The organism is Agromyces sp. Y182, from assembly GCF_059445385.1.
Map to the genome: position 1 here is coordinate 454,500 of NZ_JCAIUF010000002.1, position 112,738 is coordinate 567,237.

The window sequence follows — 112,738 nt, forward strand, 5'->3', positions numbered from 1 at the left end:
CGAGGTGCTCTCCCAAGGCACGGAAGACTTCGCCTACGCGAACCTCGCGGTGCGCGGCAAGCTGATCCAGCAGATCATCGACGAGCAGCTCGAACCGGCCCTCGCGCTGCGCCCCGACCTCATCACCATCTCGGCGGGCGGCAATGACGTGCTCCGGCCGCGCACCGACCCCGATGAGATCGCGTCGCGCTTCGAGTACGCGATCGAGCGACTCTCCCGTGATCATGCGACGATCGTGATCTTCACGGGCGTCGATGTCGGCTTCTCACCCGTGTTCCGCGGCATCCGCGGCAAGGTCGCGATCTACAACGAGAACCTCCGCGCCATCGCGCAGAAGTACGACTGCATCGTCGCCGACCAGTGGGCGTTGACTGCGATCCAGGACCAGCGCATGTGGGCGCCCGACCGCCTGCACCTGAACTCGCTCGGGCATCACACCGTCGCACGCATGGTGCTCGACGCCCTGAACGTCGAGAACTCCCTCGAGCCGCTGAAGCCCGAGCCGCTGCCGTCGAGCAGGTGGCGACAGGCTCGCGTCGAAGACCTCTCGTGGGCGCGCGAGTACCTCGTGCCATGGGTGCTGCGCCGGGTGCGCCACCAGTCGTCGGGCGATCTCATCAGCGCCAAGCGGCCGGATGCCGGGCCGTATTCGCTGCCCGACTGACCCGCGGCCACCGACGGCTCACGCGAGCTTCAGTCGAGCCCGCCCGGATTGGCGAGCCGCCACCACGTGCCTGGATCGACGATCGCGGCGTCGAGCACGAGCGGCACGGTGATCTCTTGAGACCCGGCGCGCACGACGGCGGTGCCGACCTGGTCGCCGCGAGACGCGAGCCCGACGGGGTCGGCCCGCACCTCGACATCGACCGGCGTATCGCTCCAGACGACGACGGATGCCCCGTCGGCGGCGCGTGCCCGCGCCGAGTCGCCCCACGGCGTCGTGTACTCGGCGAGCACCGTGTTCGCCTCGAGCGCCGCGACCTCGTGGAAGCCCGGCGCGATGGAGTCGAGCAGCGTCGCGATGGCCTCGTCGAGCACGGCATGCGACTCCCCGCCGAGCAGCACGCCGACCACGGTCACACTCGACGAACCCACGGCGTAGTCGGCCGTGAAGAGCAGGTTCGCCGCGTCATCCGTCGAGCCGGTCTTCATGCCGTCGATGCCGTGCGTGCCGAGCAACTTGTTCGAGTTCGTTAGAACACCGATCTCGGGGATCTCGACGCTCTTCGACGCGACGATGGCCGCGATCGTCGGGTCTTGGAGTGCGATCTCGCCGAGCGCGACCATGTCCGCCGCGGTGCCGACGTTGTCGTCAGAGATGCCGCTGGAGTCGACGACGTGCGTGTTCGCCAGCCCGTGGGCGGTCAGCCAGGCATTGGCCTTCTCGACGAGCGCCTGCTCGGAGCCGAAGGCCCAGTTCGAGAGCGAGATGCCGTAGTTGTTGCCCGACGGGATCAGGAGCGCCTCGAGGCTCTCCTTGAGGCTCAAGGTCGCGCCTGCCTCGACGGGAGCGACCGACCCGTTCTGGGCGACCATGTCCCAGTAGATGTCGACGTCGGCTTCGGTGTACTCGATGTCGGGGCCGCTCTCGCCGGCCGGGATCGGATGCGCCTCGAGCAAAACGAGGGCCGTGATGACCTTCGTGATGCTCGCCATCGCCATCGGCGTCGCCTCGTTTCCAGAGGCGACGAGACCGTCGAACCCGACGGCCCCGACGGCGTAGCCGCCGAAGCCCGGCAGTGCGAGCGGTTGCGCGGCCGCTGCGACGGGCTCGGGGTCGGTGATCTGCGGCGCGGCGGCCGGCACCGCCGCGCCGAGCGTGTTGGTCGTGTAGACCCCGCCTGTCGTGACGAGCGCGATCACGATCGCGAGCGCGCTGACGACGACGACGCGTCGTCGCCGGTACACGTGGGCGTTCGCCTGGCGGGCTTCGATCTCAGTCATCGGCAGACTCCTCGTTGAGCGCGACAGCGTAGAGCACGACTGCAGCAGCGGCAGCCACGTTCAGGGAATCGACGCCGTGCCGCATCGGAATCGTCACGACTCGGTCGGCGGCCTCGAGCGCCGTCCGGCTGAGTCCGTCGCCCTCGGCGCCGAACACGAGGGCCAGCCGCTCGGGCGGATCTGCCGCGAGCTCGCGGAGCGAGACCGCACCGTCGGCGAGGGCGAGGGCAGCGATCGTGAAGTCGTGAGCGCGCAGCATCCGTGACGCCTCAGGCCACTCGGGCAGCCGGGTCCACGGCACCTGGAACACCGTGCCCATGCTCACCCGCACGCTGCGACGGTAGAGCGGGTCGGCACATCGAGGGCTCACGAGTACCGCGTCGGCACCGAGCGCCGCGACGCTGCGGAAGATGGCGCCGACGTTCGTGTGATCGACGATGTCTTCCAGCACCACGACACGGCGGGCGCTCGCGAGGAGCTCTGCCGGGTCGGCGAGCACCGGGCGCTCGAACGCCGCCAAAGCGCCGCGGTGCACGCGATAGCCCGTGATCGCCTCCAGCTGGTCGGGGTCGGCGAGGTGCACGGGGATGTCGAACGGCGCGAGCACCGGCTCGAGCCCGGCGAGCCATTTCTCTTCCATGAGCACCGAGCGCGGCCGATGACCGGCACTGATCGCACGGCGGATGACCTTGGCCGACTCGGCGATGTAGAGACCCTGCTCGGGCTCGCTGGCGCTGCGCAGCACGACGTCGGTGAGCCGCGCGTAATCGGCCACCGCATCGGATGCCGCGTCGCGGACTCGTTCGATGTGCATGGGTCTCCTCCCCTCCAGCCTGCCAGTGCCGGAAACAATCCGGAAAACGGACACGTCTAGAATCAGAGCACCGTCGAAGGGAGACGTGCAGTGAGCACTGGCATCGAGACTCCGGTCGCAGCCGAAGCGCGACTCGTCGAAGCGATCGAGCTCATGCGCGGTGCGCGTGTCGCGGTGCTCACCGGCGCCGGCGTCAGCACCGATTCGGGCATCCCCGACTATCGCGGCGAGGGCGCGCCCGTGCGCACACCGATGACCGTGCAGACGTTCCTCGCCTCCGAGACCGCCCGCAAACGTTACTGGGCCGGCAGCCACCTCGGCTGGCGCAGCTTCGGCAACGCGCGACCGAACCGCGGCCACCTCGCGCTCGCCGAACTCGAGGCGAGCGGCGTCGTCAGCGGCGTGATCACGCAGAACGTCGACGGCCTGCACCGGCGCGCGGGCAACCGGCACGTCATCGAACTGCACGGCAGCATGGATCGCGTGCTCTGCCTCACCTGTGGCCAGCACTACGCCCGCCAGGCGATCGCCGATCGGCTCGAAGCCCTCAACCCCGACATCGACCTCGAAACCGCGATTCGACCCGCGCCCGACGGCGATGTCGAGGTCGACGACGTCGACGCGATGGTGATCCCGTCGTGCACGGTGTGCGGCGGCATCCTGAAGCCCGACGTCGTGTTCTTCGGCGAGTTCGTTCCGGCCGCCACCTTCCAGGCGGCCGCAGCGCTCGTGCAGGGCGCCGACGTGCTGCTCGTCGCCGGCTCCTCACTCGTCGTGAACTCGGGCATGCGACTCATCGAGCAGGCACGCCGTAAACGCCTGCCGATCATCGTCGTGAACCGCGGCATCACCAAGGGCGACAGCCGCGCCGTGGTGAAAATCGACGCGGGCGCGAGCGAGACCCTCGAAGCGTTCGCCGCAGCGCTCGATTCGTGACGTCGGCGGCCGTTCTGCAAGAGTTGTCGGCATGACGGATGCCGCGACCGACGCCACCAGTACCGCGCCGGTACTCACCGCCCCGGTGCTCATCGCTCTCGTACGCCACGGCGAGACCGATTGGAACCGGGACCGGCGCATCCAGGGCACGACCGACATCCCGTTGAACGACACCGGACGGAGTCAGGCGGCACAGACCGCGGCGCTGCTCGCCGATACCGGCTGGGACGCCGTGTACGGCACCCCGCTCTCGCGTGCATCGGAGACGGCCCAGATCATCGCTCGAACTCTCGAGCTGCCGGAGCCGCGTCTCGTCGCGGCGCTGGCCGAACGCGGCCACGGCGTGCTCGAGGGTCTCGACCACGCCGGCCGCGCCGCCGTCGAGGCGCAAGCAGCGACCATCGAAGGGCTCGAGCCGCGCTCGGCGGTGATCGAGCGTGCGACCGCTGCGCTGGCCGCCATCGCAGCCGCGCACCCCGGTGGCTCCGTCATCGTCGTCTCGCACGGCGGGGTCATCCACTCGCTCATGCTGCACCTGAGCGGCTGGAGCCTGCCGGGCGCGGGGTACACGATCGTGAACGGGTCGGTGCACCTCGTGCGATTCGAGGCGGGCGAGCTCGAGATCGTGCAGCCCGAGGCCCTCACCGGTACCGACGCGTAGCTGCAGGTAGACATTCGTGGTGCCGATGCCAGCTCACCCATTCGAGCCTCTCGGTGCTGATGGCGGGCCACGACCGGCGAGCTCAGCGGCGGGCGCGCCGACGACGTCGCCGCCCATTGCCGGTGACCGTGGCCCGCATCAGGGCGAGTAGGCGATCGGCCGAAGCCGCCCAGTTGTATCGTGCCGCGACGCCGACGGACAGCTCCGAGCGCCGTTCCCACTCCCCCGTACGCTCGAGCGACCACAGCGCCGCGACGAGCGACTCGGGGTTCTCGGGGTCGAAGTACACGGCCGCGTCGCCGCCGATCTCGCGGAAGATCGGGATGTCGCTGACGACCACGGGAGTGCCGAGCCTCATGGCCTCGACGAGCGGGATGCCGAAGCCCTCGGCCTTCGAGGCGTGCACGAGGGCGGTGGCGCCGGCGAGCAGTTCGGCGTACGCGGCATCCGTCGCACCGTCGTGGAAGACGAGCCGGGCCTGCGGTGCGAGGCGGGTGAGTCGGGTGCGCTCGGCTCGGCTGATGCGACTCACGAGGTGCAACTCGTGATCGGGCAGCGCCGCGACGGCGCGCACGAGGGTGTCGACGTTCTTATAGGGCATGTACGAGCCCATGTAGACGAGCCGGTGACCTTCTGGGCGCACACGCGGCAGCGAGGGCGCACCGAAGTCGTCGGCGGCGTTCGGCACGACGGTGACCGGTCGATCAGTGAGGTGGTGCTCGTGGATGAGCCCGGCGGTCGTCTCGGACACCGTGACGATGTGGTCGGCGCGGTTCAGCAAGAGGCGCTGCGGCCACCACGCGAGGTGGTAGAGCCGCCAGAGCAGGCGCACCGGGGCGGGGAGATCGCGCGGCGGCGTGCGGTTCTCGTAGTAGATGAGGTCGTGCAGGGTGAGCAGCAGCTTGTAGTCGCGCCCCCACGAGCCCATGGTCTGCATCGGCGTGAACACCACGTCGGGTCGCAGCTTCTTGACCTGCAACGCCACGAGCGGCTCACGGATGCTCGTGGGTGAACTCACGAGCTGCCACGGCAGCTCGGGCAGCATGTCGAGCTGGCGGTGATCGCTGACGAGCATGGTGAGTGGATGCCGCTTGCCCAGCTCGGTCACGATGCCCGCGGTGAATCGGCTGATGCCGTCGTGCTGACCGATGCGGGTGTAGCGGCAGTCGACGACGATTCTCACGCGCGCGCCTCCGCGCGGAGAAACCGCAGGATGCGGGACGCGGCATCGCCGGGCGTCTCGTAGTGGATGAGGTGGCCCACCTCGGGGATCACCTCGAGGCTCGCATCGGGAAAGAGCGTCACGAGCCGCTGCTGGGCCGAGAGCGGCGTGACATCGTCTCGCGCGGCGGCGACGAGCAGGGTCGGCGCGGCGATGTCGGCCGCGAACTGGCTGACGTCGTTGCCGACCGACGCACGGAAGGCTTCGAGCACGGCGTCGCGATCGCCGAACGCCGAGAAGTATCGGTCGTGCTGGTCGTGGATCCATCGCCGGAGCGACTTCGATCGCGTCTTGGCCATCGTGACGCTCATGATGCGCACGATGGCGCCGTTGCGCAGCAGCGCGAACCCCGCCCGCTCGGGCAGTGCCGCGGCCGTGCGGTAGTAGAGCACCGCCAGTCGGGTCATGACGCCGCGCGGCCCTTCGAGCGCCGGTGCGCCGATCGGGTTCACGAGCACGAGTCGCTCGGGTGCGAGCCCGCCTGCGACGGCCGCCGCAGACACGATCGAGCCGAACGAATGGCCGAGCAGTACGTAGGGCCCGGTGATGCCGATGGCGTCGATGAACGCGCCGAGCCAGTCGGTGTACGACGCGATGTCGTGCGGTCGAGCCGAGAACGTCGCCGACTCGCCGAATCCCGGAAGGTCGGGCGAGATGATGCGGAAGCCTGGAAGCTGGGCCACCACCGGTTCGAGGCCGTGATGGTCGCCGCGGAACCCGTGCACGAGCACGAGTACCGGGGCATGCGCTTCGCCGTACTCCCACCAGGCGGTCTCGGTGCCCTCGACGTCGACGCGGTGCGCCCGCACGGGGATGCGAGCGAGCTGCTCGGCGTACGGGGAGGTGATCATCGCTGCCATTCTATGGCGCGTCGCCTGCACGAGACTGAGTGCTGTGGAGAGCCGCGCCCGAACGGATGCCGCCGACACGCGTGCTCCCGGCGCGGCGATGACGGTGGCCGACCATAACCTGACGCCATGGATCTCACGGGAGCCCGCTGGGCTGACACACTCGCCGTTTTCGACCTCGAGACGACCGGCATCGACGTCGACACGTGCCGCATCGTCACGGCGCACGTCGGAGTACTCGGCGCCGATGGAGAAGTGCTCGAGCGACGTGAGTGGCTCGTCGATCCGGGCATCGAGATTCCCACTGCCGCATCGCTGATTCACGGAGTCAGCACCGAGCGTGCGCGACTCGAGGGGCAGTCTGCGCCGAGCGCGATCGCCGAGATCATCGAAGCGCTGACGGATGCCGCGGGGCGCGGGCTGCCGATCGTCGCCTACAACGCCGCGTACGATCTGACGACCCTCGAACGCGAGGCCGCCCGGTACGGCATCGCTCAACTGGCCGGCCCGGGAGCGGTCATCGACCCGCTCGTGATCGACAAGGCCGTCGACCGCTACCGGCGCGGCAAGCGCACGCTCTCGGCCGCTGCCGAGCACTACGGCGTGGTGCTCGAAGACGCCCACGACGCCGGTGCCGACGCCGTGGCTGCGGGCCGGGTGGCTCAGGCCATCGCTCGCGCATACCCCGAACTCGCCGCCGTGGCCGTCGCCGAACTGCACGCGCGCCAGGTCGACTGGAGTCGCGAGCAGGCCGAGAGCTACCAGCAGTGGCGCCGCAAGAACGGCGAGCCCGAGTTCACCACTTCAGGCGCGTGGCCGGTGCGCTGAGCCGTCGACCGACTGCGCCGCTTCGCGGAGCTGCGAATAGACGAACAGGTCGCGTCGCACCGAGCGGATCACGCGCCACGATCGCAATAGTCCCTCGCGCTCGAACCCGGCCGCCTCGGCTGTCTTCCACGAGCCGGTGTTCCAGGGCTCTACGAACAGTTCGAGGCGCTCGAGCGACGGCAGGCTCCACGCCCACGTGCTGAGCGCTTGCAGCGCCTCGGTCGCGTAGCCTCGACCGCGCGCTGACGGGGCGATCCAGTACCCGATGCTCGCCCGCCCCGGGTCTTCGCGAACGGGCCAGAGCCCGATCTGTCCGATGGCGCGCTCGACAGGGTCCGCGATCGCGAACGAGTACCCCGTGCCCGAGCCGAGACGTCGATGCTGGCGCGCGATGTACGCACGCGCACCGCGACGGTCGGCGTCTCGCGGAACGGAGGTCACGTCGGGGATCAGCGAGTCCCGCGAAGCCTCGCGCACCGTGTCGACGTCATCGTCGAGGAACGCGCGGAGCGCGACGCGTTCGCCGGCGATCGAGGGCAACTCGAGCGCTCGGGTCACGCCCGTGCGGATGCGTGAGGATGCCGGCATGCGGCGACGCTAACACGATGCCACGCGCTGCCGCCCGTGAGCAGACGAAGAGGCCCCGCCAGTGGGCGGAGCCTCTTTCGTCGGCAGGTGTTACTTGCCGAAGTTCTTGAAGCGCTGGTTGAACTTCTCGACGCGGCCGGCCGAGTCCATGATGCGCTGCTTGCCCGTGTAGAACGGGTGCGACTCCGACGAGATCTCGACGTCGATCACCGGGTAGGTGACACCGTCGAGCTCGATCGTCTTGTCGCTCGTCGTCGTCGAACGGGTGAGGAAGGTGGCGCCCGAAGCGAGGTCGCGGAAGACGATTGCGTTGTACTCGGGGTGGATGTCGGTCTTCATGGAGACTTCCTTGCTCTGCGTATGGTGGATTCGAAGCCTGCGCGCACGCAGGAAAGTGTTGCAGCCCATGGGCCAGCTACCGATTCTAGCAGAATCGATCGCGAAGGTCGGTCATACCGCGCGAGCTGCGTACCGGCCATCGGTCTCGACGAGCTCGATCTTCATGCCGAACGCCTCGGTGAGGTTGTCGGCCGTGAGTGCCTCGGCGAGCGGGCCAGCGGTCACGATGCCGCCCTTCTTGAGGAGGAGCGCGTGAGTGAAGCCGACGGGGATCTCTTCGACGTGGTGGGTCACCATGACGATCGCGGGTGACGCAGACGAAGCGGCGTAGCCACCGAGCAGCCCGACGAGCTCTTCGCGCGCCCCGAGGTCGAGGCTCGCGGCGGGCTCGTCGAGGAGCAGTAGTTCGGGGTCGGTCATGACGGAGCGTGCGATCTGCACTCGCTTCTGCTCGCCGTCGGAGAGGCTGCCGAATCGGCGTTCGGCGAAGCCGTCGAGGCCCCACTCGTTGAGCACTCGCTGGGCACGGCGGAGGTCGATCGACTCGTACTCCTCGTTCCAGCGGCCGGTGACCGAGTATGCGGCCGTCAGCACGACGTCGAGCACGGTCTCGTTGCGCGGGATCTTGCGGGCCATCGCGGTCGAGGCGAAGCCGATCATGGGTCGCAGTTCGAAGACGTCGACCTTGCCGAGCGACTCCTGCAGCACATCTGCTTTGCCCGACGTGGGGTGCATCGCCGCCGCGGCGATCTGCAGCAGCGTCGTCTTGCCTGCCCCATTGGGACCGAGGATGACCCACCGTTCGTCGGAGGCGACGCTCCAGTCGACCGAGTCGAGGATCGTGTTGCCATTGCGGACCACCGACACATCGTGGAACTGCAGAACCGTGCTCGCCATGCGTCCCATGCTATCGGCAGCGAGGAGGTCGCTCGGTGCAGGAGACGCGCCGTGCGAGCCGTGCGCGCCGCCCACGGCTCAGCGGGCGAGCACCCGCTCGTAGAGCTCGAGGGTACGCTCGGCTATCGCCGTCCAGCCGAAGTGCGTCTCGGCGCGCCGTCGGCCGGCCGCGCCCATTGCCGCGGCACGCGTGGGGTCGGCGACGACCGCGGTGAGCGCCGCCGCGAGGTCGGCGACGAATCGATCGGGATCGACGGGCGTTCCTGTCCCGTCGTCGAGCTGCTCGATCGGCACCAGCACGCCGGTGACGCCGTCGTCGACGACCTCGGGAATGCCGCCGGTCGCGGTGCCGACCACCGGCGCCCCGCAGGCCATCGCCTCGAGGTTCACGATGCCGAGCGGCTCGTAGATCGATGGGCAGACGAACGCCGTCGCAGCAGTGAGAAGGGCGGTGAGTTCGGTGCGCGGCAGGTGCCGGTCGATCCACACGACGCCGCCCCGTTCCGCGCGAAGGGCCTCGACCGACGATGTGACCTCGGCCATGATCTCTTCGGTGTCGGGAGCGCCGGCGCACAACACGAGTTGCACGTCGGCGGGCAGCAGGCGCGCGGCGCGAAGGAGGTACGGAAGCCCCTTCTGCCTGGTGATGCGCCCGACGAAGACGATCGACGGCCGGTCGGGGTCGACGCCGAGCGCGCGAACCGTGTCGGGATCGTCCCGCGGCGCCCAGTCGACGAGGTCGATGCCGTTGTAGACCACGTCGACTCGCTCGGGATCGACGGAGGGATAGGCACGAAGGATGTCGCGGCGCATGCCCTCGCTGACAGCGACGACCGCGTCGGCGTCTTCGAAGGCGGCGCGCTCGACCCACGATGAGAGCCGGTACCCGCCGCCGAGTTGTTCGGCCTTCCACGGCCGCAGCGGCTCGAGGCTGTGCGCGGTCACGACGTGTGGCACGCCGTGCAGTCGTTTCGCCGTGAACCCGGCGAAGTTCGCGTACCAGGTATGCGAATGCACGAGATCGGCACCGGCCGCATCGCCCGCCATGAGCAGGTCGACGCTCATCGTGCCGAGCGCCGGATTCGCAGCGGAGAACTCCGCCGGTGTCGGGTAGCCGGTCGTGCCCGGTTCAGTGCGCGGCGATCCGAAGCAGCGCACCTGCACGTCGATCGAACGGCGCAGGGCGCGCACGAGTTCGGCGACGTGCACACCGGCGCCCCCGTAGACCTCGGGCGGGTATTCGCGGGTGAGCAGGTCGACGCGCATGCAGCAAACGTAGCGCAGCGGCATCCGTCACGCCCCGACTTCGCTGCCCGTTCGCGCCCGCCGCTGGCTACAGTTGTGGCATGGCGACGCGCAAGGTATTCGGCATCGTCCTCGCCGGCGGCGAGGGCAAGCGACTCATGCCCCTCACGGAGGATCGCGCGAAGCCGGCGGTGCCGTTCGCCGGGCAGTACCGGCTGATCGACTTCGCCCTGTCGAATCTGCTGAACTCGGGCTTGCGGCAGATCGTCGTGCTCACCCAGTACAAGTCGCACAGTCTCGATCGCCACGTCTCGCAGACCTGGCGTCTGAGCGGGCTCCTGAACTCCTACGTCGCCTCGGTGCCGGCCCAGCAACGCCTCGGGAAGCGCTGGTTCTCGGGTTCGGCCGATGCCATCCTCCAGAGTCTCAACCTCATCTACGATGAGCGCCCCGACATCATCGTCGTCGTCGGTGCCGATCACGTCTACCGCATGGACTTCGACCAGATGATCGACGCGCACATCGAGTCCGGCGCGGCGGCAACGGTCGCCGCGATCCGTCAACCGATCTCACTCGCCGACCAGTTCGGCGTCATCGAGGTCGACCCATCGCACCCGACACGCATCCACCGGTTCCTCGAGAAGCCGAGTGACCCGGTCGGCCTCCCCGACTCGCCGCAAGAGGTGCTCGCCTCGATGGGCAACTACGTGTTCGACGCCGACGCTCTCATCGACGCGGTGCTCCGCGACGGGGAACGCACCGACTCCAGCCACGACATGGGCGGCGACATCATCCCGGCGTTCGTCTCGCAGGGTGCCGCCGGCGTCTACGATCTTCAGCGCAACGACGTGCCGGGCTCGACCGACCGCGATCGGTACTACTGGCGTGACGTCGGAACCATCGACTCCTTCTTCGAAGCCCACCAAGACCTCATTTCGGTGCTGCCCGTCTTCAACCTCTACAACCGCGAGTGGCCGATCTTCAGCCAGCAGCTCAATTCGCCGCCCGCCAAGTTCACGCGCGACGCCCGCGGCACGCTCGGCACCGTGATCGACTCGATCGTCTCGCTCGGTTCGGTGATCTCGGGCGCGCACGTCGAACGCAGCGTCATCGGGCCGTGGGCGATCGTCGGCTCGGGCGCGCACGTGGCCGACTCGATCCTCTTCGACCGGGCGCGCATCGACGCCGGCGCCACCGTGCAGCGTGCGATCCTCGATAAAGAGGTCGTCGTCGATGCGGGCGCCCGCATCGGCGTCGACCGCGCTGAAGACCTCGCCCGCGGCTTCATCGTGACCGACAGCGGCATCACCGTGGTCGGCAAGGGTTCCAGGGTTCGGGCCAGCGCGTGAGCGCCGGCACCACCGGCCGCGCGAGCGGCCCCCTCGTCGTGCTCGATGCGGATTCCACACTCATCCGCGAAGAGGCGATCGAGCTGCTCGCCGAAGCGGCCGGCAGCCTCGAGCACGTGGCCGCCGTGACCGAACGCGCCATGCGCGGTGAGCTCGACTTCGCCGAGAGTCTGCGCGAACGGGTCGCGACCCTCGCCGGGCTCGATGTCTCGGCGCTCGCCGCCGCACGCGAACGCATGACAGCCACGCCGGGCGCGTTGGAGCTCATCGAGGGCGTGCACGCTGCCGGCGGTCGCGTCGGTGTGGTCTCGGGCGGATTCCACGAGCTCCTCGACCCGCTGGCCGAGGAGCTCGGCTTGGACTTCTGCCGAGCGAATCGGCTCGAGATGGCTGACGGCCGCCTCACGGGCCGCGTCGACGGGCCGATCATCGACGCCGCAGCCAAGGCCTCGGCGCTCGAGGAGTGGGCTGCAGTGAGCGGCATCCCGTTGCGCCGAACCGTCGCGGTGGGCGACGGCGCGAACGACCTGCAGATGCTCGACCGCGCGGCTCTCGGTGTCGCGTTCTGCGCGAAGCAGATCGTTCGAGCCCAGGCGGATGTCGCGATCGACCGCCCCGACCTCTCGAACGTGCTCGCTCTGCTCGGCTTGCGGACGCGGTCCGGATCGACGCCCCGCTGAGTCGTTCATCGTCGTGACGGGCAGGTCACGGGTGCGGGCACCGGTCCATTGACCCCGCCGTTGCACCCGCGTAGCATCACGAACATGACGTTTCGGGGGGAAAGTCATCACTCGCATCCGGTCGTAGTCGGTGTGGCACCCGGCCAGCCTCCGGTCGTCGTTCTCCGCGCGGCGGCCTTCGCGAAGCGATTCGGCACCGAACTCGTGTGCGCCCACGTCAACCCGGCACGATTCGCCACTTCGGAAGCCGTCGACGGTTCAATCGCGAGTTCCTCGCTCGACCCCGACTACGCCGACGAACGCGAGACCGAGTTCGACGCGAAACTCGCAGCAGCGCTGAGTGAGATCCTCACTGATTCGGATGTCGCCTGGCGCCCGCTCGTGCTGGCCGGCGACGTCGCGCGTGCGCTCGGGCATCTGGGAGACACTCTCGACGCGTCGATGATCGTGGTCGGGAGTCATGAGCACTCGATCGGGGGAAGCATCCAGGAGTTCTTCAACCGTTCGATCGGCGTGCAGCTGGCGCATCAGCAGCTGCGCCCGGTCGTCATCATCCCCGCGCGAGCCCCCGACATCCCGTCACCGCTCCCGGGCAGCGACTGATGGCCCCCGCCCGGCCGCCGCACCTCAGGTGGGCGCCGATCGGTCTCGTCGTGCTGGGCGGAGCCTTCGGAGCCGCATCGCGCGAACTGCTCTCGCTCGCGATCCCGAATCTCGGCGACGTTCCGATCGCGATTCCCATCATCAACGTCGTTGGTGCCTTCCTCCTCGGGTATCTCTACTCCGGAGTGACCTTCCTCGGCTCCGCCAGTTCGACGGCGAAGAACCTCAAGCTCCTGCTCGGAACCGGATTCTGCGGCGGGTTCACCACCTACAGCTCGCTGGCGACCGACACTGTGGTCCTCATACATCACGGCTCAGTGGGGACATCGGTGCTCTACGCACTCGGCACCGTCGTCGTGGGCGGTTTCGCAACCTGGCTCGGCATCATCGCCGGTTCCGCGTACAGCTCGCGGAAGGCGCGTACGACGAAGGCGGAGGCCACCTCATGACCTTCTGGCTCCTCCTCCTGCTCGCCGTCGCCGGCGGAATCGGCGCTGGCGTGCGTTTCCTCGTCGACGGGGCGATCCGTTCGCACTTGCACACGGCGTTCCCATGGGCGACGACCATCATCAACGTGTCGGGATCCCTCGTGCTCGGCTTCATCACCGGACTCACGATGACGCACCTCCTGCCGACCGACCTCAGCGTCATCATCGGCACGGGCTTCCTCGGCGGCTACACGACGTTCAGCACGGCGAGCTACGAGACGGTTCAACTGATCAAGCAGCGACGGTATGCACAGTCGTTCATGAGCGGCGTTCTCATGCTCGTGTTCAGCGTCGCAGCCTCAGGCCTCGGGTTCTGGATCGGCCTCTCGATCTGAGTTCCCGACGGTCGCCGCTGAGCTCCTGACGTCGCCCGATCAGGTGCGTTTGGCCTGCGGAATGAACGCCGCGATGATCAAGAACACCCAGGTCGTGAGGATGTACGGCCACGTGTACGTCGGCCCCGACAGGTGATGCATGCCGAGGGTCACGAACGCGGTCACGATGGTGCCGATCACCGCGAGAATCCATGAGATGGTGCTCGACTGCAGGAACACCACCGCGAGTGCGATCGCGGTCAGCACGCCCGAGTAACCGGCGAGACCGTTCGCCGTCTCGGTGAGGGTCTCCCCCACCGCGAGCGCGCACAGGCTGCCGACGACGCTTCCCACGACTGCGGCGACTCCGACCTTCCAGCTTGCGATGAACAGGCCGATGAGGATCAGCGCGCCCGACCAGATGTTGTCGATCAGCACGACCTGCGACACGTTCGTCAAGAGCGAACGGAAGAACGCCTCGACGGCCGAGTCGGCTACGGTCAGCGGCGCTGAACTCACGTGCAGCGGAACCGTCGTGAGCAGGATGCCCGTCGCCACGATGCAGAACGGCGCGGTGGTCGACGGCAGCGCGAACCGCTGCATCGGCTTCAGTGCGAAGACCCAGACCACGAACCACGTCACGGGGGCGCAGATCAGCCCGCCCACGATCGCGATCGGATAGCTGGCCCACTGATCGCCCCCGAGCGCCGAGAAGGTCGCGGCTCCGACGAGTGCCCCGCAGAAGCCCTGCATGCCGGCGACGACATTATCGGGCTTCGCCCCGAGCCATCGACCGGCGAGCATGCTCGCCGCGCAGCCGAGTACCACGAGTATCGCCATGCGCCAGTCGGCGACCACGAACGCGGCGAGGATGAGCAACCCCGTCCAGATGTTCGCTTGGAAGTAGATCTGCGAGGGGCCATGGACGAATGCCAGCAGCCAGTTCTGGAACGACCCGACGTGCGTCGGTGCCGACGCCGATGCCGTGGTCATGGTCGTGGCCCTTCGCTGCGGAACCGCCGTACAGGAGATGAACGCTGAATCTTCATGATGTCTGCTCCTTCTCTCAGGTCTTTCTCGACTTCGGTGCGCGGCGGCCGGTCAGCAGTTCGTGTACTGCAGCGGATGTCGTGCTCCATGCCCGCGCGACGGCGACCGGGTCGTTTCCGACCAGTCGCATCCAGGCGCCCGTATCACCCGGCAGCGCGCTCACGCCGAAGACGAGGTCGTCGTCGGCCATGCCGTCGAGCACCCCTCGCAGGCAATCCGCGATCTCGGCCGGCGGAACGAGCGGTGTGAAGACGTACAACGAGATGAGGATGTCGTGATCGGCGAGCACCGCGGTGCCGCCGACGCCCCTGCTCTCGGGGCAGAGGCGCACCCGGTCGACGGCGACGATACGGCCCCCCGGCCGTCGCACCTCGAAGTCCGACGCGAACACTTCGTAGTCGTGACGTTCGTTGTACGCGAGCCTGCCCGCGTATACCTGCTCCCCGACCACGAGTGTGGCGGTCTCGTCGAGCACGACCGACGTCTGCTGGGTGAACCGCGAACCGGCGAACGGCACGACCGGGTCGGGAAGGTACTCGACGAATGCCGACGCCTCCACCGTGAGGTTCATGATCGCGGAGGCATAGTCGGTTTCCGACTTGTACACGCGCGTCTGTGCTTGCGTGGTGATATGAGCCGACGTCTCCGGCCCGAACTCGAGATCGGTCCGCAGCCGGTCTCCCTGCACGATGCCGCCACCCGTCGACATCAGGTAGGTGTGCGGCATGTCGGGTCGCTCGGGGTCGAAGTAGAGCGGGCGCATGATCTGCAGCGGCGACTTCTGATAATGCGAGACGAGCTCGGTACGCGGCCCCGTGCGCTCGAAGCGCAGTTGCAGCACCCCGACCTTTCCCGGGCTCCCGACCGGGAGCATCTCCGGCGTGCCGGCGTGCCGGAGCACCTCCGCCGGAACCCGGCGGGGCTCGTAGTGCTCGGGCCGGAGCCGGTACCCTCCCGGGAACTCCGGGGCAGGCGTCACGGGGACGGTCACGCTCATCCGACGAGCTCGGATCTGCTGCCGTTCCACTGCGCCATGATCTCGGCGTGGAGCTCCTCCAGCCCTTCGCCGGTCAGTGAGTTCGTCAAGGCGACGGGCCGGCCTTCGCGTACGCGATGGGCATCGCTCTCCATCACCGCGAGGTCGGTGCGCACGTATTGCGCGATGTCGATCTTGTTGATGACGAGGATGTCGGAGTCGGTGATGCCAGGGCCGCGCTTGCGCGGCATCTTCTCTCCCTCCGCGGTGTCGAGCACGAAGATGAAGATATCGGCGAGGGCGGGCGAGAATGTCAGCGTGAGGTTGTCCCCGCCCGACTCGTAGATGAGCGTGTCGATGTCAGGGAAGCGCTCGAGCATCTCGGCCCCGACTGCGAGGTTCATCGTCGGATCGTCCCGCACGGCCGTGTGCGGGCATGCGCCGGTCTCGACTCCGACCACACGCTCGGGGTCGAGGATTCCCGCGAGCTCACGACGCACGTGGTGGGCGTCCTCCTGGGTGTAGATGTCATTCGTGATGACACCCGGCGTGCGCCCGGCTGCGATCAAGATCGGCACCAGCGCTTCCGTCAGCGCGGTCTTGCCCGATCCGACCGGTCCCCCGATGCCGATTCTCAAGACGTTGTCGCTCATGAGCTCCTCATTCCCTCTTCGTTGCTTCGACGTTTGATCACGTGCTCGTTCCGTTCGGTCAACTGGCGAAGAGCCGCGCCTCGGCCCGTTCGTGCTGGGCCGACATGATGTCGGCTACCGGTGCGCACCCGCCGAGCTCGTCGGGGTCTCGTGCAAGCGCGTCGCCGGCGACCTCCTCGATGACGGGTGCGATCGCGCGCAGGATCACCTGGGCCTTCCGGTGGTCGGTGAGCCGGAGCCTGAGTCCGGCGCCGACGAAACTCACCGAGAAGGCGAACAGGTCGGAGACGACCGCTCGCTCGGTCGCAACGCCGCTTTCCGCATACGCGACCGCCGCCGCGACCGGTTGGCATCCCGGGGTCGTTCTGGCCGTCACTCGGCGGCCGTACTCTACGAGCCCGGCCCCACCGATCACCTCGCTCGCGAGATCGGTGAACTGATGCCCGCTCCGCACGGAGGCCGTGCGCATTTCCGCGTTCAGTTTCGAGGCGAACAACAACTGGTCGATCTCCTCGACGCGGTTCCAGTCCGACACGGATGCCGCGCGGTGGGCCCCGGCGAGTGCAGTCGCATCGCCGGGGCCCACGGAGTGCACGAGCAGTTCGGTCAACAGTTCCTGCACATCGCCCGGGCCGACCAGATGCGCCTGACGGTACCCTTCGAGCCCGTGCGACATCGTGTAGAAGCCGCTGGGGAACGCGGAGTCGGAGAACTGCAGACTCGTCAGCAGCTGCTGCACTTCCGAGACCCCCATTCCGACCTCACGCAAGGAAGAACAGCTGCGTGAGTGGAAGGGACTTCGCCGGCTCGATCGTCGCCGGCTTGCCGTCGTACGTAACCTTGTAGGTCTCGGGGTTGACCTCGACGACCGGCGTGACACCGTTTCGCACCATGTGTTCCTTTCCGAGCTCACGGGTGCGTTTGACCGGCAGGATCATGCTTTCCAGGCCGAGCTTCTCCGGCACCCCGTTGGCGATGGCCGCCTTCGACATGAAAGTGATGCGCGTGCTCGTCTGCGCCTTGCCGTACGATCCGAACATCGGCCGGTAGAAGACCGGCTGCGGCGTCGGCAGCGAGGCGTTCGGCTCGCCCATCAGCGCCCAGTTGATGAGACCGCCCTTCACGATCAGCTTGGGCTTGACGGCGAACGAGTCGACCGGCCACAACACGATGTCGGCGATCTTGCCGTCTTCGAGCGAACCGATGTAGTCGGAGATTCCCTGCGTGATTGCCGGATTGATGGTGATCTTGGCGAGGTAGCGCAGGACGCGGAAGTTGTCGTTGTCCTTCGAGTCCTCAGGGAGCTTTCCGCGCTGGTCCTTGTTGTGGTGCGCGACCTGGAAGGTTCGCATGAACGACTCTCCCACCCGGCCCATCGCTTGCGAGTCGGAGGAGACGATCGAGATCACACCTTCGTCGTGGAGCACGGTCTCAGCAGCGATCGTCTCGGCCCTGACTCGAGAGTCGGCGAACGAGACATCCTCGGGGATATCGTGCGAGAGGTGGTGGCACACCATGACCATGTCGAGCAGTTCGTCGACCGAGTTGACCGTGTACGGCAGCGTCGGGTTCGTCGACGACGGCAGTACGTTCGGGTATCCCGTGATCTTCAGGATGTCGGGGGCGTGCCCACCACCCGCACCCTCCGAGTGGAAGGTGTGGATCGTTCGACCGTTGATGGCATCGAGCGTGTTCTCGACGAAGCCCGATTCGTTCAGGCTGTCGGTGTGCACCGAGACCTGCACGTCGTAGCGGTCGGCGACGTCGAGCGCGTTGCTGAGTGCCGCTGGGGTTGCTCCATAGTCCTCGTGGACCTTGAGCCCGGCGGCGCCGCCCTCGATCTGCTCGATCAGCGCGTCGGGAAGGGAGCCGTTGCCTTTGCCGAGGAATCCGGTGTTGACGCCCAGGCCATCCGCCGCCTCGAGCATCCGATGGAGGTTCCAGACACCCGGGGTCGTGGTGACACCGTTGGTGCCATCGGTCGGACCGGTGCCGCCACCGAACAGTGTGGTGATCCCGTTCGACAGAGCTGCCTCCGCCTGCTGCGGTGACACGTAGTGCACGTGGGCGTCGATGCCTCCCGCAGTGGCGATCAGGTGCTCGCCGGCGAGGAGTTCGGTGCCGGGCCCGACGATCAGCCGTGGGTCGACGCCTCCCTGCAGGTGCGGGTTGCCCGACTTGCCGATACCGACGATCTTGCCGTCGCGGATTCCGATGTCGCCTTTGACCACCCCGAGGATGGGGTCGAGGATGACCGCGTTGGTGATCACGAGATCGAGCACCCCTTGAGCTCCGGTGGCCTGAGGATCCGCGCCCATTCCGTCGCGGGCGGTCTTTCCTCCGCCGTAGACGATCTCGTCCCCATAGTGGCCCTCGTTGTAGTCCTTTTCGATCTCGATGACGAGATTGGTGTCGGCCAGCTGCACCCGGTCGCCAACGGTGGGTCCGTAGAGATCCGTGTACTGCTTGCGAGAGATGATCGCCATTACTTCTTCCCCTTTGCGGCTGCACTGCGGTTCGCAGTACTGGTGCGAGCTTTCGGCTTTCCGTTCTGGTAATGCAGCTCGTTCATCAGTGCGACTGCCTTGATCCTCGTTGCCGCGGAGTCGAGACCGCCGTTGACGAGTCCGTTGAACCCCACGATGTGACGTGAACCGGCGAACGCGGTGAGTGTCACTTCCTTGGTATCGCCCGGCTCGATCCGAACGCCGGTGCCCGCTGGAATGTCCAGGTGCATTCCGTACGCCCGCTCGCGTTCGAAGAGCAGTGCCTTGTTCACCTCGAAGAAGTGGAAGTGGGATCCGACCTGCACTGCGCGATCGCCCGTGTTGCTGACGTTCAGCGTGACGCTGTCTCGGCCTGCGTTGATTTCGATCACTTCTTCGCGGTGTTGGTACTTCGGGCTTCCTAGCATGATGCGTCCTTCTTCCCGGTCAGTGTTCGTGGACGAGAGTGCCGTGTGAATGTTCGTGCCCGCCGTTCACGGGGTGATCGTCATTCCCGGCATCGTGATGTGAATGGCCACCGTGCGAGTGCGGTGCGCCACCGTGAGAATGGAGGGCACCGCCGTGGGTGTGCGGGCGCCCTTGGGCTTCCTCGAATGCGTGCGAGTGCGCGTATCCGTGCCCGTGATCGGCTTGCAGGCCGACGTCGATGCCGTTCTGCCCCTGATCGAGTCGACGGAGCGCGTGATCGCGTCGGTCGCGAACCACCTGAAGCACGGCCTGTTCGGTCATCAGCGGTCCATGGAAACGAACTCCACTGAGTTCGCCCTCGCCGTACGCAGCGTCGCTCTCGCGTTGGAAGTCGGCAGGCACGACGACGATGTCATCGAACCCGAGACGGCGAAGCCGGCGCACCGATTCCACCAGGTCGCCCTCGTCGCGCACGATGCCGACCTCCACCTCGTTGCCTGCTCCGTGGGTTCGCACGAGGTGGGCGATTCGAAAGAGTTCGGCGTCGTCGAACGGATTGGATGCCGCGGCGACGATGAGGATCGCCGCGCCCGGCGCTGCTCCGCGAACGCGGGCCGTCGCCGTCCTGAGCCACGCGGTCAGGTGGTCGGGCGTGCCGAAATCGTCGGCGAGCGCTATCCTGCCGCTCGATCCGCTCGACAGCCAGTTCAACGTCTTCGCGGTGTCCGCCACGAGCACGGGATTTCGGCCGAACGTCATGGGGAGCACGACGAGCTCGTCGTCCGACTCCGCGATGGCTCGCGAAATCACGCGATGCAATGGTCGCCCGGCGGCCGTGATCACAGCACGCGGAACAGCCTCCGCGATGAAGGCGATGTCCGCACCGTCTGCACTCTCGTGTCCGCCGACCAGAACCAACGTCGCAGGCGAGTCGGTCGGTCGGAGCATGTCAGGCGCCGACCGGGTCGTGACAGGAGACCAGTTTGCTTCCGTCGACGAATGTCGCCTCGACTTGCAGCAGTGCAAGACGTTCACGGACACCGGACATGCAGTCGTTCTCGGTGACGATGGTCTTGCCGAGTTCCATGCATTCGGCCACCGACCTGCCATCGCGAGCGCCCTCGAGGATCGCTTCGGTGATGAGCGCCTGCGCTTCGCTCAGATTGAGCTTGGTGCCCCGATCACGCCGCTTCTTCGCCAGGTCCGCGACCTGGTACACGTACAGTTTGTCGATTTCGCGCGGAGTGAGATTCATGGTGCCCCCCAGTGTTCTCTGCCGGTTTCGGCGTTCTCTGCCGGTTTCGGCCTGGCCCCCCAGGCCGGTTCACACAAGCGTGACCATACGCCGTCGCGCATGACGCCGCCACCCCCTTGCGTGGACCTCATCGCGATGGGTATGCGTCAGCGCGTCCCTCGGTGCATGAACCCGGTCCGTCGTGGTGGCTCGGTCTGGTTGTCGCCGACGAGCAGCGAGATGGTTTCGTTGATGCGCTCGAGCGAATGAATCGCCTGCTCGGTCGACTCGTCCAGTTCCCCATCGTCGAAGTCGGCGAATCCGAGGTTCAACTCGACACCCCGGGGAGCACGCTCCTCGAGCAAGGTCACCAGTGCGGCGAAGTTGTCGTCGGTCGTGGCCTCGCATTGCTCCCACTGCTCGGCGGGCACCGGCGCTTTTCCGCTCCCCTTGCGCAGCGTGGCCGTCACGAGATGGCGCGTGTAGTAGAGCAACGCCCAGTAGCCGGTCAGTCGCGCCTCGATGCCCCGAGGATCGAGAGACCCTGAACTGTGTCGGAGCGGTGCGGCGGTCTTTTGGACACCACTGAGCTGTTCGTTCATCGCTATCACCGCTCGTTGCAGCTTCTCGGCGGTGATGCCTCGAGCTTCAGCTCCCCCACGCAGGCGATGCATGGAGAGGTCCGTGACCTCCTGCACGGACTGCACGAGACGGATCGAGTCCTGGTCGAGCCGGGTCCTCGTATGCGTCGGAAGCACGAGCGCCGCGACGAGGAGCGCGATCACGGCGCCGATCACGGTCTCGACCACTCTGATCTCGATCGTCTCCGTGTCGAGCCTGCCGAGGAATTCGTAGAGTTGCGCGAACATCATCGTCTGCCAGAAGCTCGTCAGCGGCGACGAGGCGGCCCTGAAGTAGACCATGGCGAACACGCACAGCGCGAGCGCCGGCAGCACGACGAACGGGTTGCCATCGGTGCTGATCGCGATCCCGAATCCGACGGCTGCACCGAGGATGGTCCCGAGAATCCGGCGAGCTCCCTTCGCGTACGTCTCGCCGTCGGTGCCGCCGAGTGTCTGATATGCCGGCATCGCAGCCCAGTACTGGTAGCTCGTCGAGATGGTCGATCCGACGAGCAGGGCGAGACCGGTCGAGAGCCCGGCCTGGATCGCACGGCGGAACTCGCCGCCACTTCCGCCCCCGCCGCTCGTGGCCGTGGCGGTGAGCGCCGCCTCACCGGCCGAGTCCGATACTCCGGTATCGTCGCCCGACCCCGAGTCTTCCGCGTTCCGCGACTCCGGGTCGGCTTCCGCCGTGGGGAGCTCGGGTTCCGGCCCGGTGAGCACGAGATCCGCGCTCTGCGGGGTGTGCACGGCGTCGGCTGCGCGTTGCAATTCGGCGATCGCGCCGACGAGCCGTCGTGCCTCCTCCGGCCATCGTGTCGGTGCATCCTGCAGCACGGTGGTCCCATTCGCGGTCGAACCGTCGTCCGACGTCTTCACGGAGTCGGTCGCGGTGTCGGTCGCCCAGCCCGGTGTCGCCGGATACGCGCGAACGTGAGCTTGAAATGCCTCCAGGTCCTCGGCCAGTCGCGCACGGACCTCGATTGGGATGCGCGAGCCGGTCGCGGATTTCGCCGCCTCCGACACGTTGACGACCGCGAGCTCCGCGTCGAACACCCGCATCCTCAGCGCATCGGCTTGCTCTTGCGACAGACCGACGGTCCCGTCCACGCCGCTGAGCCTGCCGGTGAGGAATGCCGCCGTCCGGTGCGTCTGCGTCAACTCCGAGCGGACGCGCCGGATCAGATCCGGCTCCCAGCGAGCGGAGGACACCGTGTCGATGAGCGGTTCGACCATCCCCACCAACCGAAGCTCGAATGCTCTGACCCCGGCGAGCAGCGCCTTCCGCTGGCCCGTGCGGCTCGCGAGCAGGCTGATGATCGTCGCGACGACGACGCCCATGACCCCGGCGGCGGCGAAGAGCACGGACTCCGCCGGTTGCAGGCGCATGAGCAGTGTGAAGTAGTACACGATGAACAGCAGCTGCCCGAGGCCACTCACTGCTGGACCGAAGCGCGAGGCACCGACGCCGATGAGCGCCAGGACCACCATCACCGCCACTGCTCCCACTGAACCGTGTGGAACGACAGCGCTGAGCACGACCGCGATCAGCACGGGCACGATGGCCAAGAGCGCGCGCAACCGTGCGACGCCATGAGACGATCCGCCGGAGTTGCCGGCGTACATCCCAATGAAGCCGCCGAAGATCGCCGCCGGCATCACGGTCAGCCCCAGAGCAGTGAATACGGCCACGATCACGCCGATGGTCACGATCGCGGCGGCCAACGCACGGATGGCTTGGAAGAGCCGGATGTTGCCGGGATCGATGAGTGTCAGTCGACGTGAGAAGAACGCGCGGAACGCGCTCTGCCCCGGTCGCGCGCGCGCGACCGGGGCCGGCACGAGCACCGATGCGGGCTCAGCATCGTCCGTCTCCGAATAGATGGGCTGATAGTCGAGGTCGTGGGTGACCGCCGCGCTGAACTGCTGCGAACGATACGCGAACGGAAGCCACTCGACGTAGCGGTCGTAGGCCTCACCGAGGTCGGTCAGCGCGGGTTCGTGCACGAGATCGGCCATGTCGAGATTCATCTGGATGAATCGCTCCACCCAGGGTTCGATCTCCGCTTGGTGCTGTCGGCGGTTACCGCCGTTGCGTCGCTTCGCATCCGTCTCGACCATGCGCCGGAACTCGTCGCGCTCGACGGTCTCCGGCACGTCGGGGCTTTCCCACTTCAACAGGGGTTGCAGGTATCGACGAAAGCTGTCGAACTGCTGCGACAGCGGCAGCAGCGTCGGTTCCTGTGTGACGGGGTGGCCACTCGGCAACCCCCATCGCAGTGCTCCGATGACGCCCGCGAGCATGCGGATCGAGTACGGCAGCGAGAAGGTGTCGCGGCCGCTCTGGAAGTAGTAGGCGGCATGGTGCAACCGCACACCATCGGTGTAGGAACCGAACGAGTCCGCGACGCTCTGCAGGTGCGAATCGAGACCGCGTGACTGGCCCTCCGGAAAATAGGGGACGAGGCTCGCGATCGGTTCTCCGACCCCCCTCCCGCCGCTGAAGAACTGCGACGAGAGCGCGCGGAGGTCGCTGATCACCGAGTAGATGCCCAGCAGGAAGGTGAGGATCATCGACACCAGCACGACGCCTGTGAGCGTCTCGAGGACCGAGAGCGCTCTGAGCACATCGGTGTTCGGCGACAATTGGGATGTGCCGACGGTCGCGAGTTGCGCGGCGCTGAAGTAGAGCGCACCGAACAGGTCGCCGTTGACTCCGTCGTACTGGAACTGCTGGCCGCTCATCTGACCCAGGTAGATCAGACCGTAGCCGATGATCACACCGGCGAGCCACGTGAGCACGGTGGTCGTGATCTGCAGCCCGGTGACCTGTCGGAGCACGACCGGCCGCCATCGGCGCGACAACCGCCGAGTACCGCGCCGGATCAGCGCCCACTGCCAGCCCGCGAGCCGCCCCGCGAGGAAGCCGGCCTCATCGTAGTTGAGCGCGGTGAGGAAGACGTCGAGGAGCGTCAAGCCCAAGACGAGGATGCCCGCAACGACCCAGATGGCATCCACGGTGGTCAGCTCTGCGGCGCTTCTTGGAGCGTCACGGTCGTGGTCGACGTCGTCCCGTCGCGAAGGTAGCCGATCTCGACTTCGTCGCCCACTTGAGCTTCGAGGGTGATCGCGGTCAATGTGTCGGGACTGGTCGCCGGTTCGCCGTCGACGGTGAGGATGATGTCACCGGTCTGGATTCCCGCCTCGGCGGCGGGGCCACCTTCGATGACCGAGGCGACGTAGAGGCCGGCATCCACACCGAAGTCCGCGGCGGCGTTCGCCGGAATCGCGACGACCGAGACTCCGAAGTACGGATAGCTAGCTCTCCCGGTCTCGATGAGTTGCTCGACGATCGACATGGCTCGGTCGACGGGCACCGCGAAGCCGATACCCACACTGCCCCCGCCGGATTCTCCCGAAGAGGTCGGCACCGTGGCGATCGCGGTGTTGATGCCGATGAGCCGGCCATCGCAATCGACGAGCGGTCCTCCGGAGTTGCCCGGGTTGATCGCGGCATCCGTCTGGATCGCTCCGGTGAGGATCGTCGTCTGGTCGCCGTCGCTCGGCACCGTCACCTCACGTCCCAGGGCGCTGACGATACCGGCGGTCACCGACCCCGAAAGCCCGAGCGGAGCTCCGAGTGCCACGACCGGCTGCCCGACCACGACGTCGGCCGAACTCCCGACTTCGATCGTCGGCAACGCGGAAGGGTGGTCGACCTTGAGCACGGCGATGTCGGCGCGGGGGTCGCGACCGACGAGTGTCGCCGGAGCGGATTCGCCGCTGCTGTACAACACGGCGATCTCGCCGCCGTTCGCGGCGACCGCGATCACGTGGTTGTTGGTGACGATGTACCCGTCGTCGCTGATGATCTCGCCGGATCCCACACCGCCCTCGGAACCGTTGCTCGCCGAGATGGTCACTACGGCGGGGAGCACGTCGTCGGAGACCTGCGACGCATCGCAGACGCCGCCATCGGCGACGGCTGCGGATGCCGAGGATTCAGGCGCTCCGGAAGGTGCGGGCGCTGCGGCAAGATTCTGCCCGAGCATGCCGCCCAGGAACCCCGCGATCAGGCCGAGGACGACCGAGAGCCCGACGACGATCCAGATCCATCCGCGGCCCGGCTGCGGCCGACCGACTTGTGCCTCTGATTCCGACATGGCTCCCCCTCGTCCATGCTCGCGCTACAGACCCAGAAGGGGACTCATTGCATGATTCATCGTTCCCCCGAACTGAACCTGCATCGAAGTCGAACTTCGACCCGAGTGGCCCCAGTCTGACCCGCGACACGGCGATAGGTCAATGACACTCGCCGCGTCTGCCGAGTGGGGCGGCCGCAGAATGCACGGCCCGGGCGGCATTCGCCGACGTGCGACACCGGTGTCGGGTGGGAACCTAATGCCCCATGCCGAGACCACCGTCGACGGGGATGACGGCGCCCGAGATGTACCCGGCGTCGTCGCTTGCGACCCAGGCGACGACCTTCGCAATCTCGTCGGGCAAGGCGAAACGGGCGAGCGGGATGCGCTTCTTGTACTCCGCCTGCTGCGTCTCGGGCAGCTCGTCGGTCATGTCGGTCTCGATGAAGCCGGGCGCGACGACGTTCGCCGTGATGCCCCGTGCCCCGAGTTCACGGGTGAGCGAGCGGGCCATGCCCACGAGCCCCGCCTTCGACGCCGAGTAGTTGACCTGGCCGGCGGAGCCGGAGAGCCCGACAACGCTCGAGATGAGCACGATGCGGCCGAAGCGCGCCTTCAGCATGCCCTTCGAAGCACGCTTGACGACGCGGAACGCTCCAGTGAGGTTGGTGTCGACGACGCTCGTGAAGTCTTCTTCGCTCATGCGCAGCACCAGCGTGTCGCGCGTGATTCCCGCGTTCGCGACGACGACCTGGACGGGGCCGAGCTCGGCCTCAACTTCGGTGAAGGCACGGTCGACGGATGCCGCGTCGGTGACGTCGGCCCGCACGGTGAGCGAGCCCTCGGGGCCCTCGCCCGAGCGCGCCGTGACGGCCACGCGGTGCCCCTGCGCGATGAACTCGCGGGCGATGGCGAAGCCGATCCCGCGGTTGCCCCCGGTCACGAGAACAGTGCGGCTCGTCGTCATGCGTGAATCTCCTTCTGGGTATCGGGCCGATCGACCCGTTCCAGCTTAGGGGCTCGTGGAATCGGGGCATCCGCCGCCCTCAGACGGACGTAGGCTTGAATACAGAGGAGCGCCGCAGACCCCGGCCACCACCATGAAGCAGCCGTCGATCACCTCGCTGCCGCTGTCGCCCGAGGCGGAGCGCCGGTCGCGCATGATCAAGTATTCGATCGCGATGTCGATTCGCATGCTGTGCATCGTCGCCATGCTCTTCGTCGATGGCTGGTGGCTCGCCGTGTGCGCCGCGGGGGCGATCTTCCTGCCGTACTTCGCCGTGGTCCTCGCCAACGTCGGCACGTCGCCCGCGCAATCCGAGGTGCTCCGCCCCGGCACCATTGTGCCGCTCACTCCCCCGCCGCCCGCCCCGACCGATTCGCCGGCCGAGGCCGCGAACGACGCCCACGACGACGAGCGTGGTGCCGCATGATCGGTGGCCTGGGCGCGTCGCCCGACCAAGGGGTCTGCTCGCGCGCGGAATGCCCGGAGCCCGCGACCTGGCGCGTCGACTGGCGCAATCCGCGCATCCACACCGGCGACCGCGGCAAGACCTGGCTCGCCTGCGACGAACACGTCGAGTACCTCCGCGGCTTCCTCGAGGCGCGGTCGTTCCCCGTCTCGGTCGCCGCCTTCGACGCGTCGAGCGACGAGCGACCGGATACCGCGAAAGAGGACCGTCGATGAACGAGTGGCGTTTCCTCCTCCACCGCCGTTGGGCGGGCTACCTCCTGCTCACGATCATCTTCGCGATCGTCTGCTCGGCGCTCGGCACATGGCAACTGAATCGGCGCGCCGAGGCGCTCGCCGAGGTCGCCCGCATCGACGCGAACTACGACGCCGAACCGTTGCCGGTGGCCGAGGCGCTCCCCGATCCGGGGGCGTTCGAGATCGACCAGCGCTGGCAGGTCGTCTCGCTGTCGGGTGAGTATCTCCCCGATGAAGAAGTCGTGGTGCGCAACCGCCCGTTCCAGGGCAGCTCGGGGTTCCAGGTGATCACACCCTTCCGGCTCGACGACGGCACCGTGTTCATGGTCGATCGGGGCTGGATCGCCCAGAACTCCGAGGGGCGGCCGAGCGAGGTGCCGGCGCCACCGGCCGGAGAGGTCGACGTCGAGGCTCGGCTCAAGGCCAGTGAGGGTCGCATCTCCGGGCGTACTTCGACCGGCAACGAGTTCGCGACCATCGACCTCGCCGAGCTCGCCGAACGCGTCGGCGAGCCGGCCTTCACGGCGGCCTACGGCGTGCTCGTGCAGTCGGGGGCCGACGCCGACGAGCCCCCGCTCGCTGCGGCCCGGCCCGAGCGCGACGAGGGGCCGCACCTCTCGTATGCCCTGCAGTGGTTCGTCTTCGCGCTGCTGGCGTTCATCGGGCTCGGCTGGGCGGCGAACCAGGAGCGAAAGGGCATCGCCGAGGCATCCGGTTCATTGGATGCCACGCGACCGCGCCGCGAGCCGAAGCAACCGAAACGAGACGCCGATGCCGACCTGGAAGACGGCGTGCTCGATCGTCGGTAGCTCAGGCCAGCTCGATGAGCTCTTGGTACTCGCGGCTCCAGTGGTCTTCGGTGCCGTCGGGCATGATGAGCACCCGCTCGGGGTTCAGCGCCTCGACCGCGCCCGGGTCGTGCGAGACGAGCACGACAGAGCCCTCGTAGTGCGCGAGTGCGTCGAGGATCTCGGCGCGGCTCGCCGGGTCGAGGTTGTTCGTCGGCTCGTCGAGCAGCAGCACGTTCGCACCGGAGACGACGATCATCGCGAGCGCGAGCCGGGTCTTCTCACCGCCCGAGAGCACTCCGGCGGGTTTGTGCACGTCGTCGCCTGTGAAGAGGAACGAGCCGAGCACCTTTCGCGCCTCGGTCTCGGTGAGGTTCGGTGAGGCGCTGACCATGTTCTGCAGCACCGAACGCTTCACGTCGATGGTCTCGTGCTCTTGCGCGTAATAGCCGACGCGCAGCCCGTGGCCGGCTTCGACGACACCGGTGTCGGGCTCGTCGACGCCCGCGAGGATGCGGAGCAGGGTCGTCTTGCCTGCGCCGTTCAGGCCGATGATGACGACCTTCGACCCGCGGTCGATCGCGAGGTCGACGGCGGTGAAGATCTCGAGCGAGCCGTAGCTCTTCGAGAGGTCTGATGCGGTGATGGGCGTGCGACCGCAGGGCGCCGGAGTCGGGAAACGCAGCTTGGCCACGCGGTCGACGGCGCGCACCTCGTCGAGGCCGGCGAGGAGCTTCTCGGCACGGGCGACCATCTGGTGCGCCGCCGCCGCCTTCGACGCCTTCGCACCGAACTTGGCGGCCTGCAGTTGCAGAACGCCGGCCTTCTTCTCGGCGTTCATCCGCTCCTTCTTGCGACGTTCCTCGTCGGCGGCGCGCTGACGCTGGTAGTGCTTCCAGCCCATGTTGTAGATGTCGATCGCCGAGCGGTTGGCGTCGAGGTAGAAGACGCGGTTGACGATCTCGCCGATGAGCACGACGTCGTGCGAGATGACGATGACGCCGCCGCGGTAGCCCCTCAGGAACTCGCGAAGCCAGACCACGGAGTCGGCGTCGAGGTGGTTCGTCGGTTCGTCGAGGATCATCGTCTCGGCGTCGGAGAAGAGGATGCGGGCGAGCTCGATGCGGCGTCGTTGGCCACCCGAGAGCGTCTTCAGCGGCTGGTCGAGGATGCGGTCGGGCAGGTTCAGGTTCGATGCGATCGACGCGGCTTCGGCTTCAGCGGCGTACCCTCCGAGCGCATTGAAACGGTCGGTGAGGTTGCCGTACTTCTTCATGGCACGTTCGGCGACCGCCGGGTCGGAGTCGCCCATGCTCAGGGAGGCCTCGTGCATGCCGAGCGCGATCTGCCCGAGCCCACGCGCATCGAGGATGCGGGTGCGGGCGAGCATCTCGGGGTCTCCGGAGCGCGGATCCTGCGGCAGGTAGCCGATCTCCCCGCCGCGGTCGATGCGGCCCGCGGTAGGCACCGTCTCGCCGGCGAGGGTCTTCGTGAGGGTGGTCTTGCCGGCGCCGTTCCGGCCGACGAGGCCGATCTTGTCACCGTCGGAGACGCGGAAGTCGACGTGCTCCATCAGCACGCGCGCACCGATGCGGATCTCGAGATCATGGACGGCGAGCACGGGATTCCTCCGAAGGAACAGGGGTGGGTTGGCGTGCCGAGCGGCACAGCCTCCCAGTCTATCCCGCTCGGGTGTCCGGACAGCAGCCATACAGGGTCTGCGACCGGATGTCTCAGGCATCCGCCAGACTCGGAACCATGCCGAATCTCGCCAGCGACGCCCGCGTTCGCGCTGCCCGACTCGAATCCCACGGCCTCGCCCGGGGGCTGCCCTCGGTCGCTGAGGCGGTGCGGCGACTCGGCGCCGTGCAGGCGCAGGATTTCGCCGCCTCGAAGTGGGTTCTCGGTGCGCGCGTGAAGGGCGCGGTCGCCGCCGACATCGACGCGGCGATCGAGTCGCGCGAGGTGCTCCGCTCCTGGCCGATGCGCGGCACCCTCCACCTCGTGCCGGCCGAATCGCTGCGCGACATCCTCGCAATCACCGGGCCGCGAATTCTCCAGCGCGCCACCGCGAGGCACCGCGAGCTCGGCCTCGACGCCGAGGCGTATGCAACCGCGCGGCGAGTGGCCGAGCGGTTGCTCGAGGGCGGTCGGTCGCTCTCACGCGACGAACTGCAGGCCGCGTGGCAGGCCGCCGGCATCGAGACGACGCGCCAGCGCGGCTACCACCTGATCTGGTGGCTCGCTCAAGATGCAGTGCTGTGCTGCGGCCCCATCGAGGGGCGTGGGCAGCGGTTCGTGCTCCTCGACGAATGGTCGCCCCGTGCGGCGCCGGCGTTGGGTCGCGACGAGACCCTCGAACGGCTCTTCGTCTCGTACATCGCCGGCCATGGCCCGGCCACGGTGCGCGATTTCGCGTGGTGGGCCGGGCTCACCCTCACCGATGCCCGTGCAGCTCGCGCCGACGCGGGCGAAGCGGTCGTCGCCTTCGACGACGAGCGATTCGTCGTTGCCGAATCCGGCTCGCACGAGGCAGCGGTACCGGTACCGGCGGCGACCGGCGATGCCGCTCGAGCCGTCGCACCGCTCGCAACGTCTCGCGCGGGCGGTCGATTCGTGCTCGCCGCGTTCGACGAGTACTTCATCGGTTACACCGACCGCGATCCGGTGTGCGACCCGGCACACGCGGGTCGCGTCGTGCCCGGTTCGAACGGAGTGTTCCAGCCGACGCTCGTGCAGAACGGCCGGGTGGTCGGCCTCTGGCGCCCGGTCAAACGGGCGCGCACGACATCCGTCACGCTCGATGGCTTCGATGGCGAACTCGACACTGCGCGGTTCACGCCGCGACTTCGCGAGTGGGCCCGCTTCTGGGGGCAGAACCTCGGCGAGGTCACCGCGCTCACGAGCTGAAACAGGAAAGGGCGGTCGTACATGTGCACGACCGCCCTTCACCGAACACGACGACTACTGGTCGAGCGAGGCCTGCAGCTCGAGCGTGATCGTGACCTGGTCGCCGAGCAGCACGCCGCCGGTCTCGAGCGCCGCGTTGTACATGAGGCCGAAGCCTTCACGGTTGATCACGGTCTTCGCCGTCGCGCCGCCCTTGTAGTTGCCGTAAGGGTCGCCGCCGAAGCCGCCGAACTCGAAGTCGAAGGTGACGGGCTTCGTGATGCCGCGGATGGTGAGATCGCCGTCGACCTTGAAGTCGCCCTTCTCGACGCGCACGCCGGTCGAGACGAAGTCGATGGTCGGGTGGGTCTCGGCCTCGAAGAAGTCGCCGGTGCGCAGGTGCGCGTCGCGGGTCGGCTCGTTCGTGGTGACCGAGGCGACCTCTGCAGAGGCGGTGACGCTCGAGTCGAGCGGGTTCTCAGCGGTGACGAAGGTGGCGTCGAAGCGGTCGAACTTCCCCCTGACCTTGCTGATCATGATGTGGCGGATGCTGAAGCCGACCTCGCTGTGCGTGGTGTCGATCTTCCAGGTGCCGGCGCGGTATCCGGGGATCTCGATCGTCGAGGCAGTGGTCGTCATATTGGGAGTCTCCCGTGTTCGATGTCGTGGCGACCGTTCGGTCACCCCTATGCAAACGCATATAACGCCGAGAAATTCCCCCGCCGGAGAGAACAGCGCGGGTTCAGCTCGCGAACGAGCGGCGAAGCGTCAGGACTCGCTCGACCGCGTCGTTCAGCTGGGCCTCGCTGATCCGGCCGGCCTGCACGGCACCCACGATCGAGCCGACGAGTCCGTCGACCGAGATGCCGAATGTCGATGGGTCGGCGGGCAGCACGTAGAGCAGCAGGTCGGCGCCGGCGGCGACCGCGCGAACGGCGTTCTCCCCGGGGTCGGCGTACTCGGGGAGGCCGTTGTGCGCCAGCATCAGCATGTCGTCGGTGACCACGACGCCGTCGAACCCGAGTTCGTCGCGCAGGATGCGATGCCAGGCCGGCGAGAGCGATGCCGGCGCCGCGTCGACGGCCGGGTAGGCGAGATGACCCGTCATCACGAGTTCGGCCCCGGCGCCGACACCGCTCGCGAAGGGCAGCGCCGGCCCCGCGCGCCACTCCTCGAGACTGAGCGCCGCCGTCGGGATGCTCGAGTGCGAATCGCCGGGAGCTGCGCCGTGGCCCGGGAAGTGCTTGAGCGTGCTCGCAACCGCTCCGCGCTCGCCCGTCACAGCGGCCGCGACCCGTTCAGCCGAGCCGGCCGGGTCGGTGCCGAGCACGCGCTGGAAGATGAACGACGCGGGATCGGCGGTCACATCGGCGACGATGCCGAAGTTCACGTTCACCCCGCTCGCGGCGAGCGTCGCGGCTCGCGCTGCGAACGCGTCTCGCGCCGCAACGGGGGGTTCGGCTCGCAACGTGTCCGCGGCTGCCGCTGCATCCCACGGCAACCGCTGCACCTCTCCGCCCTCCTCGTCGATGCCGATGAGGAGCGGGGCCTCGGGGTCGATCTGCACGGCCGCGGTGAGCGCCGCAAGCTCGGCCGGCCCGGCCGGCACGTTGTCGCCCATGAGGATGAGCCCGGAGACTCCCGCGTCAGCGTAGGCGCGAAGCGGTGCGGGATCGGTGCCGGGCGCGTGCACCATGAGCAACGCCGCCGCTTTCTGCTCGATCGTGAGCTGCGACATCCGCTCATCGACCCACTCGGCAACGGGGTCAACAGGCACTGGAGTCGGCGTGTTCGTCGGTGTTGGCTCTGCAGTGCGGGTGGCCGCCTCGTCGGCAGCAGAACCGGCACAGGCCGTTGCCGACAACAGCACCGCCGCGAGCACGAACGGAAGACCCGCCGCTCGCTTGACTCGCATTCGGAAGAGTCTACGCTGCGTGTCCGAACGTCCGCCGAGCGGCGCCGTGGGTAGACTCACGGGCTCGGAGGGGGTGCTGTGCGGGGCAGATCGAGGTTCGCAGCGGGCGCGGCGGCGCTGATCGTCGCCGCCCTCGTGCTGCCGGCGGCCCCGGCGTTCGGCGAGGACTATCCGAGCTGGGAGGAAGTCGAGGCCGCGAAGCAGAATGTCGCCTCGCGTGAGACCGAGGCGACGCGCATCGCCGCCCTCGTCGATTCCCTCGAGGCCGAATCGGCTCGGCTCGGTGATGCCGCCGTCGAGGCTGCCGGGGCCGCCGCCACCGCCGCGGCCGCGCACGAGGAGGCCGAGGTTCGGGCGACCACCATCGCTGCGGCCTCCGGCGCCGCAGCCGCAGAGGCCGCAGTGTCGGGTGAGCGGCTCGGCCGGGTCGGCGCCGTGCTCGCCAGGTCGGGCGGTGCGGATGTCACGCTGCGCCTGCTCCTCGCCGACGACGGTTCGACCGAGCTGCTGCAGGGCCTCTCCCGCGCAGCGCAGCTCACCAACATCTACGGTGCCGTCGCCGATCGTGCGACCGAGACCAAGGCGCAATCGCAGGCACTGAGCGCTCAAGCAGACGTCGCTGAACAGGAGCGAGAGCGCCGTGCCATTGAGGCGGCTGAAGCAGCCGACGCCGCCGAGGCCGCACACGAGGCGGCCGAGACGGAACTCGCCGAGCAGCAGGTCATCGTCGGCACGCTCTACGCCCAGCTCGCAAGCCTTCGTGACCGCACCGTCGAACTCGAACGGCAATACCAGGCCGGTGAACAGATACGCAAGGACGCCGAAGAACGGCAGCAAGCCGCCGCTGCGGCTGCGGAGGCGGCCGCGAACGCGAACGCGAATGGCGGCGGCGTCGGCAGCGCCCCGCCGCCCGGCGTCGTCGTCGACACCGCCGGTGCGAAGGCCTACGCGGCCGGCGCCGTTGCGCGATACGGCTGGGGCAGCGACCAGTACCAATGCCTGGTGCTGCTCTGGACGCGCGAATCGAGTTGGCGGGCCGACGCCTACAACGCCTCGAGCGACGCCTACGGCATTCCCCAGTCGCTGCCCGGTAGCAAGATGGCCAGTGCCGGCGCAGATTGGCGCACGAACGCCGCGACGCAGATCGAATGGGGCCTCTCCTACATCGCCGGCCGCTACGGCGCCCCCTGCGGAGCCTGGGCGCACTCGGAGGCGAACAACTGGTACTAGCGGTACAACTGGTACTCATGCGCGAAGATGACGATCGATCGGTGTTCCGTCGCCACGGAGCCGAAGGCGTGCTGCTGCTCGGTGGCGGCGCGGCGATCCTGCTGCAACTGGCCGACCCGCGGGTCGCCCGCGGGGTCGCACGGCACAGTGCGTTCCGCGAACGCCCGCTGGATCGGCTGATCGGCACGCTCGACTACGTCTACGCCGTCGGCTTCGGCGACGATGCGGTCGCAGCTGCGGCAGTGCGCACGGTCAACCGACGTCACGCACCCGTGCGGGGCCGTGCAGACGGGGATGGCCCCGCCTACAGCGCGTTCGATGCCGACGCGCAGCGCTTCGTCGCCTCGACACTGCTCGTGGTGGCGCTCGACCTGCACGAACGACTGTGGGGAGCGCTGCCGCCCGAGACCGGCGACGCGATCGTGCAGGGTTACGCACCGCTCGGTGCCAGCCTCCAGTCGGTCGGTGAAGGTTGGCCGGCGAGCCGCGCCGAGTTCGACGAGTGGTGGGCCGATCGGGTCGCCGCGCTCACCGTCGGCACTGAGGCCCGCACGGTTGCGCGGAGCCTGCTCACCGAGACATCCGCTCTGCCCTTCGGAGCCGGCATCCTGCTGCCGGTCGTGCGTCTCATGACCGCGGCGCTCCTGCCGCCTTCGGTGCGCGCGGCATACGGGTTCCGCTGGACGCCTCGCGTCGAACGCGTCGCGAACGGATGGCTCGACACGATCGGCACGCTCTGGCCGCTGCTCCCCCGCGCGATCAGGCATGCACCGATGCGCACCTCGCTCCGACGCGCGGAGCGCCGCAGCCGGTACGCTGGCCATGAGCCACGAGGACGATGATGACCCAGCAGACACCGCACCGGAACGACGGGCTCGACAGCATCGACCGTCGCATCGTCGCCGAGCTGAGCCGCGACGGACGACTCTCGGTGCGCACGCTCGCCGAACGGGTGCACATCTCGCGCACCGCAGCCCACAATCGGGTGCAGCAATTGCAGCAGCGCGGCGTCATCACCGGCTTCGGCGCGCAGATCGATCGCAAGGCCATCGGCCTGAACATCTCAGCTCTCGTCGTCGTGCGCATCGGCGAAGTCTCGTGGGAGTCGATCGCCGCGAAGCTCGCGACCCTGCCCTTCGTCGAGAAGGTGCAGGCCGTCTCGGGTGACATCGACATCATCCTCACGGTGAGCGCCCCCGACCACGAGCAGTTGAGTCAGGCCATCCTCCGCGACATCCATGACATGCCGGGTGTGGTATCGACGAGATCGCACCTGATCCTCGCCGAGCTTGAGGGGCATCCGCCCGCTCAAACGCTGGACATCTGGCGCGCCTGAGCCTCCGCTGAACGGACGATCGGTCACGCTTTCGAGCGCGCGGAGCCGTTCGTTCACGGTTGCACGAGAGCCCCTCCGCGGGGCGCGAGAGTGTCGCACGATGAGGACATGACCCTCAATGTCGAGCACGCTTCCGTTCGCACCCTGCCTTCTGAAAAGCCACTGCGACTGCTCGACAACGCCGGCCATGCAGTGTCGGGCGCTGCGACCGGTGGCTTCGGTCTCCCCGACGCCGAGACGCTGCTGGGGCTCTACCGCAAGATGGTCATCGCCCGCCGCTTCGACGTGCAGGTCACCGCGCTCACCAAGCAGGGTCGCCTCGCGACGTATCCCTCGGCTTACGGTCAAGAAGCGTGTGAAATCGGCGCCGTCTCGGCGATCGCGGCAGACGATTGGCTCTTCCCGACCTACCGCGACAGCATCGCGCTGCTCACGCGTGGCATCGAGCCGGGCGACATCCTCGCCTCGTTCCGCGGCGACTGGCACAACGGCTACGACCAGCACGCGCACCGCACCGCCGCGCAGGCGACTCCCCTCGCGACGCAGACGCTGCACGCGGTGGGCCTCTCGCACGCGGCGAGGCTCCGCCACGATCCGATCGTCGCCCTCACCTTCCTCGGCGACGGCGCCACGAGCGAGGGTGACGCGCACGAGGCCTTCAACTTCGCCGCGGTCTGGCAGACACCGACCGTCTTCGTCGTGCAGAACAACCAGTTCGCGATCAGCGTGCCCCTCGAGCGTCAGACCCGCGCCGCCACACTCGCCGACAAGGCCGTCGGGTACGGCATGCCGGGGTATCACGTCGACGGCAACGACATCGCCGCCATGTACGCGGTGACCCGCGCGGCGGTCGAACGCGCGCGGAGCGGCGGCGGTCCGACCCTCATCGAAGGCGTCACCTACCGCATCGAAGCGCACACGAACTCCGACGACCCCACTCGCTACCGCACCGCCCGCGACGTCGAGCACTGGAAGCGCCGCGACCCCATCGAACGCCTCGAGAAGTACCTCGTCTCAGAGGGAGCGCTGACCGAGGCGACGCGCACCGAGATCGCGGATGCCGCGGAGGAGCTCGCCGCTCGCACCCGAGATGTCATGACGACCGAGGCCGAGCTCGACCCTCTCGAGCTCTTCGATCACGTGTACGGGCGGCAGCGCGCCGCGCTCCTCGAGCAGCGCGCCGCCCTCGAGGCCGAGATCTCCGCCGGTGCGTTCGCCCCGCACGCGGGAGCCGCGCGATGACCGCTACCGTGACGAACACCATGCCCGCCGAGGCATCCGCCCCGACGCAGCTCACGATGGCCGGTGCGCTGAACGCCGCCTTGCGCGACGCGATGGCGGCCGACGACCGGGTCGTCGTCTACGGCGAAGACGTCGGCCCGCTCGGCGGCGTGTTCCGGGTCACCGACGGCTTGCAGTCCGAGTTCGGCGACGACCGCATCTGGGACTCGCCGCTCGCCGAGTCCGGCATCGTCGGCACCGCGATCGGCATGGCGATGTACGGCATGCGACCCGTGGTCGAGATGCAGTTCGATGCGTTCAGCTACCCCGCGTTCGAGCAGATGGTCTCGCACGTCGCGAAGATGCGGAACCGCACGAAAGGTCGCGTCACGCTGCCGATGGTCGTGCGCATCCCGTGCGCCGGCGCGATCGGCGGCGTCGAGCACCACTCCGACTCCTCGGAGTCGTACTGGGCGTCGACCCCGGGCCTCACCGTCGTGATGCCGTCGAACCCCGCCGACGCGTACTCGATGCTGCGTGAGGCGATCGACAGCGACGACCCCATCGTCTTCATGGAGCCGAAGAGCCGCTACTGGTCGAAGGCACCCCTCGCCCTGCCTGTGACGACCGCGCCCATGGATCGCGCCGAGGTCGTGCGCGAAGGCACCGACGTCACCCTCATCGGCTACGGACCCACCGTGCGCACCGCGCTCGAGGCCGCCGAGGCAGCGGCCGAAGAGGGCCTCTCGATCGAGGTCGTCGACCTGCGCAGCCTCTCCCCATTCGACGATGCCACCGTCGGCGCTTCCGTGCGCAAGACCTCGCGAGCGGCCGTCATCCACGAGGCTGCACAGTTCGGCGGCTACGGCGCCGAGGTCGCCGCCCGCATCACCGAACGCAACTTCCACCACCTCGCAGCACCGGTGCTGCGCGTCGCGGGATTCGACATTCCCTACCCTTCACCGAAACTCGAGGAGTACCACCTGCCGACTGCCGACCGCGTGCTCGCGGCCCTCGACAGCTGGGAGTGGGACGCATGACCCGCGACTTCATCCTGCCCGACCTCGGCGAGGGCCTCACCGAGGCCGAGATCGTCGCATGGCTCGTCGCGCCAGGCGATGAGGTGACGATCGACCAGGTCGTCGTCGAACTCGAGTCTGCGAAGTCCGTCGTGCAATTGCCGACACCGTTCGCCGGCGTCGTCGAGTCGCTCGGCGGCGAGGTCGGCGAAGTGCTGCACGCGGGCACCGTGCTGATGACGCTCGGTGGCGCGACTTCGCCGGCGGATGCCGCGGAGCCGGCCGAACCCGGCATCGTGACGAGCGAGACCGCGCTCGCCGAGGAGTCCGGCGCCGTATTGATCGGCTACGGCACGCGGCAATCGACCGTCACGAAGCGCGCCGCGTCGGCGCCCACGCGCTTCGGTCGTCGCAGCAGCGGATCGACGGGGCCGCGTTCGGGCGGAGCCGCCCGACTCGACGCCGCACGCCGCTCCCCCGTGGTCTCACCGATCGTGCGCCGCCTCGCCCGTGAGCACGGCTTCGACGCCAGCCAGCTTCTCGGGTCGGGACCGGAGCACCTGGTGATGCGGCGCGATGTTGAGTCGTTCATCGCCGAGCAAGGCGGACCGGCGGTCGAGCCGACAGCTGCGGCATCCATTGCCCCGGCGGTCGAAGCACCTCGGCCTGCGGGCGCGACGACCGACCGCGACCGCGACGGGGACCGCCGCGTGCCGCTCGACCGCATGGCGCGCGCCGCAGCCGCCCACTTCTCGCGCTCGCGCCGGGAGATCCCCGAAGCGACCGTCTGGCTCGACGTCGACGCGACCGGACTCCTCACCGCCCGCCGCCAACTGCAGGAGGCGACTGGTGAGCGGTTCGGCATCACGGCGCTCATCGCGCGTTTCGTCGTCGCGGGCCTCGCCAGGCATCCGTCGCTGAATGCGAGCTTCGATACCGAGCGTGAAGAACTCGTCTTCCACTCGGCCGTGAACCTGGGGCTCGCCGCGCAGACCCCGCGCGGTCTCCTGGTTCCGGTCGTGCACGGCGCCGAGCGGATGTCGCTGCGCGCGTTGCGCGATGGGATCGTCGCCCGCACCGAGGAGGCTGCGACGGGGGTCTTCCCGCCATCGGCCCTCACCGGCGGCACGTTCACGCTGAACAACTACGGCACCCTGGGTGTCGACGGTTCGGCCGCGATCATCAACCACCCTGAGGCGGCGATGCTCGGCGTCGGCCGGTTCATTGAACGCCCATGGGTCGTCGACGGTCAGCTCGCCGTGCGCACCGTGACGGAGTTGACGATCTCATTCGACCACCGCGTGTGCGATGGCGCGGAGGCGGCCGGCTTCCTGACCTTCGTGGCGGGGTGCATCGAACGCCCTGTCGCAGTTCTCGCGGAGCTCTAAGACCCGAGCAGGTCTCCCAGCGCTGAACAGCTCCCGATCAGAAGAATTCGTCGGGCGTGCCTGCGGCGCGCTCGACGTCGCGCGTCTCCTGCCCGGCGGCGGTCAGCTTGGCGACGGCGACGCGCAGGCCCGACTCCATCTGAGCGGCCCACGCGTCCGACTCACGGGCGCTCACCTCGGCTGCGCGTGCACGGGCATCGGCCGACTCGGCCGCATCTCGAGCGTCTTTCACCTGGCGCAGCGCAAGGGAGATGCCGTAGTACGCGACGACCATCGTGGCGATCGGAGCGGCGATGATCGCGAGGGCACTGATCGCGGGCCCCGTCGGGCTGAAGGCGATGAGCAGCGCGAACGCCAGGAAGAGCACCAAGATCGCTGCCAGCACGACGAGCATGAACCGGAGGTCGCTGCTCCACTTGCGTCGCTCGACCGAGTCCACGGGCGCCTCAGCTGCAGCGGGCTGCACCCCGTCGTCGGGCGCCGGCGCGAAGTTCGGGGCCCCGTGAACGCCGGCCTGCTCATCGATGGTCGGACGAGTGTGCGCGTCTGACATCAGTTCTCCGCTCCCCTGCATTCGGTCAACCCCCCAATTGTGGGTCGCGAGGTGCGACGGGTCAAGGCGCCGCGCGGCGCTGACCTCGCGCAATCGTGTCACCCGTGCACGATACGGTCGAACGGTTCGGGCCCAGCCATTCGAGTGACGGTGTTGGCGTTCTCCGGGCGTCGACCGCCGCACTTCCAGTACGCAGTCGGAATTCACACGACTCACCGAAGCGGATGTCGCACGCCCGCAGAAGAAGGAGCACGCCACCGAGATGATGGGCGTCAACCATGCCACGAGCGGCGCCGCCGCCTGGATCGCCGCGACCGGAGCCATGCCGTACTTGACGAGCGGCGCGTACCCGCTCGATCCGGTCGGCGTCGTCGCCGGATCCTTCGTCTGCGCCGGCGCGGCGCTGCTGCCGGATGCCGATCACCACAGCGCGACCATCGCGCAGTCGGTGCCGATTCTCGGCCGGCTCGCCGCGGGCGCCGTCGGATCGATCTCAGGCGGTCATCGCCACGGTGCGCATTCGCTGATCGCAGCGGCGATCGTCGGCATCGGCGCATGGGCACTGACCTTCCTGACACTCACGACCGAGCGATTCGGCACTTTCTCCGTCGGCACCGTGATGGGCGCCGCAGCGCTCATGTGCTTCGCCGTCAAGGCGCGCGGCCTGGTCGGATCGTGGCTGACGGCGTGGGCCCTCGGGGCGGCGTTCGGAATGCTCCTCGTGCTGTTGGCTCCGAGCAGCATCGGCTGGTTCCCGCTCGCCGTCGTGGTGGGGTTCGTCGCCCACCTCGCCGGAGACCTCCTCACCACCGGTGGTCTGCCCGGGCTTCTCTGGCCGATCAAGCCGAAGCCACCCAAGCTGCTGCGAAAGGCGCCGGTCATCAGCAGCATCTGGCGCCCGAACGGCTACATCGCGCTGCCCGTGCTCGGCGACACGGGATCGCCGCGAGAGATGGCGTTCGGATCGATGCTCGCCCTGTACGTGTTCATCGGGGTGGCGCACGAAGCGCTCCTCTGGTGCGGCATCGACCTCCTCGCTCTGCTGTACGCGGCATCGTGAGGTGCCTGGGCATTTCGTCGGCATATCGAGATCCGCTTACGCGCCCGGCAACACCGGGCCGCCATCCTCGCGCCGTCGTGGCCGTTGTGGGAGTCCGTGGGCACGGTCGGCGGGGTGAGCCAGGTCTTGGAGGTTCGTCCAGTACGTCCTGGCCGTCGGGAGTACCGACGTCACCGACCCCGTCGTCAACACCGCCGGAGGTCTGGCCGGCATCGGCCTGCTCACATTGGCACGCCCCAGGTTCCAGGTGGGCACCAACGGAAGGGGTGAGCTCCCCCGGATTTGTTTGAGGATCCAAGGTCATTCGGCGCGCTCTGTACGGATGCCCATAGAGTGCGGATGCGAACGCTCCTAGGCTCGACGAGGCTCCCTCTCGCCCGACTGCCGACAAAGGACGTTCAATGCGTGCTCGATTCTCGATCCCTGCGCTTGCCGCAACCGCCCCTCACGCCGTCACCGGCTGTCCGGCCATCTCGGTTTCGCCATGAGTGCACCTGCCATCAAAGCGGTTCGGCTGCGGCATCCGTGGCGCACGGTATTCGCCATCGCACTGCTCGCCATCCTTGCCCTGTTCCTCATCGACGCTGCCGGACGCACGGCCTACGACTGGCCGACCGTCGCGCAGTATCTCTTCGATCGGCGCATCTCGCAGGCGGCGTTCGTCACCGTCCAGCTGACCGTGTACTCGATGGCGCTCGGCATCGTCATCGGACTCGTCGTCGCCGTCATGTTCCTCTCACCCAACCCCGTGGTCAAAGGTGTCGCGTGGGCGTATCTGTGGATCTTCCGAGGCACACCGGTCTATGTTCAGCTGGTGTTCTGGGGGCTGTTCGCCGTTATCTACCAGACCATCGACATCGGTATCCCGTTCACGGAACCGTGGGCGCAGTTCAGCACCCAAGCACTGTTCAGCGCGTTCTTTCTCGCCGTCATCGGCCTCGGCCTGAACGAAGGCGCGTACATGGCAGAGATCGTGCGAGCCGGCATCCTCTCCGTCGACAAGGGCCAAGCGGAGGCTGCGACCGCGCTCGGCATGAGTTGGGGGCAGACGATGCGCAAGATCGTCATCCCGCAGGCGATGCGCGTCATCATTCCGCCAACCGGCAACAGCGTCATCGGCATGCTCAAGACCACCTCGCTCGTGACAGCGGTGCCGTTCACGCTCGACCTCTATACCCGCACCCGAGACATATCGGCCGAGACGTTCAACCCGATCCCGCTGCTGCTCGTCGCATCGATCTGGTACCTGTTCTTCACGTCGATCCTCATGATCGGCCAGCACTTCCTCGAGAAGCGCTTCGCCCGCGGGGTCGGCGAGATACGACCGGATCGCGGCGGTGGAGCGGGACCGACGGGGGTCATTCCCGTCGTCGATGTCGTGCCGACCGCCGCCGCGGTGACCACGGCCTCAAGAGATTCGGGCACGCACTCATGACAGAGACACCCGTACTCGCGGTAGCCCCGGTGGGGGCATCCGAATCGCCGATGGTTCTGGCGGAACACGTCTCGAAGAGCTTCGGCTCGAACGAGGTCCTCACAGACATTTCGCTGACGGTGAGTCGCGGCGAGGTCATGTGCCTGGTTGGGCCGTCCGGCTCTGGCAAGTCCACCTTTCTGCGTTGCATCAACCACCTCGAGGTCGTCTCGGCTGGTCGATTGAGTGTCGACGGTGAGCTGATCGGCTACCGAGAGGGCAGCGGAAAGCTCTACGAGCTGGCACCGAAGGCTGCCGCCAGGCAACGTCGCGACATCGGCATGGTGTTTCAGCGATTCAACCTCTTTCCGCACATGACCGCGCTCGAGAACGTCACGGTGGCACCGCGAACGGTCAAGGGGCGCGCCAAGGCGAACGCCGAGGTGCACGCCCACGAGTTGTTGGATCGAGTTGGGCTCGCGGAGCGAGCCGGCTATTACCCGGCGCATCTTTCCGGTGGCCAGCAGCAACGCGTCGCAATTGCTCGAGCCCTCGCGATGGAACCGAAGCTGATGCTCTTCGATGAGCCGACAAGTGCGCTCGACCCCGAGTTGGTCGGTGAGGTGCTCGAGGTCATGAAGGGGCTCGCGCGTGACGGCATGACGATGATCGTGGTCACCCACGAGATGGGCTTTGCGCGAGAGGTCGCGGATTCGCTCGTCTTCATGGATAGAGGAGTGGTGGTCGAATCCGGCGACCCGACACAAGTGCTCACGAACCCGCAGCGCCAACGTACCAAGGACTTTCTCGCCAAGGTCCTCTGACCGCACGTGCATCGAACGGGCTCCAGCAAAGCACCTTGGCAATTCTTCACAAGCCTGCGCTTCTGCGCTCGGACAAAGGTCCATAGAGCGGCGGCGACAGGATGCCTAGGCTCAACCGTGTTGCACCCCCGCTCACCTGCTTCGCCGATGAATCAGTGACAACTGGCATCGGCTGAAGTCCACAGCAGCCGTAACCAAAGATGAGGACCCCAATGCGCACCAGACTCGCTCTTCCCGCACTCGCCGCTGCCGCAGCCTTGCTGCTCACCGGTTGTGTCGACAACTCCGCAGCAGACCCCAAGGCCGACGACTCCGAGACCACCGATGCGACGGTCAACGCCGACGCGGTGGCTCTGCTTCCGAAAGACGTTGCCGAGTCGGGCAAACTCGTGATTGCGACGAGCCCCAACTATCCGCCGAACGAATTCAAGGACGAGTCCGGAACCCCCATCGGCTGGAGCATCGAGCTCACGGAGGCGCTCGCTGCCACCCTCGGGCTCGAGCCTTCCATCACGGTCTCTCGCTTCGAGAGCATCATTCCCGGCATTGTCGGCGGCCAGATCAACCTGGGCAATTCATCCTTCACCGACAACCCCGAGCGTGAAAAGCAGGTCGACTTCGTCAACTACTTCACGGCCGGGGTTCAGTGGGGTTCTCGCACAGGTGAAGACGTCGACCCGGCGGATGCCTGTGGCCTCAAAGTCGCTGTTCAGGCCACGACCTTCCAAGACACCGACGAGGTTCCCGACAAGAGCGCAGCGTGCGTCGCGGCAGGCAAGGCTCCGATCGAGAAGCTGCCATTCGACACTCAGGATGCCGCGGTCAATGCCGTCGTGCTCGGCCAGGCCGATGCCTTCAGCGCCGATTCGCCAGTCTCCCTGTACGCCATCTCGAAGCTGGAAGGCAAACTACAGCTGGCGGGCGAAACCTTCGATGTGGCGCCGTATGGCTTTGCGGTGAAGAAGGATTCCGGCATGGCCGAGGCGGTTCAGGCCGCGCTCCAGGGAATGGTTGACGACGGCTCGTACGCCGCCATCCTCGACGACTGGGGCGTTGCGTCCGGTGGCCTCGACGAAATCACGATCAACGCCGCAACGGCCGGATAGCGCGAACCGTCGGCTACAGCTGATTCGCGCTCAGCTGTAGCCACACCAACAGCCTCGTCTCGGGCGAGCTGAGGTTGACGCCGAACAGCGGTTCCACGCGCGACAGCCGATATCGCACCGTGTTCGAATGCAGACCGAGCTTCGCCGCCGTTTCGATCGCGTTCGAATTGCAGTCAAGAAACGTGCGAATGGTCGCCTCGTACGCGGTATGGCGGCGCGCATCGTGCTCGGCGATGCGCGCCGCAAAGTCGCCGGGCAGCTGACCGGACTCCCTCAGCGCCGTCACAATGTGGCGCAGCTGAAGGCGAGCGCCGAACGATTGCGAGTCGGCGACGATCTCGTCTGAATCGGCGCTTATGCGCCCGTCGTCGACATCCTGCAACAACATCGCGAGCACTGACTCTGCGTCGATGCGCGACTCAACAGCGCCGATGATCGCCTTCTGGCTGCCCATTCCCGCCAGAACCGAGCGGCCAATGGCGCGACGAGCGTGGTGAGCGATGCGCAGCACTGCAGCACGCTGAAAGAGCAAGGACGAGGTGGGGCCGTGCGGCAACACCACATAGATGATGTTGTCGGCAACGCCGCAGATGGCGCCGGGCAGCCATACCGCGCAAGCGGTGCGCACAGTGTCGAAGAGCTGCATGCTCGAGCGCACGGTCTCGAGGGCGCTGCCAGAGGCCCCGCTCACCGAAATCGCCACTACCTGCACCTCATCCGAGGCAATGCCGAGCTGAAGGGCTGCGAGCTCAGCCCGGTCGCGTTCGAAGAGCAGGGGGTTCACGAGCTCGATCGTGCGCGTCCGCTCGGCATCGTGATGCGTGCGCCGGTGCAAGAGATGCAACGCGGCCACATTCGCCGCCTCGAGCAAGACACGATTGGTGTCCTCGTCGGCCGCATCGGCCGCGTCGATCAGCCAAAGTGAACCGAGAACGACATCGCCCGCGCGAATCGCGACGGCAACACGCGTCAAAGAGTTCTCTTCTGGTGCAACGCTCACCACCCGTTGCGCGGCGTGCACGCGACGGTAGTCCTGGTCGTTCTGGGCTGAGTGCGGAACGTGCAGGCGAAGAATGGATGCCCGTCTGGTGTCGTCAATCGGCTGCTCCGGCAGCGTGGAATAGGCAAGCACCGTCTGGTCCGGATCGGAGATCGCGACCGCACCACCGGCCAGCGAGGCGACGACGTTCGCGAGCTCGAAGAGATCGCCCGGCCGAATATCTACAAGCGAATGGCTCGATTCTCCTTGCGGAACAATGGCGGCGCGAAAGAACTCGGCGAGCTGATCCCACGGAATATCCTCTGAGGCCCTGAACGCGGCGACGCCGGTGGCCCGAGCGGATTCGCGAAGTGTGGCATCCGCACCGCCGTATGACTTGTAGACGACCGCCGCGTAGCCGGCATCCGCGAGCCGCTCGAAATGCGCCCTGAGCTCCGCCGCGACTGGCGTCATGCCGATGAGCAGCGCGAGCGCGCCGGGAAATCGTTTGGATGGTGCGCCGAAATCGCGGATCGTCACTCCCGTGACGCGGGGCGGCTCTTCGGCCGGCGATTCAACCAGCGCCGCGACTTCAGAGCCGACGGCCCTGGCGACCTCAACGACGTTCGGGAGGCCCTCAGGGAGCAAACCTTGGTATCTCATAACAGTCTCGCACTCCCTACTTCGTCATGGCATCCATAGTTTGCGGCCAGATCAGATTCTAGGCTGACGGACGGCGCGTGAGTATCGCGTTGTGAGTGGCAGAAGAGGTGTTCCGTGAGACCAAGCGATGTACGGCAGCTAGTGCAGCTCAAGATGCCGGTGCTCAGGCGCCAGGACCGCGTCGTGAGGGACTGCTTCAGCGTGGCCGAATATCGTTCAGCAGCGAAGCGGATGCTGCCTGCCGGTATCTTCGACTACCTCGAGGGTGGCGCAGAAGACGAAGCGACGATACGCCACAACCGGGAGGTCTTCGACCGTTGGGGTCTCGTTCCTTCGTGGGGGCCCGTTGTCGATCTCGACACCTCGACACCGATTCTGGGGCGTGTTTCAGCGCTGCCGCTCACGCTGACACCGACGGGCGCCACCAGACTGTTCCAACGCGAGGGTGAGTCCGCCGTGGCGCGAGCCGCGACCACCGCCGGTATCCCGTACGGACTCGCTGGGTTGAGCACGGTGTCGATGGAGCAGATAGAGCGCGAACAGCCGGACCTCGACCGATGGTTCAACATCAGCCTGTCCCCCGACAAGGGCGCGATGCAGGACAAACTCGATCGCTGTGCGGCCGCCGGATACCGGGCGATCGTGGTCACCCTCGACACCCGAGCACTCGGCTCACGCGAGCGTGATCTCCGCAATGGATTCACGGCGCCGCCCTCTCTCACCGTCGCCTCGATGTACGGAATCGCCACCCGCCCAATTTGGTGGATGAACTTCTTGCGTGCTGAAGGCATCCGCTTCCCCAACCTCGATGACTCCGCCTCGCTCGCCACACCGTCGATGTGGGACCAGATCCTTGGACACTCCGAGGCGAGTCAAGGATGGGATGACGTTGCAGCCCTGCGTGAGGCGTGGTCGGGCAAGATCGTACTCAAGGGCATGGTGAATCCGGCAGACGTGGTCAGGGCGGAGAGCGTTGGCATCGATGCGGTGCAACTGAGCAACCACGGCGGGCGACAGCTCGACCACATGGTGAGCCCGATGGACGTCATTCAAGAGACGCGGCAGCGGGTTGGCGACTCAATCGAGATCTACGTCGACTCGGGAATCAGGCGCGGCAGCGACATGGTGAAGGCCATCGCGCTCGGCGCCGACGCCTGTTCCATCGGCCGCCCGTATCTCTACGGGCTGGCCGCGGCAGGCACCGCCGGGGTGCTTGGCGTCATCGCCATCCTCGCAGAAGAGCTGCGCAGAACGATGACGCTTGTTGGCGTCTCGTCGATCGCGCAACTCAAGGAGCGCGGCCCAGACATCGTGCGCGAGCTGCGTGCGCCAGCTGGTCGGCGTTAACGGGGCGTAACGGCCATCGCGTCGGGAGGACCCCACCCTATGGATCTCCCGGTCTACTACTACCGGTTACCGAGGCCGCAGTGCCCTTCGCACACCTCGCACGAGAACTACCGCGGTGAGGACCCAGGGGCCGGCGATGAGGATCGGGTCCAACCAGGTGTGCTTCAGGTCCACCCTTCCGCGCCCGAACCGCGATGCGAGCGGCCGTCGGCCGCGTTCACCGAGCACACCCGTCTGAGTGATGGGGTTGTCCGGCCGCGCAGACGCGAAGGACTTCAGATGTGCGGTTGTGGCATCGACCCGGTCGGCGAGGATGAGCAGGAGCCAATGCGCAGACTGTCCTTCGCTGTACGCCTCGTACGCTCGTCGACGAATTGCGCCCGCGAGTCCCTTCAATCGCTGTGCGGTACCGAAGACAGGCGTGAGACGCAGGTGCTCCACCGATTTTTCGCGCCGACCGGAATCGGCTTGTTGCTCGGGCAGATCCCAGTGAGCGCCTGTGTGGATTCCCGGCTGTTCGCGCGGGAATGCGGGACGCTCAGAAGGGTCGAGGTCCGCGCCCCAGCCGGGAATGCGTGCGCGGAGCTCCTCGGCGGTGGGCGTGGTTCCTGGCTTTTCAGACGTGTACGGCATGATGTTCCTTCGAGGTGATGGAAGTTCGCCGCTCAGGGTGTCGGCGTGATGACCGTCTTGATGCAGTCGTCGAGCTTCGACGAGAACATGTGGTACCCCTCGGCGATCTCATCCAGAGGGATGCGGTGGGTGATCATTTCGCTCGGCGAGATGACCCCGTTGCGGATGTGCTCCCACAGGCGTGGCCATTGTCGTTTCACGGGGGCCTGATTCGTGCGAACCGTGAGGCCCTTGTTCACGGCATCACCCCACTTGATCGCGCTGAACAGCGGGCCGTAGGCCCCCATCACCGAAACGGTTCCGCCCTTACGGACCGCGTCGATCGCCCAGTTGAGCGCCACCGGCGAGCCGCCCTGCAGCTTCAGCTTGGCTGAAGTCACGTGCTGCAGCACGTGGCCGTCCGCCTCGGCGCCGACCGCATCGATCACGACATCCGCGCCCAGGCCGTATGTCAGGTACTTCAGCTCGCGCACGATATCGTTCACCTGCCCGAAGTTCACCGTCTCTGCGAATGCGAAGGTCTTCGCCTTCTCCAGCCGGTAGTCGAGGTAGTCGACGACGATCACGCGACCGGCGCCCATGAGCCAGCATGAACGCGCCGCCGCAAGACCGACGGGTCCAGCGCCGAACACCACAGCCGTATCGCCCGCCACGATGTCGGCGAGCTGCGCACCGAAGTATCCCGTGGAGAACGCATCGGTCAGCATCAGGGCGTCCTCGTCCCCGATGTCAGCAGGAATGACCGAAGGGCCGACGTCCGCGTACGGGACCCGGACCAGCTCGGCCTGGCCGCCGTCGTACCCTCCGGCGGTGTGGGAGTACCCGTAGATGCCGCCGACCGCAGTGGCGTTGGCGTTGACGTTGTGGCAGTTGGAGAACAACCCGCGTGCGCAGAAGAAGCACGATCCGCAGTAGATGTTGAACGGAACCATGACTCGGTCGCCGACCTGGACGTTCTGCACCGACGAGCCGACCTGCTCGATCGTGCCCACGAACTCATGGCCGAAGGTATGCCCGACCCGAGTGTCGGGCATCATGCCGTGATACAGATGAAGATCTGATCCGCAGATCGCCGCCAGCTCGACCCGCACGATCGCATCGTTGGGATGCTCCAATCTCGGATCCGCCTTCTCTTCGACACGGATCTTGTACGGTCCTCGATAGACCATGGCTTTCATATCGCACCTCCCGGCTTGCAAGCATCACCCCGCGAGCGGATGAGTTGCAGGGGGTTGCGCCGATGGCCGAGGCATGCGAGCACGGGCGTCGGAAGCAGCGGCCTCGCTCTGCATATCGAAGCAGGGGCCAGCCCGCGGACATCGAGCTGGCATCGACCCGCTTCGGCATGTCGTCGCGATTCATCCTCTCGATGCACCGCTCACCGTCACGCGTACGCTTCGGCACCCTCTTCCCGTACCGTCTCCACGTGGCCCCATACCGATCGGAGCCCGCACCGTCTCAGCCGACCCGCTTCCCACCGGCGGCAGCGACCTGGACGTTCCGTGCCATCTGTCCTTGAGCACGCCACGGCCGCGTGTCTATCATCGGCGTTAAGTATTGGTTCCGTCGTGGATCTCTGCTTGAGAGTTCGTCGCGCACGCGGTTGCCGCTTGATCCAGGCACCACCGGTGTGGGAAGGGGGCACCGATGGGTCTCTTCATTTACAACAACAAGCTCGAGGTCGAAATGGACGATCGGACCCTCGCCCACTTGCAGGTCGTGATCATCGACAAATTCCGCCGCAAAGAGAAGTTCGCACTGTCTTTGGTGGCGAACGCCCGGGCAGTGACGATGTGGATGACGCCACAATCACGACTGCAGTTCGTGTACTCGGAGAGCCGGCGACCGGCGCTGAATCGTGCGTGGCTCGACGCACTCTCGGACCTGGTCGGCATGACCGGGATGCTCGGTTTGGTTCATGAGCCGGCCGAACAGGTCCCAACTGGCGAGAGCGAGTGAATCCGCACCAGCTGATGAGCGAACGGACGTTCAATCGCCACGCGCCAGTTTCTGACGCTCCGTGCGATGTCGGAATGGGCGGACTGCGTGCGGCTCGCCCGCAGAATCGGTGAGCTACGCGCCTTCTAACTGGCTGTGCCGGCGGTGCGGTCGCCCCGGTCGCGGCGGCCGAGGACGACGCCGAGCACGATCATCGCCACCGCGAGGAAGGCGTGCAGCCAGTTGTCAGCGGAGTTCAACGGGACGAAGTTCGCGGGGTGATCGCCCGAGAGGAAGAGCCCGTATACGAGCAGCAGCGCGTACACCGCTCCGCCCCAGATCAGGTAGTTCTTCGAGAACGCGAAGCTCGCCGCGGCGGCGAGCCCGACGATGCCGTAGAGCAGATGCACCAGATTGTGCAAGATCGACACTTGGAACACGCCGAGCAGCAGGGCCTGCGATTCGTGGCCGGCGAACTGAATGGTCTCCAGGTCCGCTGTAAGGCCGGGGATGAATCCCGCGATGCCGACGACCACGAAGATGATGCCGAATACCAGGGCGACCTTCTGGACGGGCGTTTCGGCGTAGCTTGTGCGATCCGCCGTCGGACGAACGGTGCTGTGCATGACAACCTCCTCATCGATTCGGCACTCGCGCCTTGCCGAGGCCGCGGAACCCTTGGGTTCCTCGCGACATGATCGAACGGCCGCTCGAGGACAGGCAAGGGGGTTGACGCGCGCGTATTCGAGTCGGCCGACTCGGAAAACGTCTCGCCGGAAGGACTGAGAACTCGGGGCCGGGGCGGCGAGCCGCGCGGCGGCCGTTGAGGCCCGTCACGCCCGGGCGTCCGGTGGCGTTGACACCGTGGCATGTACGGTCAGTCACCCGTGACCAGCCCCGGCGTCGCCGCCCGCGGCCTCGGCCCGCACCCCTTCGACGGCCTCCGCGCCCTCGGCCTTGACGGTTTCGACGGCGTCGGCGGCGCGATCCTTGACGGCCTCCGCCGCATCCTTCGCTGGCTCCTGCAGGTGCTGGGCGGAATCCTGCGCTGCAGCCTTCATCTCGTCGACGAGCGGCTCGGCAGCGTCCTTCGCCCTCTCGGCGACGCGTTCCTCGAGCTTCGATGCGGGAATGAGCGACGCCGCGAGGAGGCCCGCGCCGAACGCGATCAAACCGACCGCCACGGGGTTGCCCTGAGTCGTCGAGGCCACCCTGTGCGGGGCATCGGCCACTCCCGAGCCTGCGTCCGACAACGCGTCCTGCGTTCCGTGGGTGGCATCGGATGCCGCGCCCATCACTCGATCCTTCAGCGCGCTGAACGCGTGCTTCACTTTACGCCCTTGCCGCTCGGCGATCTTGCCGGGGCTCACCTTGTCGGCGAGGGCGTCGACATCCTGGCCGAGTTCAGCCCTCGTGCGTTCGATGTCCTCGCGGATCACATCTGGATTGCTCATCGGTTCTCCTCATTTCGCTTCAGTGCATCGGGAATCTCCTTGATCGTCTCCACGGTCTCGGGCATGCCGGAGATCGATTCGATCTCGCGCTTGCCGACGAGGGCGAGGACAAGGGCGACGACGCCCCAGAGAGCGGCGACGATCACCGCCGACCACGCGTTGCCCATCAGGTAGCCGAGCGCCCACCACAGGGCGACGGACAGGAACGCGAGTGCGAGGAAGCCGGCAACACCGGCGCCGCCGAACATGCCCGCGCCCTTGCCCGCCTTCGCTGCGGACTCCTTCAGCTCGGCCTTGGCGAGGTCGACCTCCCGGCGCATGAGCGTGGAGATGTCGCGGGATACCTCGGACAGCAGCTCCCCGACAGAGCTCGCGTCGGCTTGTCGCTCGGACGGCGTGCGGGTCTCGTGGAATCCTGGATCGCTCACCGCAGATCACCGACCTCGGTCGGGAACTCGGAGTCGGCTCCGAAGGTGCCGGTGGCGCGGTTGGCGCCGGTGCCGGCTCCGACACGCGTCGTGCTGGGCGCGACGGTCTCGCGAAGGGGCGGAGCAGGCGGCGCATCGAATGCCATCGTCGGGGTCGAGTCCGTCGATCGTGAGGGCCCGTCGGACGAGTCGTTGCCGGATGACGAGGCGAGCGCCCTGGCCAGGCGACCGACCACGAGTCCCGCGCCGATGGCGATCGCGATGAAGACGCCGGGGCGCCGTCTGGCGAACTGCTTCACGTCCTCGACGACGGTGCCAGGGTCGCGGGTGCCGAGCCAGGTCGCGACAGAGTCGATCCGATCGCCAGCAGCGCGCACGAGCTGCGGCGCGTAGCCGTCGTCGTCCGATTTCTCGGCCATCTTGGAGAATGACGATCCGGTCGCGTGCAGAGCGTCGGCGACACGGGTTTGCTGCGTGGCGGCCTGCTCGCGCAGTTCGTCGCCCACTTGCCCCGCAAGCTTCTTCGCCTGGTGGCCGGCCTCCGATGCGACCGATCGCGCCTCGTCCTTGGCCGTGTCGACGACCTGGTGGGTGGCTTCGCCTGCATCTGTGGCGAGGGACGACAGCGTGCCGTCGCTCTCCGCCTCGACACCGACTCGCGATGACTCCGTGGTGGTCGCAGACGAGGAGCCGGCGGTATGCGGAGTACTCGGCTTGCTCATGGTGATGCTCCTTCTCTCGTTGGTGGATGGCCAACGCTAGGTCGGCGATCCTCGGCGAAACAGGCCCTTCCCATTTCACGGATCGCGGCGTATAACGCGCGAGCCGGTCTCGGAAGGCCGCGCGCCTGCATCACTTCTTCGACGGACTCTGGTTCTTCGGTCGAGATTTGGTTCGGGATGCCGCAGCGGAACCCACGGGTCCGAACAGCGGATCAGCGGCCTCGGCCATCTCCATCTCTGCGGTCGCCTGCACGAGCGCGAGGAGATCGGGATCGAGGCCGGGCGCGTACTCCTCGAACCGCTCAGGAGCGATCGTGGACGGCACACCCTCGGGCGCCTGCTCGCGTGCATCGAGCTCGGTGCCGTCGTTCGAGGGCGACATGCCCCGGAAGATGCGGCCGGCCTCCGACTGCCCCGCGAGGTCGAAGGTGAACTGCTTGCTCTGCAGGTTGAGGTCGAGCAGGCGCTTGACCTCGGGGAATTGCTCGGCGTTCGTCTTCGGAATGGGCAGCAGGGTGTTCCACTTCACGCCGAGCGATTCGAGCGCCTTCGCATAAGCGTTCTCATGGGCCTGATCGCGCACGATCAGGTACGAGATGGTGGAGCGCGCGGTGGCGTTGTCCGTCATCTCGTAGATGCGGCACTTCTGCAGCCGGCCGGTGGACTCGAGCATGAGGTTGTAGAGCAGGTCGAGTGGCAGATTGCCCGAGTTGTAGACGTAGCTGCCGAGCCACGGGTTGCCCGCTGCATCGACCGGCAAAGCGCCCTGCGCTCCGACCAGATAGTGGTGGATATTGCCCTCGTCGAGCGCGATCTTCAGCGGGGTCGCGCCGCCTGCCCCGGGCTCGTCAACCGGGTCGGTGGGCTTGCCCTGGTACCGCGGCGATCCGTCGAGCAGCCGAGAGATCGTGGTGCCGATGAGTTCGACGTGGCTGATCTCCTCGGTGCCGATGCCCTGGATGAGATCCCGGTACGGCTTGCCGTCCGGACCCCGGAAGTTCATCGCCTGGAACAGGTACTGCATCATCGTGCGCATCTCGCCGAACTGTCCGCCGAGGCCCTCCTGCAGCGCATTCGCTGCACCCGGATCCGGCTCGTCGGGAACGATCTCGTTGATCAGTCGTTGCACGTGGAAAAACATTTCTACCCCCTGAATTGCTCCGTCGTCGTCGCGGAGGAGGCAAGGCTACGTCGGCGATCGTCGACGGGAGTAGGGGCTTGACAGCCCGTGCCGCATCCGTGTCAAGCCCATTCTTCGCGGGCGGTCGACGTGGCTACTCGCCGCCTTCGCGGCACAGTATGAGGAGGGCAGGGCAGCGACCGGCGGCTTCAGGATTTCCCGTTCTGCAGCCGGCCCTCGGCCACGAAGGCGAGGCGCTGGAGCGTCTCGCGGTTGCGCACGTGGAGCATCGGGTCGATGAGCACTCGCGGCACCCAGGTTCCAGGACCTTCGACCGGCTCCTCCTGGATGCGGACGAGACACCCGCTCCCGTGTCGGCGCACGTCGATCGTGACCCGCGCCTCACCGATCGGCCAGCCCTTGGCGCGCATGACCGCCCGGTGGGGCGGGTTCCATTCGAGGCTCACCGTCTCGTCATCGATGAGGATCGGCCAGACGCCGACGGAGTGGGCGAGGCTGCTGCCCTCGTTCGGCCACGCGGCATCGACGTCGCGCATGCGCGAGGCGCCGACCACCCACGTGGGGTAGAGCCACCCGTCGGCCAGCACGTCGAAGACCGCCGACGGCGTACAGCCCATCGATCGGACGTTTCGCGACATGTCGCTCCCTCCCGGCCGACACGCGGCGACCTCACCTCGACGCTAACGGGCAGGACACGAGGCCTCGCGGGGTTGACAGCGCGGAACTCGACAAGCACGACGCGGCCGGATGGAGCCTCCTCGATCTCTGGATCGGGAGGATCAGGCGTCCCTCGGCATCCGCACGACAAGACTCGACGGGTCGACCCAGGTCTTGAATGAGCGCGCCTCGCCGAACGAGTCGCCATCGAGCTGAATCTGTTCCGGTCGGCTGAGTGACACCACGAGCTCCGTGCCCTTCAGGTAGTCGAGCGCGCGCACTTCCTTCGTGAGACCCATCAGGCGACGACCGGCCGATGTGCGGCGCAGGACCCCGTTCTCCCAGAAGATCTTGGTCATGATCTGCACCCAGCCGAAGAACCCCTCGGGGCGCAGCATGACGATCTCCAGTTGACCGTCGTCGAGGGCGGCGTCGGGTAGCAGCAGGATGTTGGCCGGCAGTGAACCGCAATTGCCGATGATGATCGTGTGGGCACGAACACGGTGATTGCCGCCGGCGTCGAGCTTGTAGCGCAGCCGCAGTTGGTCTTTGTCTTGGAGAGCCAGCCCGATCGCCTTGACGTAGGCCAGCCACCCTGCCTTCTCTTTCAGATCATCATCCGTGTTCGCGAGCATCTTCGCGTCGAGGCCGAGCCCGGCCATGACGAGGTAGGCGTGGCGACGTGTCTTCCCGTCGTCCCCGCGGATCTCAATGAGCGCCATATCGATCGGTCGGTCGGTGCCTGTCAGGGCGGTTCGCAGCGAATGCTCCGGATCGTCGAGAGTCAGGTCCAGGTTTCGGGCGAGGAGGTTGCCGGTTCCTGTCGGGAGCAGGGCGAGTGGAACGCCTGAACCGCGCATCGATTCCGCCACGACGCGTACGGTGCCGTCGCCTCCGGCCGCGATGACGACGTCGACACCGCCCTCCAGTGCTCTCGCCGTCTGACCAGTTCCGGGATCTTCCACGGATGTCTCGAGCCACAGGCTCGGCTCCCAGCCGCCGTCCGCTTCGAGCGCTTCCAACACCGGCCGCATCGAGTCGGCGTCGAATTTTACCGGGTTGTAGATGAGGGCTGCACGGCGATTCGGGGTGGTCTGCATCTTCAGTTCCTCCTAGACCGCGGTTCCGTCGGCCGCGAGCCATCCGAAGAATGCGGAGCCGAACTCGATGCCGGGGAACTTCTCCCGCTCCCGCTCAAGAACATCCTCTCAGAGGGTGCTGCGCTCTTCCAGTGGTACAGACGGCGGCTGGGTTCGGAACTCGGGCGGGGGTCTGCTGCGAGTCCGTCTTCGGTTTCGAGTTTCGTAATGCGGATCGAATCCGGCAGGTGCGCGATCTAAATCCGCGGGCGCGCGTCTCGGCGTTGAAATTCGGCCCCTGGTGCCTCTGCCCTGGGGCCTTTGCACCGTGCGAGGCGATATGTCAACCCGGAGACGAGTAGCGAGCGACAGACGTACGTTTGCCCATGCACCTCTTGAAGGTCAGCGATCCTCGAGCATCAACAAGAAGGACCAGAACATGACTACGGGCGCCTCAGACCAGCACAAGGATTCACGCGATCTCGACCAAGCTGACGACCCCGCACCCGACACCAGCGGAGAGGACACGGCCCCCGCAGTGATCGAACGTGACGTGCACGGGGAACCGGAGAACCCGTCAGGCTGATGTACCCGCCACGCGGGACGGGTCGAGCGAAGCAGAGCCGATCGGAGTAGGCAGCATTCGCCCCGAAGTCCTCCGCGGGACCCGGGCCACGACGCTCGGAAGCGAGCGGCACGCGAGCTTGTCAACCCCGAGCAGCACTGCCGCCCTTCGCATACGTTGACCTGAGCCGGTGCGCCTGTGCCGGTAGAGCGATCGAAAAAGGGCGGCGCAATGGAGGACAGTCCGTGGACGGAGCTGTGGCTCATCCGGCACGGGGAGAGCTTGGGCAACGTCGCCGCCTCGGCGGCTGAGGCCGCCGGCGCCGAGGTCATCCCGCTCGACATCCGCGATGCGGACGTCGGCCTCTCGGTGTCAGGGCGGGAACAGGCGATCGCGCTACGGCCGTGGCTGGCCCAAACGCTGCCGTCGCACGCAACCGTCTGGTGCTCGCCGTACGCACGTGCCCGCGAGACACTGAACCTGGCTCTCGGCGACGACGCTCCCGAGGCGCAGATCATGGTGGACGAACGACTGCGCGACCGTGAGCTCGGCGTCCTCGACCTACTCACCTCAGTCGGTGCACTGCACCGACATCCCGAGGAGGTCGCCCGACGGCGCCACCTCGGAAAGTTGTACTATCGGCCACCCGGCGGCGAGTCCTGGGCCGACGTCGTCCTCCGTCTCCGCTCGTTCCTCTCGGACACGTCCGGACGGGGAGAGCAGGCTCACAGCGGGCTCATCGTTGCTCACGACGCGATCGTCATGCTGATCCTCTACGTCCTCCTCGAGCTCTCGGAAGCGGACCTGCTGGACTTCGCGCAGAACCACACCGTAGCGAACGCGTCGATCACGCACCTCGTGCGGACCTCCTCAGAGCAGCCATGGGAGCTGGCGGGCTTCTCCGACGTCGCCCACCTCGCCCGCCACGGCGCACCCGTCACCGTTCACTCAGGAGACCACGATGTCAAGCCGAACTGACGACGCAGGGAATATGGAGATCACGCCGGCCCGCCTGCGCGCCTGGCCGCTCCCCGAACCCGGCGACTCCAAGTACAGCCGAGGCCGGGTCGTCGTGGTCGGTGGATCGCTGACCGCTCCGGGCGCCGTTGCGCTGGCCGGGGTCTCAGCGCTCCGCGTGGGTGCGGGTCGGCTGACCCTGATCGTGCCCCGAGCGGTCGCCGTGCCGCTGGCTCTGGCCGTGCCGGAGGCGGGCGTGTTCGAACTCGGTGACGACGGAACGCTTTCCGGCGACGCGCGCGGTGAACTGGAGGATGCGGATGCGGTACTGGTCGGCCCCGGGCTCGCCGACCCCGATGTCACTCGGCTGGCGCTCTACCAGGTTCGGGAAGCGATGCCGCCGGACGCGCCACTCGTCCTCGACGCCTTCGCGCTCGGGGTGCTTCCAGATCTCGATGGCGAGGCGGCTGCCTGGCCGAACCCGCTCATCCTCACTCCCAACCGCGGTGAGGCGGCGATTCTGCTCGGCAAAGACCACGAGGGAGACGACGAGGATCTCGACCGGATCGCCGACCGCTACGGAGCGGCGGTCAGCTGCTACGGGGTGATCAGCCAACCGGGTGCTCGATCCTGGCATATCCCCTCAGACAACCCCGGGCTGGCGACCTCGGGCAGCGGGGACGTCCTGGCTGGCGCCGTGCTCGGCTTGGGGGGACGCACTGACGACATCGCTCAGGCGACTGTCTGGGCTACCTTCCTGCACATCGCGGCGGGAAACGACCTCGCTGCCGATGTCGGTTCGATCGGGTTCCTGGCGCGGGATATCTCCGAGCGACTCCCAGGGGCACTGAAGGCGATAACCGGCGCCTGAGCGTCGGCGCCCGCGCTTCGCCTCGACGTCGAGGCGTTCGTTGAGGGTAATGGCGGCGTCGATCAGCGCGAGATGCGTGAACGCCTGCGGAAAGTTCCCGATCTGTTCCCCGGTCTGAGCGATCTCCTCGGAGTACAGGCCGAGGTGGTTGGCATAGGTCAGCATCTTCTCGAACGTGACGCGAGCCTTGTCGAGCTGCAGCTGTCCGGCTGCCCCGTTGCCGATCCGGACCGGGTAGGAGCCGCGGTGCCCTTCCCAGTCCTCGAGGATCTCCTGAGACAGGTGCGAGTCGCGCGGTGACGACCTTGAGGACATAGCCGACTTGGCCCAGCGTCGGCTTGGCAGCTTCGGCGATCGCAGTAGCGCCGTACTCCACCACCTGCTCGGCGATGAGGGTGCCGAACACTCCGATGCCGGCGATATGGCCTGGACCATTGGCCGGTATATTGTGGGGCTACCCAGATCGCGGGCGGCTCCGGCGCAGAGTCGGGCAATCTTCTGAAGCCGTCGTCAAAGACGCGGAGGGGAAGAGGGTTCCCCTCCGAAGTCATCGAACCATCCCCCAGCCAGTCCAGCGCGTTCGCCAATTTGCATCGAGCAGAGACCCGCGCATTGGAACTCTGGCGGAACATTTGACGGTGAGTGAGCGCATTTTGACACTTCAGCTCGTGCGTTTGGCGTCCGGTCACCGGGCTTACATCCGGTCACCGGGCTTAAGGACTTTCGCGCGGAAGCCGCAGGGCGGTGGCGAGCGTGCATGGTGCGATGTCCTTCGTGACCACAGCTCCACGTCACGCTGAGCGGATCTCCTTCTCGGTGCTATTGGTCGTGACCTCAAGGGTGAGGAGGCGTTTGGTTGCGCGGGTTTGCGCGACGTAGAGATCGCGGAGACCTGCTTCATTATCCGATTGGACGCCATCCGGGTCGATGATGATCACGGTGTCGAATTCCAGGCCACGCGCGTCGGGTGCGGCGAGGATCGTGACGTCGGTCTCGTTGAACTCAGCGTCCAGTGTGTCGGAGCGTTGTGTGGTGGTGACGACGCCGATCAGTTCTCCGGGATGTGTCTCTCGGGCCTGTCTGATCAGCTCGTTGAGCACGGAAGCGATGTCTTTTTCGGCGACCGGGATGACGGTGGGTTGTTCGCCGTGCCGGATGGAGCGGGAGAGTCGCTGTTGGGGGGCGATGCGGGTGAGCAGCGGCTCTGTCGTCTGCAGGATCTCTGCGGTGGTGCGGTAGTTGACCGTGAGGGTGTGATGGGCGAACCGCTCATCAACGAAAGGCCCCAGTGCATCACCCCAGGTGCGGATGGCCGTGGTGGGACCCGCTTGGGCCAGGTCCCCCACGATGGTCATCGAGCGTTGTGGGCAACGGCGCATCAGCATCCGCCATTGCATCTCGGAGAGCTGCTGGGCCTCGTCGATAACGATGTGCCCGTATATGGTCTGCGGATGGCCGTCGACGAGTGCGCGCGCTTCATCTAGCAAAGCTAGATCGGCGCTACTCCACCCCGTCTGGTCAAGTCCGAGCATGCACGTCAGATCCTCCTCTGAGACGTCGGGAAGCGCGCGGGCGAGAGCGGCGCGGTCTGAAAGAAGACCCCGGACGGCGTCTTCGGCATGAAGTCGAGGCCAGGCCCGGGCAACAATCCGGTCGATGCCGGGATCGTCGAGAAGCTCTTCACGGATCCGATCCCAATCGATATCCAGACCGTCCGCGGACACGTCAACATCGTCGGAGCTGGCGCGCTGGAGATCTCCCGCGAACATGCGATCGAGGTCGATGCCCAAGAACTCCTTGATCTCGGCTTCGAAGTTCGAGAGTTCTTTCGCGGTCTGCTGCTCCAGTTCGTTCACCATCTCATCGACGATGCGTTCGGTGAACAGTTCCCGGGCACGGTTGTGTCCGATGCCTCCCTGGAGGGCGCTGCGTCGCGCGGCGTCGACTAGGTCGGAATCGAGGACAACTGTGCCGTGCGCGGTCTGCAACTCGAGCGGTACGCCGTAGGGCTCACGGGCCTGCACCCAGCGTGCGAGTCCGTCAGCGAACTTCGCACGGCCCTTGATGCGCGCAAGTTGGTCTGGTTCGGTCCTCGTCGCTGCCACGCCAATCAAGTCTGACAGTTTCGCCAACTGTATATCGCTCTCCCCGAGCGAGGGCAGCACGTCGGAGATGTACGTGAGGAACCGTCTGTTCGGGCCGAACACGAGCACCCCGCGATCGGCGATCGAGGGGAACGCGTACAGCACGTACGCCGCCCGATGCAGAGCGACGATCGTCTTGCCCGTTCCCGGGCCGCCATCGACCACGATGATTCCGCGATGCGGCGACCTGACGATCTCGTCCTGCTCCCTCTGCAGAGTTGCGGCCGCCTCCCTCATCCGCCCCGTCCGCGCACCGCTCAGAGCAGAGACGAGAGGGCCATCGCCAATAGCGTCTTCGACGGTCGGTGTGGTTCCGTCAAGGATCTCGTCACTGACGTCGACGACCTTGCGATCATCCACGCGCAGGTGGCGACGCCGGCGCAGGCCCAATGGCGAGGCCATCGTGGCCGAGTAAAATGGCCGCGCGGCCTCCGCCCGCCAGTCCACGAGCAACAGCTCCCCCGCGTCCGTGCGCAACCCGATCCGGCCGACATGCAACGCTTCCCCCTGCTGCACGCCGTCGATGCGTCCGATGCACAGGGATCGCTCTGCCGAACGGAGTCGGCGAATCTTCTCTGCCAATTGCGAGACCTCAAGATCCCTCGCATAGAGGTCCTCCGGCTCTTCAACGGGCGCCGCTAACACCCGCGCATGCGCTGACAGACTCCCACTCACATCAGCGTCGAGACACGCATACATCGCATCAAGAGATCGCTGTTCTTCTTCTATTTGCCGCACCTTGCCAGCACCCACATTTGACTGCATCGTTCTCCCTCATCCGGCGTCAACTATGTTGCGCAGACTCGGCAAGAACAACTTTGACTTTCCGGGAGAACTTTGGCCCTCCCGGAATTCTGCGCCAAACGCCCGCAAGGGCAACCGACATTCAAATCGGCGAGAAACACAACAGCTATCGGTCCCTGATCCGGCTGCAGTGGTAAAGAAGATCGTGCCGAGGACGGCGATGCCGATGGCACGAGGTCGTGACAGCAGGAGGTCGCGATGTCCCGTGCGGATTCATACGCCGGTGAGCGAACCTCCCACCGGCGTTGTCTTGGAAATACACCGGTGGGTTCTTCATGGGTTCGGCGGCTGGTAGCGATCTCAAGAACCGGCGACTGGTGGATGGATCATCGCGTCGGACTCAGCGTCGAATGCAGCCTGCAACCCGACAAGTTCGAACCGTTGACGATTGCCCCCGCGCGGACTCGCCCCGCCCCGTGGCCGATTCGAATCGTTGACACAACCTTCACCCGTTGGCTAGGTTGAACGCGTTGAATCCATTCAATACGATTCCTTCGGGAACGTTGAACCGGTTCCTTCCGCTGATTCGGTCACCCATTTGTCGTTGCTCGAAGGAGAGACAATGCCGCGGTACTCCCTGTCGCCTATGGGAACAGCTCGCCCGGAGTTGAAACCGTCGAAGACGGACGTGAGTGAGGTGAAACGCGCCACTGGATTGATGGCGATCTTCGCGTCCGCGGCCCTCCTGGTGCCGCTCTACGCAGCGCCGGCATCGGCGGCGTCGTCCGAACGAGGCACAGGTGCACCAGAAGCGCCGACCGACTTGACTGTGGAAGACGTTCGACACCCTCTTGGCACCGATCTCACTCCGCGTTTCGGCTGGCTGCCACAAGACGGCGACGGAAATGAGGTGCAGAGCGCGTACCGTCTCCGGGTCGTAGATGATTCCGACGCCATCGTGTGGGATTCCGGCAAGGTGACGTCGTCGGAGCAGTCCTACGTCGACTACGTCGGCAAGGAGCTCGCCCCCGGAAGCGCGTACTCGTGGACCGTCCAGACCTGGGACCGGAACGGAAAGGCCTCCCCGAAGTCGGAAGCGGCGATGTTCGAGACAGGCCTCGAAGACGATGAATGGGGCGGCGCTGAGTGGATACGCCGCGAACCCGGCAACCCCGATGCCACGGCGCTCAGCCTCGTCGATGGTCGTGGCCGGGTCAGCGGCGGCAACGTGACGCTGGCCAAGGCAGGGACCGGCTGGACCGACTACGTCGTCACGATGGATGTCACGCCGATCACACGTGCCGCGGCGATCGTGTTCCGCGCGACCGACAGCGGCGACGGCTATATGTGGCAGCTGCATGCCAACGACAATGCGCTGAAGACGCACCGTATGGTCGACGGTCAGTTCCCGACCGACGCCCGTCGTTCCACGCCGATCACGATCGACCCGGGTGTCACCTACGAGCTGAGTGTCCGCGTCGAGGGAAGCACGTTCACCACCAGTATCGACGGCGAAGTGGTCGACAGCTGGACTGATCCTTCCGACACCGGCTCCAGCAGCGGCACGATCGGATTCCGCGAGGCGAACGGCGAGGTCACCGACTTCGATGACATCCGCGTGACCTCTTTGGACGGAAGTGAGGTGCTGTTCGAGGAGGACTTCTCCAGCGACCTCGGCCAGTGGGTCAAGGGCTCCACGACGCGGGAGGCGGATGAGTACACGCTCGCTCGAACGACGGTGGATCTCCCCGTCGGGGAGATCGTGCGTGCACGCAGCTATCTCGCTGCAAGCCACACTGCGGAGCTTTATCTCAACGGTCAGCGTGCCGACCGCATGAGCAATTACGGATACCCCGGCGAGGGCTACTACCAAGTCGCCGACGTGACCGACCTGATCGAACCGGGCGAGAAGCTCGCCGTCGGGGCGATGCTGCACTGGTTCAGCAGCGGACAGGGTCGCGCCGAAGTCGAACCGGGGCTCCTCGCCCGGATCGTGGTCGAGTACGCCGAGGGCCCGGACATCGTGATCGCCACCGACGACTCCTGGAACGTGCGACGTGGTCCCTACCTGATGGTCGGCACCCGCAATGGTGAGGGGCTTTACATCGAGCACCTCGAGGGCCCCGCCCTGGCGGCGGTCGGCGATTGGAAGCAGCCATCGTATGACGACAGTGAGTGGACGGACGCCGTGGTTCTCGGGCCGCACCCTACGGCGCCGTGGAGCCATCTTGAAGGCGACCTGACCCGACTAACCGAAACAGTCGTTCATCCTGAACGAATCACCATCGCCGCGGATGGCACACCGGTGGCCGACTTCGGAAGGGTCATACCAGCTCGACCGGCGGTTTCGTTCGATGACGGGCAGACGGGGCGGGTGATTCCGATCCGGGGCAGCCTGGGGCTCGCGGCGGACGGACGTGTGTCGACGGCCGGTGTGGACACACAGGGCACCAATATGACATGGCCCTACACGCAGATCGACGGCCCGCAGGACTATTTCGCATTCGGGCATCTGGGGTTCCGCTACCTGGAGATCCCAGGGGCAGGCGAGGAGATCACGACGGACGACGTGACAGCGACGATCGTCCACGTCGAGTACCCCGACGACGGCGCGGCGACCTTCAGCAGCTCCGACCCGACGTTGAACGCGGTGTGGGACCTGATGGACCGTTCGCTCCGCTATTCGGTTCAGGAGACATTCGTCGACACTCCGACGCGCGAACAGGGACAGTTCTTGCATGACACGATCAACATCTCCGACGGTCTGATGACAACGCAGCGTGAGCGAGTCGCAACACGCAAGGCGATCCGCGAGTTCATGCTCAGTCAGGAGAGGTGGTGGAGCACCACGCTGGAGGACGCTGGCCGCTACAACGCCGTCTATCCCAATGGCGACGGAAAGCGGGACATCCCCGACTTCACGCAGGTGGTGCCGGACTGGATCTGGCAGTACTACCAGGAGACCGGTGACCGCGAACTGCTTGAGGACGTCTACGACAACATCAGCGCAACCGCCGACTACGTCCGCCGCCACATCCCGGCCGAAGGCCCCACAGCCGGACTGGTCACCCAGCTCACCGGCGGCAGCGGCGCCTATCTGTACGGCATCGTCGATTGGCCCGCTCACGGCCGTTTCGACTACGACATGAGCGCTGCAGCCCGGACAACGGTCAACGCGCTCGGTGTAGACGTGCTGCGCAAGGTGGCGCTGGTGGCAAAGGAACTCGGCAAGCCGGAGGCTGAGGTGCAGTCTTACACCGCCGACGCCGATGCGCTCGCGCAACGCATGAACGCGACGCTGCGCCGTGACGACGGAGTCTATATCGACGGCCTGCTCTCCGACGGCACCCAGTCCCCGCACGCCGGGCAGCATTCGACGTCGTACGCGATCGAATTCGGAATCGCACCGCAGGAGGATCTGCCCGAACTCGGCGAGTACATCGCGTCGATGGGTATGCGCCAGGGGCCGATGACGTCGCACCTTCTGCTCGAGGCGCTGGCGGCGTCGGGTCAGGGCGAGGCGCTCCTTCGATTGCTCACGAACGAGGAGGACTTCGGATGGGCGCAGTGGCTGGCTCAGGGTGGGACCTTCACGCCCGAGGCGTGGGTGCTCAGCGGCTCGGCGAACAGCGGTTCGCACGGCTGGGGAGCGCAGGGCATCGTCGACATCATCGACTCGGTACTCGGCATCGAGGTCACCACGCCGGGAGCGTCCAACGTGCGGATCACTCTCCCAGACACAGGATTGACCTCCGCCGAGGGCTCGCAGGTCACGCAGCGTGGCCGCGTGGCCTCGTCGTGGACGCGTGACGGCGACAACGTCACCCTGAGCGCCACAGTCCCTGTCAATGTCTCAGCGGTCGTAGAGCTTCCCACGGCCGAGGGCGCGACCTACCGAATCACGTCAACCGGCGGCGCCGAAGCCGAGGTGCTCGGGTCCTCGGCTGGACTCGACCGCTACCGAGTCGGCTCTGGATCGTGGACCTTTACCCGCGTGGTGCTCGACACGAAGCGTCCTGAGGTGACCCTGGTGTCGCCCTCCACAGCTGGTCCATTCGCGCAGGTGGCGATCAAGGTGGATGCGACGGACGACGTCGGGCTGTCAAGGATCGTGGCGAATGTGTATGACAAGGCGGGCAAGCTCGTAAAGTCGACGCAGACTCAGGTGGCGAACGGTGCGAAGTCGGCGTCGCACACCGCGACGGTGCAGCTGCCGGATGGTGAGTACTCGGTGAAGTACAACGCGCATGATCTGGCGGGCAATGTGTCGAAGACGAGTTCGTTCGGGTTCTCGATCGACGCGACGAAACCGACGGCGACGATCAAGGACGGCGAGCGATTCACGGTGAAGACCGGGGACACCTTCGACGTGATCTCGTTCAAGCTGTACGACGCGCAGAAGATCGACCGGGTCGAGCTGAACGGCAAGGTGAAGGACCTGTCGAACAATCAGTGGTCCGATGTGAACTTCATCAAGCCGCCCACGTTCGGTGCGGTGAAGGGCGAGAACACGCTGGTCGTGTTCGATGTTGCGGGCAACTCCGAGACGTACACCTTCACTCTGAACTGACCCGAGGACGACCGGGCCTCCCCTCCTGCACGGTAGCGACCTGCACACCGCGGAGCGTTCCGGCCCGCGTGCTTCCGAGTCCATGGGCGTGTCTCCCGTATCTGCCCCGAGGCTCGCGGGATGTTTGTCGGGTGAGTGTGTCGCAGTCTCGGTATCGGGTGTTCACGGACGAGCTGAGTGCCGAATCAATCGGCGACGAACGCCAGCAGATCCTGATCTAGCGACTTCTGGTACTCGCCCCAGATGCCATGCGACGCACCCTCGTACTCTTTGAGGGTTCCCTGCCGCACGATGTCGATGGCCTTGCGCGCCGAGTCGCGGATTGGAACGATCTGGTCATCGGTGCCGTGGGCGATAAAGATCGGCACGTCGAGCAACGACAGGTCCTCCGTGAGGTCCGTTTCGGAGAATGCCTTCACACATTCGTACGCCGCCGTAAGGCCCGCCATCTGACTCTGCCGCCAGAAGTCATAGACGAGCCCCTTCGACTCAGCGACACCCGGGCGGTTGAATCCGTAAAACGGCCTTGCCAAGTCAAACCAGTACTGAGAGCGATCGGCAAGGATGCTGGCGCGGATGTCGTCAAACGCCTCTATCGGGGTACCCTCCGGGTTGGCTTCCGACTTCACCATTATCGGCGGAATCGCGCCGGCCGTGAACACCTTCCGCACGCGACCGCGTGCGTACCTGGCTGCGAACCGGACTGCCTCCCCGCCTCCGGTCGAATGACCGACGCTCACGGCTCCCTGCAGGTCGAGCGCCTCAGCCAGCTCCCCGAGGTCACGCGCGTAGGTCTCGATGTCGTTGCCTGTGGCAGTCTGAGTTGACCTGCCATGGCCGCGGCGATCGTGTGCGACCGCCCGAAAACCGGCGTCTGTGACGAGCTTGAGTTCCAACTGCCACGCGTCTGAGCTCAGCGGCCACCCGTGACTGAAGATCACCGGAAGCCCGCTGCCCTGGTCGGTATAGTAGATTTCGGTCCCGTCGGACGTTGTGAAGTACGGCATGTCTTTCCCCTCATTTCTCCGTTTGCGGTGACGGTCGGCGATAGACGCCGGCAGACGAGCCGAGTGCCGGTAGGACTGCGATGCAGTCGATCGGGACGTGGTAGCAGGGCGGCGCGGATGGTGGTTCTTGTCCGCAACTGCAGGGGTGGTTCGTGGCCGGAGTGAGAGACGCCGCACCGAACGATTTTGTCGCGCGAATTCGGCTGTGCGCAATGACATCGGCGATGTTCTGAAAAGCTCCGGGTTCGCTCGCCGGTGTCGTTCCTTGATCACGCCGTTTCGTGGTGGCTCTCGTTCCGAGAGGACCGGAACCTCTGTGATGACGGCGGGGCGTAGTGCCCGAGCCTCGTCGCCGTGTCGACGGCTTGGCTCGGCAGAACCCGCCGCCTCGACCTTCACCTCATCCACTTGCGGCGCCGGGTCTCGTTAGCGCCGATACGGCTTGCCCTCGAGAGCGCCTGCCGGTGCCGAGGGTAGCTGGTGGCGTGAATTTATTTGCAACTTGCCGAACACTTTCGCAAGGTGGTACTCGATCGTCCGAGGACTGAGGAACATTCGAGAGGCCACCTCGTCGTTGCTTAGGCCCTGAGTGACAAGCTGCGCAATCTGTGATTCCTGCGTCGTCAGCACTGGCGATGATGCAGCCCTGCGCTTACGCACTTGCGAACCCGCCGCGCGCAGTTCGCGAGTGGCCCGAGCGGCAAAGGCTGTGGCTCCAACCGTGTCGAACACCTGAAGCGCTCTTTTCAGCTGCGTGCGCGAGTCGGAGAGCCGCCGACGTCGTCGGAGCCACTCTCCGTACACGAGCGCTGTACGTGCGAAGTCGACCACGCACCGGGTCGGCTCTAGGAGACGAAGCGCTTCGGCGAAGAATTCCTCCGCTTGGGCGCCATTATCGAGCAATGCGCGCGAGCGCGCGAGGACGCCCAGCCCCCATTCGGCACCGCTTGACTGCAGCGGAGGTGCGATCTGCGCAAGGGCGGCTTCCGCTTCTGCAGACCGGTTTGTTCGGCAGGCTGCCTCAATCAGTTCCACGTGTGTCCAGGTGCTTGCCGCGTTCACTACGTGAAAAAGAGGAAGTGCGCGTGATGCCAACTCGAAAGCCATTTCATAGCGGCCACTGGCGTTGTTAAGGAGGGCTGCGCCCCAACGAGATATCGAGATCCCGGTTGCGTCCGAGCGCCGTTCCGCACTTGGGATTGTTGCTTCGATGAGCTCGTCGAGCTCTTGCTCACGTCCCTGGAGGGCGGCAACGCCGATCGCGCCATACGGACTGATGTTGCCACCGGTCGCAGACGTGATCGTCGCCGTCTCTTCCACAGCCTCGACGGCTAGGCCAGTCTCGCCGGTGAACAGGTGAACGAAGGTGCGGGAGCTGAGCGCTGCAGGTAATTCGCTGTAGTCGCCCGCCTTGCGGCTGAGCGCCACCAGACGGCTGGACAGCGCGTCCCACGCGTCAATATCCCAGGCCGCGGCCGCCGATACCGAGGCAACCCACAGAGCGGGAATGGGCGGGTCCTCCTGTCCGTTCGGTCGAATGATCGTAGCCAGGGCTTCGCGTAAGCGGGACCAAGCCAGTGGATCTCCCCGCGAACTCACCTGCCCCAAAGCGTCAAGCAGCAATTGGGCTGGGCGATTGTTGGGCGGCAACCCGGCCGCCGTCCACCTCTGCGCAACCTGTTCAAGGTCGGTCTGCTCAAGCTGTCCGCCAAAGAGTGCAGCGGAAAGCGCCTCGAGATAGGCGTCTTGCGCTGCCTCGGGATTGACGGCGACCAGCCGGTCCGCGGCCTCCAGTAGCAGCGGCAGCGCCGCTTCGCCTCGGTCGCGCGCAAATGCGAGTCTCGCTTCCGTGAGCTTTGATTCAGCCTGCAGGTCAGGGGCGAGAAGATTCAACGACGCGGCCTGGAGATCGCGTTCCGAGTTCGCGAAATCGCCAGCTGCAAGCGCCGCTTGGGCAATGCGCAATGACCACTTGGCCTTGAGCGTCGCGTTTGCCGTTATTTGTTGCGCCTGCCGAAGAAGGGCAGCGGACGCAGCCGGAGCGCCGCGGGCCATCACGCGCCCGGCAGCGGCCGCCAACTTGGCGGCGACATCCTCGTCAGCCCCTTCACATGCACGGGCGCGATGCCAGGCGAGGAGCACTGGGTCCGTCGCGTCCGGGTTCACGCTGGCCAGCGCGGCGTGCGCCGCACGAATCGCCGCAGCCGACGCGGTGCGATAGACCGCCCTGCGCACAAGAGGATGCCGGAACCGCACGCCCGCGCCAGCGTGGCAGAGCTCGGCGTCGACGGCCGGCTTCAGGGCGTCACTGTAAGTTCCAAGCGTGGACGCCGCAGCCTGAATTACATACGGGTCTGCGGTGGGCTCGGCGGCTGCAATGAGGAGCAACTGCTGCGAATCCAGCGGGAGCAACCTCAAGCGCCGACTGAAGTGCTCCTCAAGGTGACTGGGGTGCGACGAGATGGTTGGAAAGATGATGCCGGTCCCGATCTCGGCACGGTTGAGTGCGTGCGCCGACTCAACAAGCACCAGTGGGTTCCCTGCCGCCTCGTCGACGATCCTCTCCATGGCGACCTGGTCGATCGGGCCAGGTACCAGACCGGCAAGCAGTTGCCGAGCATCGGCGTTTCCCAAACCGCTGACCGTGATGCGCGGAAGACCCTTGAACGGGCGGATGTCAGTCGTTGAGCGCATGGCGAAGACCATCCCGACGGCTTCCGCTTCGAGACGGCGGGCGACGAAGCCGAGTACCTCTGCCGAACTCTGATCCAACCACTGTGCGTCGTCGATGACACAAAGTACCGGCCCAGCACGGGAGGCTTCCGAAATCAGGCCCAAGACGGCGATGCCAACGAGAAACTCTCCTGGGAGCCGATCGGAACGGAGTCCGAATGTCGTCTCTAGGGCCTCGCGCTGTGGTCCAGGCAGCTTCGCTATGGCGCTCAACAGCGGTCGGCACACCTGATGCAGGGCTGCGAACGCCATCTTGATTTCGGATTGGATGCCCGTTGAGCGAAGCAATTGCATCCCAGTGCCGCGCTGAACAAAGTGCTCCAGGAGCGTGGTCTTTCCGACTCCTGCGTCGCCGTCGAGGATAAGCGTCGAGCTGTGGCCGCTGCGGACGCGACCCAGAAGGTCATCCAGTCGGGCCTGTTCAGCCTGACGTGCTAGCACGGCACAAGAGTATGCCCGGTATTGGTTTAAGGCTAGGGGTTGGGCTAGCGGATCTCGGGTGCAGAGCCGCTAGTTGCAGACCGCACGGGAAATAGCACTAGGACGAGCACAGATGCAAGGCGCGGCTCGCGGGCGCAGGCTGGGGACTAATGCAGCGTCAGCTGCAGTTTCCTCGGAGAACGGGGGTCGAACACCAACGCAACTCCTGTCGGCGTCACCGCGCATACAGCCTTGTCGAGTCGTCGATGGTGATAGAGAAGTTCGCCCTTCTGAGCGGCGAAGCACAGCTCATCAGTGCTTACCGATCAGAGCCGCACCACTGGCCGACGACGCCGCGAACAGAACGCTACGACTGAAATGGCAGCAGCTAGTTCGGACATGCACTCGCGCAGTGTTGAACTCTCGGGACTCAGCCAGATCGGGCTCGCCATAAGCGCTCCCGTGATTCAAGAATGAAGGAAGAACAATGGAACAGACAACTCAACTCGACGCGAGGCAGCATGGCGCGCGTCTCGACGGCAAGACGGCGCTAATCGCTGCCCTTATAGCCGTCGCAGGCGGAATGCTCGGGTGGATCCTCAGCGATTCGACTCACGACACAACCGGTGGGCTCACGGTCGCAGCGACATCCGACCTCACTGGCGGTGAGGGGACATCCGCAACCCCCGGGGCGCCTGGCGGGGCGGGCTCTGGAGTGCCGCAGATGATCATTGTGTTCAACGTGACTTCGGCAGAGGATCTCACGGCGGCTAGCGCCGAGCAGGAGATCGCCACACCGGATCCCGTTGGCGGATCCCAGTCCTGGCAAGGTCCCGATGTCACAACGGCGTCCGGTTCGCAACCTCGCGGCCATCCTGCGGCCACCGTCAGACATGAGACGTTCACGACCAGATATGAGACGTTCACGACACAGATGCTCTACCGCATGGGGCTTCAGATCACAGCCATGGACGGGTCGATCGTGTTCCTCGGTCCGAATGGTCAGCTCACCGCCAACACCGGCGACGCGACCGGCAGCGGAATCGTCGCCCTGGAATCCGACGGCTCGAGCCTGGAGAGCTCTCCGTCGAACGTGTCCGCCATTGTGGAGTCAGGGGGGCCGGCAACGACTGACTCGTCCGCGACAAGCGTCTCAGCCTTAGTGAGCCAAATGCTGCAGGGAAGCACTCAGTCGGGGGCCTCGCCGAAGGACGTCTACATCGAAGGATTCGAAGACCACTCACTGCATGTCGTCGGCAACGGTCAGATCGTCACGGACGACGACTCGAACGTCTTCATCAACCGGAATGGTCTCATCAATGCCAATACCGGAGATACGGACTCCAGCGGACTGATCGCGGTCGATGTAACCGACTCCGTCATCGAGTCGGGACCCTCTGGCGACGCCCCAGATGATGAAGGAGAAGAGCCCGATGAAGAAGCTGAGGCTCCAGATGACGAGGACGACGCCGAGGACGTTGTCGCGCCAACGACGACCGCGACAGACTCCAATAACGGCCTCACTCCTGCGTCGTCTAGCGCAGGCTCACTGACGATCGGCGGCGACGGATTCGACGACATCTCAATGCACGCAGAGGGAAACGGAAACGTGGTGACAGCGGACGATTCCAACATCGTCATCGGAGGAACCGGCCAAGTCAACGCTCAGATCGGCGACAGCGACACAGGCGGTGTCGTTGTGATGGGAGTGCATGGGTCGGAGATCACTTCCGGATGCGCGGGAGACTCCTGCGGGGCCGAGTGATATCAGCCTCGCGGGTTCGTATCGGACGAGCCGGCCAGACGGCCACAACATGGGCGAGGACGGTTGAGAACTCGCGAGGACAGGGCCTCTGGGCCTGCGGAGACAGTCGATGTCTCTGCCCGACCCGGAGGCTCTCCTACGCTCGTAGCACGGTTCATCCGATAGAAGTCGGCAGGGATGTCCTGTCGCACGGACCAGTTCTCGCCGCGCACCGGCACCTCGAAGCCTGAGCTCGCTCACCGCTCGCGGTGTCGGCTCACGAGCTCGATCATGAACGCTGAGAGAACCCCCTTCTTTACGACGAACACATCGCCGCAGGCGTCCCACGTCCTGCACGCATCAAGTACCTGGACACACGTTGAGCTGATTGAGGCGGCCTCCCGGACAAACCGATTGGCAGACGCGGAAGCCGCCCTCGCGCAGATCGCACTCGAACGATCGAGTACCACCTCGCGAAAGTGTTGAGCAAACTCCAAATCAAATCGCGCCACCAGCTAATCTCCGCGCCAGCAAGTGCTCTCGAGGGCAAGCCAGGCCGCCTATAGCGGCCCTGCTCGGCGCGGGTGGATGGGGTGGATGTCGAGGTGACAGGTATACCGCGCTGAGCCGCTTACCGCACCACGTCCGTGCGCCGGGGACCGCATTTGCGGTACCTGGCTGGATGTTTGCTGGGCTGCCGGGTCCGTTCTGCGTATCGGGCAAGCACGGCATGAGAGTACCCGCCTGCCCGAGGTGGGACCAGCGACCATCTCAGGGGATACCTCACCGACAACTGGTCACTGAGACAGCGCCCCGTGGAAGCACTAGTGGGTACACGGATGCAGCACCGGGTTGGTTGCACGCAATATAAAGGCGGAGCATCTAGGCGTCGCGCAGATCTTCCGCACTCTACGCCCCGACCTCTCGCCACGTCACGAAAGGCATCATCATGAGCGATTCCACTGCCCGCGTAGCTCTCGTGACGGGCTCATCCGGCGGAATAGGCCGCGTCACCGCTGAACGCCTCGCCGCCGACGGCATCGCGGTGGGCGTGCATTATGCCGGCAACACACCGGAGCAACTCGCGGAGCTCTACGACGTCAACGTGCTCTCAACCCAACGCGTCAACCGTGCCGTGCTGCCACATTTGCGGAATGCGGCAACGGTCTCGTGATCGGGTAGCAGTCATGGCCGATCCCGAGCAGGTTTCCCCGGCGGTGCAAGCGCAGCTTCTCGCAACGGAACACTGGGGGCTGCTCGCCTCCCGCAGCACTACCCAGGCCGAGGTGCTCAACCGGATCAGCATCTTCCTGACCCTTACCTCTGCCGGCCTGGTCAGCCTCGCACTCGCGGGACAGGCGATGCAATTCAGTGGAACGTTCGTCGTGCTGGCGATGATCGTAGTGGCCATCGTGCTGGGGATTGGCGTCCTTACACAGATACGGGTGTTCAATGTCGGGTTCGAAGACCTCGCGTACGTGTTGGCAATGAACCGTCTGCGGGCCGCGTACGCCGAGCTGTACCCTGACATCCGCTCCTACCTGATGACCTCAGCGTTCGACGACCGGCTGGGCAGCCAGCAGACGTACGTTATGTTCGGCCGCCGCTCCGGGCCAGGCCACTTCGCGGGAAGCAGCATGATGCTGATCGCCGTGGTCAACGCCGTCCTCGTCGGCATCTTCGTCGCCGGAATTGTCCGAAGTTTCACACTCCCGACGACCACCGCTCTCCTCACCGGAGTAGCTGGCGGAGGGATCTACCTCGTTGTGGTCATCGTGTCGATGAGTCGGCGTCTTGAACGGGAATGGGCCAGTTATGAACCGCGGTTCCCGACTCCCGGGAAGTTGGGGAAGGGCATGCGATGAGGAATACTCTGGGCGACAGCGTGCACACCTACGCCGTACTGGGGGCAACGGGGCGTACCGGCCGTCACATTGTCCAAGCACTCCGATCGCATGGAGACGCGGTCATCGCGCTTGGCCGGAGTGTGCACCGGCTCGACCTGCTGGCGAAGACGGGTGCGCAGATCAGGCAACTGGATCTGACTACCGCTTCTCCACAGGCACTGACGACAGTGTTCTCCGGATGCGACGGGGTCCTTTTCGCAGCAGGCAGCTCCGATCCGCGTGCCGTGAGCGGCGTCGATCGCGACGGATCATTGAAGTCGGTGGAGGCAGCCGAACGAGGCGGAATCCGACGATTCATCCAGATCTCCTCTATAGGGGCGGGTGATCGGATACCCGCCGAAGTCGACACTCCGGAATTCGCCCCTTACTACGCGGCCAAGAGAGCCGCAGACGCGAATCTGCGCGCATCGGCTCTGCGCTGGACGATCATCGAACCGGGCTGGCTGGTTGACGAACGACCCACGGGCCTCATTCACCTTGGTGACAGTGGAATCCCCATGGGCACCATCGCACGAGGGGACGTCGCCGCAACGCTTGTCGCGACACTCCGCGAGGAACGAAGCATCGGACGACAATGGCAGGTTGTCGCCGGTCACGTGCCCATCGCTCAGGCAATCGGCGAACTGGTGCGACCACACCGGGACGAAGCCGAAATGAGCCCGAAAGTGGTTGAACGATGACCAGCAACAACTCGTCGATCCGGACGATCCATTCCGTCCAGAGATCATTCGTGAGGTATTCGAGGATGTCGAGTATGGAACGGTCATCGTCGTCTGGGACGGCGCCGGTAGGACCATTGCAGGCACGCGTTACAGCAACACCTATGCCTGGTTCCTGCGGCTGGAGGACGAGAAGGTTGTAAACGGCGTCGCCTTCTTCGACAGCATCTCCTTCGATCGACTCTGGACGACTGTTGCGCCCCGCTGACCAATCAACTCATGACCGACACTGAAGGAGATGCCCGTGAACAGGCTCACCACCCTCACTCTGGAAGACGTCGCCGACCGGCTCGCGATCCGAGACCTGGTCGACGCCTATGCGCACCACGCGGACTTCCGTGAGCCCGAGAAGCAGTACGGCCTCACTCATGAGCGCTCTCGTCGTTCGTTCCGGCCGACGTCCTCCCCGACGAACTCGCTCAGGGCACGCGCTTTACTGCGGCCAGTGGACGGCCCGCCTCGAGCCGTTGCGAACCATTGGCCAACGATCCCATTTTGGCCGCGACTGGCCTCGTCGCGCTCATCCGTGTGAGACTGAGCCGCCTCTCGAGCCGTATTGCAGTGGGAGCGGGTACATGGCTGGGTGATTGGTCAAAGGATGCCATTGTTACGCGAGGCTTCTACGGATGCGCGCTATTCCCCGGCCGCTCTGTAGCGCGTCCAACCCCTGTCAAGGAGCCGAAATCCTGCATCGATGGTCGGTCGTGGATTCGTTTCGCGGGTCGCGCTGAGCTGGATGTGCAATGCAAATCGGACGTAGAAGCGGATTTCTTCACTCGGCTCCGTGAGGCCAAGCTCCTCGGTGATCGCGACGACCAAGACGTCCTCGTGACGGAACCACATACTCTCCGCGTAGTCGACGAGGGCAGGGGTCTCTTGCATCAGGGCCAGGATCTGTCTTTGAGGTTCGGACCTCATGGCGGTGATCTCGGAGAGGTAGTACGCCTTCAGGGCGTCAGAGATCGTCGTCCCCGGTGCCCGGCCGCGAACCGCGGTCACAAGGCGTTCGTGCCGCTCGTCTTCGTCACTGAAGACAAGTGCCTCCTTCTGGGGGAAGTGCGTGAAAACGGTCTTGGGCGAGACGTCCGCCTGTTCCGCGATCTCGCGAACCGTGACTGCGTCGAAGCCGCGAGCGAGAAAAAGCGACGTCGCCGCCTCTAGGATCGCCGCCCGTGTTGCCGCCTTCTTGCGTTCGCGCCGTCCCAAAACTGCCGCATCGACCATAGCCCGATCCTACTAGCGTTGGACTATCGCTACATTGACAGCGAAAGTAGTCTCGCTATACTTTGCGTGTGAGTGAAGTTAACCAGAAAGCCACGTCCATAACCGCGAAGACCGACCCACGTCGTAGCGCACCCCGAAGGGAACCCGTGAAAGGCTCGAATGTCGGAAGGCTCGCCTCTGGTGCGGGTCGGCCCGCCCAGCGTCGAACCGCAGGAGCGTTGCTCATCGCCGGGCCTGCGATCTTCTTCATCACCGAGTTCATCGCCGCCGCAGCCTGGACAGATCCGCCGTACAGTTACACGTACCACTTCATCAGCAACCTCGGAGTCGCCGAGCCTTCGACGCTGTTCGGGCAGTATATGTATTCACCTCTCGCGTGGGTGATGAACACCGGGTTCTTCCTGTTCGGCATCATCATTCTCGCTGGCGCCGCGATGCTGCGCGGTCTATACGGCTGGCGCCGCTGGGCAGCGCTTGTGCCCGCGACAATGTTGGCCGTCGGCGGGGTCCTCCTCGCGGTCTTCCCTGGTTCAGGCGAAGCGCTCGAGAACGGCACTGGCGAACTCCACAGCTTCGGCGCGTTCGCAGGCTTCATCGGCGCCAACGTACTGGCTATCGTGCTCGGGAGCATGGGCTGGCGCGCCGGTCTCTCATCGACTGTCCGGAGAACGCTGGTCACGGCCGGCGTGATCGGCCTGTTTGCAACGGCGCTCTACCTTGCTGCGATTTTCACCGCGGGCGACACCGTCATCGGCATCATCGGCTTCATCGAACGCTGCGCCGTCTATCCGTTTCTGATCGGCCTCATCTGCGCGGGAGTGTCGATTTTGAATCGACTGACCCTTACCACCAGAGATTCACGTGCCTACAGAGATTCACGCTTGGCTGCCACGGAATCGCCAGCTGACGCCTGAGTGTTTGCCGTGGCCGGCTGACGTACCTCCCCGGGAGCAGCCGGGGCGCCCCCAACCCCGAGCGCCCCGGCGAACCCTCCCCCAGCCCCTGCATTGAGGGAGTCGAGTCGAGGGACGTAGGAGGCAGGCGTGGAACTTGCGCCCCTCGAGCTTGTTGCCGTCAGCCCGCACCGCTGACAAAGTGCCAGCGCCCGCCGCTGACGTCGAGCAGGATGTCCTCGGGATTCGGAGGCTCCCGCTTGAGCCGACCAATGTCCTCCTCTCGGGCATCCCCGACGGCATCCGACCCGGTACGACGTCAAATCTGCCGGTCCACAAGTACCTCTACGAGTCCGGTCGGATCGCACCAGATGGAACGATCGACTACACGGGCCTCCCTGAAGTCGTGCGGCAGCTCGCCGAGAAGGCGTTGACCGCATCTGCGCAAAGCGCCGCGCGGTTCCAACGGGACGTCGACGGCGTCCTGTGTACGCCTCGGCAGATCATGGATTCGAGCTACGCGCTCTACTTCAAGCTTGAGTGCCTGATCTTGCTCGACCCTTCTGATTACGCGGCCGGCGAGCTGAGGGGGGTTCTCGTCGAGTTGTACGGGACCGAGGAAGCGAGCTCTGCGCACCATCGGGCGCTCTTCCGCAAGGCGCTCATACTCCTCAGGAGTGCGCATCAAGCCGAAATGCTTGCCGTCTCAGGACTTCGCATGTGGATGCCTGTGGTGGTCCGTCATCGTTTTGAAAAGTGACCCAAAACAGACCCAACGGCCCATTTTTGCCCTTTTTCAACGAGAGAACCCCTGACGAATCTAGCGATTCATCAGGGGTTTTTGGTGGATCTGAGGGGACTCGAACCCCTGACCCCCTGCATGCCATGCAGGTGCGCTACCAGCTGCGCCACAGACCCTTACACCCCGTGCGGGGCAACGAATTGAGCTTACACCAGCCCCGGCCCCCTGAAGAAATCGAGCGAGGCTCGACCAGCGGATGCCGCGATGCTCAGTTGCTCGCGGTGAGCAACGGTGCCACCGGCAGTGCCGGGCAGTCGGCCCACAGCCGCTCGAGACCGTAGTAGAGGCGCTCCTCCTGATGGAAGACGTGCACGACGAGGTCGCCGAAATCAAGCAGGATCCAGCGGCCCGCCTGGTGGCCTTCGCGCCGTCGGGTCGGCGTGCCGGCACGGCCGAGCACGTCTTCGATCTCGTCGGCGATCGCGACAACGTTGCGTTCGGAGTTGCCGGTGACGAGAAGGAACACGTCGGCGAAGGGAAGCGGGGCCGACACGTCGAGAGCGACGAGGTCGTCGCCGCCCTTCGAATCAGCTGCCCGCGCCGCGAGCGCGAGTGTGTCGAGTGCCTGGTCGGATGCGGTCATGCGCTCACTTCCGGTGGGTGATGGATGTCTCGGATCAGAACAACCCGGAGATCGAGCCGATGACGAGGGTGGCGACGACGCCGAGTGCGAGCACGCCGGCGGTGACGGCGAGCACGAGCGGCAGGTTCATGCCCTCTTTCTTCGGCGGTGCGATCATGGTGCGCGAAGCGCCCTGCGTACTGATCGCGCGGGTCGCCGCGACGGGCGCGGCGCCGGTGCCGACGTCTTCGACCTGGTCGAAGAGACGGTCGACGTCGGAGGAATCGATATGGCTCGGGTGCACTCCCGTCGCCCCGTAGGAGCGAGGGAGGTCGATCGAGCCGGTGGCGATGATCTCGCCACTCGACGCGATCGGATTGCCGATCGAACCGTTGTCGGGAAGCGTCGGGAGGATGAGCGCGTTCGTCGTGGTCGGAACGCCGTGACTCACACCGCCACGTGAAAGCAACTGGTCGAAGGGCTCGGCCGATTCCACAGGGGTGTTCAGCTGCGACGCCCAGTGGCCGACTGCAGCCGACACTGGGGCCGCAGGATCGGCCTGTCGCGGTGGATGCGTCGGGCTCGCCGCTGCGGGAGGCGGCACCGCAGGCCCAGGCTGCGGGAGGCTTGCGGAGTACTGCGCGGCCTCTTCTTCTTCGAGGTCGAACTCGTCGAGTTGGTTGGAGTCGAGCATCGCGCGAAGCTCGCGCCGGGTGAGCGTGCGCTCGGGCGTCGTCGGCTCTTCGGCAACAGGCCACGGCTGCTCTTGGGGTGCCCGGCGAGCGCTCAACGGTTCCGCCTGCTGCGGAGGCTGCTGCCAGGGAACCTGCTGCTGCGGAGGCTGCTGCCAGGGAACCTGCTGCTGCGGGGGCTGCTGCACAGCAGGCGCCTGCGGCACGGCTGGAGCCGGCGCGGGCGGCACTGGGCGCGGTGCGAATGGGCTTTGCTGCGGTAGCGGCGCGGCGTAAGGCGAGGTGGGTTCAGCGAACGCACCTCGGGGCCGGGGCGCCGCATACGCGGGGTTCGATCCTGACACCGGAAGCGCCGGTGCGGGAACCGCTTGCGCGGGAGCCACGGGAACGGGCTGCGGCGGCACGGGTGCGGGAGCCGGTGCAGGAACCGCCTGCGGCGGGGCATCCGGGCTCACCGAAGGAACCTGCTGCTCCAGCAGACGCTCGCGTTCGCGTATTTCGCGGCGCGTCAGCGGCGGATCCTGCGACGACGTCATTCGACACTCCGGTAGAGATGGTGCTTGGAGATGTACTGGACGACCCCATCGGGCACCAAGTACCAAACCGGGAAACCCCGGCGCACCCTGCTCCGGCAATCGGTCGACGAGATCGCAAGTGCCGGAACCTCAAGCAAGCTTACGTCTTGCTCCGGCAATCCAGAAACAGACAGCACATGTCCCGGACGACTCACAGCAACGAAGTGCGCAAGATCCCAGAGTTCTTGCACATCTTTCCAGGAGAGGATCTGCGCGATCGCGTCGGCGCCGGTGATGAAGTAGAGGTCGGCATCAGGGCGTTCACGTCGAACATCGCGCAGGGTGTCGATCGTGAACGTCGGCTTCTTGCGGTCGATATCGACCCGGCTCACGGTGAATCTCGGGTTCGATGCCGTGGCGATGACCGTCATCAGATAGCGGTGCTCAGCCTGGGTGACGTTCGACTTGTAGCTCGGCTGGCCGGTCGGCACGAACACGACTTCGTCGAGCTCGAGCGACTGCGCCACTTCGCTTGCCGCGACGAGGTGACCGTGGTGGATGGGATCGAACGTGCCGCCCATGACCCCGATGCGAGGCCGGCGTTCCGCGACCGTCATCTGGCGGCCGCCCGCCTCAGTGGCCGCCGTGCTCGTCTCCGGTGTGACGGGCGGCGTAGGCCGCCGCCTTGGCAGCGTGCCGGTTGGCCACGTCGCGGTACGACGCGACGACGAAACCGAGCGCGGCGAAGATGACGATCGCGATGAGGCCGTAGACCCAAGTCTCCATCGGCAGTTCCCTCGCGTGCACCGTCTCACTCAACACGGTCGAGGTCTGTACTGCGGTGGCTAGGCTCATTCGCCGTTCCTTTCGAATCCTGCGGGTCGTGCTCCGAACAGTCTAGCGAGGTCAGTCGCGCACGTGCCCGGCACCGCGCACGATCCACTTCGTGCTCGTCAATTCGGGGAGCCCCATCGGCCCGCGCGCGTGCAGTTTCTGCGTAGAGATGCCGACCTCTGCACCGAACCCGAACTCTGCGCCGTCGGTGAAGCGGGTGGAGGCGTTGACCATGACCGCCGCGGCATCCACTTCGTTCAGGAATCGTTCGGCGTTGCCGAGGTCGTTCGTGACGATCGACTCCGTGTGCTTGGTGGAATACCGGCGGATGTGGCGCAGGGCGCCGTCGAGCGAGTCGACGACGCCGACCGAGATGTCCAGCGACATGTGCTCGGTCGCCCAGTCCTCATCGGTGACCGCCTGCACCTCGGGCCGGATGGCGCGCACGCGCTCGTCGCCGTGCACGGTGACACCGGATGCCTCGAGGCGAGCCAGCACCGGAGGGAGCAGGCGCTCCGCCGCGCCCGAGTGCACCAGCAACGTCTCGAGTGCGTTGCAGACGCTCGGCCGTTGCGTCTTGGCGTTGTGCACGAGATCGACCGCCCAGTCTTCGCGGGCACTCTCGTCGAGGAACATGTGCACGACGCCGGCTCCCGTTTCGATGACCGGCACCTTCGCCTCGTCGACGACGGCTCTGATGAGCCCGGAGCTGCCGCGCGGGATGAGGACGTCGACGTAGTCGCGGGCCTGCATGAGGTGGCGGGCCCCTGCGCGGCCGAAGTCGTCGACCGTCTGCGCCGCTTCGGCCGGCAGGCCGACCGAGTCGAGTGCGTCGCGAAGCACGCCGAGGAGCACCCGGTTCGTCTGCTCGGCCGCCGTGCCACCTCGGAGCACCACGGCGTTGCCGCTCTTGAGCGCGAGCACTGCGATGTCGATCGTGACGTTCGGTCGTGCTTCGTAGATGGCGCCGATGACGCCCAGCGGCACACGGATCTGATCGATGCGCACGCCATTGGGCAGCGAACGGCCGCTCACGGTGTCGCCGACGGGATCAGCGAGGCCGATCACCTCGCGAACCGCACCGGCGAGAGCGGTGACCCGTCGTTCGTCGAGCGTGAGCCGGTCGAGCAGTCCTGACGCGAGTCCGGCCCCGCGACCCGCTTCGAGGTCGGCGCCGTTCGCCGCGATGATCTCTGCCGAACGGGCTACGAGCAGCACGGCGACCTGTTCGAGCGCCGCGTCCTTCTCGGCCGTCGTGGCCTGTGCCAGGCGGCGGGAGGCGTCTTTCGCGGCGGCGAGGCGGGTGTCGATCACCGAGGCGTCGAAGTCGGGCTGCTCCATGCGACCAGCCTAGGTGAGCGGCGTGTCGCCGTTCACCGTATGACGATCGTCAGGTCGCGCCGGTGGTCACCGCGTTGGGGCCGTCGCCGGGCGACCTTCAGGGGCGGGATCGAACCAAGTGCCGACCGCGGCGCCGGCGAGTGCCTCCGAGACGAGCGGAGTCGAGGTGATGAGCACGGCGGCGCCCGCCTCGGCGGCGATGCGGGCCGCGGAGACCTTGGTCTCCGCTCCCCCGACTCCGACGCCGGCGCCCCCGGCCGCTCCGATCTCGACGCCCGACAAGGGGTCGCCGAACGGCACATGCTCGATGCGTAGCGCGCCGTCGAGGTGCGGCGGCTTCGTGTAGAGCGCATCCACGTCGGAGAGCAGCACGAGAAGTTCGGCGCCGATCAGCTCGGCGACGAGGGCCGCGAGCCGATCGTTGTCGCCGAATCGGATCTCATGGGTCGCGACGGTGTCGTTCTCGTTCACGATCGGCAGGATTCGGAGGGAGAGCAGCCGGTCCATCGCGCGCTGCGCGTTCGAGCGGGGCGTGGCGTTCTCGAGGTCGCCGGCGGTGAGCAGTACCTGACCGGCGAGCACCCCGTAGCGATCGAGGCTCGTCTGGTAGCGCCACATGAGCACGTTCTGGCCGACCGCGGCGGCGGCCTGCTGCGTCGCCAGATCGGATGGCCGGCCGTCGAGGCTGAGGAACGGGATCGCCGTGGCGATCGCCCCTGACGACACGAGCACGACCTCGGCGCCGCGAGCATGTGCGGCGGCGAGGGCATCGACCAACGGCCCGATCTGTTCGGCGTTCTCGCCGCTGATCGACGAAGAGCCGACCTTCACGACGATGCGGGTCGCCGCCGGGATCTCGGACCGATTGCGAGGCGTCATGCGCGCTCCTCGCTGCTCGAGTCCTCCCCGTCGTCGGACACGCCTGCTGGTGGTGGGGCGTCGACGTCGCTGCCTGCGGCAGCCTCTGCCGCCGTCTGCTCATCGAGCTCCGACCACATGCCGGCGCCGCGCTCGCGCTCGAGCTCGGCGCGTGCCTCGGCCTTCGCATCCATGCGCTCGTAGTACTCGCTTCGACGCTCGGCGCGCGTGGCACGCCGGTTCTCGTCGAGACGGATGTCGGATCCGCGCGGCGCGGTGATGAGCTCGGCGGTCGACGTGAGCGTCGGCTCCCAGTCGAAGACGACCCCGGCACCCTTTCCGATGACGACGGCCGAGCCGGCGTCGGCGCCCGCGCGCACGAGTGCGTCTTCGACGCCGAGCTTCGCCAGTCGATCGGCGAGGAAGCCGACGGCTTCATCGTTCGTGAAGTCGGTCTGCTGAACCCACCGCTCGGGCTTCTGTCCGAGTACGCGGTACAGGGTGCCGTAGCTGCCGCCCTCTGCCCGCACGGTGAAGCCGGGGTCGTTGGAGGACTTCGGACGCATGACGATGCGCTCGGGCGCAGGAGCAGCGGCCGCCTCGGCGCGGCTGGCATCGACGAGCTCACCGAGCGCGAAGCCCAACTGGCGAAGGCCCTCATGGCTGACCGTGGAGATCTCGAACACGCGGTAGCCACGGGACTCGAGTTCGGGACGCACGAAGTCGGCGAGTTCGCGTGCCTCGGGCACGTCGATCTTGTTGAGGGCGACGAGCTGGGGGCGTTCGAGCAACGGCACCTGACCCTCGGGAACGGGGTATGCGGCCAACTCGCCGAGGATCACTTCGAGGTCGGTGATGGGGTCGCGACCGGGCTCGAGGGTGGCGCAATCGACGACGTGCAGCAGTGCCGTGCAGCGTTCGACGTGGCGGAGGAACTCGAGGCCGAGCCCTTTGCCCTCGCTCGCGCCCTCGATGAGGCCGGGCACGTCGGCCACGGTGAAGCGGTGGTCGCCCGCCTGCACGACACCGAGGTTCGGGTGCAGCGTCGTGAACGGATACTCGGCGATCTTCGGTCGAGCCGCCGACAACGCAGCGATGAGGCTCGACTTGCCCGCCGACGGGTAACCGACGAGCGCGACATCCGCGATGGTCTTCAGCTCGAGCGTGATCTCGACCTCGTCGCCGAGCGTGCCGAGGAGCGCGAAGCCGGGCGCCTTGCGCTTCGTACTCGAGAGTGCGGCGTTGCCGAGTCCGCCGAGGCCGCCGGCCGAGGCGACGTAACGCGTGCCCGGCTCGGTGAGGTCGGCCAATTCGACGCCGTGCTCGTCTTTGACGACCGTGCCGATGGGCACGGGCAGCTCGAGAGTCTCGCCGAGCGCGCCGGAGCGGTGATCGCCCATGCCGGGCTGGCCGTTGGAGGAGCTGCGGTGCGAACGCCCGTGATAGGCGAGGAGGGTGGTCACCTGCGGGTCCGCGACGAGCACGATGTCGCCGCCGTGCCCGCCGTTGCCGCCGTCGGGGCCCGCGAGTGGCTTGAACTTCTCACGGCGCACCGAGACGCAGCCGTTCCCGCCATGACCGGCACGCAGGAACAGCGTCACCTCGTCGACGAAGCTGACCATGCTGCACTCTCCAAACCGATGAAAACACGTGAGGGCGAGCCGAAGCCCGCCCTCACGACAACCGTCGATCGACTATTCGCCGACCGCCACGATGTTGATGACCTTGCGGCCGCCCTTGTGACCGAACTGCACCGCGCCGGCCTCGAGTGCGAACAGGGTGTCGTCGCCACCGCGACCGACGCCCGCGCCCGGGTGGAAGTGGGTGCCGCGCTGGCGGACGATGATCTCGCCTGCGCCGACGACCTGGCCACCGAAGCGCTTCACGCCGAGGCGCTGTGCGTTGGAGTCACGACCGTTGCGAGTAGAGCTCGCTCCCTTTTTGTGTGCCATTAGCTGCTCTCCTCAGGCTCTACTTGATTCCGGTGACCTTGACGCGCGTCAGGTCTTGACGGTGACCCTGGCGCTTCTTGTAACCGGTCTTGTTCTTGAACTTCTGAATCACGATCTTCGGGCCGCGGAGGTCGTTGAGAACCTCGGCCGTAACCGTGATCTTCTCGAGCGACTTCGCGTCGGAGGTGATCTTGTCGCCGTCGACGAGGAGCACCGCGGCGAGCGTGACGTTGCCGTCTTTGTCTGCCTTGACGCGATCCATCGTCACGATGGTGCCGACTTCGACCTTCTCCTGCCGACCGCCGGCGCGCACTACTGCGTAAACCACTCTTCGTACCTATCTCTGGGGAAACCCGGGGGCTCCAACTGTCTGATGGGGTGTCACTGCGCGGGACCTCAGCGGGAAGAAGGGGTCGTCACTGCCAGAAAACGCTGGTGCAGATGAACTGCAAGCGGGCACACCGGGATAAGCGGTGGCACCAACGGTCGAGTTTATCCGATGTCGGGGGGCCGGTCAAACGCGCGGCCCACGGCGAGTCGTCGCCACCCGCGCATAGGATCGCAACATGACCGTGCTGATCGACACGCCGCTCTGGCCGAAGCACGGAACCGTGTGGGCGCATCTCGTCAGCGACGAGTCGATCGAGGAGCTCCACGCTTTCGCGCAGCGGGCCGATCTCCCGCCGAGATCCTTCGACCTCGACCACTACGACGTGCCGGTCGAACGCTACGACGACCTCGTGGCGGCGGGCGCCCAGGCCGTCTCGCCAAGGGAGCTCGTGGTGCGACTCCGCCGAAGCGGGCTGCGCGTCACGCCGCGTGAGCGACGCGAGCGCGCAGCCCGACGCTCACTCGGCTGAGTCGGATGCCCCGTCGTCGCCCGAGCCGTCGGCCCGGGTGATGACGGGTGCCGCGCCGGCCGTGCTGAGTGCCGCCGTGGAGACGCGACGACTGCGCGTACGCCCCTCACCGGCCTTCTTGGGAGCGGGCAGTGCGTCGAGCACCGAATCGAGGAGCACCTCGGTCTCGGCGAGGCGCGCCGGGCGCTTGCGCTCGACCGGCGGCACGGGCAGGTCGAGGATCTGCGGAACCTCGGACGCTTGATCGGCTGCGTTCGGTGCTTCGTCTGCTGCGTCGGGTGCAGGTGCCGTGGGTGCGGCACCCTGCTCCTGCGAGACGCGGCGGTGACGGCCGCGGCGACGAGAGCCCGCCGACTCGGCCGACTTCTCGGCGGTATCGGCCTTGGGGGCGCGCTCGGCGACGGTCGATCGCTCGGCGACGGTCGATTCTGCCGCTGGCGTCTCGGCCGCGGCATCCGCCTCGTGCTGCTCGGGCTTCTGCTCGGTGTGCGGAATCGTCGACGCCGCGATCTGCGCGAGCGCGTTCTTCACGTCATCGGTGATGGCGTGGGTGCCGGTGTGCGTCTTCGGCTCAGCGGGCGCCTGCGTCGACTGCTGCTGGTTGCCACCGCGACCGCGACCGCGACGCTCGGGCTGCTGCTGCTGCGCCGAGCGGTGCTTCACGACGGGCTCGTGGTGCACGATGATGCCGCGACCCGCACAGATCTCGCACGGCTCGCTGAACGACTCGAGCAGCCCGAGACCGAGCTTCTTGCGGGTCATCTGCACGAGGCCGAGCGAGGTGACCTCGGCGACCTGGTGCTTCGTGCGGTCCCTCGAGAGGCACTCGACGAGACGGCGCAGCACGAGATCGCGATTGGTCTCGAGCACCATGTCGATGAAGTCGACGACGATGATGCCGCCGATGTCGCGGAGCCGAAGCTGGCGAACGATCTCTTCTGCCGCCTCGAGGTTGTTCTTCGTGACCGTCTCTTCGAGGTTGCCGCCCGAGCCGACGAACTTGCCGGTGTTGACGTCGACGACGGTCATCGCCTCGGTGCGGTCGATCACGAGCGAGCCGCCCGAAGGCAGCCACACCTTGCGGTCGAGCGCCTTCTCGATCTGTTCGCTGATGCGGAACTCCTCGAAGGAGTCGCGCTCACCGGTGTACGCGTCGACGCGCTCGAGCAGATCGGGAGCGACGGCACGAAGGTACCGCTCGATGGTCTGGCGCGCGTCGTCGCCCTCGATGACCATCTTCTGGAAGTCTTCGTTGAAGACGTCGCGCACGATCTTGATGAGCAGGTCGGGCTCGGAGTGCAGTAGCGCGGGCGCCTGCACTTTTTCGAGCTGCGTGGCGATCTCGGCCCACTGCGCGATGAGGCGGTTCACGTCGAGGGTGAGTTGCTCTTCGGTCGCGCCTTCGGCGGCGGTGCGCACGATGACGCCCTGGTTGTCGGGCAGCACCTCTTTGAGGATCTTCTTCAGGCGCGCACGCTCGGTGTCGGGGAGCTTGCGGCTGATGCCGTTCATCGAGCCGTTGGGCACGTACACGAGGTAGCGGCCGGGCAGCGAGACCTGGCTCGTGAGCCGGGCGCCCTTGTGACCGACCGGGTCTTTCGTGACCTGCACGAGCACCCGGTCGCCGGGCTTCAAGGCGAGCTCGATGCGGCGAGGCTGGTTCTTCTCGCCGTTCTCGGCTGCGGCTTCCCAGTCGACTTCGCCCGAGTAGAGCACCGCATTGCGGCCCCGGCCGATGTCGACGAACGCGGCCTCCATGCTGGGCAGCACGTTCTGCACGCGGCCGAGATAGACGTTGCCGATGAGCGACGCTTCTTGGTTGCGGGCGACGTAGTGCTCGACGAGCACTCCGTCTTCGAGCACGCCGATCTGGATGCGGCCACCCTTCTCGCGCACGACCATCGAACGGTCGACCGACTCGCGCCGGGCGAGGAACTCGGCCTCGGTGATCACCGCACGGCGGCGACCGGCGTCGCGGCCGTCACGTCGGCGCTGCTTCTTCGCCTCGAGGCGCGTGGAGCCCTTGACCTTCTGCGGCTCGGTGATGAGTTCGACCTCGCGGGGCTTGCGCACCTTGACGACCGTGTTTGCCGGCTCGTCGGTGTTCGAGCGCCCCTCTTCGCCGCTGCGGCGTCGAGTGCGCCGGCGCACCGTCGAGGTCTCCTCTTCGTCGGGCTCGCGATCGCGACCTCCTCGGTCACGGTCGCGACCACCCGAGTCGCGTTCGTCGCGTTCGTCGCGATCGCCACGCTCCGAGCGCTCCGATGCGACGAGCACCGGCGGCGCGTGGAAGATCAGCGACGTCGTCGAGAGCGCGGCCGGGATCGGCGACACCGATGAGGGTGATGTCGTCTCAGCGACGGGCTCCGGTGTCGACGGCGCCTCGACCACGGAGGCGACGGATGCTTCGTCGCCGCCGTCGACCGCGACGTCGGTGTCAGCCGTGAGCGACGCCTCGACGCCGCTGCCCTCTTGGGTCTCGGCATCGACGGCCGGGCTCGACTGCGTGACCGCGGCTCCCGTCACGGGAGTCTCCGGCGTCTCGGCCGGCACCACCGGTTCGGTCGCCTTCGATCGGCCACCGCGACGCGAGCCGAACAGGCCTCCACGCCGCCGGGTCGGGCCGTTGCCGGCCTCGGGTTCGTTCGTGTTCTTCTCGTTGCCTTCCACCATCTCTGGTGCACTCCTACGCCGGTTTCCGACGGCCGCGCCGTCGTACCGTACTCGTCTGGAGCGGCCTCGCGCTTCGCGCTGAGCCGCTGAATCCTTCATAACTGCGACCGGCAGGTTGCCTTGTCGCCACGTCTCGCGGTGCGTTCACCGCCTACTCGGATGCACTGCATCCTCAAGCCCTCATTGGCGTCGTGTCGGGCGCGGCCCGGACGACTCAATCGATTATCGCATGCTCTCGCAGGTGAGGTCGGAATCGGCATGCCATAATCCGAGCATGCCGGACTCCTCCCGACGTTCCAGACCCGTCGCCCTCGCGATCTTCCTCGTCGTCGCAGGGGCCATCGGCCTCTACGCGGCGTTCGAACTGTCGATCGAGAAGGTGCTGACGCTGAGCGATCCTTCGCACGTGCCGTCGTGCAATGTCGGCGTGCTGGTCGGCTGCGGCACGAATCTCGCGTCGTGGCAGGGCGCGCTGTTCGGCTTCCCGAACCCGTTCATCGGCCTCATGGCCTGGCCCGTGGTGATCACGGTCGGGGTGGCGATCCTCGCCGGTGCGACGTTCGCCCGATGGTTCTGGGCGGTGTTCAACGTCGGCGTCGCCGGGGCGCTCGTCTTCGTGGGGTGGCTCATCTTCCAGAGCATCTACGTGCTCGACGTGCTCTGCCCGTGGTGCATGCTCACCTGGGCGGTCACGATCCCGACGTTCTGGGCTCTTACGCTCTACAACCTGCGTGAGGGACATATTCCGGGTTCGGCACGTGTCCGTCGCCTCGCCGGCGCCTGGCTCGGCTGGGTGCCGCTCATCACGGTCATCTGCTACGCGATCGTCATACTGCTCGCGCAAGCGCAGATGGACGCGATCCCGCGGGTGATGATCGACTTGCAGAACCTGTTCAGCTGACACGGGGATGCCGCGGCGATCGGGTCGCCCGGTCGCCACGGCATCCGCTCGTCGTTCAGGCGTTCAGGCTTTCAGAACCAGAGCGCGAGCTCGCGCTCGGCCGAGTCGACCGAGTCGGAGCCGTGCACGAGATTCTGCTGCACCTTCAGGCCCCAGTCGCGGCCGTAGTCGCCCCGGATCGTGCCGGGCGCGGCGGTCGTGGGGTCGGTGGTGCCCGCGAGCACCCGGAAGCCCTCGATCACACGGTTGCCGGCGACCCGCATCGCGACGATGGAACCGGACTCCATGAACTCGATGAGCGGCTCGTAGAACGGCTTGCCCTCGTGTTCGGCGTAGTGGCGGGCGAGCAGCTCGCGGTCGGCCAGCACCAGCCTGATGTCGACGAGCGAGTACCCCTTCGCCTCGATGCGCCGGAGGATCTCGCCAGTGAGGTTGCGGGCGACGCCGTCGGGCTTGACGAGCACGAGGGTCTCTTCGATCGGAGTGGTCATTCCTGTTCCTTCCATTGAGCGGCCGCGGCCGCTCGTTCTCGGTCGATTCGTGCGCCGGCGACCATGCAGTACCACCACATGCCGCCGAAGAGCGCGCCCACGACGAACATCGCAGGGTTGAGGAAGCCTGCCGCGAGGATGAGCGCCTGGATCACCCAGCCGAGCAGATAGGCCCACTGGTATCGAAGGAGCCCGATCGTCGCGATCAGCCCGATGATGATGACACCGCCGGCGATGAGGGCGACCCATGACGGCAGTGCGCCTTCGCCTTCGCCCTGGGCGAGCCCCCAAATGACGAGGGCGGCGAGGAAGACGACGATGACTTCGAAGGCGAGCACGATGGTGGCGAGGGTCTGACGCACCGAGCGCGCGCCGGCGCTTGGCGCGGTACCCGCAGCACCGTCACGCACACGGTCGGAGTCACCCTCGGGTGCGGGCTCCTGAGATGACATCGAGTCGCTCAAGCTCGCCCCCATCCGCGATCCGAGGCGATGCCGATCGCCTCACCGACGAGCACGATCGACCCCGCGACGACGACCGCGCGCTTCGGCGCCGCAGCCGCCCAGCTTCGCGCCTCGTCGAGTGCGTCGTCGAGCCGCGCAACGAGGTCGACGCGATCTGCGCCGACGACGCGCGCGACGGATGCCGCGAGCTCGTCTGCACCGATCGCGCGTTCGGATGCCGGCGCGGTGACGATGAAGCGAGCCCCGCCCGGCGAGAGGGCGGTGACGATGCCGTCGACGTCCTTTCCAGCGAGCACGCCGAGTACGAAGACGACCTCCTCGAAATCGAAGTACTCCTCGAGTGCAGCGGTCAGCGAAGCAGCGCCGTGCGGGTTGTGCGCGGCGTCGACGAGCACGGGGGGCTCGGTGCCGACCATCTGAAGGCGCCCGGGCGAGGTCGTCAGGCCGAGACCCTGCTGCAGCACCTCGTCGGCCAGTCGCATCGTGCCGGCGCCGAGGAACGACTCGACGGCGGCGATCGCGACGGCGGCGTTCTCCGCCTGGTGGCGCCCGAAGAGCGGCAGGGCGAGATCGCGATACTCCCCCGCGAGTCCCCTCACAGAGATGAGCTGACCGCCGACGGCGACCCGCGAGTCGAGCACTGCGAAGGCGCCGCCCTCGACGGCGAAGGTGCCGTCGTGCTCGGCGGTCGTGTCGCGCAGCACGGTGAGCGCTTCGGGTGTCTGGAAGGCGGTGACGACAGCTGCGTCGCGCTTGATGATGCCTGCCTTGGTGCGGGCGATCTGCTCGATCGTCGTACCGAGTGCCGACTCGTGATCGAGGGCGATCGGCGTGAAGACCGCCACCTGGCCGTCGGCGACGTTCGTCGAGTCCCATTCGCCGCCCATGCCGACCTCGAGCACGACGACGTCGACGGGGGCATCGGCGAAGCACGCGAACGCGAGCACGGTCAGCGCTTCGAAGAAGGTGAGCCGCGGTTCTCCGGCGGCGTCGAGGTCGGTGTCGACGAGGAGGATGAACGGTGCGATCTCCTCCCAGTTGCGGGCGATCGCCTCGTCGGTGATCGGCTCGCCGTCGATGAGGATGCGTTCGGTGAAGCGCTCGAGGTGCGGACTCGTCATGAGGCCGGTACGAAGGCCACCGGCACGCAGTATCGATTCGACCATGCGACTGGTCGAGGTCTTGCCGTTGGTACCGGTGATGTGGATCACCGGTGCCGCCCGGTGCGGGTCGCCGAGCATCTCGACCGCGCGCCGGGTGGCGCTGAGGCGAGGCTCGGGGGCGGCTTCGCCCACCCGATCGAGGAGGCTCCGGTAGACGGCGTCGGCCGCCTCGGTGTAGTCGGGCTCGTCGGTCATGCCTTCGCCACCTCCACGATCAGGCGAGAGGATTCGCCCACGGGTCGCGCCTCGTCACCGGGTTCGCCGGCGACCACTGCCAGTTCGGTCGCGAGCGTCTCGCCCGCGATCAGCTCCCGGTGCGTCTCGGCGGCGACAGCACCGGCCGCATCGAGGGTGAGCTCGAGCCGGATGCGGTCGCCGACGTCGAGCCCGGCCGCCTTCCGCGACTCCTGCACGGCGCGCACGACGTCGCGTGCGAGGCCCTCCGCCTCGAGTTCGGACGTCGTCGCCGTGTCGAGGATCACGAAGCCGCCGTCGGCGAGCAGCGCGAGTGCACTCGACCCGTTGCCGGCTCCGCCGGCCTCGAGCACGAGATCGTACTCCCCCGGCTCGAGTGGGATGCCGCCCGCGACGACCGACTCGCCGTCGACGCTCCAGTCGCCCGTGCGAGCGGCCTGGATCGCCTGCTGCACGGTCTTGCCGAGGCGCGGCCCCGCTGCGCGCGCGTTGACGGTGAGCCGCTTGGTCACTCCGAACGCCTCGGCGCTCGACCCGTCGAGGGTGACGAGGTCGACGGCTTTCACGTTGAGCTCATCACGGAGGATGGACTCGAACGGCGCGAGCGCAGCGGCATCCGTCGCAACGACCGTGAGCCTCGCGAGCGGGAGCCGCACGCGACGACCCGACTGCTTGCGCAACGACAGCGTCGCCGAGCTGATCTCGCGCACGGCGTCCATCGCGGCGACGAGCTCGTGATCGACCGGGAATCCGGCCGCGTCGGGCCAGTCGGCGAGGTGCACGCTGCGACCGCCCGTGAGGCCGCGCCAGATCCGGTCGGAGACGAGCGGCAGCAGCGGCGCTGCGAGGCGCGTGAGCGTCTCGAGCACCGTGTAGAGGGTGTCGAACGCTTCGCGGCCCGACCCTTCGGCGCCGACGCCCACCCAGAACCGGTCACGCGAGCGGCGTACGTACCAGTTGGTCAGCACGTCGCCGAAGTCGCGGAGCTTGGCGGCGGCGAGCGGCGAGTCGAACTCTTCGAAGTCGGCCGTGACCGAGGTCACGAGCTCGCCGAGCTTGGCGAGCAGGTAGCGGTCGAGCACGTCGGTCGAGTCCGTGCGAGCGGATGCCTCGTAGCCGCCCTGGCGGGCCGTGTTCGCGTACAACGAGAAGAAGTACCACGTGCTCCAGAGCGGCAGCATGAACTGGCGCACGCCCTCGCGGATGCCCTCTTCGGTGACGACGAGGTTGCCGCCCCGCAGCACCGAACTCGACATCAGGAACCAGCGCATCGCGTCGGAACCGTCGCGCTCGAAGACCTCGGAGACATCGGGATAGTTGCGCAGCGACTTCGACATCTTCTGACCGTCGCTGCCGAGCACGATGCCGTGGCTCACGACGTTCGAGAACGCACGCCGGTCGAACAGCGCGGTCGAGAGCACATGCATGACGTAGAACCAGCCGCGCGTCTGCCCGATGTACTCGACGATGAAGTCGGCGGGGTTGTGGCTGTCGAACCACTCCTGGTTCTCGAACGGGTAGTGCACCTGGGCGAAGGGCATCGAGCCCGAGTCGAACCACACGTCGAAGATGTCGGGGATGCGCCGCATCGTCGAGCGACCGGTGGGGTCGTCTGGATTCGGCCGCACGAGCTCGTCGATGTAGGGGCGGTGCAGATCGGGCTGGCCGTCGGGGTTCACCGGCAGCCGGCCGAAGTCGCGCTCGAGTTCTTCGAGCGAGCCGTAGACGTCGATGCGGGGGTACTCGGGGTCGTCGCTCTTCCAGACCGGGATCGGCGAGCCCCAGTAGCGGTTGCGGCTGATCGACCAGTCGCGGGCGCCGGCGACCCACTTGCCGAACTGCCCGTCTTTCACGTTGTCGGGCACCCAGTTGATGTCTTGATTGAGCTCGCCCATGCGGTCGCGGAGCTCGGGCACGCGGATGAACCAGCTCGAGACGGCCTTGTAGATCAGCGGGTTGCGGCAGCGCCAGCAGTGCGGGTACGAGTGCTCGTAGCTCGCCTGGCGGAGCAGGCGCCCCTCGGCCTTGATGAGCTGGGTGAGCGGCTTGTTGGCGTCGCTCCACAGCAGCCCCGCGACATCCGTCACCGCCGGCAGGAACTTGCCGCCCTCGTCGACCGAGATGACGACCGGGATGCCGGCGGCCTCTGAGATCTTCTGGTCTTCCTCGCCGTAAGCGGGCGCCTGGTGCACGATGCCCGTACCGTCTTCGGTCGTGACGTAGTCGGCGACGAGGATGCGCCACGCGTTCTGGAGCCCGTACCCCTCGACGTCGGCGTAGTAGTCGAAGAGCCGGTCGTAGTCGACACCCTCGAGCTCGGCGCCGCGCACGGTGCGCGAGACCGCGGCGCGCGCCTCGTCGGCGGAGTCGTAGCCGAGGTCTTTCGCGTAGTTGCCGACGAGATCGATGGCGATGAGGTACTCGCCGCCGAGCACTTCGGTGTCGGATGTCACTGCACCTGACGTCGCCGTGCCGGCCTTCTCGCGCAGCACGGTCGCGTCGGGCGTGCCGTTCGGTCCGGCGGGAACGACCGCGTACTCGATGTCGGGCCCGACGGCGAGTGCGAAGTTCGTCGGAAGCGTCCACGGCGTCGTCGTCCACGCGAGGGCGCGCACGGCGGTGAGCCCGAGCGACTCCGCCTTCGGTCCGACCAGCGGGAACGTCACGGTGACCGTCTGGTCTTGCCGCATCTTGTAGACGTCGTCGTCCATGCGCAGCTCGTGATTCGAGAGCGGCGTCTGGTCGCGCCAGCAGTACGGCAGCACCCGGTAGCCCTCGTAGGCGAGGCCCTTGTCGTGCAGCGTCTTGAACGCCCAGATGACCGACTCCATGAAGGTCACGTCGAGCGTCTTGTAGTCGTGCTCGAAGTCCACCCAGCGGGCCTGCCGCGTGACGTACTCCTGCCACTCCTTCGTATAGCGGAGCACGGCGTCCTTTGCGGCCTGGTTGAAGGCCGCGATGCCCATCTCCTCGATCTCGCTCTTGTCGACGATGCCGAGCTGGCGCTCAGCCTCGAGCTCGGCGGGCAGGCCGTGCGTGTCCCAGCCGAAGCGACGGTGCACCTGCTTGCCGCGCATGGTCTGGAACCGCGGGAAGAGGTCTTTCGCGTACCCCGTGAGCAGGTGCCCGTAATGCGGCAGGCCGTTGGCGAACGGCGGGCCGTCGTAGAACACCCACTCGGGTGCGCCCTCGCGCTGGTCGATCGAGGCCTGGAAGGTGCCGTCGGCCTTCCAGAAGGCGAGCACCTCGCGCTCGACGGCGGGAAAATCGGGTGAGGGGGCGACACCGTGGTCGTCTGGGGTCCGGGGGTACACGCTCGCTCCTTGCGGGGACGGATGCTCTCGCGAGGACGCCGGTGCTCGAACGAGCTCCCGACGCGGTACCACCTCGCTTGCGAGTCGCGCCTTGCGACCGACTCGCCCCTCGTTGCCGGCTGTGACGGGCCGCCCCGTTCGGTTCTACTGGCGAGCGGATGCCGCGAGACATCTGTTCGTGTTCTTCCGAAGACTCCCCGGTGATGGCCGGATCGGTGTCGTTGTCGTCAAGACTACCGCGTCGGCATGGGGCGAAGCACGCCCGATGCCTGCGGCGCGGAGCGGTAGGCCTCGCGGATCAGAGCGAGGAGGGCCGCCTCGGGCAGATCGTGGTTCTTCGCTTCGTCGACGAGATCGTAGACCGCGCCGGCGAGCGCGGCATGGCCGCCGATGCGCACGGCGACCACGGCACCGCGGCCGCGGTGCAGCTCGATGAGGTGCTCGTCGCGCAGGCGGTGGTACGCCCGCAGCACCGTGTGCACGTTGAGTTCGAGCGACGCGGCGAGGTCGCGAGCGGCGGGCAGGCGCTCGCCGCCCGAGAGGCGCCCGTCGATGATCGAGGCCCTGATGCCGGACGCGAGTTGTTCGAACAGCGGTGCTTCGAGGGTCGGATCGAGACGAATCAGCACACTCAAAGTCTATTGTTCTATCTGAATTCGAACAACTTCCTTGTCGTGGTGGTGTCGCGGTGTCAGGATGAATGCGGGCCCGCGCTGACGAGAGCCCGCCCCCCACTCCCTCATTGCAAGGACCTCGATGCGTGCTGCACCCGTGACCACCTCCTCGAATGCCCGCAGGCTCGGGTTCCTCGCCGTCGCCCTCGTGTCGACGATCACGCTCGCCGGTTGTCAGGCACCGGCACCCGAGGCATCCGGCGACCCGGTCTCGGGCGGCACCCTCGCCTACGCGAGCGGCGACGCCGAACCCACGTGCCTCGACCCGCACGTCGGCGGCAACTACCCGCAGGCGCTCCTCGCGGGGCAGTTCCTGGAGTCGCTCGTCTCCCGTGACGCTTCGGGTGAGATCATCCCCTGGCTCGCCGAGTCGTGGGAGGCATCGGACGACGGCCTCTCGTGGGACTTCACCCTGCGCGACGATGTCGCCTTCACCGATGGCACCCCGCTCGATGCCGAGGCCGTGAAGATCAACATGGAGCACCTGCAGGACCCGGCGACCCAGTCCTCGACGGGCTACCTCGCACTCGGCAAGGTCGACCGCGTCGAGGTCGTCAGCGATCAGGTCGCACGATTCGTGCTGAGCTCGCCCGACAGCGCACTGCTCGAATCGCTCACGCAGCCGTGGCTCGCGATCGAGTCGCCCGCAGGCCTCGCCCGCGGCACGGACGAGAACTGCCAGGCGCCGATCGGCACCGGTCCGTTCATCGTCGACGAGTGGGTCAAGCAGGATCACGTCTCCCTCGTGCGCAACGACGAGTACACCTCGCCGCCGGCCGATGCCGCACACGACGGCCTCGCGTACCTCGATGCGATCGACTGGCGCTTCGTGCCCGACTCGGCATCGCGGTACGCGGCGCTGCAGGCCGGCCAGGTCGACGTCATCGACAACCCTCAGCCCGACACCATCGCGGCGGCGAAGTCGAACGATTCGCTCACCTGGCTCGACGCACCCCGCCCCGGAGCGGCGAACCGCATCGAGCTCAACTCGGGCCAGGCACCGTTCGACGACGAGCGCGTGCGCGAGGCGTTCATCCGCGCCGTCGAGGTCGACGAGGGCATCGACGCGCTCTTCTTCGGCACCGCAGAGCGCTCATATTCACCGCTCTCCTCTGTCGAGGCCGTCGCGTACTCCGACGACTCGCTCTTCCAGCCCGACCTTGATAAGGCGAACACTCTGCTCGACGAGGCCGGTTGGAGCGAACGCGACGACGAGGGCTACCGCGTGAAAGACGGCACCCGCCTCACGCTTCGGTTCCCGGTGAGCACGAACCAGTCGGTCCCGGCTGAGCAATCGCTGTTCGAGCAGGTTCAGGCGACGGCGAAGGCGGCCGGATTCGACGTCGTCATCTCCCTCCTCGATCTCTCGAGCTGGTACGGCGCCCTGGCTGCGAACGAGTACGAGATCGTGAGCGCTCCGTACACGAAGGTCGGCCCCGACGTGCTGCGCATCCTGTACCACTCCGACAGCATCACGCCTGCCCCGAGCGGCTACTTCGCAAACCTCGCCCAGCTCGACGACCCCGAGGTCGATGACCTCCTCTCCGAGGCTGCGGCGACGAACGACGCCGATGCCCGCGCCACCCTGTACGAGCAGGCCCAGCAGCGCATCCTCGGCGGCTACTACCTCCTCCCCCTGTACGACCAGCAGAACAGCTTCCTGGTGAGCAACTCGGTGCACGGCGCGCGCGCCATGCCCACCGTCTCGACGCCGAGCTTCTATGACGCCTGGCTCGCCGGCTGACTCCCGTCGCGCCGCTCGCGGCGTGACGCTTCGCCGCGCCGGCCTCCTGATGGCCGGCGCGGTGTTCGTGCTGTGGTCCGTCGCCACTCTCACCTTCTTCGCCATCCGGCTCATCCCCGGTGATCCGGCGCAGGCGATCCTCGGCGGGCCGGGGTCCCAGGCCTCGCAGGAGGCACTCGACCAGGTGCGTCGCGACTTCGGGCTCGACCAGCCGCTCATCGTGCAGTACCTCGCCATGCTCGGCCGGCTCATCACGGGCGACCTCGGCGCCTCGTACGCCCTCAAGGTGCCGGTCGCCGAACTCCTCGGAGCGCAGATCGGCGGCACACTCCTCCTCGCATTCCTGGCCCTCGTGCTCGCCTGGCTTCTCGCCCTCGGGCTCGCGCTCTGGTCGACGGGGCGCGGGCGTGTCGCCTCCGCCGTCGGCGAGGGCGTCGAGATCTCTGCCGCCGCACTGCCGCACTTCTGGCTCGCCGCGGTGCTCATCGCGGTCTTCAGTACCGCGCTGGGCTGGCTCCCGCCGGTGGCCACCGGCACGCCTGCAGGCCTCGTGCTCCCGGTCGTGACGCTCGCGATCCCGCTCGCGGGGTTCCTCGCCCAGGTCATGCGCGAGAGTCTCCTCGATGCCATGCAGCAGCCGTTCGTGGTGTCGGCGCGCGCTCGGGGCGAGACCGCGCTCGGCGTGCGATTGCGCCACACCGTGCGTCATGCGGCGCTGCCGGCGATCAGCCTCTCGGGCTGGGCGCTCGGGTGGCTGCTCTCGGGGGCCGTCGTCGTCGAGACGATCTTCGCGATGCCGGGTCTCGGTCGCACCCTGTTGCAGGCCGTGACGCTCCGCGACATCCCGGTGGTGACCGGCGTGGTGCTGCTCGTCGCCGTCGTGTACGTGCTCATGACCGTGCTCACCGATGTTGCGTCGCGCATCGCCGATCCCCGACTTCGACAGGAGGCCGGGCGGTGAGCGAGCTCGAACTGCGACAGACGACGGTCGAAGCATCCGCCGATCATCTGCCGCTGAGGCGACGCGGCCGGATGCCACGCGCCGGAACGCTGCTTTCGGCGGCGTTCGTACTCTTCCTCGTCGCCGCGACCTGTACGCCGGGGCTCGTCGAAACACAGGACCCCAATCAGATCGCCGCGGCCGACGCCTTCCAGGCACCGTCGCTCGCCCACTGGTTCGGCACCGACGAATCCGGGCGCGACATCTACAGTCGCATCGTCGCCGGCACCAGCACCTCACTGCTCATCGGCGTCACGGCGACGCTCATCGGGCTCGTGCTCGGTCTCGTGCTCGGCGTGGTGGCGAGCTTCGGTGGTCGCGTCCTCGATTTCAGCGTCAATCGGCTGGTCGAAGTGCTCTTCGCCTTCCCCGGACTGCTGCTCGCGCTCCTCGTGATCGTCGTGTACGGGCCGGGGCCGGTGACCGCGACCGTCGCCGTCGGCTTGTCGACGGCCCCCGGCTACGCCCGGATCATCCGCGGCCAGCTCGTCTCGATCCGCTCCTCGCAGTACGTCGAGGCGGCGCGGGTGCTGGGTCGTTCCCCCGCCCGCATCCTCGGCCGGCATGTGCTGCCGAACGCACTCATCCCACTCTTCGTGCTCGCAACCCTCGGTATCGGCCAGGCGATCGTCTGGGCGGCGGCGCTCAGCTACCTCGGCCTGGGCGCGCAGCCGCCCGCTGCCGAATGGGGCGCCATGCTGGCCGCGGGTCGCACCTATCTCGCGACCGCCTGGTGGATGACGGTCTTCCCCGGGCTCATGATCGTCGCCACGACCATCGCGACGACCGTGCTCGGCCGAGCACTCACCCGACGCGGAAGGGGCGAATGATGACGGATGCACCCGTACCCGTGCTCGACGTCGCAGACCTCAGCGTCGGCTTCGGCCCGACCGAAGTCGTGCATGGAGTGAGCCTCACGATCTCGCCCGGTGAATGCGTCGCGATCGTCGGCGAGTCGGGCTCGGGCAAGTCGGTGACGGCTCGGGCCCTGCTCGGTCTGGCCGGCCCCCGATCTCTCGTCTCATCGCAGCGGCTGCGCATCGCGGGGCGGGAGTTGGGCGCGGCGACTGAACGCGAGTGGCGCCGCGTCCGCGGCCGCCACGCCGGGCTCATCCTGCAGGACGCGCTCGTCTCGCTCGACCCGCTCCGCCCCGTCGGTCGCGAGATCGAGGATCCACTCCGCATCCACGAACGGATGCCGGCGGCTGTGCGCCGCGCCCGGGTGCTCGAGCTCCTCGCCGACGTCGGCATGCCCGACCCGGCGCTCGCCACCGGCCGGCGATCCGGCGAACTGTCCGGTGGCCTCCGCCAGCGCGCCCTCATCGCGGCCGCCATCGCACTCGACCCGCCGCTCCTCATCGCCGACGAACCCACGACCGCCCTCGACGTCACCGTGCAGGCGCGCATCCTCGCGCTCATCGCCGACATCCGCGCCCGCGGCACGGGTGTGCTGCTCATCAGCCATGATCTGGCCGTCGTCGGGCAGCTCGCCGACCGCATCCTCGTCATGCGCGAGGGCCAGGTCATCGAGCAGGGAACGGCCCGCGAGGTACTGGAGTCACCCCGGGAGGCGTACACGAAGGCGCTCATCGCGGCAGTGCCGTCGGACACCCCGCGCGGTGCTCGACTGTCGGCGCTGTCGGCCCTGCCTGCGCCGATCGGCCACGCAGCGCCGAGCCGTGTTCCGCCGGCGGCCGCGGCGGCGATGCCCGCGGCGCCGCCCTCCGCAGCACCTCCGCTGCTCTCGCTCGCGCACGTCACCAAGACGTTCGCGATCCCGGGCGGCCGCTTCGCCGCAGTCGACGACGTGTCACTGTCACTTCATCGGGGCGAGACGCTCGGCCTCGTCGGCGAATCCGGCTCGGGCAAGACGACCGTCGCGCGGCTCGCGCTCGCACTCACGGCGCCCGACAGCGGCACGGTGCACCTCGACGGCGAGGAGTGGTCGGCACTCGACGAGCGGCACCGTCGGCCCTCACGCCACCGCATCGGCGCGATCTACCAGGACGCCCTCAGCTCGTTCGACCCGAGGTGGGACGTCGGCCGCATCCTCACCGACGCCGCACGCGCCGCTCACCGCGGCTCGCCGACCCCCGACGTCGCGACCCTGCTCGATCAGGTCGGGCTCGCGGCATCCGTCGCCGGGCGAAAGCCCGTGACCCTCTCAGGCGGCCAGCGGCAGCGGGTCTCGATCGCCCGGGCACTCGCCGCGTCACCCGAGCTGTTGATCTGCGACGAGCCCGTCTCGGCGCTCGACGTGACGATCCAGGCGCAGATCCTCGATCTGCTCGACGATCTCCAGCGCGAGCGCGGCCTCGCGCTCCTCTTCATCTCGCACGACCTCGGCGTCGTGCACCACATGGCCGATCGGGTCGCGGTGATGCGGGCCGGTCGCATCGTCGAGACCGGCGAATCCGAGCGGGTCTTCGCGCGGCCGGAGCATCCGTACACCGCCCAGTTGGTGGCCGATTCGCCGCGACTCGCGTACTGAGCCGCAGGGCCGAGGGTCGGCGACACCGCCCAGACTGCGTTCAGCGCGCTCTCGGGTAGGCTGGATCGTCGCACATTCAGGCACCTCACCACAGACACGGTGCCGCATACATCGAACCGGAGCATCATGACCGACACCGCTCGCATTCCCGACAAGCCCGCTCTCGAAGGCCTCGAATCGGTCTGGGGAGGCGCTTGGGAGCGCGAAGGCACCTACCGGTTCGATCGCGATTCGGCCACGCGGGAGTGCATGTACTCGATCGACACTCCCCCGCCGACGGCTTCCGGCTCGCTCCACATCGGCCACGTGTTCTCGTACACCCACACCGACGTCGTGGCGCGGTATCAGCGCATGCGGGGTAAGAGCGTCTTCTACCCCATGGGCTGGGACGACAACGGGCTGCCCACCGAACGCCGCGTGCAGAACTACTACGGTGTGCGCTGCGACCCGACGCTCCCCTACATCGAGGGCTTCGTGCCGCCGTTCGAGGGGGGCGAGGGCAAGTCGACGAAAGCCGCCGATCAGGTGCCGATCAGCCGCCGCAACTTCATCGAGCTCTGCGAACGCCTGACCGTCGAAGACGAGCAGCAGTTCGAAGCCGTCTGGCGCCAGCTCGGCCTCTCGGTCGACTGGACCCAGACCTACCGCACCATCGGCGATGAGTCGTTGTTCGCTTCGCAGCTGGCGTTCATTCGCAACATCGAGCGGGGCGAGGCGTACCAGGCGCTTGCACCGACCCTGTGGGACGTCACGTTCCGCACCGCCGTCGCCCAGGCCGAGCTCGAAGACCGCGAGCAGCCGGGCCACTACCACCGCGTCTCGTTCCACAAACCCGATGGCGGCACCGTCGACATCGAGACGAGCCGCCCCGAGCTCATCCCCGCGTGCGTCGCACTCGTCGCGCACCCCGACGACGAGCGCTACCAGCCGCTCTTCGGCACCACGGTCACGACGCCCGTCTTCGGCGTCGAGGTGCCCGTGCTCGCCCACCACCTCGCGCAGAAAGACAAGGGCACCGGCATCGCGATGATCTGCACGTTCGGTGACATCACCGACGTCGTGTGGTGGCGCGAACTCGACCTCCCGAACCGCGCGATCATCGGCTTCGACGGCCGGGTCATCGCAGATGCCCCCGACGTCATCACCTCCGAGGCCGGCCTCGCCGCGTATGCAGAGCTCGCGGGCAAGACGACGTTCTCGGCCAAGCAGGCCGTCGTGCAGCTCCTCCGCGACTCGGGCGACCTGCTCGCCGACCCGAAGGCGATCACCCACCCGGTGAAATTCTTCGAGAAGGGCGACAAGCCGCTCGAGATCGTCTCCACCCGTCAGTGGTACATCAGGAACGGCGCCCGCGACGAGGCGCTGCGCGAGCGTCTGCTCACCCATGGCCGCGAGATCGACTGGCACCCCGACTTCATGCGCGTGCGCTACGAGAACTGGGTGGGCGGACTCTCGGGCGACTGGCTCGTCTCCCGCCAGCGCTTCTTCGGCGTGCCGATCCCCGTGTGGTACCCGCTCGACGATGCGGGCGACCCGAAGTTCGACGAGCCGATCGTCGCGACCCGCGAGCTGCTGCCCGTCGACCCGTCGTCGGCGGCGGCACCCGGCTTCGACGAAGCCCAGCGCGGTGTCCCCGGCGGCTTCATCGGCGAGCACGACGTCATGGACACGTGGGCGACTTCCTCGCTCACCCCGCAACTCGCGGGCGGCTGGGAGCGCGACCCCGAGCTGTTCGAACTCGTCTTCCCGTACTCCCTGCGCCCGCAGGGTCAAGACATCATCCGCACCTGGCTCTTCTCGACGACCCTGCGCGCCGAACTCGAGCACGGTGTCGCGCCATGGTCCAACGCCTCGATCTCGGGCTTCATCGTCGATCCCGATCGCAAGAAGATGTCGAAGTCCAAGGGCAACGTCGTCACCCCGGCAGGCCTCCTCGAACAGCACGGCTCCGACGCGGTGCGCTATTGGGCGGCATCCTCCCGTCTCGGCACCGACGCGGCCTTCGACCCGCAGAACCCCACGCAGGTCAAGATCGGCCGACGCCTCGCCATCAAGGTGCTGAACGCGGCGAAGTTCATCCTCACCTTCGACGGTCGGGCGGATGCCCCGGTGTCCGTGCCGGTCGACCGCAGCATGCTCGCCGAGCTCGCCGTCGTCGTCGACCGCGCCACGCGCGCCCTCGACGCCTACGACCACGCCCGCGCCCTCGAGCTCGCAGAGACCTTCTTCTGGACCTTCTGCGACGACTACCTCGAGCTCGTGAAAGAGCGTGCGTACGGTGCGGCGAGCTCCGAGCAGGCCTCAGCGGTCGCCGCGCTGAAGACCGCGCTCGATGTACTGCTGCGCCTCTTCGCCCCGGTCATCCCGTTCGCGACCGAAGAAGCATGGCGCTGGTCGCATGACGGCTCCGTGCACGTGTCACAGTGGCCGACCGTCGACGACCTCGCCGCGCGTGGTGAGGCGGGCGTCGAGTTGCTCGAGCTCGCGAGCCTCGCGCTGACCGGCATCCGGCGCGCCAAGACCGATGCGAAGGCGTCGCAGAAGACGCCGGTCTCGAGCGCCGCGATCGCGGCGTCGGCAGCGACGATCCCGCTGCTGGAGTCGGTCGAATCAGATCTGCGTGCGGTGGGGCGCATCGCCGAGCTCAGCTTCGTCGAAGCTGAGACGTTCGAAGTCCGCGACGTCGTCTTCGAGGCGCCGTCGGAATAGGGGGAACCATGAGTTACGAGATACGGGCAGCCGGTGACGACGACTTCTTCGGATGGCTGCCGCTGTTCGAGGCGTACTGCCGCTTCTACGAAACCGAACTCGACGACGCCAAGGCGCTGATCGTCTGGAATTGGATCCGCGACGAGGCCGAGCCGCTCACGGCCGCACTGGCCGTCGATGACGAGGGCCGGCCCATCGGGCTCGCCCACTTCCGGGCCGTGCCCAATACGTTGACCGCGACCCGCGGCATGTACCTCGATGACCTGTACGTCGACGAAGGTGCACGCGGTTCGGGCATCGGCAAGTCGCTCATCGAGTTCGTGCACGCTCGTGCAGCAGAGATCGGCCACGGTGGGGTCAGCTGGATCACTGCAGATGACAACGCCGAATCGCAACGCCTCTACGATCAGCTCGCCGAGCGCACCAGCTGGGTGACCTACGAGATGGATGCGTGATGCGACTCGGCACTCGCTGGGCGTTCGGCACCGTGCCGCCGGCATCCGTGCCCGCTGAGCTTCGCGAGCGCATCGCGGCCGCTGAGACAGCCTTCACCGGTGACGGCGCGAATCGTCACTGGACGCTCACCTGGCTCGAGGGTCGACCGATCGCCGAGCTCGACGATGGCACCGTGGTGCGCGAGACGATCATCGATGCGAACGACGCCGACGAGGATTGGTAGCGGGCCGACGACTTCCACCGTCGGGCTCGCTACGCGTGCGCGATGATCTCGCCGTGCGGCATGAGCAGCCAGCCGTCTTCGTCGGCCGCCCATGCACGCCACGCCTCGGCGATTCGACGCAGTTCTTCGGGGTTCGAATGACCCGATTCGATCGCGTGCGCCGCGAACTGCGACTCGGTCGCGCGCTCGGCCCACGAACCGCCCCACCATTCGCGTTCGAGGTCGGTCGCGAACACCCAGGTCGTACCCGTCGCGGCGATGTCGGTGAAGCCCGCCTCACGTGCCCAGGCTTTCAGGCGGCGACCGGCATCGGCCTCACCGCCGTTCCACTCGTGCACCGCGTGGTAGAGCTCGAGCCAGCGAGTGAGGCCGGGTGAGACCGGGTTCCAGATCACGCCGCCGTAGTCGACGTCGCGCGCCGCGACGATGCCACCGGGCTTCGTGACCCGGCGGAACTCGCGCAGCGCCTCGACCGGGCGACCGAGGTGCTGCAGCACCTGGTGCGCATGCACGATGTCGAAGGAGTCGTCCTCGAACTCGAGCGCGTAGGCGTCGCCGACCCTGAACTCGACGTCGGCGACGCCCTCGCTCTGCGCGAGACCCGCCGCGCGCGCGACGACATCGGCCGACGAGTCGATGCCGATGACGGAGCCGGGCCGCACCCGACGGGCGAGATCGATGGTGATCGTGCCGGGTCCGCTGCCGACGTCGAGCACTCGCTCGCCCTCACGCAGGTGCGGCACGAGGTAGGCCGCAGAGTTCTCCACCGTGCGCCAGGAGTGCGTTCGCAGCACGCTCGCGTGGTGGCCGTGGGTGTACTCGTCTCGTGGAGCGTTCTCGGGCCGATCGGTGCGCATATCCCGAGCCTATGCTCCTCGCCGACGGTGCGACACGAACTACGGTGGTTGGATGAGCGACCCATCGAACCCGTTCCTCGAGCCGAGCCCCCTGCCCTATCGGCTCCCCCTCTTCGCCCTCATTCGCCCAGAGCACTATCGGGAAGCGATCGAGCGCGGCATGCGCGAGCAGCGCGCAGCGGCCGAAGCGATCGCCATGAATGACGAACCGCCCACGTTCGAGAACACGATCATCGCGCTCGAGCGCTCGAGCGCCCTCCTCCGCCGGGTTCTTCCCGTGTTCGAGAACGCGAGCTCGGCCGACAGCAATGCTTCGATCGACGCGATCGAGGCCGAGTTCGCTCCGCTTCTCGCGGAGCACCGCGATGCGATCCGGCTGGACCCCCGCCTCTACGCCCGGATCGTCGAGCTGCACTCCGCCCGAGACGGACTCGGCCTCGACGCCGAGTCCGCGTATCTACTGGAGCGGTACCACCGCGAAGCCACGCTCGCGGGCGCCGCCCTCGAACCCGCCGAACGAGCCGAGCTGACTGCGCTGAATGCGCAGATCTCACGACTCACGACCGGATTCCAACAGCGCCTCCTCGCCGACACGAACGAGCTCGCGCTGCACATCGTCGAGGCTGATGAGCTCGCGGGCCTCGACGAGAGCCGGCGCTCGGCGGCGCGCGAGGCCGCCGTCGCCCGCGGTCTCGAAGGCTGGCTCATCACCCTCGTGCTGCCGACGGCGCAGCCCGCTATCGCCTCGCTCTCTCACGACGAGGTGCGCGATCGGCTCTTCACCGCTTCACGGTCGCGCGGATGTCGCGGCGGCGACCACGACACCCGCGAGACGCTGCTCCAACTCGTGCGGATCCGAGCCTCGCGGGCACGGTTGCTCGGCTTCGCGGACCACGCGTCAGCGGTGACCGTCGACGAGACGGCCGGTGCTCCTGAGGCGGTCGCCGACCTCCTCGCCCGCCTGGTGCCGGCCGCAACGCAGAATGCCCGTCAGGAGGCGGCCGCGCTCACCGAACGCGCGGCTCGGCTCGGTTGGCGCAGCGTCGAGGCGTCGGACTGGGCGATTCACACCGAAGCGGTGCGACGTGAGCGTTTCGACGTCGACCTGCAGGCGATGCGCCCGTATCTCGAGTTCGATCGCGTGCTCACCGAGGGCGTCTTCCACGCCGCAACGCTGCTGTACGGAGTGCGCTTCACCGAACGCACCGACCTCGTCGCCTACCACCCCGACACCCGGGTCTTCGAAGTCTTCGACGACGACGACAGCCCGGTCGGCCTGTACCTGATCGACCCGTACGCGCGCGACTCCAAGCGCGGCGGTGCCTGGATGAGCTCGCTCGTCGAGCAGTCCGACCTCGAAGCGACGCTTCCCGTGGTCGTGAACAACCTCAACGTTCCGAGGCCCGCGTCCGGTGAGCCGACCCTGCTCACCTTCGATGAGGCCGAGACGCTGTTCCACGAGTTCGGCCATGCGCTGCACGGCCTTTTCGCGAGGGTCGCGTTCCCCTCGTCGGCCGGCACCAACGTCTATCGCGACTTCGTCGAGCTGCCGAGCCAGGTCAACGAGTTGTGGCTGCTTCGACCGGAGGTGCTCGAGCACTTCGCCCGGCACGTCGAGACGGGCGAGCGAATGCCGCAGACCCTCGTCGATCGCCTGCTCGCGTCGCGCACCTTCAACGAGGGTTTCTCGACGACCGAGTACCTTGCCGCTGCGGCTCTCGACCAGGCATGGCACCGTCTCTCCCCCGACGACGCCGCCGCGGTGACCGACGTCGCCGCCTTCGAACGACAGGCACTGGCCGCCGTGGGCCTCGACGACCCGCTCGTGCCCCCGCGCTACTCGAGCACCTATTTCGCCCATATCTTCGCCGGCGGCTACGACGCCGGGTACTACTCGTACATCTGGAGCGAGGTGCCGGGCGCCGACATCATGGCGTGGTTCGAGCAGCAGGGCGGTGCGACGCGTGCCAACGGCGATCGATTCCGGGCGGAGATCCTCGAGCCGGGCGGCTCACGCGACCCGCGCGAATCGATCCGGCGTCTGCTCGGGCGCGAACCCGACATCGCCCCGCTCCTGGCACGACGGGGCCTCGCCTGAGCGTCGCTCACGCCACCTCCGACGCGCTCTCCGAGGAGACCTGGCGACGAATACGCTCCTCGTTCCGAGTCGTCCGTCTGATCTCGGACTTCGGGGAATCTGTCGACGGCACGCGCGGCGGCGCCGACCGCGGTGACGCGATGACCAGCGCGACCGCTCCTGCACCGAGCACGAGGCCGACGAGGGTCGCCGGCGTGAACGGGTCGGCGAAGAGGATCGCGCCGGCGACCGCGGCAGTGGGGGCCACCAGATACAGAAGCGCATTCAACGCGGTGATGCCGAGGCGACGGAGAAGGTACCAGTAGAGCGCGTAGCCGAGGAGTGTGGGGACCACAGCGATCACGAGCGTCGAGACCCAGAACGCGGCTGTGGCAGGCGGGGCGAACGTTCCCGTGACGGCGGCGAGGAGCGCCACTGCCACGAGGGTGACGGACGAGTGCACGGTGAGGGTCGCGAACACGGAGAGGCGAGCCGAGGTGCGCCGCTCAAGGAACGTGGCGGTGACGAGGCTGGCCAGTGCGACGAGCGGGAGGAGGTACGCGGGCGTGGGAGACCCCGCGGCCAAGGCGTCGGCCGCCACGATGAGCGCCACCCCCACCGCGCCGAGCACCAGGCCGAGCCATTGGAGCGCACGGACGCGAAGGCCGAGGAGCGGGCCGACGAGGGTCGCCACGACAAGAGGTTGGACCGCATCGATGAGCGCGGTCGTTCCCGACGACACACCGGCGCCGACGGCCAGGTAGATCGGGACGACGTAGCCGAACTGTGCGAAGAATCCGATCGTGAGGTGCGGACGGATGTCGCGCCATGGCGGAAACACGAGCGGACGTCGTCGGACGTTCGCCGCGGCGATGACGATCAGGAGGATGACCCCGACGGTGAGGTATCGCCAGAACAGGACTGTCAGAGCCGGAGCAGCGTCGGTGCCGATCTTCGCGATCACGAAGCCAGAACTCCAAGCCAGGACGAACGTGACGGATGCACCAATGAGAAGGAGGCATCTCGGTATACCGGTCTGTTTACTCATTCGAACGAGTATACAGAGCGGTATAGTGGAGCCATGACCGCCGAGAATCTGCCCGAAGCGCTTCCTCACTACACGCCGGGAGCAGAGCGCGTGCTCGCCGCGGCATCCGAGCTCTTCTACCGTGAGGGAATCCACGCCGTGGGTGTCGACACCATCGCAGCCGCGGCAGGGGTGACGAAGAAGACGCTCTACGACCGGTTCGGATCGAAAGAGGCGCTCGCCGTCGCGTACCTGCGCGGGCGCGACGCGCGGTGGCGTGAGTACCTTGAACGCGAACTCGCACAAGAGCCTCCGGGAAGCGTCGAACGCATCCTGGCAGTGTTCGACATCGCGGGCCGGTGGGCGATCGACAACTGCGGCAAAGGGTGCAGCGCCATCAACGCCCGGGCCGAGATGGACGACGCGACGTCGCCCATTGCTGTCGAAGCCATCCGCCAGAAGAAATGGCTGCGGGATGTCTTCGAGCAACTCTGCCGCGATGCGGCGATCGCCGATGCCGAACGCGTCGCCAAGAGTCTGATGCTGCTCTACGAGGGCGGCCTGGTGACTACCGGCATGGGCACGTTCGCCGAACCGTTCGCGGCGGCACGGGATGCGGCGGCCCTGCTCCTCACGTTGAGTGCGGGCGGGCAGCGACCCGACGATGGTGCCTGAAACGACGGATGCCTCGTGCAGGCGTGCTGCACGAGGCATCCGTCGAGACGGAAGACGACTCAGATCGCGAAGCCGAGCGCCCGCATCATGTCGCGGCCGTCGTCGGTGATGCGCTCGGGACCCCACGGCGGCATCCACACCCAGTTGATGCGGAACGCGTCGACGGTGCCGTCGAGCGCCTCAGCGGTCTGCTCTTCGATCACGTCGGTGAGGGGGCATCCGGCGCTCGTGAGCGTCATGTGGATGACGAGGGCGTCGTTCTCGTCGTCCCAGCCGAGGTCGTAGATGAGGCCGAGGTCGACGATGTTGACCCCGAGCTCGGGGTCCATGACGTCTTTCAGCGCTTCTTCGACCTGGTCGTAGCGCTCTGGGGCGAGTGTGGTGACCATAGTGTGATTCTACCCTCGCCCTATTCGGCCGGCACCGCTTCGGCCACGGCCGTCTCGGCGACCTGGTACCGGTCGTAGCCCTCGTCTTCGAGTCGGTCGGCGAGCTCGGGGCCGCCCTGCTCGGCGATGCGGCCCGCCACGAAGACGTGCACGAAGTCGGGCTTGATATAGCGCAGGATGCGCGTGTAGTGCGTGATCAGCAGGACACCGAGGCCGGTGCTCGAGTGCGCCCGATTGACGCCCTCGGAGACGACCTTCAGCGCGTCGACGTCGAGACCCGAGTCGGTCTCATCGAGCACGGCGAACTTCGGCTTCAGCAGTTCGAGCTGCAGGATCTCGTTGCGCTTCTTCTCGCCGCCCGAGAAGCCCTCGTTGACGTTGCGCTCGGCGAACGCCGAGTCCATCTTGAGGTTCGACATCGACTCGCGCACGTCTTTGATCCAGCCGCGGATCGGAGGCGCCTCGCCGTCGATCGCCGTCTTGGCGGTGCGGAGGAAGTTCGTGACCGTCACGCCCGGAATCTCGACGGGGTACTGCATCGCGAGGAAGAGGCCGGCGCGTGCGCGTGCGTCGACCGACATCTCGAGCACGTTCTCACCGTCGAGCAGGATCTCGCCCTGGACGACCTTGTACTTCGGGTGGCCGGCGATCGTGTACGCGAGGGTCGACTTGCCCGACCCGTTGGGGCCCATGATCGCGTGGATCTCGCCCTCGTTGATGACGAGGTCGACGCCGCGGAGGATCTCGCGGGTGCCCTGGTCGGTCTCGACGTTGACGTGGAGGTTCTTGATCTCGAGAACGGACATGTTCGTAGTGGTCTCTTTCGGTTGCCGGCCGTTCCGGGCCGGAGGAGTGGGTCAGACGGTCAGTGTGACCATGGGGTCGATGTGGACGTCGCCGTCTCTGAGCTCGACCTGGTAGACCGGGACGGGCTCGTACGCGGGCAGCGTCAACGGCTTGCCCGTCTTCAGGGAGAACATGGAGCCGTGGGCCCAGCACTCGAGGGTGTCGTCTTCGACGAAACCTTCGGCCAGCGAGATGTCGCCGTGCGTGCAGGTGTCGCCGATGGCGTAGATCTCGCCTGCGGCGTCTTTCACCACGGCGATGGGAACGCCCTCGAGCACGAACCGCGAGGCCTCGTTCACGGCGAGGTCGTCGGCTGAGCAGACACGAACGGATGCCACGTCAGCGACCTTCCAGTTCGGCCTCGATGGCCGCGGTCAGGCGGGCTTCGAGGTCGGCCGAGCCGATCTTCTGCACGATGTCGGTGAGGAAGCCGCGCACGACGAGTCGACGTGCTTCGTCTTCACTGATGCCGCGAGCCATCAGGTAGAACAGCTGCTCGTCGTCGAAGCGGCCGGTGGCACTCGCGTGCCCGGCGCCTTCGATGTCGCCGGTCTCGATCTCGAGGTTCGGCACGGAGTCGGCGCGAGTGCCCTCGGTGAGCACGAGATTGCGGTTCTGCTCGTAGCTGTCGGTGCCGGTTGCGGCGTTGCCGATCAGTACGTCGCCGACCCAGACGCTGCGCGCGCCGGCACCCTGCAGCGCGCCCTTGTAGGTGACGCGGCTCTTGGTGTGCGGTGCGTCGTGGTGCACGTACACCTGCTGCTCGAGGTGCTGGCCGGCGTCGGCGAAGTAGAGGCCGAGGGCCTCGATGTCGGCGCCCTGCTCGGCAAGGTGGGTCGACGGGTTCACCCGCACGACCTTGCCGCCGAGGGAGACGACGATGTGCTTGAGGAACGCATCGCGGCCGAGGCGGGCGAACTGGCTCGAGAGGTGCACGGCCTCGTCGTCCCACTCCTGCAGCGAGACGACGGTGAGGGATGCCCCGTCGCTGACGAGGATCTCGACGTTCTCGCTGAGGCGGGCGGCACCCGCGCCGGCGAGCACCACGAATCCGCGGCTGTTCGGCGCGGCCTCGATGACGGTGTGCGCGGCGCGCGGGGCGTCGCCGAGACCGGTGCGGGTCACGAACGCGATCTTCTCGTCTTCGCCGGTGACGGAGACGAGGAGGGCCTCGCCGAAGTTCGACCACGCGTTGGCGCTCGCGCGCTCTTCGGGCGTGCCCGCCGCGCCGATGCGGGCGTCGTCGCGCGGGATGTACGAGAAGGCGATGCCCGAGACATCCGCGCCGTCTTGAGCCTGTCGAAGGGTCGTCTCGATCGGAAGTCGCGAACCGTCGAGCTCTCCGCCGGTGAGGTCGGCGAAGGTCGCGACCGGGGAGAGCTTCCACTCGCGCTCGCGTCCGTTGACGGGCTCGAAGTCGTCGACGTTCACCGAGCGGAACCGCTCGGAGCGGGTCTGCACGGGCACGAAGGCGCCGTCGGAGTGCGCGACGAGGCCGTGTTGCCCGGGAGTGGCCAAAGGGGATGAACGCTGTGTTGTGCTGGTCATCTGATCGGTCATTCCTAGCCGACGCTGCCTTCCATGCCCATCTCGATGAGCTTGTTGAGTTCCATGGCGTATTCCATGGGGAGTTCACGCGCGATCGGCTCGATGAAGCCGCGCACGATCATCGACATGGCCTCGGTCTCGTCGATGCCACGGCTCATGAGGTAGAAGAGCTGCTCCTCGCTGACCTTCGAGACCGTGGCCTCGTGGCCGAGCTTCACGTCGTCGACGCGGATGTCGATCGCCGGGTAGGTGTCGGAGCGAGAGATCGTGTCGACGAGCAATGCGTCGCAGACGACGCTGTTCGCCGAGTGATGCGCGTTGGCGTCGATGCGAACCTCGCCGCGATAGCCCGCTCGGCCGCCGCCGCGCGCGATCGACTTCGAGACGATCGACGACTGCGTATACGGCGCCATGTGGATCATCTTGGCGCCGGCGTCCTGGTGCTGGCCGGGGCCCGCGAAGGCGACGGAAAGCGTCTCGCCCTTGGCGTGTTCGCCCATGAGGAAGATCGACGGGTACTTCATCGTGACCTTGGAACCGATGTTGCCGTCGACCCACTCCATGGTCGCGCCTTCGGCAGCAGTCGCACGCTTGGTCACGAGGTTGTACACGTTGTTCGACCAGTTCTGGATCGTCGTGTAGCGAACGCGGGCGTTCTTCTTCACGATGATCTCGACGACGGCCGAGTGCAGCGAGTCGCTCTTGTAGATCGGCGCCGTGCAGCCTTCGATGTAGTGCACGTAGCTGTCTTCGTCGGCGATGATGAGCGTGCGCTCGAACTGGCCCATGTTCTCGGTGTTGATGCGGAAGTAGGCCTGCAGCGGGATCTCGACGTGCACGCCCTTCGGGACGTAGACGAACGAGCCGCCCGACCAGACGGCCGTGTTGAGCGCGGCGAACTTGTTGTCGCCCGCCGGGATCACGGTGCCGAAGTACTCCTCGAAGACCTCGGGGTGCTCGCGCAGCGCGGTGTCGGTGTCCATGAAGATGACACCCTGACGCTCGAGCTCTTCGTTGATCTGGTGGTAGACCACTTCGGACTCGTACTGGGCGGCGACGCCCGCGACGAGGCGCTGGCGCTCGGCCTCGGGGATGCCGAGGCGCTCGTAGGTGTTCTTGATGTCGTCGGGCAGGTCTTCCCAGGTCTGGGCCTGCTTCTCGGTGGAGCGGACGAAGTACTTGATGTTGTCGAAGTCGATGTCCGACAGGTCGGCACCCCAGGTGGGCATGGGCTTGCGCTCGAAGAGCTGCAGCGCACGCTGGCGTCGTTTGAGCATCCAGTCGGGCTCGTTCTTCAGCCCTGAGATGTCGGCGACCACCTCGGGCGAGATACCGCGTCGGGCGGATGCCCCGGCGGCGTCGGAGTCGGCCCAACCGAACTCGTACGTACCGAGTCCTTCGAGTTCTGGGCGGTCGATCAATACGTCCGTCATGCTCTCCCTCTTCTCCTCCCGTGCAACCGGCTATCAGGCCGGCCCATTCCCCTCGTGAGTCGAGGCGCTCATTGAGTGGGTGATGATGTGCCCGGTGGCTTCAGTGCGAACCTAAGATGGCTGGTGGCTCATCACGCGCGGTTTCGCGCGGTCGGCGAGCCTGCCAACCAGTCAAGTCTATAGGGTCGCAGGGGGCGCGGGGCAGGACTCCCAGCGCCGTCACAGCGCGACCAGGATCAGGATCGAACCCGCGTGACCCGCACTCTCCGCACCTTCGCCTGGGCCTCGTTCATCGCCCAGGTCACGATCATCGCGACGGGCGGCGCGGTGCGTCTGACGGGCTCTGGCCTCGGATGTCCCACTTGGCCCACGTGCACGGCCGACTCGCTCGTGCCGACCGACGAGCTCAGCTACCACTCCCTCATCGAGTTCGGCAATCGCATGATGACGGGCGTCGTCGGCATCATCGCCCTCGTCGTCTTCCTGCTGGTCTGGCGCATCCGACGCGAGCGCCGCGACCTCTTCGCGCTCTCCTTCATCGTCGGTGTCGGAATCGTCGCCCAGGCGATCGTCGGCGGCATCACGGTCTGGACGGGCCTGAACCCGTTCATCGTCGGGTTCCACTACCTTTCATCGCTCGCCCTGGTCTGCGTGACGGCCGCATTCCTCGACCGCATGGACTCCCTCCCAGGGCCTCGGGAGCGGGCCGTGCCCGGCTGGTACGCAGCGCTCACGCACGGCGTGACGGCCGTGCTGCTCGTCTCGATCGTGTTCGGCGTGCTGACCACCGGCTCGGGCCCGCACTCCGGCGACTCGGCGGCGGGCCGCAGCGGCTTCGACTCCGAGATCCTCGAGCACATCCACGCTTGGCCGGGCTACGCCCTCCTCGCCCTGACGATCGTGCTCGTGGTCGCCGCATGGCGCCTGCAGCTGCCGACGCTCCGCTGGTCGATCGCGCTCCTCGCCATCGAGCTCGTCCAGGTCGCGGTCGGCCTGTACCAGGCTCGCAACGGCCTGCCCGCCTTCGCGGTCGGTGTGCATATGGTGCTCGCTGCATTGACGGCTGCGGCGATGACCCTCGTCGTCCTGCACCTGAAGCGCCCGGTCTCCGCAGCGGTCGAGTCGGGTGAGAACGCCGCGGCCGCGGCATCCGCTCGCTGACCGCCACCGGGCCGGTATTCTTCATCTGCCCGGACGCGGTCCGAATATCCACTCCGATTCGGCGCAGATCTCCGACATCATGCGGCGCGGAGGTGCAGCCCCTGACCAACCGCGCGGACGATGCGATCCTGCACGCCCGGCCAGTCGTCGATCACCTGCCGGTAGCCCACACGGATCACGTGGTAGCCGCGCAGCAGGAGCGCGGCATCATGGGCGTTGTCTTCGATCCGTTGCTCGCCGACGTGATGCCCACCGTCGATCTGCAGGACGAGACGCTCACCGAGCAGGAAGTCGACACGATGCCCCTCGATCCATGCCTGCGGCACGATCCGAATGCCGAGCCATCGCAGTCGCTGGAAGACGAGCGTCTCGAGCCCGGAATCGGCGAACATGTTCGCGGCGGCGAGCAGTTCGCGCGCCTGACCGACGAGCGGAAGGCGGGCGAGCAGGTCATACGCCACGAGTCCCTTGC

Annotated in this window: 107 protein-coding genes, 1 tRNA gene and 1 pseudogene (2 of these 109 only partly in view); 47 read left to right on the top strand and 62 right to left on the bottom strand. The window is 66.9% G+C overall.

Annotated features, from left to right (window positions below; genetic code table 11):
- A protein-coding gene (locus AC1C2R_RS16675) for an SGNH/GDSL hydrolase family protein (RefSeq protein WP_495353976.1) crosses the window boundary here: on the top strand, window positions 1–664 show its 3' portion. The gene continues 122 nt to the left of window position 1, outside the view; the window shows 664 of its 786 coding nt (coding positions 123–786); its start codon lies beyond the left edge, outside the window; its stop codon occupies window positions 662–664.
- Between the two features lie 29 nt (window positions 665–693).
- Here the strand turns inward: AC1C2R_RS16675 and AC1C2R_RS16680 are convergent, their stop codons facing one another.
- Both AC1C2R_RS16680 and AC1C2R_RS16685 read right to left on the bottom strand, forming a co-directional pair.
- Complete coding sequence (locus AC1C2R_RS16680) at window positions 694–1,944, bottom strand: D-alanyl-D-alanine carboxypeptidase family protein (RefSeq protein WP_495380678.1); 1,251 nt, start codon at window positions 1,942–1,944, stop codon at window positions 694–696.
- On the bottom strand, window positions 1,937–2,758 hold the full coding sequence (locus AC1C2R_RS16685; RefSeq protein ID WP_495380679.1) for a TrmH family RNA methyltransferase: 822 nt from the start codon (window positions 2,756–2,758) through the stop codon (window positions 1,937–1,939). The genes AC1C2R_RS16680 and AC1C2R_RS16685 overlap by 8 nt, the downstream gene beginning before the upstream one ends.
- 153 nt (window positions 2,759–2,911) lie before the next feature.
- On the opposite strand from AC1C2R_RS16685, the gene AC1C2R_RS16690 reads away from it, so the two are divergent.
- Both AC1C2R_RS16690 and AC1C2R_RS16695 read left to right on the top strand, forming a co-directional pair.
- On the top strand, window positions 2,912–3,694 hold the full coding sequence (locus AC1C2R_RS16690) for an NAD-dependent protein deacetylase (RefSeq protein WP_495354420.1): 783 nt from the start codon (window positions 2,912–2,914) through the stop codon (window positions 3,692–3,694).
- A 31-nt stretch (window positions 3,695–3,725) separates the two neighbouring features.
- Window positions 3,726–4,355 (top strand): histidine phosphatase family protein, encoded by a 630-nt coding sequence (locus tag AC1C2R_RS16695; RefSeq protein ID WP_495380680.1) that lies wholly within the window; start codon window positions 3,726–3,728, stop codon window positions 4,353–4,355.
- A gap of 82 nt (window positions 4,356–4,437) precedes the next feature.
- Here the strand turns inward: AC1C2R_RS16695 and AC1C2R_RS16700 are convergent, their stop codons facing one another.
- Together AC1C2R_RS16700 and AC1C2R_RS16705 are read right to left on the bottom strand one after the other, a co-directional pair.
- The gene (locus AC1C2R_RS16700; protein WP_495353972.1) at window positions 4,438–5,538 is read right to left on the bottom strand and encodes a glycosyltransferase family 4 protein; all 1,101 of its coding nucleotides are present in this window, start codon (window positions 5,536–5,538) and stop codon (window positions 4,438–4,440) included.
- A complete protein-coding gene (locus AC1C2R_RS16705) occupies window positions 5,535–6,428 on the bottom strand; it encodes an alpha/beta fold hydrolase (RefSeq protein WP_495380681.1) in 894 nt (297 codons plus the stop codon). Before AC1C2R_RS16705 ends, AC1C2R_RS16700 begins: the two co-directional genes overlap by 4 nt.
- 126 nt (window positions 6,429–6,554) lie before the next feature.
- Between AC1C2R_RS16705 and AC1C2R_RS16710 the strand changes: the two genes are divergently transcribed.
- On the top strand, window positions 6,555–7,253 hold the full coding sequence (locus AC1C2R_RS16710; RefSeq protein WP_495353970.1) for an exonuclease domain-containing protein: 699 nt from the start codon (window positions 6,555–6,557) through the stop codon (window positions 7,251–7,253).
- Here AC1C2R_RS16710 and AC1C2R_RS16715 read toward each other — a convergent pair.
- The 4 genes from AC1C2R_RS16715 to glgA form a co-directional block, all read right to left on the bottom strand.
- Window positions 7,230–7,841: a GNAT family N-acetyltransferase gene (locus AC1C2R_RS16715; protein WP_495380682.1), complete on the bottom strand. Its 612-nt coding sequence runs from the start codon at window positions 7,839–7,841 to the stop codon at window positions 7,230–7,232. The genes AC1C2R_RS16710 and AC1C2R_RS16715 overlap by 24 nt on opposite strands.
- A 90-nt stretch (window positions 7,842–7,931) precedes the next feature.
- Window positions 7,932–8,180, bottom strand: a complete 249-nt coding sequence (locus AC1C2R_RS16720) for a type B 50S ribosomal protein L31 (RefSeq protein ID WP_022892088.1) — start codon at window positions 8,178–8,180, stop codon at window positions 7,932–7,934.
- A 111-nt stretch (window positions 8,181–8,291) separates the two neighbouring features.
- A complete protein-coding gene (locus AC1C2R_RS16725) occupies window positions 8,292–9,077 on the bottom strand; it encodes an ABC transporter ATP-binding protein (protein ID WP_495353968.1) in 786 nt (261 codons plus the stop codon).
- Between the two features lie 78 nt (window positions 9,078–9,155).
- Window positions 9,156–10,343 carry a glycogen synthase gene (gene glgA / locus AC1C2R_RS16730; RefSeq protein ID WP_495380683.1) on the bottom strand — a complete coding sequence of 396 codons (1,188 nt, stop codon included), beginning with the start codon at window positions 10,341–10,343 and terminating at the stop codon, window positions 9,156–9,158.
- Window positions 10,344–10,423: 80 nt separating this feature from the next.
- Here glgA and AC1C2R_RS16735 point away from each other — a divergent pair, with 80 nt between their 5' ends.
- The 5 genes from AC1C2R_RS16735 to crcB all read left to right on the top strand — a co-directional run bounded on the left by AC1C2R_RS16735 (window position 10,424) and on the right by crcB (window position 13,777).
- Window positions 10,424–11,671 carry a glucose-1-phosphate adenylyltransferase gene (locus tag AC1C2R_RS16735; protein ID WP_495353966.1) on the top strand — a complete coding sequence of 416 codons (1,248 nt, stop codon included), beginning with the start codon at window positions 10,424–10,426 and terminating at the stop codon, window positions 11,669–11,671.
- Window positions 11,668–12,351 carry a phosphoserine phosphatase SerB gene (serB, locus tag AC1C2R_RS16740; protein ID WP_495380684.1) on the top strand — a complete coding sequence of 228 codons (684 nt, stop codon included), beginning with the start codon at window positions 11,668–11,670 and terminating at the stop codon, window positions 12,349–12,351. Before AC1C2R_RS16735 ends, serB begins: the two co-directional genes overlap by 4 nt.
- An 84-nt stretch (window positions 12,352–12,435) precedes the next feature.
- Entirely contained in the window at window positions 12,436–12,954 is a 519-nt protein-coding gene (locus AC1C2R_RS16745) for a universal stress protein (RefSeq protein WP_495353964.1), read from the top strand.
- A complete protein-coding gene (locus AC1C2R_RS16750; protein WP_495380685.1) occupies window positions 12,954–13,403 on the top strand; it encodes a fluoride efflux transporter FluC in 450 nt (149 codons plus the stop codon). The genes AC1C2R_RS16745 and AC1C2R_RS16750 overlap by 1 nt, the downstream gene beginning before the upstream one ends.
- The gene (crcB, locus tag AC1C2R_RS16755; RefSeq protein WP_495353962.1) at window positions 13,400–13,777 is read left to right on the top strand and encodes a fluoride efflux transporter CrcB; all 378 of its coding nucleotides are present in this window, start codon (window positions 13,400–13,402) and stop codon (window positions 13,775–13,777) included. Before AC1C2R_RS16750 ends, crcB begins: the two co-directional genes overlap by 4 nt.
- 39 nt (window positions 13,778–13,816) lie before the next feature.
- Here crcB and AC1C2R_RS16760 read toward each other — a convergent pair whose 3' ends face one another.
- The 11 genes from AC1C2R_RS16760 to AC1C2R_RS16810 all read right to left on the bottom strand — a co-directional run bounded on the left by AC1C2R_RS16760 (window position 13,817) and on the right by AC1C2R_RS16810 (window position 26,316).
- A complete protein-coding gene (locus AC1C2R_RS16760; RefSeq protein ID WP_495353961.1) occupies window positions 13,817–14,749 on the bottom strand; it encodes an urea transporter in 933 nt (310 codons plus the stop codon).
- 73 nt (window positions 14,750–14,822) lie between these two features.
- Complete coding sequence (locus tag AC1C2R_RS16765) at window positions 14,823–15,797, bottom strand: urease accessory protein UreD (protein ID WP_495380686.1); 975 nt, start codon at window positions 15,795–15,797, stop codon at window positions 14,823–14,825.
- A 2-nt stretch (window positions 15,798–15,799) separates the two neighbouring features.
- Complete coding sequence (gene ureG / locus AC1C2R_RS16770; protein ID WP_495353959.1) at window positions 15,800–16,435, bottom strand: urease accessory protein UreG; 636 nt, start codon at window positions 16,433–16,435, stop codon at window positions 15,800–15,802.
- A 58-nt stretch (window positions 16,436–16,493) separates the two neighbouring features.
- Window positions 16,494–17,189 (bottom strand): urease accessory protein UreF, encoded by a 696-nt coding sequence (locus tag AC1C2R_RS16775; RefSeq protein ID WP_495353958.1) that lies wholly within the window; start codon window positions 17,187–17,189, stop codon window positions 16,494–16,496.
- Between the two features lie 7 nt (window positions 17,190–17,196).
- Window positions 17,197–18,921 (bottom strand): urease subunit alpha, encoded by a 1,725-nt coding sequence (gene ureC, locus AC1C2R_RS16780; RefSeq protein WP_495380687.1) that lies wholly within the window; start codon window positions 18,919–18,921, stop codon window positions 17,197–17,199.
- A complete protein-coding gene (locus AC1C2R_RS16785; protein WP_495353956.1) occupies window positions 18,921–19,349 on the bottom strand; it encodes an urease subunit beta in 429 nt (142 codons plus the stop codon). Before AC1C2R_RS16785 ends, ureC begins: the two co-directional genes overlap by 1 nt.
- Before the next feature lie 19 nt (window positions 19,350–19,368).
- The gene (locus AC1C2R_RS16790; protein WP_495380688.1) at window positions 19,369–20,298 is read right to left on the bottom strand and encodes a sirohydrochlorin chelatase family protein; all 930 of its coding nucleotides are present in this window, start codon (window positions 20,296–20,298) and stop codon (window positions 19,369–19,371) included.
- A 1-nt stretch (window position 20,299) separates the two neighbouring features.
- The gene (locus AC1C2R_RS16795) at window positions 20,300–20,605 is read right to left on the bottom strand and encodes an urease subunit gamma (RefSeq protein WP_495353954.1); all 306 of its coding nucleotides are present in this window, start codon (window positions 20,603–20,605) and stop codon (window positions 20,300–20,302) included.
- A gap of 146 nt (window positions 20,606–20,751) precedes the next feature.
- Window positions 20,752–24,225 carry an FUSC family protein gene (locus AC1C2R_RS16800; protein WP_495380689.1) on the bottom strand — a complete coding sequence of 1,158 codons (3,474 nt, stop codon included), beginning with the start codon at window positions 24,223–24,225 and terminating at the stop codon, window positions 20,752–20,754.
- Between the two features lie 5 nt (window positions 24,226–24,230).
- The gene (locus AC1C2R_RS16805; protein ID WP_495380690.1) at window positions 24,231–25,370 is read right to left on the bottom strand and encodes a S1C family serine protease; all 1,140 of its coding nucleotides are present in this window, start codon (window positions 25,368–25,370) and stop codon (window positions 24,231–24,233) included.
- A gap of 235 nt (window positions 25,371–25,605) precedes the next feature.
- Window positions 25,606–26,316 (bottom strand): beta-ketoacyl-ACP reductase, encoded by a 711-nt coding sequence (locus tag AC1C2R_RS16810; RefSeq protein ID WP_495380691.1) that lies wholly within the window; start codon window positions 26,314–26,316, stop codon window positions 25,606–25,608.
- 133 nt (window positions 26,317–26,449) lie between these two features.
- On the opposite strand from AC1C2R_RS16810, the gene AC1C2R_RS16815 reads away from it, so the two are divergent.
- From AC1C2R_RS16815 to AC1C2R_RS16825, 3 genes are read left to right on the top strand one after another with little or no spacing between them, the layout of a single operon-like run.
- Window positions 26,450–26,782, top strand: a complete 333-nt coding sequence (locus tag AC1C2R_RS16815; RefSeq protein WP_495380692.1) for a DUF3099 domain-containing protein — start codon at window positions 26,450–26,452, stop codon at window positions 26,780–26,782.
- A complete protein-coding gene (locus AC1C2R_RS16820; RefSeq protein ID WP_495380693.1) occupies window positions 26,779–27,036 on the top strand; it encodes a hypothetical protein in 258 nt (85 codons plus the stop codon). The genes AC1C2R_RS16815 and AC1C2R_RS16820 overlap by 4 nt, the downstream gene beginning before the upstream one ends.
- Window positions 27,033–27,866 (top strand): SURF1 family cytochrome oxidase biogenesis protein, encoded by an 834-nt coding sequence (locus AC1C2R_RS16825; RefSeq protein WP_495380694.1) that lies wholly within the window; start codon window positions 27,033–27,035, stop codon window positions 27,864–27,866. Before AC1C2R_RS16820 ends, AC1C2R_RS16825 begins: the two co-directional genes overlap by 4 nt.
- 1 nt (window position 27,867) lies before the next feature.
- Here the strand turns inward: AC1C2R_RS16825 and AC1C2R_RS16830 are convergent, their stop codons facing one another.
- Window positions 27,868–29,466: an ABC-F family ATP-binding cassette domain-containing protein gene (locus AC1C2R_RS16830; RefSeq protein WP_495353947.1), complete on the bottom strand. Its 1,599-nt coding sequence runs from the start codon at window positions 29,464–29,466 to the stop codon at window positions 27,868–27,870.
- 137 nt (window positions 29,467–29,603) lie between these two features.
- Here AC1C2R_RS16830 and AC1C2R_RS16835 point away from each other — a divergent pair, with 137 nt between their 5' ends.
- Entirely contained in the window at window positions 29,604–30,755 is a 1,152-nt protein-coding gene (locus AC1C2R_RS16835; RefSeq protein WP_495380695.1) for a winged helix DNA-binding domain-containing protein, read from the top strand.
- Between the two features lie 54 nt (window positions 30,756–30,809).
- Here the strand turns inward: AC1C2R_RS16835 and AC1C2R_RS16840 are convergent, their stop codons facing one another.
- Window positions 30,810–31,373: a YceI family protein gene (locus AC1C2R_RS16840; RefSeq protein ID WP_495380696.1), complete on the bottom strand. Its 564-nt coding sequence runs from the start codon at window positions 31,371–31,373 to the stop codon at window positions 30,810–30,812.
- A gap of 103 nt (window positions 31,374–31,476) precedes the next feature.
- The gene (locus AC1C2R_RS16845) at window positions 31,477–32,649 is read right to left on the bottom strand and encodes a glycoside hydrolase family 3 N-terminal domain-containing protein (protein ID WP_495380697.1); all 1,173 of its coding nucleotides are present in this window, start codon (window positions 32,647–32,649) and stop codon (window positions 31,477–31,479) included.
- Between the two features lie 78 nt (window positions 32,650–32,727).
- On the opposite strand from AC1C2R_RS16845, the gene AC1C2R_RS16850 reads away from it, so the two are divergent.
- The 6 genes from AC1C2R_RS16850 (at window position 32,728) to AC1C2R_RS16875 (ending at window position 38,843) form a co-directional block, all read left to right on the top strand.
- Window positions 32,728–33,879, top strand: coding sequence for an aggregation-promoting factor C-terminal-like domain-containing protein (locus AC1C2R_RS16850; protein WP_495380698.1), 1,152 nt, complete (start codon window positions 32,728–32,730; stop codon window positions 33,877–33,879).
- Between the two features lie 17 nt (window positions 33,880–33,896).
- Window positions 33,897–34,721, top strand: a complete 825-nt coding sequence (locus tag AC1C2R_RS16855) for an oxygenase MpaB family protein (protein ID WP_495380699.1) — start codon at window positions 33,897–33,899, stop codon at window positions 34,719–34,721.
- The gene (locus AC1C2R_RS16860; RefSeq protein ID WP_495353941.1) at window positions 34,721–35,215 is read left to right on the top strand and encodes an Lrp/AsnC family transcriptional regulator; all 495 of its coding nucleotides are present in this window, start codon (window positions 34,721–34,723) and stop codon (window positions 35,213–35,215) included. The genes AC1C2R_RS16855 and AC1C2R_RS16860 overlap by 1 nt, the downstream gene beginning before the upstream one ends.
- Before the next feature lie 108 nt (window positions 35,216–35,323).
- Window positions 35,324–36,457 (top strand): pyruvate dehydrogenase (acetyl-transferring) E1 component subunit alpha, encoded by a 1,134-nt coding sequence (pdhA, locus tag AC1C2R_RS16865; protein WP_495380700.1) that lies wholly within the window; start codon window positions 35,324–35,326, stop codon window positions 36,455–36,457.
- A complete protein-coding gene (locus tag AC1C2R_RS16870; RefSeq protein ID WP_495380701.1) occupies window positions 36,454–37,476 on the top strand; it encodes an alpha-ketoacid dehydrogenase subunit beta in 1,023 nt (340 codons plus the stop codon). The genes pdhA and AC1C2R_RS16870 overlap by 4 nt, the downstream gene beginning before the upstream one ends.
- On the top strand, window positions 37,473–38,843 hold the full coding sequence (locus AC1C2R_RS16875; RefSeq protein WP_495380702.1) for a dihydrolipoamide acetyltransferase family protein: 1,371 nt from the start codon (window positions 37,473–37,475) through the stop codon (window positions 38,841–38,843). The genes AC1C2R_RS16870 and AC1C2R_RS16875 overlap by 4 nt, the downstream gene beginning before the upstream one ends.
- A 37-nt stretch (window positions 38,844–38,880) precedes the next feature.
- Here the strand turns inward: AC1C2R_RS16875 and AC1C2R_RS16880 are convergent, their stop codons facing one another.
- A complete protein-coding gene (locus AC1C2R_RS16880; RefSeq protein ID WP_495380703.1) occupies window positions 38,881–39,396 on the bottom strand; it encodes a hypothetical protein in 516 nt (171 codons plus the stop codon).
- A 262-nt stretch (window positions 39,397–39,658) separates the two neighbouring features.
- Between AC1C2R_RS16880 and AC1C2R_RS16885 the strand changes: the two genes are divergently transcribed.
- The 4 genes from AC1C2R_RS16885 to AC1C2R_RS16900 all read left to right on the top strand — a co-directional run bounded on the left by AC1C2R_RS16885 (window position 39,659) and on the right by AC1C2R_RS16900 (window position 43,800).
- Entirely contained in the window at window positions 39,659–40,456 is a 798-nt protein-coding gene (locus AC1C2R_RS16885; protein ID WP_495380704.1) for a metal-dependent hydrolase, read from the top strand.
- Window positions 40,457–40,940: 484 nt separating this feature from the next.
- A complete protein-coding gene (locus tag AC1C2R_RS16890; protein ID WP_495353935.1) occupies window positions 40,941–41,891 on the top strand; it encodes an amino acid ABC transporter permease in 951 nt (316 codons plus the stop codon).
- Between the two features lie 50 nt (window positions 41,892–41,941).
- Window positions 41,942–42,694, top strand: coding sequence for an amino acid ABC transporter ATP-binding protein (locus AC1C2R_RS16895; protein ID WP_495380705.1), 753 nt, complete (start codon window positions 41,942–41,944; stop codon window positions 42,692–42,694).
- Between the two features lie 212 nt (window positions 42,695–42,906).
- Window positions 42,907–43,800 (top strand): ABC transporter substrate-binding protein, encoded by an 894-nt coding sequence (locus AC1C2R_RS16900; RefSeq protein ID WP_495380706.1) that lies wholly within the window; start codon window positions 42,907–42,909, stop codon window positions 43,798–43,800.
- A 13-nt stretch (window positions 43,801–43,813) separates the two neighbouring features.
- Here AC1C2R_RS16900 and AC1C2R_RS16905 read toward each other — a convergent pair whose 3' ends face one another.
- Window positions 43,814–45,319 (bottom strand): PucR family transcriptional regulator, encoded by a 1,506-nt coding sequence (locus tag AC1C2R_RS16905; protein ID WP_495380707.1) that lies wholly within the window; start codon window positions 45,317–45,319, stop codon window positions 43,814–43,816.
- Between the two features lie 264 nt (window positions 45,320–45,583).
- Here AC1C2R_RS16905 and AC1C2R_RS16910 point away from each other — a divergent pair, with 264 nt between their 5' ends.
- A complete protein-coding gene (locus AC1C2R_RS16910) occupies window positions 45,584–46,789 on the top strand; it encodes an alpha-hydroxy acid oxidase (RefSeq protein WP_495353931.1) in 1,206 nt (401 codons plus the stop codon).
- Window positions 46,790–46,855: 66 nt separating this feature from the next.
- On the opposite strand, the gene AC1C2R_RS16915 is transcribed toward AC1C2R_RS16910, so the two are convergent.
- Together AC1C2R_RS16915 and AC1C2R_RS16920 are read right to left on the bottom strand one after the other, a co-directional pair.
- Complete coding sequence (locus AC1C2R_RS16915; protein WP_495380708.1) at window positions 46,856–47,422, bottom strand: hypothetical protein; 567 nt, start codon at window positions 47,420–47,422, stop codon at window positions 46,856–46,858.
- 32 nt (window positions 47,423–47,454) lie between these two features.
- Complete coding sequence (locus AC1C2R_RS16920) at window positions 47,455–48,600, bottom strand: zinc-dependent alcohol dehydrogenase (protein WP_495353929.1); 1,146 nt, start codon at window positions 48,598–48,600, stop codon at window positions 47,455–47,457.
- 469 nt (window positions 48,601–49,069) lie between these two features.
- On the opposite strand from AC1C2R_RS16920, the gene AC1C2R_RS16925 reads away from it, so the two are divergent.
- A complete protein-coding gene (locus tag AC1C2R_RS16925) occupies window positions 49,070–49,381 on the top strand; it encodes a DUF7882 family protein (protein WP_495353928.1) in 312 nt (103 codons plus the stop codon).
- A gap of 125 nt (window positions 49,382–49,506) precedes the next feature.
- Here the strand turns inward: AC1C2R_RS16925 and AC1C2R_RS16930 are convergent, their stop codons facing one another.
- From AC1C2R_RS16930 to AC1C2R_RS16960, 7 genes are all read right to left on the bottom strand, one after another.
- On the bottom strand, window positions 49,507–49,986 hold the full coding sequence (locus AC1C2R_RS16930; RefSeq protein WP_495353927.1) for a DUF4383 domain-containing protein: 480 nt from the start codon (window positions 49,984–49,986) through the stop codon (window positions 49,507–49,509).
- Window positions 49,987–50,241: 255 nt separating this feature from the next.
- Window positions 50,242–50,814 carry a DUF3618 domain-containing protein gene (locus tag AC1C2R_RS16935; RefSeq protein WP_495380709.1) on the bottom strand — a complete coding sequence of 191 codons (573 nt, stop codon included), beginning with the start codon at window positions 50,812–50,814 and terminating at the stop codon, window positions 50,242–50,244.
- Window positions 50,811–51,242 carry a phage holin family protein gene (locus AC1C2R_RS16940; protein WP_495353925.1) on the bottom strand — a complete coding sequence of 144 codons (432 nt, stop codon included), beginning with the start codon at window positions 51,240–51,242 and terminating at the stop codon, window positions 50,811–50,813. Before AC1C2R_RS16940 ends, AC1C2R_RS16935 begins: the two co-directional genes overlap by 4 nt.
- Window positions 51,239–51,964, bottom strand: a complete 726-nt coding sequence (locus AC1C2R_RS16945; RefSeq protein WP_495353924.1) for a hypothetical protein — start codon at window positions 51,962–51,964, stop codon at window positions 51,239–51,241. Before AC1C2R_RS16945 ends, AC1C2R_RS16940 begins: the two co-directional genes overlap by 4 nt.
- A gap of 130 nt (window positions 51,965–52,094) precedes the next feature.
- The gene (locus AC1C2R_RS16950) at window positions 52,095–53,105 is read right to left on the bottom strand and encodes a manganese catalase family protein (protein WP_495353923.1); all 1,011 of its coding nucleotides are present in this window, start codon (window positions 53,103–53,105) and stop codon (window positions 52,095–52,097) included.
- A gap of 188 nt (window positions 53,106–53,293) precedes the next feature.
- Window positions 53,294–53,743: an SRPBCC family protein gene (locus AC1C2R_RS16955; RefSeq protein ID WP_495380710.1), complete on the bottom strand. Its 450-nt coding sequence runs from the start codon at window positions 53,741–53,743 to the stop codon at window positions 53,294–53,296.
- Between the two features lie 141 nt (window positions 53,744–53,884).
- Window positions 53,885–54,862 (bottom strand): diacylglycerol/lipid kinase family protein, encoded by a 978-nt coding sequence (locus tag AC1C2R_RS16960; protein ID WP_495353921.1) that lies wholly within the window; start codon window positions 54,860–54,862, stop codon window positions 53,885–53,887.
- 775 nt (window positions 54,863–55,637) lie between these two features.
- Between AC1C2R_RS16960 and AC1C2R_RS16965 the strand changes: the two genes are divergently transcribed.
- Together AC1C2R_RS16965 and AC1C2R_RS16970 are read left to right on the top strand one after the other, a co-directional pair.
- Complete coding sequence (locus AC1C2R_RS16965; protein WP_495380711.1) at window positions 55,638–56,384, top strand: histidine phosphatase family protein; 747 nt, start codon at window positions 55,638–55,640, stop codon at window positions 56,382–56,384.
- The gene (locus tag AC1C2R_RS16970; protein ID WP_495380712.1) at window positions 56,368–57,234 is read left to right on the top strand and encodes an NAD(P)H-hydrate dehydratase; all 867 of its coding nucleotides are present in this window, start codon (window positions 56,368–56,370) and stop codon (window positions 57,232–57,234) included. Before AC1C2R_RS16965 ends, AC1C2R_RS16970 begins: the two co-directional genes overlap by 17 nt.
- A gap of 63 nt (window positions 57,235–57,297) precedes the next feature.
- On the opposite strand, the pseudogene AC1C2R_RS16975 reads toward AC1C2R_RS16970, so the two are convergent.
- A pseudogene (locus AC1C2R_RS16975) lies at window positions 57,298–57,669 on the bottom strand (glycoside hydrolase family 15 protein); the annotation flags it as partial.
- Window positions 57,670–58,025: 356 nt separating this feature from the next.
- Window positions 58,026–60,143, bottom strand: coding sequence for a HelD family protein (locus tag AC1C2R_RS16980; protein WP_495380713.1), 2,118 nt, complete (start codon window positions 60,141–60,143; stop codon window positions 58,026–58,028).
- 697 nt (window positions 60,144–60,840) lie between these two features.
- Here AC1C2R_RS16980 and AC1C2R_RS16985 point away from each other — a divergent pair.
- A complete protein-coding gene (locus AC1C2R_RS16985; RefSeq protein ID WP_495380714.1) occupies window positions 60,841–64,692 on the top strand; it encodes a family 78 glycoside hydrolase catalytic domain in 3,852 nt (1,283 codons plus the stop codon).
- A 185-nt stretch (window positions 64,693–64,877) separates the two neighbouring features.
- On the opposite strand, the gene AC1C2R_RS16990 is transcribed toward AC1C2R_RS16985, so the two are convergent.
- On the bottom strand, window positions 64,878–65,699 hold the full coding sequence (locus tag AC1C2R_RS16990) for an alpha/beta fold hydrolase (RefSeq protein ID WP_495380715.1): 822 nt from the start codon (window positions 65,697–65,699) through the stop codon (window positions 64,878–64,880).
- A 426-nt stretch (window positions 65,700–66,125) separates the two neighbouring features.
- The gene (locus AC1C2R_RS16995; RefSeq protein ID WP_495380716.1) at window positions 66,126–68,873 is read right to left on the bottom strand and encodes an AAA family ATPase; all 2,748 of its coding nucleotides are present in this window, start codon (window positions 68,871–68,873) and stop codon (window positions 66,126–66,128) included.
- A 466-nt stretch (window positions 68,874–69,339) separates the two neighbouring features.
- Here AC1C2R_RS16995 and AC1C2R_RS17000 point away from each other — a divergent pair, with 466 nt between their 5' ends.
- The 5 genes from AC1C2R_RS17000 to AC1C2R_RS17020 all read left to right on the top strand — a co-directional run bounded on the left by AC1C2R_RS17000 (window position 69,340) and on the right by AC1C2R_RS17020 (window position 73,430).
- Window positions 69,340–70,617: a hypothetical protein gene (locus AC1C2R_RS17000; protein ID WP_495380717.1), complete on the top strand. Its 1,278-nt coding sequence runs from the start codon at window positions 69,340–69,342 to the stop codon at window positions 70,615–70,617.
- Window positions 70,618–71,545: 928 nt separating this feature from the next.
- Window positions 71,546–71,770, top strand: coding sequence for an SDR family NAD(P)-dependent oxidoreductase (locus AC1C2R_RS17005; RefSeq protein WP_495380718.1), 225 nt, complete (start codon window positions 71,546–71,548; stop codon window positions 71,768–71,770).
- Window positions 71,771–71,783: 13 nt separating this feature from the next.
- Complete coding sequence (locus AC1C2R_RS17010; RefSeq protein ID WP_495353910.1) at window positions 71,784–72,461, top strand: hypothetical protein; 678 nt, start codon at window positions 71,784–71,786, stop codon at window positions 72,459–72,461.
- Window positions 72,462–72,481: 20 nt separating this feature from the next.
- A complete protein-coding gene (locus tag AC1C2R_RS17015) occupies window positions 72,482–73,183 on the top strand; it encodes an SDR family oxidoreductase (RefSeq protein ID WP_495380719.1) in 702 nt (233 codons plus the stop codon).
- Window positions 73,173–73,430: a nuclear transport factor 2-like protein gene (locus AC1C2R_RS17020; RefSeq protein ID WP_495380720.1), complete on the top strand. Its 258-nt coding sequence runs from the start codon at window positions 73,173–73,175 to the stop codon at window positions 73,428–73,430. The genes AC1C2R_RS17015 and AC1C2R_RS17020 overlap by 11 nt, the downstream gene beginning before the upstream one ends.
- A gap of 425 nt (window positions 73,431–73,855) precedes the next feature.
- Here the strand turns inward: AC1C2R_RS17020 and AC1C2R_RS17025 are convergent, their stop codons facing one another.
- Window positions 73,856–74,446, bottom strand: a complete 591-nt coding sequence (locus AC1C2R_RS17025; protein WP_495353906.1) for a TetR/AcrR family transcriptional regulator — start codon at window positions 74,444–74,446, stop codon at window positions 73,856–73,858.
- A 68-nt stretch (window positions 74,447–74,514) separates the two neighbouring features.
- Here AC1C2R_RS17025 and AC1C2R_RS17030 point away from each other — a divergent pair, with 68 nt between their 5' ends.
- Window positions 74,515–75,360 carry a DUF998 domain-containing protein gene (locus AC1C2R_RS17030; RefSeq protein ID WP_495380721.1) on the top strand — a complete coding sequence of 282 codons (846 nt, stop codon included), beginning with the start codon at window positions 74,515–74,517 and terminating at the stop codon, window positions 75,358–75,360.
- A gap of 181 nt (window positions 75,361–75,541) precedes the next feature.
- A complete protein-coding gene (locus tag AC1C2R_RS17035; RefSeq protein WP_495380722.1) occupies window positions 75,542–76,099 on the top strand; it encodes a hypothetical protein in 558 nt (185 codons plus the stop codon).
- Between the two features lie 82 nt (window positions 76,100–76,181).
- On the opposite strand, the gene AC1C2R_RS17040 is transcribed toward AC1C2R_RS17035, so the two are convergent.
- From AC1C2R_RS17040 to rplU, 10 genes are all read right to left on the bottom strand, one after another.
- Window positions 76,182–76,257 (bottom strand) — tRNA-Ala (locus AC1C2R_RS17040).
- 92 nt (window positions 76,258–76,349) lie between these two features.
- Window positions 76,350–76,724, bottom strand: coding sequence for a ribosome silencing factor (rsfS, locus tag AC1C2R_RS17045; protein ID WP_495353903.1), 375 nt, complete (start codon window positions 76,722–76,724; stop codon window positions 76,350–76,352).
- Between the two features lie 34 nt (window positions 76,725–76,758).
- Window positions 76,759–77,583: a hypothetical protein gene (locus AC1C2R_RS17050; RefSeq protein WP_495380723.1), complete on the bottom strand. Its 825-nt coding sequence runs from the start codon at window positions 77,581–77,583 to the stop codon at window positions 76,759–76,761.
- 344 nt (window positions 77,584–77,927) lie between these two features.
- Entirely contained in the window at window positions 77,928–78,527 is a 600-nt protein-coding gene (nadD, locus tag AC1C2R_RS17055; RefSeq protein WP_495353901.1) for a nicotinate-nucleotide adenylyltransferase, read from the bottom strand.
- Window positions 78,528–78,543: 16 nt separating this feature from the next.
- Window positions 78,544–78,765, bottom strand: a complete 222-nt coding sequence (locus tag AC1C2R_RS17060) for a hypothetical protein (protein ID WP_495353900.1) — start codon at window positions 78,763–78,765, stop codon at window positions 78,544–78,546.
- Between the two features lie 51 nt (window positions 78,766–78,816).
- Window positions 78,817–80,085 carry a glutamate-5-semialdehyde dehydrogenase gene (locus AC1C2R_RS17065; RefSeq protein WP_495353899.1) on the bottom strand — a complete coding sequence of 423 codons (1,269 nt, stop codon included), beginning with the start codon at window positions 80,083–80,085 and terminating at the stop codon, window positions 78,817–78,819.
- Window positions 80,086–80,151: 66 nt separating this feature from the next.
- Complete coding sequence (gene proB / locus AC1C2R_RS17070) at window positions 80,152–80,964, bottom strand: glutamate 5-kinase (protein WP_495353898.1); 813 nt, start codon at window positions 80,962–80,964, stop codon at window positions 80,152–80,154.
- Window positions 80,961–82,565 carry a GTPase ObgE gene (obgE, locus tag AC1C2R_RS17075; protein WP_495380724.1) on the bottom strand — a complete coding sequence of 535 codons (1,605 nt, stop codon included), beginning with the start codon at window positions 82,563–82,565 and terminating at the stop codon, window positions 80,961–80,963. Before obgE ends, proB begins: the two co-directional genes overlap by 4 nt.
- 72 nt (window positions 82,566–82,637) lie before the next feature.
- The gene (gene rpmA, locus AC1C2R_RS17080) at window positions 82,638–82,895 is read right to left on the bottom strand and encodes a 50S ribosomal protein L27 (protein WP_022892059.1); all 258 of its coding nucleotides are present in this window, start codon (window positions 82,893–82,895) and stop codon (window positions 82,638–82,640) included.
- Between the two features lie 19 nt (window positions 82,896–82,914).
- Complete coding sequence (rplU, locus tag AC1C2R_RS17085; RefSeq protein ID WP_495353896.1) at window positions 82,915–83,223, bottom strand: 50S ribosomal protein L21; 309 nt, start codon at window positions 83,221–83,223, stop codon at window positions 82,915–82,917.
- Window positions 83,224–83,461: 238 nt separating this feature from the next.
- Between rplU and AC1C2R_RS17090 the strand changes: the two genes are divergently transcribed.
- Window positions 83,462–83,755, top strand: coding sequence for a DUF4031 domain-containing protein (locus AC1C2R_RS17090; protein ID WP_495353895.1), 294 nt, complete (start codon window positions 83,462–83,464; stop codon window positions 83,753–83,755).
- Here the strand turns inward: AC1C2R_RS17090 and AC1C2R_RS17095 are convergent.
- Window positions 83,744–86,428 (bottom strand): Rne/Rng family ribonuclease, encoded by a 2,685-nt coding sequence (locus tag AC1C2R_RS17095; protein WP_495380725.1) that lies wholly within the window; start codon window positions 86,426–86,428, stop codon window positions 83,744–83,746. The genes AC1C2R_RS17090 and AC1C2R_RS17095 overlap by 12 nt on opposite strands.
- 274 nt (window positions 86,429–86,702) lie before the next feature.
- Between AC1C2R_RS17095 and AC1C2R_RS17100 the strand changes: the two genes are divergently transcribed.
- The gene (locus AC1C2R_RS17100; protein WP_495380726.1) at window positions 86,703–87,329 is read left to right on the top strand and encodes a vitamin K epoxide reductase family protein; all 627 of its coding nucleotides are present in this window, start codon (window positions 86,703–86,705) and stop codon (window positions 87,327–87,329) included.
- Window positions 87,330–87,400: 71 nt separating this feature from the next.
- Here AC1C2R_RS17100 and ndk read toward each other — a convergent pair whose 3' ends face one another.
- From ndk to AC1C2R_RS17125, 5 genes are all read right to left on the bottom strand, one after another.
- The gene (gene ndk / locus AC1C2R_RS17105) at window positions 87,401–87,820 is read right to left on the bottom strand and encodes a nucleoside-diphosphate kinase (RefSeq protein WP_495353892.1); all 420 of its coding nucleotides are present in this window, start codon (window positions 87,818–87,820) and stop codon (window positions 87,401–87,403) included.
- Window positions 87,817–88,272 (bottom strand): DUF4233 domain-containing protein, encoded by a 456-nt coding sequence (locus AC1C2R_RS17110; protein ID WP_495353891.1) that lies wholly within the window; start codon window positions 88,270–88,272, stop codon window positions 87,817–87,819. The genes ndk and AC1C2R_RS17110 overlap by 4 nt, the downstream gene beginning before the upstream one ends.
- 8 nt (window positions 88,273–88,280) lie before the next feature.
- The gene (locus AC1C2R_RS17115; RefSeq protein ID WP_495380727.1) at window positions 88,281–89,642 is read right to left on the bottom strand and encodes a bifunctional folylpolyglutamate synthase/dihydrofolate synthase; all 1,362 of its coding nucleotides are present in this window, start codon (window positions 89,640–89,642) and stop codon (window positions 88,281–88,283) included.
- Complete coding sequence (gene ileS / locus AC1C2R_RS17120; RefSeq protein ID WP_495380728.1) at window positions 89,639–92,956, bottom strand: isoleucine--tRNA ligase; 3,318 nt, start codon at window positions 92,954–92,956, stop codon at window positions 89,639–89,641. The genes AC1C2R_RS17115 and ileS overlap by 4 nt, the downstream gene beginning before the upstream one ends.
- A 233-nt stretch (window positions 92,957–93,189) precedes the next feature.
- On the bottom strand, window positions 93,190–93,585 hold the full coding sequence (locus AC1C2R_RS17125) for a GntR family transcriptional regulator (protein ID WP_495353888.1): 396 nt from the start codon (window positions 93,583–93,585) through the stop codon (window positions 93,190–93,192).
- A 127-nt stretch (window positions 93,586–93,712) separates the two neighbouring features.
- Between AC1C2R_RS17125 and AC1C2R_RS17130 the strand changes: the two genes are divergently transcribed.
- From AC1C2R_RS17130 to AC1C2R_RS17160, 7 genes are all read left to right on the top strand, one after another.
- On the top strand, window positions 93,713–95,374 hold the full coding sequence (locus AC1C2R_RS17130) for an ABC transporter substrate-binding protein (protein ID WP_495380729.1): 1,662 nt from the start codon (window positions 93,713–93,715) through the stop codon (window positions 95,372–95,374).
- On the top strand, window positions 95,352–96,335 hold the full coding sequence (locus tag AC1C2R_RS17135; RefSeq protein ID WP_495380730.1) for an ABC transporter permease: 984 nt from the start codon (window positions 95,352–95,354) through the stop codon (window positions 96,333–96,335). The genes AC1C2R_RS17130 and AC1C2R_RS17135 overlap by 23 nt, the downstream gene beginning before the upstream one ends.
- 71 nt (window positions 96,336–96,406) lie before the next feature.
- On the top strand, window positions 96,407–97,204 hold the full coding sequence (locus tag AC1C2R_RS17140) for an ABC transporter permease (RefSeq protein ID WP_495354419.1): 798 nt from the start codon (window positions 96,407–96,409) through the stop codon (window positions 97,202–97,204).
- A complete protein-coding gene (locus tag AC1C2R_RS17145) occupies window positions 97,204–98,865 on the top strand; it encodes a dipeptide ABC transporter ATP-binding protein (RefSeq protein WP_495380731.1) in 1,662 nt (553 codons plus the stop codon). Before AC1C2R_RS17140 ends, AC1C2R_RS17145 begins: the two co-directional genes overlap by 1 nt.
- A 126-nt stretch (window positions 98,866–98,991) precedes the next feature.
- Entirely contained in the window at window positions 98,992–101,574 is a 2,583-nt protein-coding gene (gene valS / locus AC1C2R_RS17150) for a valine--tRNA ligase (RefSeq protein ID WP_495380732.1), read from the top strand.
- An 8-nt stretch (window positions 101,575–101,582) separates the two neighbouring features.
- On the top strand, window positions 101,583–102,029 hold the full coding sequence (locus AC1C2R_RS17155) for a GNAT family N-acetyltransferase (RefSeq protein WP_495353883.1): 447 nt from the start codon (window positions 101,583–101,585) through the stop codon (window positions 102,027–102,029).
- On the top strand, window positions 102,029–102,253 hold the full coding sequence (locus tag AC1C2R_RS17160) for a hypothetical protein (RefSeq protein WP_495353882.1): 225 nt from the start codon (window positions 102,029–102,031) through the stop codon (window positions 102,251–102,253). The genes AC1C2R_RS17155 and AC1C2R_RS17160 overlap by 1 nt, the downstream gene beginning before the upstream one ends.
- A gap of 29 nt (window positions 102,254–102,282) precedes the next feature.
- Here AC1C2R_RS17160 and AC1C2R_RS17165 read toward each other — a convergent pair whose 3' ends face one another.
- Entirely contained in the window at window positions 102,283–103,110 is an 828-nt protein-coding gene (locus tag AC1C2R_RS17165) for a methyltransferase domain-containing protein (protein WP_495380733.1), read from the bottom strand.
- Window positions 103,111–103,162: 52 nt separating this feature from the next.
- Between AC1C2R_RS17165 and AC1C2R_RS17170 the strand changes: the two genes are divergently transcribed.
- Window positions 103,163–105,208: a M3 family metallopeptidase gene (locus tag AC1C2R_RS17170; RefSeq protein WP_495380734.1), complete on the top strand. Its 2,046-nt coding sequence runs from the start codon at window positions 103,163–103,165 to the stop codon at window positions 105,206–105,208.
- Between the two features lie 7 nt (window positions 105,209–105,215).
- Here AC1C2R_RS17170 and AC1C2R_RS17175 read toward each other — a convergent pair whose 3' ends face one another.
- Entirely contained in the window at window positions 105,216–106,235 is a 1,020-nt protein-coding gene (locus AC1C2R_RS17175; protein ID WP_495380735.1) for a DMT family transporter, read from the bottom strand.
- A 33-nt stretch (window positions 106,236–106,268) separates the two neighbouring features.
- Here AC1C2R_RS17175 and AC1C2R_RS17180 point away from each other — a divergent pair, with 33 nt between their 5' ends.
- Complete coding sequence (locus tag AC1C2R_RS17180) at window positions 106,269–106,889, top strand: TetR/AcrR family transcriptional regulator (RefSeq protein ID WP_495353878.1); 621 nt, start codon at window positions 106,269–106,271, stop codon at window positions 106,887–106,889.
- Window positions 106,890–106,948: 59 nt separating this feature from the next.
- Here AC1C2R_RS17180 and AC1C2R_RS17185 read toward each other — a convergent pair whose 3' ends face one another.
- The 5 genes from AC1C2R_RS17185 to sufB are packed head-to-tail and all read right to left on the bottom strand — an operon-like array spanning window position 106,949 to window position 111,105.
- Window positions 106,949–107,278: a metal-sulfur cluster assembly factor gene (locus AC1C2R_RS17185; RefSeq protein ID WP_495353877.1), complete on the bottom strand. Its 330-nt coding sequence runs from the start codon at window positions 107,276–107,278 to the stop codon at window positions 106,949–106,951.
- A 20-nt stretch (window positions 107,279–107,298) separates the two neighbouring features.
- Window positions 107,299–108,084, bottom strand: a complete 786-nt coding sequence (gene sufC / locus AC1C2R_RS17190; RefSeq protein ID WP_495353876.1) for a Fe-S cluster assembly ATPase SufC — start codon at window positions 108,082–108,084, stop codon at window positions 107,299–107,301.
- A gap of 51 nt (window positions 108,085–108,135) precedes the next feature.
- Window positions 108,136–108,462 (bottom strand): non-heme iron oxygenase ferredoxin subunit, encoded by a 327-nt coding sequence (locus tag AC1C2R_RS17195; RefSeq protein ID WP_495353875.1) that lies wholly within the window; start codon window positions 108,460–108,462, stop codon window positions 108,136–108,138.
- Window position 108,463: 1 nt separating this feature from the next.
- Complete coding sequence (sufD, locus tag AC1C2R_RS17200; RefSeq protein ID WP_495353874.1) at window positions 108,464–109,672, bottom strand: Fe-S cluster assembly protein SufD; 1,209 nt, start codon at window positions 109,670–109,672, stop codon at window positions 108,464–108,466.
- A gap of 14 nt (window positions 109,673–109,686) precedes the next feature.
- Window positions 109,687–111,105 (bottom strand): Fe-S cluster assembly protein SufB, encoded by a 1,419-nt coding sequence (gene sufB / locus AC1C2R_RS17205; protein ID WP_495353873.1) that lies wholly within the window; start codon window positions 111,103–111,105, stop codon window positions 109,687–109,689.
- Window positions 111,106–111,357: 252 nt separating this feature from the next.
- Between sufB and AC1C2R_RS17210 the strand changes: the two genes are divergently transcribed.
- Window positions 111,358–112,266, top strand: coding sequence for a COX15/CtaA family protein (locus tag AC1C2R_RS17210; protein ID WP_495353872.1), 909 nt, complete (start codon window positions 111,358–111,360; stop codon window positions 112,264–112,266).
- A gap of 77 nt (window positions 112,267–112,343) precedes the next feature.
- Here AC1C2R_RS17210 and AC1C2R_RS17215 read toward each other — a convergent pair whose 3' ends face one another.
- Window positions 112,344–112,738, bottom strand: partial view of an endonuclease domain-containing protein gene (locus tag AC1C2R_RS17215; protein WP_495380736.1) — the 3' portion only. The gene runs 199 nt beyond the window's last position; only the last 395 of its 594 coding nucleotides appear in the window; its start codon lies off the right edge, out of view — the gene reads right to left on this strand; the stop codon is at window positions 112,344–112,346.

Coding starts and splice junctions, on each gene's coding strand:
- AC1C2R_RS16895 (WP_495380705.1), top strand. CDS start 41,942: ATGGTTCTGGCGGAACACGTCTCGAAGAGCTTCGGCTCGAACGAGGTC.
- AC1C2R_RS17010 (WP_495353910.1), top strand. CDS start 71,784: ATGGCCGATCCCGAGCAGGTTTCCCCGGCGGTGCAAGCGCAGCTTCTC.
- AC1C2R_RS17130 (WP_495380729.1), top strand. CDS start 93,713: ATGCGTGCTGCACCCGTGACCACCTCCTCGAATGCCCGCAGGCTCGGG.
- AC1C2R_RS16980 (WP_495380713.1), bottom strand. CDS start 60,143: ATGCAGTCAAATGTGGGTGCTGGCAAGGTGCGGCAAATAGAAGAAGAA.
- AC1C2R_RS16685 (WP_495380679.1), bottom strand. CDS start 2,758: ATGCACATCGAACGAGTCCGCGACGCGGCATCCGATGCGGTGGCCGAT.
- AC1C2R_RS16890 (WP_495353935.1), top strand. CDS start 40,941: ATGAGTGCACCTGCCATCAAAGCGGTTCGGCTGCGGCATCCGTGGCGC.
- AC1C2R_RS16860 (WP_495353941.1), top strand. CDS start 34,721: ATGACCCAGCAGACACCGCACCGGAACGACGGGCTCGACAGCATCGAC.
- AC1C2R_RS16990 (WP_495380715.1), bottom strand. CDS start 65,699: ATGCCGTACTTCACAACGTCCGACGGGACCGAAATCTACTATACCGAC.
- AC1C2R_RS16820 (WP_495380693.1), top strand. CDS start 26,779: ATGATCGGTGGCCTGGGCGCGTCGCCCGACCAAGGGGTCTGCTCGCGC.
- AC1C2R_RS16845 (WP_495380697.1), bottom strand. CDS start 32,649: ATGCGAGTCAAGCGAGCGGCGGGTCTTCCGTTCGTGCTCGCGGCGGTG.
- AC1C2R_RS16810 (WP_495380691.1), bottom strand. CDS start 26,316: ATGACGACGAGCCGCACTGTTCTCGTGACCGGGGGCAACCGCGGGATC.
- AC1C2R_RS16840 (WP_495380696.1), bottom strand. CDS start 31,373: ATGACGACCACTGCCTCGACGATCGAGATCCCCGGATACCGCGCCGGC.
- AC1C2R_RS16825 (WP_495380694.1), top strand. CDS start 27,033: ATGAACGAGTGGCGTTTCCTCCTCCACCGCCGTTGGGCGGGCTACCTC.
- AC1C2R_RS16725 (WP_495353968.1), bottom strand. CDS start 9,077: ATGGCGAGCACGGTTCTGCAGTTCCACGATGTGTCGGTGGTCCGCAAT.
- AC1C2R_RS16855 (WP_495380699.1), top strand. CDS start 33,897: ATGCGCGAAGATGACGATCGATCGGTGTTCCGTCGCCACGGAGCCGAA.
- AC1C2R_RS16915 (WP_495380708.1), bottom strand. CDS start 47,422: ATGCCGTACACGTCTGAAAAGCCAGGAACCACGCCCACCGCCGAGGAG.
- AC1C2R_RS16705 (WP_495380681.1), bottom strand. CDS start 6,428: ATGATCACCTCCCCGTACGCCGAGCAGCTCGCTCGCATCCCCGTGCGG.
- AC1C2R_RS16875 (WP_495380702.1), top strand. CDS start 37,473: ATGACCCGCGACTTCATCCTGCCCGACCTCGGCGAGGGCCTCACCGAG.
- AC1C2R_RS17155 (WP_495353883.1), top strand. CDS start 101,583: ATGAGTTACGAGATACGGGCAGCCGGTGACGACGACTTCTTCGGATGG.
- obgE (WP_495380724.1), bottom strand. CDS start 82,565: ATGGTCAGCTTCGTCGACGAGGTGACGCTGTTCCTGCGTGCCGGTCAT.
- ndk (WP_495353892.1), bottom strand. CDS start 87,820: ATGACCACTCCGATCGAAGAGACCCTCGTGCTCGTCAAGCCCGACGGC.
- AC1C2R_RS16750 (WP_495380685.1), top strand. CDS start 12,954: ATGGCCCCCGCCCGGCCGCCGCACCTCAGGTGGGCGCCGATCGGTCTC.
- AC1C2R_RS16720 (WP_022892088.1), bottom strand. CDS start 8,180: ATGAAGACCGACATCCACCCCGAGTACAACGCAATCGTCTTCCGCGAC.
- AC1C2R_RS16680 (WP_495380678.1), bottom strand. CDS start 1,944: ATGACTGAGATCGAAGCCCGCCAGGCGAACGCCCACGTGTACCGGCGA.
- AC1C2R_RS17100 (WP_495380726.1), top strand. CDS start 86,703: ATGCCGGACTCCTCCCGACGTTCCAGACCCGTCGCCCTCGCGATCTTC.
- AC1C2R_RS17025 (WP_495353906.1), bottom strand. CDS start 74,446: ATGGTCGATGCGGCAGTTTTGGGACGGCGCGAACGCAAGAAGGCGGCA.
- AC1C2R_RS16925 (WP_495353928.1), top strand. CDS start 49,070: ATGGGTCTCTTCATTTACAACAACAAGCTCGAGGTCGAAATGGACGAT.
- AC1C2R_RS17115 (WP_495380727.1), bottom strand. CDS start 89,642: ATGACCGACGAGCCCGACTACACCGAGGCGGCCGACGCCGTCTACCGG.
- AC1C2R_RS17165 (WP_495380733.1), bottom strand. CDS start 103,110: ATGCGCACCGATCGGCCCGAGAACGCTCCACGAGACGAGTACACCCAC.
- AC1C2R_RS16885 (WP_495380704.1), top strand. CDS start 39,659: ATGATGGGCGTCAACCATGCCACGAGCGGCGCCGCCGCCTGGATCGCC.
- AC1C2R_RS16950 (WP_495353923.1), bottom strand. CDS start 53,105: ATGTTTTTCCACGTGCAACGACTGATCAACGAGATCGTTCCCGACGAG.
- AC1C2R_RS16920 (WP_495353929.1), bottom strand. CDS start 48,600: ATGAAAGCCATGGTCTATCGAGGACCGTACAAGATCCGTGTCGAAGAG.
- proB (WP_495353898.1), bottom strand. CDS start 80,964: ATGACGCCTCGCAATCGGTCCGAGATCCCGGCGGCGACCCGCATCGTC.
- pdhA (WP_495380700.1), top strand. CDS start 35,324: ATGACCCTCAATGTCGAGCACGCTTCCGTTCGCACCCTGCCTTCTGAA.
- AC1C2R_RS16955 (WP_495380710.1), bottom strand. CDS start 53,743: ATGTCGCGAAACGTCCGATCGATGGGCTGTACGCCGTCGGCGGTCTTC.
- AC1C2R_RS16785 (WP_495353956.1), bottom strand. CDS start 19,349: ATGCTAGGAAGCCCGAAGTACCAACACCGCGAAGAAGTGATCGAAATC.
- AC1C2R_RS16815 (WP_495380692.1), top strand. CDS start 26,450: ATGAAGCAGCCGTCGATCACCTCGCTGCCGCTGTCGCCCGAGGCGGAG.
- AC1C2R_RS16710 (WP_495353970.1), top strand. CDS start 6,555: ATGGATCTCACGGGAGCCCGCTGGGCTGACACACTCGCCGTTTTCGAC.
- AC1C2R_RS16880 (WP_495380703.1), bottom strand. CDS start 39,396: ATGTCAGACGCGCACACTCGTCCGACCATCGATGAGCAGGCCGGCGTT.
- sufC (WP_495353876.1), bottom strand. CDS start 108,084: ATGTCCGTTCTCGAGATCAAGAACCTCCACGTCAACGTCGAGACCGAC.
- AC1C2R_RS17110 (WP_495353891.1), bottom strand. CDS start 88,272: ATGTCATCTCAGGAGCCCGCACCCGAGGGTGACTCCGACCGTGTGCGT.
- AC1C2R_RS16690 (WP_495354420.1), top strand. CDS start 2,912: ATGCGCGGTGCGCGTGTCGCGGTGCTCACCGGCGCCGGCGTCAGCACC.
- AC1C2R_RS17175 (WP_495380735.1), bottom strand. CDS start 106,235: ATGAGTAAACAGACCGGTATACCGAGATGCCTCCTTCTCATTGGTGCA.
- AC1C2R_RS16795 (WP_495353954.1), bottom strand. CDS start 20,605: ATGAATCTCACTCCGCGCGAAATCGACAAACTGTACGTGTACCAGGTC.
- ureC (WP_495380687.1), bottom strand. CDS start 18,921: ATGGCGATCATCTCTCGCAAGCAGTACACGGATCTCTACGGACCCACC.
- AC1C2R_RS16985 (WP_495380714.1), top strand. CDS start 60,841: ATGGCGATCTTCGCGTCCGCGGCCCTCCTGGTGCCGCTCTACGCAGCG.
- AC1C2R_RS17185 (WP_495353877.1), bottom strand. CDS start 107,278: ATGGTCACCACACTCGCCCCAGAGCGCTACGACCAGGTCGAAGAAGCG.
- AC1C2R_RS16775 (WP_495353958.1), bottom strand. CDS start 17,189: ATGGGGGTCTCGGAAGTGCAGCAGCTGCTGACGAGTCTGCAGTTCTCC.
- AC1C2R_RS17065 (WP_495353899.1), bottom strand. CDS start 80,085: ATGGAGCAGCCCGACTTCGACGCCTCGGTGATCGACACCCGCCTCGCC.
- AC1C2R_RS17170 (WP_495380734.1), top strand. CDS start 103,163: ATGAGCGACCCATCGAACCCGTTCCTCGAGCCGAGCCCCCTGCCCTAT.
- AC1C2R_RS16900 (WP_495380706.1), top strand. CDS start 42,907: ATGCGCACCAGACTCGCTCTTCCCGCACTCGCCGCTGCCGCAGCCTTG.
- AC1C2R_RS17095 (WP_495380725.1), bottom strand. CDS start 86,428: ATGGTGGAAGGCAACGAGAAGAACACGAACGAACCCGAGGCCGGCAAC.
- AC1C2R_RS17060 (WP_495353900.1), bottom strand. CDS start 78,765: ATGAGCCTAGCCACCGCAGTACAGACCTCGACCGTGTTGAGTGAGACG.
- AC1C2R_RS16935 (WP_495380709.1), bottom strand. CDS start 50,814: ATGAGCAATCCAGATGTGATCCGCGAGGACATCGAACGCACGAGGGCT.
- AC1C2R_RS16930 (WP_495353927.1), bottom strand. CDS start 49,986: ATGCACAGCACCGTTCGTCCGACGGCGGATCGCACAAGCTACGCCGAA.
- AC1C2R_RS17160 (WP_495353882.1), top strand. CDS start 102,029: ATGCGACTCGGCACTCGCTGGGCGTTCGGCACCGTGCCGCCGGCATCC.
- rsfS (WP_495353903.1), bottom strand. CDS start 76,724: ATGACCGCATCCGACCAGGCACTCGACACACTCGCGCTCGCGGCGCGG.
- rpmA (WP_022892059.1), bottom strand. CDS start 82,895: ATGGCACACAAAAAGGGAGCGAGCTCTACTCGCAACGGTCGTGACTCC.
- AC1C2R_RS17180 (WP_495353878.1), top strand. CDS start 106,269: ATGACCGCCGAGAATCTGCCCGAAGCGCTTCCTCACTACACGCCGGGA.
- nadD (WP_495353901.1), bottom strand. CDS start 78,527: ATGACGGTCGCGGAACGCCGGCCTCGCATCGGGGTCATGGGCGGCACG.
- valS (WP_495380732.1), top strand. CDS start 98,992: ATGACCGACACCGCTCGCATTCCCGACAAGCCCGCTCTCGAAGGCCTC.
- AC1C2R_RS17090 (WP_495353895.1), top strand. CDS start 83,462: ATGACCGTGCTGATCGACACGCCGCTCTGGCCGAAGCACGGAACCGTG.
- AC1C2R_RS16870 (WP_495380701.1), top strand. CDS start 36,454: ATGACCGCTACCGTGACGAACACCATGCCCGCCGAGGCATCCGCCCCG.
- AC1C2R_RS16835 (WP_495380695.1), top strand. CDS start 29,604: ATGCCGAATCTCGCCAGCGACGCCCGCGTTCGCGCTGCCCGACTCGAA.
- ureG (WP_495353959.1), bottom strand. CDS start 16,435: ATGAGCGACAACGTCTTGAGAATCGGCATCGGGGGACCGGTCGGATCG.
- sufD (WP_495353874.1), bottom strand. CDS start 109,672: ATGACCAGCACAACACAGCGTTCATCCCCTTTGGCCACTCCCGGGCAA.
- AC1C2R_RS16695 (WP_495380680.1), top strand. CDS start 3,726: ATGACGGATGCCGCGACCGACGCCACCAGTACCGCGCCGGTACTCACC.
- AC1C2R_RS17140 (WP_495354419.1), top strand. CDS start 96,407: ATGCCACGCGCCGGAACGCTGCTTTCGGCGGCGTTCGTACTCTTCCTC.
- AC1C2R_RS16715 (WP_495380682.1), bottom strand. CDS start 7,841: ATGCCGGCATCCTCACGCATCCGCACGGGCGTGACCCGAGCGCTCGAG.
- AC1C2R_RS16970 (WP_495380712.1), top strand. CDS start 56,368: ATGTCAAGCCGAACTGACGACGCAGGGAATATGGAGATCACGCCGGCC.
- AC1C2R_RS16965 (WP_495380711.1), top strand. CDS start 55,638: ATGGAGGACAGTCCGTGGACGGAGCTGTGGCTCATCCGGCACGGGGAG.
- AC1C2R_RS17005 (WP_495380718.1), top strand. CDS start 71,546: ATGAGCGATTCCACTGCCCGCGTAGCTCTCGTGACGGGCTCATCCGGC.
- AC1C2R_RS16745 (WP_495353964.1), top strand. CDS start 12,436: ATGACGTTTCGGGGGGAAAGTCATCACTCGCATCCGGTCGTAGTCGGT.
- AC1C2R_RS17145 (WP_495380731.1), top strand. CDS start 97,204: ATGACGGATGCACCCGTACCCGTGCTCGACGTCGCAGACCTCAGCGTC.
- AC1C2R_RS16945 (WP_495353924.1), bottom strand. CDS start 51,964: ATGAGCAAGCCGAGTACTCCGCATACCGCCGGCTCCTCGTCTGCGACC.
- AC1C2R_RS17000 (WP_495380717.1), top strand. CDS start 69,340: ATGGAACAGACAACTCAACTCGACGCGAGGCAGCATGGCGCGCGTCTC.
- sufB (WP_495353873.1), bottom strand. CDS start 111,105: ATGACGGACGTATTGATCGACCGCCCAGAACTCGAAGGACTCGGTACG.
- AC1C2R_RS16805 (WP_495380690.1), bottom strand. CDS start 25,370: ATGTCGGAATCAGAGGCACAAGTCGGTCGGCCGCAGCCGGGCCGCGGA.
- glgA (WP_495380683.1), bottom strand. CDS start 10,343: ATGCGCGTCGACCTGCTCACCCGCGAATACCCGCCCGAGGTCTACGGG.
- AC1C2R_RS16735 (WP_495353966.1), top strand. CDS start 10,424: ATGGCGACGCGCAAGGTATTCGGCATCGTCCTCGCCGGCGGCGAGGGC.
- AC1C2R_RS17135 (WP_495380730.1), top strand. CDS start 95,352: ATGACGCCTGGCTCGCCGGCTGACTCCCGTCGCGCCGCTCGCGGCGTG.
- AC1C2R_RS16960 (WP_495353921.1), bottom strand. CDS start 54,862: ATGCAGACCACCCCGAATCGCCGTGCAGCCCTCATCTACAACCCGGTA.
- AC1C2R_RS16760 (WP_495353961.1), bottom strand. CDS start 14,749: ATGACCACGGCATCGGCGTCGGCACCGACGCACGTCGGGTCGTTCCAG.
- crcB (WP_495353962.1), top strand. CDS start 13,400: ATGACCTTCTGGCTCCTCCTCCTGCTCGCCGTCGCCGGCGGAATCGGC.
- AC1C2R_RS16790 (WP_495380688.1), bottom strand. CDS start 20,298: ATGCTCCGACCGACCGACTCGCCTGCGACGTTGGTTCTGGTCGGCGGA.